The 115,343-nt window shown below is 32.5% G+C and carries 102 protein-coding genes, 8 tRNA genes, 3 pseudogenes, 2 riboswitches and 1 other annotated feature (1 of these 116 running past the window's edge); of the genes and pseudogenes, 34 read left to right on the top strand and 79 right to left on the bottom strand.

What is annotated here, in order from left to right; all coding sequences use genetic code 11:
- Positions 1-610, top strand: partial view of a copper homeostasis protein CutC gene (locus ACM6UH_RS06595; protein ID WP_047504049.1) — the 3' portion only. The gene continues 20 nt to the left of window position 1, outside the view; only the last 610 of its 630 coding nucleotides appear in the window; its start codon lies beyond the left edge, outside the window; its stop codon occupies positions 608-610.
- Positions 611-734: 124 nt separating this feature from the next.
- Here ACM6UH_RS06595 and ald read toward each other — a convergent pair whose 3' ends face one another.
- Positions 735-1,850: an alanine dehydrogenase gene (gene ald, locus ACM6UH_RS06590; RefSeq protein ID WP_011302900.1), complete on the bottom strand. Its 1,116-nt coding sequence runs from the start codon at positions 1,848-1,850 to the stop codon at positions 735-737.
- Positions 1,851-1,992: 142 nt separating this feature from the next.
- Between ald and ACM6UH_RS06585 the strand changes: the two genes are divergently transcribed.
- Both ACM6UH_RS06585 and ACM6UH_RS06580 read left to right on the top strand, forming a co-directional pair.
- The gene (locus ACM6UH_RS06585; protein ID WP_047504052.1) at positions 1,993-2,496 is read left to right on the top strand and encodes a universal stress protein; all 504 of its coding nucleotides are present in this window, start codon (positions 1,993-1,995) and stop codon (positions 2,494-2,496) included.
- A 243-nt stretch (positions 2,497-2,739) separates the two neighbouring features.
- Positions 2,740-3,912: pseudogene (locus ACM6UH_RS06580) on the top strand (esterase-like activity of phytase family protein).
- Between the two features lie 53 nt (positions 3,913-3,965).
- Here ACM6UH_RS06580 and ACM6UH_RS06575 read toward each other — a convergent pair.
- The 9 genes from ACM6UH_RS06575 to ezrA all read right to left on the bottom strand — a co-directional run bounded on the left by ACM6UH_RS06575 (position 3,966) and on the right by ezrA (position 14,191).
- Positions 3,966-5,165: an acetate kinase gene (locus tag ACM6UH_RS06575; protein WP_011302897.1), complete on the bottom strand. Its 1,200-nt coding sequence runs from the start codon at positions 5,163-5,165 to the stop codon at positions 3,966-3,968.
- An 85-nt stretch (positions 5,166-5,250) separates the two neighbouring features.
- On the bottom strand, positions 5,251-6,198 hold the full coding sequence (locus ACM6UH_RS06570; RefSeq protein ID WP_011302896.1) for a class I SAM-dependent methyltransferase: 948 nt from the start codon (positions 6,196-6,198) through the stop codon (positions 5,251-5,253).
- A 166-nt stretch (positions 6,199-6,364) separates the two neighbouring features.
- The gene (gene tpx, locus ACM6UH_RS06565; RefSeq protein ID WP_002483031.1) at positions 6,365-6,859 is read right to left on the bottom strand and encodes a thiol peroxidase; all 495 of its coding nucleotides are present in this window, start codon (positions 6,857-6,859) and stop codon (positions 6,365-6,367) included.
- 92 nt (positions 6,860-6,951) lie between these two features.
- Complete coding sequence (locus ACM6UH_RS06560) at positions 6,952-7,488, bottom strand: RDD family protein (protein ID WP_047504054.1); 537 nt, start codon at positions 7,486-7,488, stop codon at positions 6,952-6,954.
- Between the two features lie 8 nt (positions 7,489-7,496).
- Complete coding sequence (sppA, locus tag ACM6UH_RS06555; protein WP_069793601.1) at positions 7,497-8,489, bottom strand: signal peptide peptidase SppA; 993 nt, start codon at positions 8,487-8,489, stop codon at positions 7,497-7,499.
- Between the two features lie 284 nt (positions 8,490-8,773).
- A complete protein-coding gene (locus ACM6UH_RS06550) occupies positions 8,774-9,547 on the bottom strand; it encodes a sulfite exporter TauE/SafE family protein (protein WP_011302893.1) in 774 nt (257 codons plus the stop codon).
- A gap of 54 nt (positions 9,548-9,601) precedes the next feature.
- On the bottom strand, positions 9,602-10,825 hold the full coding sequence (gene thiI, locus ACM6UH_RS06545; protein ID WP_011302892.1) for a tRNA uracil 4-sulfurtransferase ThiI: 1,224 nt from the start codon (positions 10,823-10,825) through the stop codon (positions 9,602-9,604).
- The gene (locus ACM6UH_RS06540) at positions 10,822-11,958 is read right to left on the bottom strand and encodes a cysteine desulfurase family protein (protein WP_041080011.1); all 1,137 of its coding nucleotides are present in this window, start codon (positions 11,956-11,958) and stop codon (positions 10,822-10,824) included. Before ACM6UH_RS06540 ends, thiI begins: the two co-directional genes overlap by 4 nt.
- A 541-nt stretch (positions 11,959-12,499) precedes the next feature.
- Positions 12,500-14,191, bottom strand: a complete 1,692-nt coding sequence (gene ezrA / locus ACM6UH_RS06535) for a septation ring formation regulator EzrA (protein WP_011302890.1) — start codon at positions 14,189-14,191, stop codon at positions 12,500-12,502.
- Positions 14,192-14,416: 225 nt separating this feature from the next.
- On the opposite strand from ezrA, the gene ACM6UH_RS06530 reads away from it, so the two are divergent.
- The 3 genes from ACM6UH_RS06530 to ACM6UH_RS06520 all read left to right on the top strand — a co-directional run bounded on the left by ACM6UH_RS06530 (position 14,417) and on the right by ACM6UH_RS06520 (position 16,423).
- Positions 14,417-14,881 (top strand): GAF domain-containing protein, encoded by a 465-nt coding sequence (locus tag ACM6UH_RS06530; RefSeq protein ID WP_011302889.1) that lies wholly within the window; start codon positions 14,417-14,419, stop codon positions 14,879-14,881.
- 255 nt (positions 14,882-15,136) lie between these two features.
- Positions 15,137-15,739, top strand: a complete 603-nt coding sequence (rpsD, locus tag ACM6UH_RS06525; RefSeq protein ID WP_002483023.1) for a 30S ribosomal protein S4 — start codon at positions 15,137-15,139, stop codon at positions 15,737-15,739.
- Positions 15,740-15,895: 156 nt separating this feature from the next.
- Positions 15,896-16,423 (top strand): GNAT family N-acetyltransferase, encoded by a 528-nt coding sequence (locus ACM6UH_RS06520; protein WP_047504063.1) that lies wholly within the window; start codon positions 15,896-15,898, stop codon positions 16,421-16,423.
- A gap of 247 nt (positions 16,424-16,670) precedes the next feature.
- Here the strand turns inward: ACM6UH_RS06520 and ACM6UH_RS06515 are convergent, their stop codons facing one another.
- Entirely contained in the window at positions 16,671-17,417 is a 747-nt protein-coding gene (locus ACM6UH_RS06515; protein ID WP_047504066.1) for a glycerophosphodiester phosphodiesterase, read from the bottom strand.
- A 77-nt stretch (positions 17,418-17,494) separates the two neighbouring features.
- Here ACM6UH_RS06515 and ACM6UH_RS06510 point away from each other — a divergent pair, with 77 nt between their 5' ends.
- The 3 genes from ACM6UH_RS06510 (at position 17,495) to serA (ending at position 20,869) form a co-directional block, all read left to right on the top strand.
- The gene (locus tag ACM6UH_RS06510) at positions 17,495-17,935 is read left to right on the top strand and encodes an SACOL1771 family peroxiredoxin (protein ID WP_047504070.1); all 441 of its coding nucleotides are present in this window, start codon (positions 17,495-17,497) and stop codon (positions 17,933-17,935) included.
- A gap of 164 nt (positions 17,936-18,099) precedes the next feature.
- Positions 18,100-19,260 (top strand): pyridoxal-phosphate-dependent aminotransferase family protein, encoded by a 1,161-nt coding sequence (locus ACM6UH_RS06505; RefSeq protein WP_047504071.1) that lies wholly within the window; start codon positions 18,100-18,102, stop codon positions 19,258-19,260.
- Entirely contained in the window at positions 19,253-20,869 is a 1,617-nt protein-coding gene (gene serA / locus ACM6UH_RS06500) for a phosphoglycerate dehydrogenase (protein ID WP_047504075.1), read from the top strand. Before ACM6UH_RS06505 ends, serA begins: the two co-directional genes overlap by 8 nt.
- 84 nt (positions 20,870-20,953) lie before the next feature.
- On the opposite strand, the gene ACM6UH_RS06495 is transcribed toward serA, so the two are convergent.
- The 3 genes from ACM6UH_RS06495 to ACM6UH_RS06485 form a co-directional block, all read right to left on the bottom strand.
- On the bottom strand, positions 20,954-22,075 hold the full coding sequence (locus ACM6UH_RS06495; protein ID WP_011302883.1) for an HAD family hydrolase: 1,122 nt from the start codon (positions 22,073-22,075) through the stop codon (positions 20,954-20,956).
- Positions 22,076-22,289: 214 nt separating this feature from the next.
- Positions 22,290-23,774: an N-acetylglucosamine-specific PTS transporter subunit IIBC gene (gene nagE / locus ACM6UH_RS06490; RefSeq protein WP_047504080.1), complete on the bottom strand. Its 1,485-nt coding sequence runs from the start codon at positions 23,772-23,774 to the stop codon at positions 22,290-22,292.
- A 175-nt stretch (positions 23,775-23,949) separates the two neighbouring features.
- The gene (locus ACM6UH_RS06485; protein ID WP_011302881.1) at positions 23,950-24,573 is read right to left on the bottom strand and encodes a lysophospholipid acyltransferase family protein; all 624 of its coding nucleotides are present in this window, start codon (positions 24,571-24,573) and stop codon (positions 23,950-23,952) included.
- A 166-nt stretch (positions 24,574-24,739) separates the two neighbouring features.
- Here ACM6UH_RS06485 and ACM6UH_RS06480 point away from each other — a divergent pair, with 166 nt between their 5' ends.
- The gene (locus ACM6UH_RS06480) at positions 24,740-26,014 is read left to right on the top strand and encodes a S1C family serine protease (RefSeq protein ID WP_011302880.1); all 1,275 of its coding nucleotides are present in this window, start codon (positions 24,740-24,742) and stop codon (positions 26,012-26,014) included.
- Between the two features lie 291 nt (positions 26,015-26,305).
- On the opposite strand, the gene tyrS is transcribed toward ACM6UH_RS06480, so the two are convergent.
- Positions 26,306-27,568 (bottom strand): tyrosine--tRNA ligase, encoded by a 1,263-nt coding sequence (gene tyrS / locus ACM6UH_RS06475; RefSeq protein ID WP_048787022.1) that lies wholly within the window; start codon positions 27,566-27,568, stop codon positions 26,306-26,308.
- 405 nt (positions 27,569-27,973) lie between these two features.
- Between tyrS and ACM6UH_RS06470 the strand changes: the two genes are divergently transcribed.
- The gene (locus ACM6UH_RS06470) at positions 27,974-28,885 is read left to right on the top strand and encodes a biosynthetic peptidoglycan transglycosylase (protein WP_047504083.1); all 912 of its coding nucleotides are present in this window, start codon (positions 27,974-27,976) and stop codon (positions 28,883-28,885) included.
- 237 nt (positions 28,886-29,122) lie between these two features.
- Here ACM6UH_RS06470 and ACM6UH_RS06465 read toward each other — a convergent pair whose 3' ends face one another.
- Together ACM6UH_RS06465 and acsA are read right to left on the bottom strand one after the other, a co-directional pair.
- Positions 29,123-30,790, bottom strand: a complete 1,668-nt coding sequence (locus tag ACM6UH_RS06465) for a formate--tetrahydrofolate ligase (RefSeq protein ID WP_048787023.1) — start codon at positions 30,788-30,790, stop codon at positions 29,123-29,125.
- Positions 30,791-31,386: 596 nt separating this feature from the next.
- Positions 31,387-33,096 carry an acetate--CoA ligase gene (gene acsA / locus ACM6UH_RS06460; protein ID WP_047504087.1) on the bottom strand — a complete coding sequence of 570 codons (1,710 nt, stop codon included), beginning with the start codon at positions 33,094-33,096 and terminating at the stop codon, positions 31,387-31,389.
- 179 nt (positions 33,097-33,275) lie between these two features.
- On the opposite strand from acsA, the gene ACM6UH_RS06455 reads away from it, so the two are divergent.
- Positions 33,276-33,908, top strand: coding sequence for a hypothetical protein (locus ACM6UH_RS06455; protein ID WP_002483009.1), 633 nt, complete (start codon positions 33,276-33,278; stop codon positions 33,906-33,908).
- A 13-nt stretch (positions 33,909-33,921) separates the two neighbouring features.
- Positions 33,922-35,079 carry an acetoin utilization protein AcuC gene (locus ACM6UH_RS06450; protein ID WP_011302874.1) on the top strand — a complete coding sequence of 386 codons (1,158 nt, stop codon included), beginning with the start codon at positions 33,922-33,924 and terminating at the stop codon, positions 35,077-35,079.
- A 296-nt stretch (positions 35,080-35,375) separates the two neighbouring features.
- Here the strand turns inward: ACM6UH_RS06450 and ccpA are convergent, their stop codons facing one another.
- From ccpA to ACM6UH_RS06400, 10 genes are all read right to left on the bottom strand, one after another.
- On the bottom strand, positions 35,376-36,365 hold the full coding sequence (ccpA, locus tag ACM6UH_RS06445; protein WP_433911943.1) for a catabolite control protein A: 990 nt from the start codon (positions 36,363-36,365) through the stop codon (positions 35,376-35,378).
- A gap of 310 nt (positions 36,366-36,675) precedes the next feature.
- Positions 36,676-37,767: a bifunctional 3-deoxy-7-phosphoheptulonate synthase/chorismate mutase gene (locus tag ACM6UH_RS06440; protein WP_061046331.1), complete on the bottom strand. Its 1,092-nt coding sequence runs from the start codon at positions 37,765-37,767 to the stop codon at positions 36,676-36,678.
- Between the two features lie 388 nt (positions 37,768-38,155).
- Complete coding sequence (locus tag ACM6UH_RS06435; protein ID WP_048787025.1) at positions 38,156-39,496, bottom strand: YtxH domain-containing protein; 1,341 nt, start codon at positions 39,494-39,496, stop codon at positions 38,156-38,158.
- A gap of 79 nt (positions 39,497-39,575) precedes the next feature.
- Complete coding sequence (locus ACM6UH_RS06430; RefSeq protein ID WP_002483004.1) at positions 39,576-40,070, bottom strand: DUF948 domain-containing protein; 495 nt, start codon at positions 40,068-40,070, stop codon at positions 39,576-39,578.
- A 70-nt stretch (positions 40,071-40,140) separates the two neighbouring features.
- On the bottom strand, positions 40,141-41,454 hold the full coding sequence (murC, locus tag ACM6UH_RS06425; protein ID WP_011302870.1) for a UDP-N-acetylmuramate--L-alanine ligase: 1,314 nt from the start codon (positions 41,452-41,454) through the stop codon (positions 40,141-40,143).
- A gap of 23 nt (positions 41,455-41,477) precedes the next feature.
- Positions 41,478-45,230 carry a DNA translocase FtsK gene (locus ACM6UH_RS06420; protein WP_048787026.1) on the bottom strand — a complete coding sequence of 1,251 codons (3,753 nt, stop codon included), beginning with the start codon at positions 45,228-45,230 and terminating at the stop codon, positions 41,478-41,480.
- Between the two features lie 17 nt (positions 45,231-45,247).
- Positions 45,248-45,847: a YtpR family tRNA-binding protein gene (ytpR, locus tag ACM6UH_RS06415; protein WP_002483001.1), complete on the bottom strand. Its 600-nt coding sequence runs from the start codon at positions 45,845-45,847 to the stop codon at positions 45,248-45,250.
- A 14-nt stretch (positions 45,848-45,861) separates the two neighbouring features.
- Positions 45,862-46,725, bottom strand: a complete 864-nt coding sequence (locus tag ACM6UH_RS06410; RefSeq protein ID WP_002483000.1) for a DUF1444 domain-containing protein — start codon at positions 46,723-46,725, stop codon at positions 45,862-45,864.
- 119 nt (positions 46,726-46,844) lie between these two features.
- Positions 46,845-47,153: a thioredoxin family protein gene (locus tag ACM6UH_RS06405; protein WP_011302868.1), complete on the bottom strand. Its 309-nt coding sequence runs from the start codon at positions 47,151-47,153 to the stop codon at positions 46,845-46,847.
- Positions 47,154-47,170: 17 nt separating this feature from the next.
- Complete coding sequence (locus ACM6UH_RS06400; protein WP_011302867.1) at positions 47,171-48,247, bottom strand: M42 family metallopeptidase; 1,077 nt, start codon at positions 48,245-48,247, stop codon at positions 47,171-47,173.
- A gap of 82 nt (positions 48,248-48,329) precedes the next feature.
- Between ACM6UH_RS06400 and ACM6UH_RS06395 the strand changes: the two genes are divergently transcribed.
- The gene (locus ACM6UH_RS06395; RefSeq protein ID WP_011302866.1) at positions 48,330-48,647 is read left to right on the top strand and encodes a hypothetical protein; all 318 of its coding nucleotides are present in this window, start codon (positions 48,330-48,332) and stop codon (positions 48,645-48,647) included.
- 88 nt (positions 48,648-48,735) lie between these two features.
- On the opposite strand, the gene ACM6UH_RS06390 is transcribed toward ACM6UH_RS06395, so the two are convergent.
- The 8 genes from ACM6UH_RS06390 to ACM6UH_RS06355 all read right to left on the bottom strand — a co-directional run bounded on the left by ACM6UH_RS06390 (position 48,736) and on the right by ACM6UH_RS06355 (position 56,907).
- A complete protein-coding gene (locus ACM6UH_RS06390) occupies positions 48,736-49,563 on the bottom strand; it encodes a YtnP family quorum-quenching lactonase (RefSeq protein WP_002482996.1) in 828 nt (275 codons plus the stop codon).
- Between the two features lie 199 nt (positions 49,564-49,762).
- Positions 49,763-50,398: a tRNA (guanosine(46)-N7)-methyltransferase TrmB gene (gene trmB / locus ACM6UH_RS06385; protein ID WP_011302865.1), complete on the bottom strand. Its 636-nt coding sequence runs from the start codon at positions 50,396-50,398 to the stop codon at positions 49,763-49,765.
- A 12-nt stretch (positions 50,399-50,410) separates the two neighbouring features.
- The gene (locus tag ACM6UH_RS06380) at positions 50,411-51,202 is read right to left on the bottom strand and encodes a phosphotransferase family protein (protein ID WP_041784794.1); all 792 of its coding nucleotides are present in this window, start codon (positions 51,200-51,202) and stop codon (positions 50,411-50,413) included.
- Between the two features lie 463 nt (positions 51,203-51,665).
- Positions 51,666-52,511 carry a D-amino-acid transaminase gene (gene dat, locus ACM6UH_RS06375; RefSeq protein ID WP_011302863.1) on the bottom strand — a complete coding sequence of 282 codons (846 nt, stop codon included), beginning with the start codon at positions 52,509-52,511 and terminating at the stop codon, positions 51,666-51,668.
- Positions 52,512-52,513: 2 nt separating this feature from the next.
- Positions 52,514-53,923: a dipeptidase PepV gene (pepV, locus tag ACM6UH_RS06370; RefSeq protein WP_047504104.1), complete on the bottom strand. Its 1,410-nt coding sequence runs from the start codon at positions 53,921-53,923 to the stop codon at positions 52,514-52,516.
- Positions 53,924-54,142: 219 nt separating this feature from the next.
- Positions 54,143-54,556 (bottom strand): YtxH domain-containing protein, encoded by a 414-nt coding sequence (locus ACM6UH_RS06365; RefSeq protein WP_011302861.1) that lies wholly within the window; start codon positions 54,554-54,556, stop codon positions 54,143-54,145.
- An 18-nt stretch (positions 54,557-54,574) separates the two neighbouring features.
- Complete coding sequence (locus ACM6UH_RS06360; RefSeq protein WP_069793599.1) at positions 54,575-55,273, bottom strand: pseudouridine synthase; 699 nt, start codon at positions 55,271-55,273, stop codon at positions 54,575-54,577.
- Complete coding sequence (locus ACM6UH_RS06355) at positions 55,270-56,907, bottom strand: putative polysaccharide biosynthesis protein (RefSeq protein WP_047504107.1); 1,638 nt, start codon at positions 56,905-56,907, stop codon at positions 55,270-55,272. The genes ACM6UH_RS06360 and ACM6UH_RS06355 overlap by 4 nt, the downstream gene beginning before the upstream one ends.
- Positions 56,908-57,028: 121 nt before the next feature.
- Between ACM6UH_RS06355 and ACM6UH_RS06350 the strand changes: the two genes are divergently transcribed.
- Positions 57,029-58,297, top strand: coding sequence for an NAD(P)/FAD-dependent oxidoreductase (locus ACM6UH_RS06350; protein WP_011302858.1), 1,269 nt, complete (start codon positions 57,029-57,031; stop codon positions 58,295-58,297).
- A gap of 180 nt (positions 58,298-58,477) precedes the next feature.
- Here the strand turns inward: ACM6UH_RS06350 and ACM6UH_RS06345 are convergent, their stop codons facing one another.
- The 3 genes from ACM6UH_RS06345 to ACM6UH_RS06335 form a co-directional block, all read right to left on the bottom strand.
- On the bottom strand, positions 58,478-58,789 hold the full coding sequence (locus ACM6UH_RS06345) for a rhodanese-like domain-containing protein (protein WP_002482987.1): 312 nt from the start codon (positions 58,787-58,789) through the stop codon (positions 58,478-58,480).
- Positions 58,790-58,807: 18 nt separating this feature from the next.
- Positions 58,808-61,222: a leucine--tRNA ligase gene (gene leuS / locus ACM6UH_RS06340; RefSeq protein WP_011302857.1), complete on the bottom strand. Its 2,415-nt coding sequence runs from the start codon at positions 61,220-61,222 to the stop codon at positions 58,808-58,810.
- 50 nt (positions 61,223-61,272) lie between these two features.
- Positions 61,273-61,463: a binding site (T-box leader), on the bottom strand.
- A 287-nt stretch (positions 61,464-61,750) separates the two neighbouring features.
- Complete coding sequence (locus ACM6UH_RS06335) at positions 61,751-62,920, bottom strand: MDR family MFS transporter (RefSeq protein ID WP_011302856.1); 1,170 nt, start codon at positions 62,918-62,920, stop codon at positions 61,751-61,753.
- A gap of 109 nt (positions 62,921-63,029) precedes the next feature.
- Here ACM6UH_RS06335 and ACM6UH_RS06330 point away from each other — a divergent pair, with 109 nt between their 5' ends.
- Positions 63,030-63,983 carry a TIGR01212 family radical SAM protein gene (locus tag ACM6UH_RS06330; protein ID WP_011302855.1) on the top strand — a complete coding sequence of 318 codons (954 nt, stop codon included), beginning with the start codon at positions 63,030-63,032 and terminating at the stop codon, positions 63,981-63,983.
- Entirely contained in the window at positions 63,980-64,540 is a 561-nt protein-coding gene (locus tag ACM6UH_RS06325; protein WP_011302854.1) for a tRNA (mnm(5)s(2)U34)-methyltransferase, read from the top strand. Before ACM6UH_RS06330 ends, ACM6UH_RS06325 begins: the two co-directional genes overlap by 4 nt.
- A gap of 118 nt (positions 64,541-64,658) precedes the next feature.
- Here ACM6UH_RS06325 and ACM6UH_RS06320 read toward each other — a convergent pair whose 3' ends face one another.
- The 3 genes from ACM6UH_RS06320 to ACM6UH_RS06310 all read right to left on the bottom strand — a co-directional run bounded on the left by ACM6UH_RS06320 (position 64,659) and on the right by ACM6UH_RS06310 (position 67,228).
- A complete protein-coding gene (locus ACM6UH_RS06320) occupies positions 64,659-65,060 on the bottom strand; it encodes a transcriptional regulator, SarA/Rot family (RefSeq protein ID WP_002482982.1) in 402 nt (133 codons plus the stop codon).
- A gap of 151 nt (positions 65,061-65,211) precedes the next feature.
- The gene (locus ACM6UH_RS06315) at positions 65,212-66,168 is read right to left on the bottom strand and encodes an L-lactate dehydrogenase (protein ID WP_011302853.1); all 957 of its coding nucleotides are present in this window, start codon (positions 66,166-66,168) and stop codon (positions 65,212-65,214) included.
- 235 nt (positions 66,169-66,403) lie between these two features.
- Positions 66,404-67,228, bottom strand: a complete 825-nt coding sequence (locus ACM6UH_RS06310; RefSeq protein WP_011302852.1) for an alpha/beta fold hydrolase — start codon at positions 67,226-67,228, stop codon at positions 66,404-66,406.
- A gap of 266 nt (positions 67,229-67,494) precedes the next feature.
- Here ACM6UH_RS06310 and ACM6UH_RS06305 point away from each other — a divergent pair, with 266 nt between their 5' ends.
- A complete protein-coding gene (locus ACM6UH_RS06305; RefSeq protein WP_047504116.1) occupies positions 67,495-68,496 on the top strand; it encodes a proline dehydrogenase family protein in 1,002 nt (333 codons plus the stop codon).
- Between the two features lie 264 nt (positions 68,497-68,760).
- On the opposite strand, the gene ribH is transcribed toward ACM6UH_RS06305, so the two are convergent.
- From ribH to ACM6UH_RS06280, 5 genes are all read right to left on the bottom strand, one after another.
- Positions 68,761-69,219: a 6,7-dimethyl-8-ribityllumazine synthase gene (gene ribH / locus ACM6UH_RS06300; RefSeq protein WP_002482978.1), complete on the bottom strand. Its 459-nt coding sequence runs from the start codon at positions 69,217-69,219 to the stop codon at positions 68,761-68,763.
- Between the two features lie 13 nt (positions 69,220-69,232).
- Positions 69,233-70,414, bottom strand: coding sequence for a 3,4-dihydroxy-2-butanone-4-phosphate synthase (gene ribB / locus ACM6UH_RS06295; protein WP_011302850.1), 1,182 nt, complete (start codon positions 70,412-70,414; stop codon positions 69,233-69,235).
- An 11-nt stretch (positions 70,415-70,425) separates the two neighbouring features.
- Positions 70,426-71,058 (bottom strand): riboflavin synthase, encoded by a 633-nt coding sequence (gene ribE, locus ACM6UH_RS06290; protein ID WP_011302849.1) that lies wholly within the window; start codon positions 71,056-71,058, stop codon positions 70,426-70,428.
- A gap of 6 nt (positions 71,059-71,064) precedes the next feature.
- A complete protein-coding gene (gene ribD, locus ACM6UH_RS06285; protein WP_011302848.1) occupies positions 71,065-72,108 on the bottom strand; it encodes a bifunctional diaminohydroxyphosphoribosylaminopyrimidine deaminase/5-amino-6-(5-phosphoribosylamino)uracil reductase RibD in 1,044 nt (347 codons plus the stop codon).
- A 159-nt stretch (positions 72,109-72,267) separates the two neighbouring features.
- Positions 72,268-72,401, bottom strand: a riboswitch (FMN riboswitch).
- Between the two features lie 247 nt (positions 72,402-72,648).
- Positions 72,649-74,115: an FAD/NAD(P)-binding protein gene (locus tag ACM6UH_RS06280; RefSeq protein ID WP_048787170.1), complete on the bottom strand. Its 1,467-nt coding sequence runs from the start codon at positions 74,113-74,115 to the stop codon at positions 72,649-72,651.
- Between the two features lie 174 nt (positions 74,116-74,289).
- Between ACM6UH_RS06280 and ACM6UH_RS06275 the strand changes: the two genes are divergently transcribed.
- Together ACM6UH_RS06275 and ACM6UH_RS06270 are read left to right on the top strand one after the other, a co-directional pair.
- On the top strand, positions 74,290-75,216 hold the full coding sequence (locus ACM6UH_RS06275) for an osmoprotectant ABC transporter substrate-binding protein (protein WP_047504127.1): 927 nt from the start codon (positions 74,290-74,292) through the stop codon (positions 75,214-75,216).
- Between the two features lie 237 nt (positions 75,217-75,453).
- Positions 75,454-77,018 (top strand): annotated as a pseudogene (locus ACM6UH_RS06270) (IS3 family transposase).
- Between the two features lie 78 nt (positions 77,019-77,096).
- Here the strand turns inward: ACM6UH_RS06270 and ACM6UH_RS06265 are convergent.
- Positions 77,097-77,948: an N-acetylglucosaminidase gene (locus ACM6UH_RS06265; protein WP_002482919.1), complete on the bottom strand. Its 852-nt coding sequence runs from the start codon at positions 77,946-77,948 to the stop codon at positions 77,097-77,099.
- Between the two features lie 167 nt (positions 77,949-78,115).
- The gene (locus ACM6UH_RS06260) at positions 78,116-78,340 is read right to left on the bottom strand and encodes a hypothetical protein (protein ID WP_002482918.1); all 225 of its coding nucleotides are present in this window, start codon (positions 78,338-78,340) and stop codon (positions 78,116-78,118) included.
- A 220-nt stretch (positions 78,341-78,560) separates the two neighbouring features.
- Here ACM6UH_RS06260 and ACM6UH_RS06255 point away from each other — a divergent pair, with 220 nt between their 5' ends.
- A complete protein-coding gene (locus ACM6UH_RS06255; protein WP_048787400.1) occupies positions 78,561-79,031 on the top strand; it encodes a sigma-70 family RNA polymerase sigma factor in 471 nt (156 codons plus the stop codon).
- Positions 79,032-79,044: 13 nt separating this feature from the next.
- Positions 79,045-79,470, top strand: a complete 426-nt coding sequence (locus tag ACM6UH_RS06250; protein ID WP_011302839.1) for a competence protein ComK — start codon at positions 79,045-79,047, stop codon at positions 79,468-79,470.
- A gap of 7 nt (positions 79,471-79,477) precedes the next feature.
- On the opposite strand, the gene ACM6UH_RS06245 is transcribed toward ACM6UH_RS06250, so the two are convergent.
- The 3 genes from ACM6UH_RS06245 to ACM6UH_RS06235 all read right to left on the bottom strand — a co-directional run bounded on the left by ACM6UH_RS06245 (position 79,478) and on the right by ACM6UH_RS06235 (position 81,756).
- Positions 79,478-79,927: a hypothetical protein gene (locus ACM6UH_RS06245; RefSeq protein ID WP_011302838.1), complete on the bottom strand. Its 450-nt coding sequence runs from the start codon at positions 79,925-79,927 to the stop codon at positions 79,478-79,480.
- Positions 79,928-80,100: 173 nt separating this feature from the next.
- Entirely contained in the window at positions 80,101-80,664 is a 564-nt protein-coding gene (locus ACM6UH_RS06240) for a pentapeptide repeat-containing protein (RefSeq protein ID WP_225791753.1), read from the bottom strand.
- Between the two features lie 378 nt (positions 80,665-81,042).
- The gene (locus tag ACM6UH_RS06235) at positions 81,043-81,756 is read right to left on the bottom strand and encodes a transaldolase (RefSeq protein ID WP_011302836.1); all 714 of its coding nucleotides are present in this window, start codon (positions 81,754-81,756) and stop codon (positions 81,043-81,045) included.
- Positions 81,757-82,040: 284 nt separating this feature from the next.
- Here ACM6UH_RS06235 and ACM6UH_RS06230 point away from each other — a divergent pair, with 284 nt between their 5' ends.
- The 3 genes from ACM6UH_RS06230 (at position 82,041) to ACM6UH_RS06220 (ending at position 83,275) form a co-directional block, all read left to right on the top strand.
- Positions 82,041-82,346 carry a hypothetical protein gene (locus tag ACM6UH_RS06230; RefSeq protein ID WP_011302835.1) on the top strand — a complete coding sequence of 102 codons (306 nt, stop codon included), beginning with the start codon at positions 82,041-82,043 and terminating at the stop codon, positions 82,344-82,346.
- A gap of 210 nt (positions 82,347-82,556) precedes the next feature.
- Positions 82,557-82,922, top strand: coding sequence for a fluoride efflux transporter CrcB (crcB, locus tag ACM6UH_RS06225; RefSeq protein WP_011302834.1), 366 nt, complete (start codon positions 82,557-82,559; stop codon positions 82,920-82,922).
- Entirely contained in the window at positions 82,919-83,275 is a 357-nt protein-coding gene (locus ACM6UH_RS06220) for a fluoride efflux transporter FluC (protein ID WP_047504130.1), read from the top strand. The genes crcB and ACM6UH_RS06220 overlap by 4 nt, the downstream gene beginning before the upstream one ends.
- A gap of 270 nt (positions 83,276-83,545) precedes the next feature.
- On the opposite strand, the gene ACM6UH_RS06215 is transcribed toward ACM6UH_RS06220, so the two are convergent.
- The 3 genes from ACM6UH_RS06215 to metK all read right to left on the bottom strand — a co-directional run bounded on the left by ACM6UH_RS06215 (position 83,546) and on the right by metK (position 86,755).
- Positions 83,546-84,382: an aldo/keto reductase gene (locus ACM6UH_RS06215; RefSeq protein ID WP_011302832.1), complete on the bottom strand. Its 837-nt coding sequence runs from the start codon at positions 84,380-84,382 to the stop codon at positions 83,546-83,548.
- A 169-nt stretch (positions 84,383-84,551) separates the two neighbouring features.
- Positions 84,552-85,460, bottom strand: coding sequence for a nuclease-related domain-containing protein (locus tag ACM6UH_RS06210; protein ID WP_011302831.1), 909 nt, complete (start codon positions 85,458-85,460; stop codon positions 84,552-84,554).
- A 98-nt stretch (positions 85,461-85,558) separates the two neighbouring features.
- Positions 85,559-86,755, bottom strand: a complete 1,197-nt coding sequence (metK, locus tag ACM6UH_RS06205) for a methionine adenosyltransferase (RefSeq protein WP_011302830.1) — start codon at positions 86,753-86,755, stop codon at positions 85,559-85,561.
- Between the two features lie 110 nt (positions 86,756-86,865).
- A riboswitch (SAM riboswitch) is annotated at positions 86,866-86,977 on the bottom strand.
- A gap of 166 nt (positions 86,978-87,143) precedes the next feature.
- On the opposite strand from metK, the gene pckA reads away from it, so the two are divergent.
- A complete protein-coding gene (gene pckA / locus ACM6UH_RS06200; RefSeq protein WP_011302829.1) occupies positions 87,144-88,733 on the top strand; it encodes a phosphoenolpyruvate carboxykinase (ATP) in 1,590 nt (529 codons plus the stop codon).
- A 95-nt stretch (positions 88,734-88,828) separates the two neighbouring features.
- On the opposite strand, the gene ACM6UH_RS06195 is transcribed toward pckA, so the two are convergent.
- Together ACM6UH_RS06195 and ytkD are read right to left on the bottom strand one after the other, a co-directional pair.
- The gene (locus ACM6UH_RS06195) at positions 88,829-89,620 is read right to left on the bottom strand and encodes an alpha/beta hydrolase family protein (protein WP_172439364.1); all 792 of its coding nucleotides are present in this window, start codon (positions 89,618-89,620) and stop codon (positions 88,829-88,831) included.
- Positions 89,604-90,080 (bottom strand): RNA deprotection pyrophosphohydrolase, encoded by a 477-nt coding sequence (ytkD, locus tag ACM6UH_RS06190; protein WP_011302827.1) that lies wholly within the window; start codon positions 90,078-90,080, stop codon positions 89,604-89,606. The genes ACM6UH_RS06195 and ytkD overlap by 17 nt, the downstream gene beginning before the upstream one ends.
- 59 nt (positions 90,081-90,139) lie before the next feature.
- Between ytkD and yidD the strand changes: the two genes are divergently transcribed.
- Entirely contained in the window at positions 90,140-90,391 is a 252-nt protein-coding gene (yidD, locus tag ACM6UH_RS06185; protein WP_011302826.1) for a membrane protein insertion efficiency factor YidD, read from the top strand.
- On the opposite strand, the gene menC is transcribed toward yidD, so the two are convergent.
- The 15 genes and pseudogenes from menC to hemE form a co-directional block, all read right to left on the bottom strand.
- A complete protein-coding gene (menC, locus tag ACM6UH_RS06180) occupies positions 90,381-91,385 on the bottom strand; it encodes an o-succinylbenzoate synthase (protein WP_011302825.1) in 1,005 nt (334 codons plus the stop codon). The two genes, yidD and menC, sit on opposite strands and share 11 nt — an antisense overlap.
- Positions 91,386-91,404: 19 nt before the next feature.
- Positions 91,405-92,787, bottom strand: a complete 1,383-nt coding sequence (gene menE, locus ACM6UH_RS06175; RefSeq protein ID WP_041784790.1) for an o-succinylbenzoate--CoA ligase — start codon at positions 92,785-92,787, stop codon at positions 91,405-91,407.
- Between the two features lie 190 nt (positions 92,788-92,977).
- Positions 92,978-93,417 (bottom strand): annotated as a pseudogene (locus tag ACM6UH_RS06170) (carboxymuconolactone decarboxylase family protein).
- Between the two features lie 256 nt (positions 93,418-93,673).
- Positions 93,674-93,762 (bottom strand) — tRNA-Ser (locus ACM6UH_RS06165).
- 39 nt (positions 93,763-93,801) lie between these two features.
- A tRNA-Glu gene (locus ACM6UH_RS06160) sits at positions 93,802-93,873 on the bottom strand.
- A gap of 1 nt (position 93,874) precedes the next feature.
- A tRNA-Asn gene (locus ACM6UH_RS06155) sits at positions 93,875-93,949 on the bottom strand.
- 10 nt (positions 93,950-93,959) lie between these two features.
- A tRNA-Gly gene (locus tag ACM6UH_RS06150) sits at positions 93,960-94,033 on the bottom strand.
- Between the two features lie 13 nt (positions 94,034-94,046).
- Positions 94,047-94,122: transfer RNA gene (locus ACM6UH_RS06145), tRNA-His, on the bottom strand.
- A 22-nt stretch (positions 94,123-94,144) separates the two neighbouring features.
- Positions 94,145-94,217 (bottom strand) — tRNA-Phe (locus tag ACM6UH_RS06140).
- A gap of 10 nt (positions 94,218-94,227) precedes the next feature.
- Positions 94,228-94,303, bottom strand: a tRNA-Asp gene (locus ACM6UH_RS06135).
- Between the two features lie 11 nt (positions 94,304-94,314).
- Positions 94,315-94,388: transfer RNA gene (locus ACM6UH_RS06130), tRNA-Met, on the bottom strand.
- 361 nt (positions 94,389-94,749) lie between these two features.
- A complete protein-coding gene (locus ACM6UH_RS06125) occupies positions 94,750-95,307 on the bottom strand; it encodes an RBBP9/YdeN family alpha/beta hydrolase (protein WP_011302822.1) in 558 nt (185 codons plus the stop codon).
- Between the two features lie 172 nt (positions 95,308-95,479).
- On the bottom strand, positions 95,480-96,874 hold the full coding sequence (hemY, locus tag ACM6UH_RS06120; protein ID WP_011302821.1) for a protoporphyrinogen oxidase: 1,395 nt from the start codon (positions 96,872-96,874) through the stop codon (positions 95,480-95,482).
- Positions 96,875-96,891: 17 nt separating this feature from the next.
- Positions 96,892-97,815: a ferrochelatase gene (hemH, locus tag ACM6UH_RS06115; protein ID WP_002482901.1), complete on the bottom strand. Its 924-nt coding sequence runs from the start codon at positions 97,813-97,815 to the stop codon at positions 96,892-96,894.
- An 85-nt stretch (positions 97,816-97,900) separates the two neighbouring features.
- On the bottom strand, positions 97,901-98,935 hold the full coding sequence (gene hemE / locus ACM6UH_RS06110) for a uroporphyrinogen decarboxylase (RefSeq protein WP_011302820.1): 1,035 nt from the start codon (positions 98,933-98,935) through the stop codon (positions 97,901-97,903).
- A 261-nt stretch (positions 98,936-99,196) separates the two neighbouring features.
- Here hemE and ACM6UH_RS06105 point away from each other — a divergent pair, with 261 nt between their 5' ends.
- The gene (locus ACM6UH_RS06105; protein WP_002482899.1) at positions 99,197-99,700 is read left to right on the top strand and encodes an antibiotic biosynthesis monooxygenase; all 504 of its coding nucleotides are present in this window, start codon (positions 99,197-99,199) and stop codon (positions 99,698-99,700) included.
- A gap of 62 nt (positions 99,701-99,762) precedes the next feature.
- On the opposite strand, the gene ecsB is transcribed toward ACM6UH_RS06105, so the two are convergent.
- Both ecsB and ecsA read right to left on the bottom strand, forming a co-directional pair.
- Complete coding sequence (gene ecsB, locus ACM6UH_RS06100; RefSeq protein ID WP_011302819.1) at positions 99,763-100,986, bottom strand: ABC transporter permease EcsB; 1,224 nt, start codon at positions 100,984-100,986, stop codon at positions 99,763-99,765.
- Complete coding sequence (gene ecsA, locus ACM6UH_RS06095; RefSeq protein WP_002482897.1) at positions 100,983-101,720, bottom strand: ABC transporter ATP-binding protein EcsA; 738 nt, start codon at positions 101,718-101,720, stop codon at positions 100,983-100,985. Before ecsA ends, ecsB begins: the two co-directional genes overlap by 4 nt.
- Positions 101,721-101,848: 128 nt before the next feature.
- On the opposite strand from ecsA, the gene ACM6UH_RS06090 reads away from it, so the two are divergent.
- From ACM6UH_RS06090 to prsA, 4 genes are all read left to right on the top strand, one after another.
- Positions 101,849-102,274 (top strand): HIT family protein, encoded by a 426-nt coding sequence (locus tag ACM6UH_RS06090; protein WP_002482896.1) that lies wholly within the window; start codon positions 101,849-101,851, stop codon positions 102,272-102,274.
- 78 nt (positions 102,275-102,352) lie between these two features.
- The gene (locus ACM6UH_RS06085) at positions 102,353-102,727 is read left to right on the top strand and encodes a YtxH domain-containing protein (RefSeq protein ID WP_002482895.1); all 375 of its coding nucleotides are present in this window, start codon (positions 102,353-102,355) and stop codon (positions 102,725-102,727) included.
- 204 nt (positions 102,728-102,931) lie between these two features.
- On the top strand, positions 102,932-103,495 hold the full coding sequence (locus tag ACM6UH_RS06080; protein WP_002482894.1) for a DUF3267 domain-containing protein: 564 nt from the start codon (positions 102,932-102,934) through the stop codon (positions 103,493-103,495).
- Between the two features lie 220 nt (positions 103,496-103,715).
- A complete protein-coding gene (prsA, locus tag ACM6UH_RS06075) occupies positions 103,716-104,708 on the top strand; it encodes a peptidylprolyl isomerase PrsA (protein ID WP_011302817.1) in 993 nt (330 codons plus the stop codon).
- Between the two features lie 143 nt (positions 104,709-104,851).
- Here prsA and yhaM read toward each other — a convergent pair whose 3' ends face one another.
- From yhaM to xdrA, 6 genes are all read right to left on the bottom strand, one after another.
- On the bottom strand, positions 104,852-105,793 hold the full coding sequence (gene yhaM / locus ACM6UH_RS06070; protein ID WP_002482892.1) for a 3'-5' exoribonuclease YhaM: 942 nt from the start codon (positions 105,791-105,793) through the stop codon (positions 104,852-104,854).
- Positions 105,793-108,726, bottom strand: coding sequence for an ATP-binding protein (locus ACM6UH_RS06065; protein WP_048787537.1), 2,934 nt, complete (start codon positions 108,724-108,726; stop codon positions 105,793-105,795). Before ACM6UH_RS06065 ends, yhaM begins: the two co-directional genes overlap by 1 nt.
- Position 108,727: 1 nt before the next feature.
- Positions 108,728-109,912, bottom strand: a complete 1,185-nt coding sequence (locus ACM6UH_RS06060; RefSeq protein ID WP_041080114.1) for a metallophosphoesterase family protein — start codon at positions 109,910-109,912, stop codon at positions 108,728-108,730.
- 416 nt (positions 109,913-110,328) lie between these two features.
- Positions 110,329-110,673, bottom strand: coding sequence for a YlbF/YmcA family competence regulator (locus ACM6UH_RS06055; RefSeq protein ID WP_002482889.1), 345 nt, complete (start codon positions 110,671-110,673; stop codon positions 110,329-110,331).
- Positions 110,674-110,741: 68 nt separating this feature from the next.
- Positions 110,742-111,872 carry a DUF445 domain-containing protein gene (locus ACM6UH_RS06050; RefSeq protein WP_048787536.1) on the bottom strand — a complete coding sequence of 377 codons (1,131 nt, stop codon included), beginning with the start codon at positions 111,870-111,872 and terminating at the stop codon, positions 110,742-110,744.
- A 247-nt stretch (positions 111,873-112,119) separates the two neighbouring features.
- A complete protein-coding gene (gene xdrA, locus ACM6UH_RS06045) occupies positions 112,120-112,584 on the bottom strand; it encodes an XRE family transcriptional regulator XdrA (RefSeq protein WP_002482887.1) in 465 nt (154 codons plus the stop codon).
- A gap of 428 nt (positions 112,585-113,012) precedes the next feature.
- On the opposite strand from xdrA, the gene purU reads away from it, so the two are divergent.
- Complete coding sequence (gene purU, locus ACM6UH_RS06040) at positions 113,013-113,864, top strand: formyltetrahydrofolate deformylase (RefSeq protein WP_047502280.1); 852 nt, start codon at positions 113,013-113,015, stop codon at positions 113,862-113,864.
- Positions 113,865-114,337: 473 nt separating this feature from the next.
- Positions 114,338-115,138 (top strand): ABC transporter permease, encoded by an 801-nt coding sequence (locus tag ACM6UH_RS06035; protein WP_047502283.1) that lies wholly within the window; start codon positions 114,338-114,340, stop codon positions 115,136-115,138.
- The last annotated feature ends 205 nt before the right edge of the window (positions 115,139-115,343 follow it).

Here is a 115,343-nt window from a genome sequence, read left to right as displayed (position 1 = left end):
AGAAACAATTCAGCAAGTTGAGCAAGCTGTTGCCAATGGTGCTAATCGAATTGAACTTTGCGATAATTTAAGTGTGGGTGGTACTACACCTAGTTTCGGCATGGTAGAAATTGCAACAGAAATATGCAAAGCTAACCACGTTGAGATTGCTGTTATGATTCGTCCACGTGGTGGTCATTTTGTTTATAACTTGTATGATTTCGAAATCATGCAACGTGACATAAAATCATTGAAACAATTAAATGTAGATTATTTTGTCTTTGGTTGTTTAACTGAGGACTCAACTTTAAACGAATGGCAAATGAAGACCTTGAAAAATTTGTCCTCACCTACTCCAGTTGTATGTCATATGGCATTTGATGAAATTTACCTAGAAGGACAAATTAAGGCTTTACACCAATTAATTGATATAGGGTTTACACGTTTATTAACACATGGCGGACCGAGCGATACAAATCTGTTCGATAACTTAAATCAATTAGGTAAACTTGTAGTAAATTCAGGCGGTCACATCGAAATCGTGCCTGGCGGCGGTCTGAATAAAGACAATCTTCCTGAACTTCTTGAAGCCTTTCCGTTCCAAGAAGTCCACGGTACTAAAATCGTTTAAATACTTCCCATATTTTCTTAATGACATTATCATTTTGACATAGCAAAATAAAAAACTGGCAAGTCTTTTTGAGTTAAATACTCCAAGACTTGCCAGTTTTTTATTTAATAATTCATTACTTATATTATTTAAGTGCACTTTCGATATCTGTATAAGATAGGTTCAATGCTTCCGCTACGCCTTTGTTCGTCAACTCGCCATTAATTGTATTAAGTCCTAATGACAATGCATGGTTATCTTGTAAAGCCTTTAAATAGCCTTTACTTGCTAGTTGTTGGGCATATGGTAACGTTGCATTATTTAGAGCAATTGTAGATGTGCGTGGCACTGCACCAGGCATATTCGCAACAGCATAGTGTACGACGCCATGTTTTTTATATGTTGGGTCATCATGTGTGGAAATTCGATCCGTTGTTTCAAAAATACCACCTTGGTCAATTGCAATATCAACGATAACGGCTCCATCTCTCATTTCTTTGACCATATCTTCAGTTACAAGATTTGGTGCCTTAGCGCCTGGAATTAATACAGCACCAATAACTAAATCGCTATCTTTCACACATTGTTCTATATTTAAAGGGTTAGACATGATTGTGTGGACACGTCCATCAAACAAATCTTCTAATTCTTGTAAACGTTTAGGATTAACATCTAAAATTGTAACATCAGCACCTAAACCAAGTGCAATTTTAGCAGCATTTGTTCCAGCTTGACCACCGCCAATGATAGATACGCGACCTTTTGATACGCCAGGTACACCACCAAGTAAAATGCCCATGCCACCTTTATATTTTTGTAAAAATTCAGCACCAATTTGTGCAGACATACGACCTGCAACCTCACTCATTGGTGTTAATAATGGTAATGTACGATCAGGCAATTGGACCGTTTCGTAAGCAATACCAACTACTTTATTTTCTAGTAAAGCTCGAGTTAATTTTTCTTCATTCGCTAGATGTAAATAAGTAAATAGAATTAGACCTTCTTTGAAATATTGAAACTCTTCTTCTAATGGTTCTTTCACTTTCATAACCATATCTACGTTCCATACTTCAGCTTGTTCATTAACGATGCTTGCACCAGCTTCAGTATAGTCTACATCTTCAAAATACGAACCTAAGCCTGCAGATTTTTCAACAATGACAGTATGACCTTGTTCTACCAATGCATGTACACCACTTGGTGACAAACTCACTCTATTTTCATTGTTTTTAATCTCTTTCGGAATACCTATAATCATTTCATCCACCTCCAAATTTATAGTAACGCGTATTTTATGAAAGCGCAATCAAAGTTTAGAGTACTTTTACAACATTTAAATTATGTTAATATTCTGTAAACGGTGGTATAATATAAGTAAGAAAAATAAGGAGGTAATTACGATGCTAACTTATAAAAGTATTTTAATAGCCGTCGATGGATCACATGAAGCTGAATGGGCCTTTAACAAAGCAGTGGATGTGGCAAAACGTAATGATGCAAAATTAACAGTGGTGAATGTCATTGATTCAAGAACATATTCTTCATATGAAGTGTATGATGCTCAATTTACTGAGAAGTCAAAAAATTTCTCAGACGATTTATTAAAAGGTTATAAAGAAGTTGCTACAAATGCTGGTGTGAAAAACGTTGAAACACGTTTAGAATTTGGTTCACCAAAAGCTATTATACCTAAAAAGCTAGCAACAGATGTAGATGCTGACTTAATTATGTGCGGTACTTCAGGGTTAAATGCTGTCGAAAGATTTATCGTTGGTTCAGTATCTGAAGCAATTGTTCGCCATTCTCCATGTGATGTGTTAGTGGTTCGTACAGAAGAACTTCCTGAAGATTTCCAACCTCAAGTTGCCACTGATGAGTTTAGATCTCAATATCAAGCTCACTAAATAGTTTTTAATTTATAGGGCTGATTGAACAAGATAATTACGAAAAGAGCTTGAGACATTAATAGATGTCTCAGGCTTTTTTCAATTAAACAGTAGCTGTAAAGCCCCCCCTCTCCTCATTTTAAATTTCAAAAATCTTCATTTCACTCACTACTTTACAATATAGTCATTGAAATTTTAATTTCATTTCACACCTATCCTTTATACTTAATTTAATACTTTTAAATTAAGGAGCATGTAAATATGAAAATGATTTATAAATCATTCGCAATAAGTTTATTAGCATTAACTACTTTGAGTCACACATATAATAGTCAAGTTAGTGCAAAGGCTAAAGTATCCGAACACGCAACACAATCCGTAGACGACCTTAGATTTATAGGTAGTCAAACTGTGCCATATAACACTCAATTCGATGATACAAAAGTTGGCGCTATTTCTGGAATTACCTATCAACCAACAACTCATCGTTGGTTATTAATAAGTGCTGATCGTTCAGAACAAAATCCTTCTAGATTCTACGAAGCAAAACTAAACTATAACCAAAATCATTTTAATAAAATTAAGCTACAATCTATGCACTTTCTAAAACAGCCGAATGGTTCAAACTATACTAACAAGAACCATTACAAAGACAATCCACAAGATATCGTTGCTGATCCATAATCTATTCGCTTCGACCCTTTATACAAACAAATCATGTATACAAGTGAAGGTGATCGTAGTTTAGGCCTAAATCCTTTTATCCATTTAGCTTCGTTACAGGGCGACTTTATTACAGAAATACCTATAAGCCACACACAAAAAATGGATCAACATGCAAAACATGGTTTCCGTAATAATCTCGCATTAGAAGGAAGTACATTTTCAGCAGATGGGCATTCTATTTGGACAGCAACAGAAGCGCCTTTAATACAAGATGGTAAATCCCCTACACCTACAACAGAGGGATTATCTCGCATCACACAATATGATAGACAAGGACGCTTATTAAACGAATATGCATATCGTTTAGATGCTATACCGAAATCACCTGGTAAGGGTAAGGAAGCTGAAAATGGCGTTTCTGAATTATTAGCAATTAACAATCATGAATTTTTAACTTTGGAACGCGCAAGTGTGCAATCTTCTGATAATTCATATCACAATTATGTACGCATTTATAAAATAAATACCGACCAAGCTACAGATATTAAAAATCAAGAGTCATTAAAGCAAACTAAGATTCACCCTGTAAAAAAAGAACTCATCGCTGATTTAAATAAAGAAGATATTGGTCACATAGATAATATCGAAGGTATTACATTTGGTAAACAATTACCAAATGGACACGACAGCATTGTTATAGTTGCTGACAATAATTTTAATAAGGCTCAAAAGCAACAATTTATGGCGTTTGAAGTTATTCCAAAATAACAAAAAAGGCATTTTCCGATTTTGGAAAATGCCTTTACTTATTTAAATATAATTTATTTAAGATCACCAAAATTGATAACGTCACGCGCAATCATAACTTCTTCATTTGTTGGAATAACGATAACTTTAACTGGTGAGTGTGGGTAGTTAATAAATGCTTCTTCACCATGAATGCTTTCATTTTTCTTAGCATCCCAATATACTCCCATAAATTCTAATCCTTCTAACACTTTAGCTCTTACAACATCAGAATTTTCACCAACGCCTGCTGTAAATACGATAACATCTACACCATGCATACGTGTCGCATAAGAACCGATATATTTGTGAATACGTGAAGCGAAGACATCGAGTGCTAATTGAGCTCTATCTTTGCCCTCTTCAGCTTCTCCTTGAATATCTCTTAAATCACTAGATGTACCAGAGATACCAAGTAATCCTGATTCCTTATTCAACGTATTTAAGACTTCTTCAGCATTCTTACCTGTTTTTTCCATGATAAACGGAATTAATGCAGGGTCAATGTTACCTGAACGTGTTCCCATTGTCACACCAGCTAAAGGTGTGAATCCCATGGATGTATCTACAGATTCTCCACCATCGATAGCAGCTATAGAGGCACCATTACCAATATGACAAGAAATAAGACGTAATTCTTCAATTGGTTTACCTAAAATATCTGCTGCACGTTGAGAGACATATTTATGGCTCGTACCGTGGAAACCATATTTACGAATACCATAATCTTTATAATATTGATAAGGTAAACTATACAAGAACGATTTTTCAGGCATTGTTTGATGGAATGATGTATCAAACACTGCGACATGTGGAATTTCCGGTAATAATTTACGGAAAGCGCGGATACCCATTAAGTTAGCTGGGTTGTGTAAAGGTGCTAATTCACTTAAACTTTCAATTTGCTTTTCTACTTCATCAGTTATATAAACTGACTCTGGGAATAATTCGCCACCATGTACAACTCGGTGTCCAGTACCATTAATGTCATAAATACTATCAATGACACCATGTTTTTTGAAACTATCTAACATGATATTAACTGCTTCTTCGTGATCAGCAATATCATTTGTTTCTTTAATTTTATCCCCATTTACTTCAATAGTGAATACTGAATCTTTTAATCCAATACGTTCAATAAGTCCCTTAGTTACAATTTTTTCTTCCGGCATTTCAATAAGTTGAAATTTCAAAGATGAACTACCAGCATTTATAGCCAAAATCAATTTTGACATAAGCACAATGCCTCCATTTTCAAATAAGTTTTATATCCATTACTATTTAATCATTAATACAGTATGAATTCAAGAATATTACAGTTTAATTTTCAGGATGATTTTCTTGCATCCATGCATTTAAATCTTGTAAAAATGCTTGGAACTGTTGTGGGCTCTTGAAATCTGGTATATTTGCTAATAAAACTTCGACTGGTTTCGTCACATTCGTTTCTTTTTTCTGTAATACAAGGATAGATTTACGTGCTTTTTCATTTTTAAATAAGGTTGATGGTAAATTTAAGAATGCTTGCATTTCTGTCTCTGTAGCAATGAAATTTTGCAACTGTTTCACATTTTCACCTTCAAAAATATTGCTTGGAACAACTAAAAATGCATAACCAGATGCTTTCATAGCTGTAATAGCTTGCTCTATCAATAAGAAATGAGAATAACTGTGCCCTTCATCGAAACCAAGTGCCATTTCTTTACTTCTATCATCAACAGGATAGTATCCAATTGGTAAATCCCCTATTACAACGTCTGCGTCTTCGAAAGGTAAAGGCATAATTGCATCTTGAGGATAAACATCAAACGGTATTTCTAAAAAGTTAGCCAAATGGACACTTACTCTAGAAAGTACTGGATCTACTTCTACTAAGTGATGCATTAAAGTGTGATCTGAAAGCACCTCGTGTACCGAAGCACTTAAATGTCCAGCACCACTAGCAATATCTGCAATGTGCATTGACTCGTTATTTTTTAAGAATCGTTCAGCTAAAAAGCCTAAAATTAGGCCAATAGAATCTGGTGTAATTTGATGATTTGCTTGTATATCTTCTTTTTGCATTAGACTTAGATATGCAAACTGGAATGCTTTCCTTCTATCTTGCAATGTAGCTTGTTCTAATAACTCTCTCTTATTTGTATAAATATGCTCCATAGCAAGACCTAAATTTTCGATAAAACTTTGTCCGTTTCCATCATTTAAATCCTTTACTTTTTCATCTAATGTTTTGAATAACTGCTCCATTACTGTTTCTTCTTGTGTCATTTAATAGTCCTTTCTAAAAAAACTGCCCATAATTTAATTGAAATCAAGCCAGTTTATACTAACTTATTTTACCAAATAATTATGGACAGTAATTTTTATAATGTCAATGATACTGTTTGCTTGAGCAACAATATATTTAACTTATTATATATATTGCAAAACGTAATTAAATATTGCGATATGCTTCTAATGCTGATTCAAAGTCTGGGAAATCTGTACCTTCAGAAACAATCTCTGAATATACGACTTTATTATTTTTATCTAATACAAAAACGGAACGTGCAAGTAAACGTAATTCTTCCATTACGACACCATAGTTTTTACCAAAAGATAAGTCTTTATGGTCACTTAATGTAATCACGTTATCTAATCCGTTCGATGCACACCATCTTTTTTGTGCGAATGGTAAATCAACTGAAACAGTTAATACAACGCCATCTTCTTGTGAAGCTTCTTCGTTAAATTTACGCGTTTGTTGATCGCAAACACCTGTATCTATAGATGGTACAACACTAATTAATTTCTTTTGACCATCATAAGTTGATAAGTTTACTTCATTTAAATCATTATCTAGCAAAGTGAATTCTGGAGCTGTTTCACCTGTTTTCACTTGCGAACCTAATAAAGTAATTGGTTCTTGTTTGAATGTAATTTGCGCCATTAGAACGCCTCCTAAATTATAAATGTGTACTTCAATTATTATAACGCTTTAGAATTATGAATGATACTATTCTACCTGTAATAAGTGTTAACCTACTTTAAATAAAACAATTTTTCAAATTTATTTTTTATGACCACCGTATCTGCGAAATAATCATGTATACCTCTATGCTTTTTAGTAAAAATTGTCACTAAATAAGGCAAGTTTGCAAATACACCGCTAATAATACGTCCAATCCATTCTCTAAACAGTACATCTGTCCACGTTAGCTGTTGTCTGTCCATGCGCTCTACTCTGATATTGCAAATCATTTTACCAAGTGTTTGTTTAAAATATTTTGTCATTAATACAAAATACAAATAAAATACTAATGCATCCAACAGATGACCCACACTAAAATAATCAATCCATAGTTTTGCTGAATCTAAATTTGTGAAATGATAAATCGGTTTTAAGATCAAACTATGTACTCCGAAAATGATTAACAAATCTATTATGAAAGCACAAAACCTAATACCAAAACCAGCATATAAAGCTTTTAACATTTGTTCATGATACAGTGCATCTGTATCTATTTTTTGTGCACTATCTTTTGTATATTCTGAAACACTGTCTTGTATGTTTTCCATAATTTCACCTAACCCTCGTAAAGATACATAGGTTCAGTTTTAGTATCATTTGTAATGATTGATTTCACATCTTTGATTTCATTTGTAAACTGAGAAATGCTTGATTTCACATTATACATTGATGAGAACCAACCACCGTCTGTGCTATAATCAAACACTTCTGCGTCCTTAGCATTAATATCTTTTTTCAATGCTTTGACAGTTTGATCTTCGTAACCAATTTCGTCAATCAGACCATTACTTTTCGCTTGTTGCGCGCTATAAATTCGACCATCTGCCAGCTTTCTAACTTTACTTTCTGGCATATCTCGACCGTCTTTTACAATATTAACAAATCTATTGAAGCTATCATCTAAAACAGATTGTAAGATATCTCTTTCTTCGCTTGTCATTTCTCTTGAACTGCTTAAAATATCTTTATGTTCACCTGATTTGATTACGTTTTGTTTGATACCTAAATTCTTTTGTAATCCGGAGTAATCGATACTAGACATAATCACTCCGATTGAACCAGTCATTGTTTGTGGACCTGCATAAATCTTATCTGCAGGTGCTGAAATATAATATCCACCTGACGCAGCCATGCTATCCATATGTACATAAATCTTTTTATGTTTTTGTTTAATTTCTTTTATCTTTTCATAAATTTCATCACTTGGATATGTACCGCCACCGGGTGTATTGACCGTTAACAGCACACCTTTTATAGAATCATCTTTTTTCACATTATCCAACTGTTTTAAAAATGCTTCATGGTTATATCCTTCACCACCGAACAGGCCACCACCAGTACCTTCAGTAATTTCACCATTTAATGTTAGATGAGCGATACGTTTGCTGGAATTACCTTCTTTTTCTACTTTCTCTGTAAAAGGATTCGTATCAGATGTAGTTGATTCACTAAATAAAGATGAAACAACAGCTGAAATAGAACTCATTATTATACCACCTAGAACGATCACAACTGCAAGTATTAAGGCGATAATACGCTTTTTCGACATTCATCGTCACTCCCATATATTTTCTATTGATTCCTTCTTCATTTAAACACAATTAAATCCTAAATGTATACCTTAAATAAGATTAATAAAGAGAGCATAGTAAGAAATCAATCCATTTTGATTTCTTACTATGCTCTCAACAATTCATCATTTACTTTAGACCATACTGTTACTTATTGATAAACACTTTCTGTTAAAATCCAATCACGTGTTTGACTCAAAACTACTACAAAAATGAGACTTATGTATTTATAACAGATTTTATATACTGTACTAATTGATAGCTATATGATTTGTATTAAATAATCATAAGCATTTTTCAAGATTAATATTGCAGTCACGACTATAAATAATACTTTGACGTAGCCCACACCTTTTTTTATAGCAAACATAGCACCTACATAAGAACCACATATCATACTTACAGCCATAATCAAGCCATAAAAATAATCCACTTGGCCTAAGCATATAAATAAGAGGAGTGCACCTAAATTGGAGGCAAAGTTTAACACTTTCGCATTACCTGCCGCGCCTAAAAAATCAAAACCAAACATTAGTAAAATAAAGAGCATAAAAGAACCCGTTCCGCCACCTAAAAAGCCATCATAAAAGCCTATTAAACACATGAGTAAAGCAAATAGTATTGCTTTCCCAAAAGTTAATTTGGTAAAGGTACGGACGTTACCCCAATCTTTTTTCATAATCGTGTAAATCATCACAATGGTTAGTATAACAATAACAACTGGTTTTAAGAGCTCTGAAGGTAAGAATGTGGCGATACTGGCGCCACCAATAGCGAATACAAATACAAATGGAAATAATTTACCAACAATTTTCAAATCTACATTGCCAGAACGCAAAAAGCGAAATGCACTTGTCAAAGAACCGAATGCACTTGCTAATTTATTTGTTCCTAATGCTGTGGATGGTGGCATACCAACTGCAAGCAATGCAGGTATTGATATTAAACCACCACCGCCTACAACTGCATCAATAAATGCAGCCAAAAATCCAAGAAGAATAATGATGATTACAATTGAAACATCCCACTCTAACATTTAACCAACCCCTTTATTTATTAAAAAATATATATTCCATGATACTTTAATATATTAAAATAAATCGTCAGCTAGTGCTTGTGTTGCTGTATCTTTTTCACTTTGGTAATCACTAGTAATAAGCAATGTTTCAATACCATCTACAGCTTGTTGTACTAATGGTTCAAAATCATAACCAATTTCATATTTTTCTACTTTTTCAATATCTGGTTCAGTTATAGGATTTTTTGGCGTGAAGATTGTGCAACAATCTTCATAAGGTTGAATAGACACATCAAACGTTCCAATTTCTTTCGCTTTTTTTACAATATCTTCTTTATCTAACGTTAATAACGGGCGAAGTACTGGTGTAGAAGTGACATGGTTAATAGCATACATACTTTTTAGCGTTTGACTTGCCACTTGACCTAAATTTTCACCATTTACTATCGCATGGGCATCAATATCATGAACAACTTTATCCGCAACGCGCATCATCATGCGTCTTGTTGAAGTCATTGTATAGCGTTCATGTACAACTTTATTAACTTGTTTTTGTAAATCTGTAAAAGGAACAATATGCAATTTTATGGGTCCTACATGTCCAGATAAAATGCGTGTTAATTCAATAACCTTTTCTTTCGCTTTTTCACTTGTAAATGGCGGACTATGAAAATGAATCGCTTCTACTGTAACACCTCTGCGCATAACTTCTATACCTGCAACAGGTGAATCAATACCGCCGGATAGCATAAGCAATGTCTTACCACCCGTACCTACTGGTAATCCACCTGAACCTTCAATCACTTGATCGTACATATAGATTGCATCTAAACGTACTTCTACTTTAATGTTGTGATCTGGGTTATGCACATCGACTGATAAATGGTTCGTAGCATCTAAAACAGCGCCACCGACCGTGCGTTGCAATGCATACGTATCATATGGAAAGTTTTTATCTGAACGTTTTACATCAATTTTAAATGTATCACCATCTGCATATTCCTTAGCAAAGCGCACCGCTAATTCATTAACCGCTTCTACTGTCTTTTCAATTTTTAATACGGGACTGATAGAATAAATACCGAAGACTTTTTTTAGTCGATTACACATTTCTTCAATATCTGCGCCTTCGTCTAATTCAATATACATTCTGTCTCTATTTGCCTTTACTGTATAACCTTGTAACGGCATTAATGCAAGCTTTACATTAGAACGTAATTTGTTCACAAATATTTTACGGTTGGCGCCTTTTAAAGTAAGCTCACCGTACCTCACTAATATGTGATCATAAATCATACTAACAACTCCTTCACTTCTTCATATACTAATTTGAATTTTTCCTTGAATGTTTCAATATCTGCTTCAGTAGTATAGCTATCCATAGAAATACGGATACTACCTTCAATTTGCTTCGTTGGAATACCCATTGCTAACAAAACTTCATTAAGACTTGCTTTTTTCGAAGAACAAGCACTCGTCGTTGATAACATGATGTCATTTTTAGAGAATGCATTCACCAATACTTCACCTTTAACACCTGCCAACCCAACATTTAAAATATGAGCAGCAGCACCCTTAGGTGAATTAACCTCAACACCACGAAATGCAACCAAATATTGGCGTAATTCATTATTAAATTCGCTTAACCGACTATTTAAATCCTGTGTATGATTAACTGCTGATTTCATCGCTTTAACGATAGCAATATCCATCGGTAAGTTAACCGTCCCACTTCTCACACCAAATTCTTGTCCACCACCATGAACAATTGGTTCTAACTGATGTATATTTCGAACAAATAAAATGCCTTGGCCTTTCAAACCATTAAATTTATGTCCGCTTAGACTAAGTGTATCTACACCTTCAAATATGAGTGGTGTTTTCCCAATAGCTTGTACTGCATCAACATGTAAATGTGCTTTAGGATATTGATGAACAATCTCTGCTATATCGGCAATCGGTTGTATTTGACCCATTATATTGTTGACATGCATACATGTAACAAGTCCTACATTATCTGACATTAATGTTTGAAGGTGATTCAAATCTATTCGACCTTCATCTGTTACATCGACATACTTCACAATAAATCCTTCGTCCTCTAGTGAACGAACCACTTCTAAAACGGAGGGATGTTCTAATAATGAAGTGATAATTTCATTGGCGAAATTCTTTTTCTTATAAGCAATACCTTTAAGTGCTATATTATTTGATTCAGTAGCACCACTTGTATAAATAATATCAAATGTATTATCTAAATTAAATAAGTCTTTAATTTGTCGTTTTGATTGTTGTAATAATTGTTCTGCTTGTAAACCTGCTTGATGTGGACTATTAGGATTAAAATATAGTGATTGATTCACTTTAATAAAAGTATCTAACACATCTTGATTAGGCTTCGTTGTTGCAGCGTTATCAAGGTATATCAATGTTTTCACTCCAATTTTTTCTTGTAGTTTATTTGAACTCCGAAAAGCGTCGGCTTTTAAAATTTTATATCTTAATCGGAATATGCTACATATAAACATTTCATTTAACAGAATATATGCATGCGCTCCACCTATTCATTTTAATGATTTAACATTAATACATTTTATAACTAAATTAGATTGAATATACGCACTTAAATACATTTTCATATGTTTTAACTATCCGATTAAAACTTACACTGTTAGCATTATACTCGCTTTTACTAAAAAGAAAAGAGACTGAGACATAAATCATATAATTGTTAAATAATTTACGATACTAGCTTGTTCATCATGGGATTAAATAAAAATCAATTCACATTCAATGCACACTTCACGTATTCAAATCGATGAACATGCATTACAAATAAAACGCTATGTATCGACTGTCCGTTTTTTTAAATTAACAATCCTCATTCGAATCAACGATTGCAAAAAAGACTCGAGACAATCAGTGTCTCGAGTCTTTTCTAATCTATAGTTATGCGTAATGTGTTTAATATTAACCAATAACTTTTGATTCTATTTGTTTTGTAATACCAGGCTCAACGCGTTCCAATGCTTGTTCAGAAATTTCAATTGAACGTTTATACCTATTATTCTTAAATAAGCGTTCTGCTTCATTAAGACTTTTATCAATATTTGAACTATCTTTACGATAACGATTGCCATATTCAATTAGTTTTTCTGCATAAACTGCATTAACAAGTACATCTGTAGCTTCATCATCAAATTTATTCATTTGTAGGACGACTTTAGATACTTTATCTTTTAACTGTTTGACATGAATTGGACGTACACTAAATTTCTTGTTAACTTCTCTTACTTCATAATCAATTTCATTTTTCATAATGATAAAACGTTCCGGTACACTTGGTAAATTAGAAGCAAGTAATTTTCTATATACTTCTTCTTTTTTACTTTGTACTCGTAAAATATTTTCTTCAGCTTCTGCCTCATCTTCACGCAATTGAATTAAATGATTTTGTAATTTTTCTTGTTTTTCATTAATAACAGCTACATGTTCTTCGATATATTTCAAGTTGTCTTGCACTTCACTATAACGCACTGCAGATTTCGCCATTTCACGTAAAATTTCATCATATACTGAAATCATATTTTGAATTTCATTTTCAAACTGTCTTACATTTTGTACGTCACTTTCATTTATATAATAATTTTCGCGCACATATTCAATTTCAGTTTGTAATGTATAGTTCATTTCTTTTGCTCTAAATAAATTATCTGTAATAACTTCTTTTGTTTCTTCAACATCATTTTTAGCTTTAACTTCAAGCTCGATTAGTTCGTACATTTCATCTAATCGGTCATTAATGCTGTTTAATTTTTCATTTGCTTCATCAAGTTCTAATCTGCTTATCATTGGCTCTACAAAGCTTAACTCCGTTTTTAATGTTTGAAGCGTGCTATCAATTTTGACATGATCTAAGTCGTAGCCTTCTACTTTCAAGTCTCTACAACCATATTTAATGTCTTGGAATTGGCCGGGCAATTCTTTTTGTGCTTCTTTTATTAAATCTGGAATTTCATCCATATCTGTTTTTAAATAATTCATGTCATCATTTAAAGTTTTGATATGGTCATGTGCTTGATTGAAATTACCTTCTGATTTAAGCGTTTCATAAGTTTCCATTTCTGGAACAAAAGATTCGATTTCTTGTTCAAGCGGTGAAGCTGCTTCGCCGAATTGATGTCTGTTTGCTAACACATCACGCTTCATTTCGCGGTAATCCGTTTTACATTCATTATATAAATGGTCACTTTGTTTATGTAGTCCTATAATCTCTTCTACTTGTGTAGTGAGCTCATTATAGTTCGCTTCATATTGATCCATCATTTCATGCGCTTCATCCACTTCAGTTTGAGCTTGTGAAAACTTAAATTTATCAAGCAAGCCCTCTGCATCATGAATCTTTTCTTCTACCGGTAATAAATACTGATTTTTACTATCTAACGATGATTGTTTCAATCTATCATACGTTGATTTTGTCTCACCTGTTAAGTTAAATTCTGTTAATTGAGATAAACTTTCATCGTATGGTAATTGTTCAACTTTATGCTTTCGTTCTTCAGCCTTTTCTATCATTTGGCTTTTATTTGAACGCATATAGAACAATACACCAACAATAATGAGTATAATGAATATAATTGCTAAAACGATATACAACACCATATGTTTTCTCCTCCTATTTTATCACTGTTTATTATAACGTAAGTTACCTATGCATTAAAAGAGAAAATGGATTAATTCATGTGAATATTTTTTATTTTATTTAAAATGATCTCTAATAATAATATGTATTAGGTTATTTATTATCTAACCCTTTTCAAATCAATTGATTGATTACTATTAAAACAGTCTTTATACTAAATGAAAAGTAAAAAGTGAGGTTGTCTAATGACGGAAGTTAAAGAAACAAACTATAATTTATTGGAAAAACAAGTGAGTAGTTTAATAGAAGATGAGTCGAATTTAATTGCTATACTGAGTAATGTATCCGCGCTACTAAATGATTCGATTGATCAAATTAACTGGGTTGGATTTTATCTTATTGAAAACGAAGCATTAATTTTAGGACCATTCCAAGGTCATCCTGCATGTGTTCATATCGCAATCGGCAAAGGTGTATGCGGTACTGCTGTTTCTGAAGAACAAACACAACTTGTAGATGATGTGAATGCATTTCCAGGTCACATTGCTTGTGATGCGAATAGCAAATCTGAAATTGTTGTTCCACTTCGTAAAAATAACCAAATTATTGGTGTATTAGATATCGATGCGCCTATTACAAGTAGATTTACTGATGTAGACAAAAATGGCCTAGAACAAATTGTTGCTCGTATTGAAAAGCAAATATCATAATTCCATCGCAACTTGAATATGGACAAAGTCGAAAAGACTATTGACAGCAACCGATAACATGTTACAATGTACTTTGTGTGAATAAACGAAATTAGCAGTTGCGTATTAGTTGGCTCTATGTTGTTCCCAACGCGGACGTGCCGTGTAACCGTTGCTATGAGGCGAGGACACATAAAACAATATATCCAAGTAAGCATGCAACACTCTTTTTTGTTTTTTCATAACAAACAAAAGAGAAAAAGGAGGAGTCTTATTATGGCTCGATTTAGAGGTTCAAACTGGAAAAAATCACGTCGTTTAGGTATCTCATTAAGTGGTACTGGTAAGGAATTAGAAAAACGTCCTTATGCACCAGGTCAACACGGTCCTAACCAACGTAAAAAATTATCAGAATATGCATTACAATTACGTGAAAAACAAAAATTACGTTACTTATATGGAATGACTGAAAGACAATTCCGTAACACATTTGAAATCGCTGGTAACCAACATGGTGTCCACGGTGAAAACTTCATGCAATTATTAGCTGCTCGTTTAGATGCAGTTGTATATTCATTAGGTTTAGCACGTACACGTCGTCAAGCTCGTCAAATCGTTAACCACGGTCACATCGAAGTAGATGGCAAACGTGTTGATATTCCATCATACACTTTAAAACCTGGTCAAGAAATCTCAGTTCGTGAAAAATCTTTAAAATTAGATATCATTGCTGAATCAGTTGAAATTAACAATTTCGTACCAGACTACTTAGAGTTTGATGCAGATAACTTAAAAGGTAAATATATCCGCGTTCCAGAACGTAGTGAATTACCTGCTGAAATCAATGAACAACTTATCGTTGAGTACTACTCAAGATAAACATTGTCTTTTCAACCAAGAAGTCCTTTACGGATTTCTTGGTTTTTTTTATTTTGGTTTTTAATACAAACTGACATACACCCCTATTATATGTAACGTCTTAATTTACAAACCTTCTGACATTTCGTATGCTATAAGTATAGAGGAGTGTTAATCTTGATTATTAGAGCATTAGAAGAAACAGATTTAGATTTCGTTCATCACTTAAATAATGAATATTCTATTATGTCATATTGGTTTGAAGAACCCTATCAATCATTAAGTGAGCTTCAATCTTTATATAAAAAACATATCTTAGATGAATCAGAACGCCGATTCATTATCGAACACGACCATATACGAATTGGTGTTGTAGAATTAGTAGAAATTAATTTTATACATAGTAACTGTGAGATTCAAATCATTGTTGATCCAAAATTCAGTGGTAAAGGCTTTGCTAAGAATGCCTTTAAAATGGCCATTGATTATGCATTTCTTGTACTAAATTTACATAAAATATATTTGTTTGTAGATGTAAACAATGAAAAAGCTGTCCATATTTATAAAAGTCAAAACTTCACTATCGAAGGTACCTTACAAGAACACTTTTATACTAGAGGCGAATACAGTGATTGTTTTGTAATGGGATTACTAAAAAAGAACTGGATAAATCACCATGATAATGATTTATCACACATTCGTTAGTTAGCTACGAGTTAAAATATACATTAAAAGTAATGATTTTTAATATAACAACTGTATAGTTGTTATATCCCACGTATCCACAAAATTAAAAGAAAGTGAGCTTTTCTTTTGCTCATTCATATATCTTACTATTCCTTTTCAAAGGCATAAAAGCGCCGAGACATACATTGCTGTCTCGGCCACTTTTATGTCTAATTTAATACTAATATAAATAACTTTATACAAACTGTTTCATTTCAGTTTTAAATTAATTTATAAGTGTTTCTGGATTATCTGATATTAACCCATGAACTCCTAACGTTATGAGTCTGTTGGCCGTTTCAGAGTCATTTACTGTATACGGCATCACCATTAATCCGTTCTTATTTGCTCTTTTTAAAAATGTTTCATTCACTAATGAAAACTGTGGATTGATATACTGTGCGTATTTACTGATTTGTTTAAATTTAGGTAACCTGTACCAATATTTTTTCTTACTAATTAAAACACCTAACTTATACCCCTTCTTTAAGTTATGTATTTTTTGAATCACTTGTTGATCAAATGATTGAATAATCACCTTTTCTTTAGGCATTTCATATGCCTCCAATTTATTGAGAAGTTCTATTTCTATATTTGGATATAATTTAGGGTATTTGAGTTCTATCAATAATTTTTGAGGGGCTTCTTTAACCATTGCTAAGACATCATCTAACTTCATGATTATTTGCCCTTTAAATGCCTCGTCTTTATATATGCCAAAGTCAAATTGTCGCAAAGCTTCTAATGTATACGCCTTTACTTTTCCTTTGCCATTAGATGTACGGTCTATCGTCTTATCATGAATGACTACAAGATGATTATCTATTGTTCTATGTATATCTATTTCCAACATATCTATATTGCTAGTTAAGGCAACTTCCAACGCGATGCGTGTATTTTCTGGATACTTAGTAGCCAATCCGCGATGTGCAACTAATACAAATTGTTGGCGATTAAATTTGTTATCTTGCAAACCTTCCCCCCTACTTTCTTTATCTCTCAATTTCAACTAAACTTAAGTTATCACATTTAATCAGGAGGTCAATCGATATGGTCCAACATGAATTTAAAGTACAAACAAATTGGAATGGTGGTCGTGACACAGTCGGCAACTTACAAGGCGATATTTTAGAAGAGCAAATTTCTATTCCATCGGGTTTAGGGGGTAATGGTACAGGAACTAATCCAGATGAATTGCTTGTTTCTGCTGCTTCTTCTTGCTATATCATTTCATTAGCAGCTGCTTTGGAACGTTCTGGTTTCACAGATATTAAAATCGCTCAATCATCGATTGGTACAGCTATTTTTGAAAATGCAAAGTTTCGCATGGATAATATCGTACACTATCCAGAAATTTATGTATCTCAAGAACAAAAAGATAATTTAACTAAGAAACTCCCTAAATTGTTAAAGGTTGCAGACAACAATTGCATGATTTCTAATTCCTTGAGAGGAAACGTTGAAGTAAAAATAGTACCAAAAATAAAATAATTTCAAAAAAATTTATATGTGACGGAATATGATTAAATTAACAATGAATACCCTTACATTATTTTTAGATTGATTCTATTTCGCCCTTTTTTCTAACTAAAAGCTTTTTTATTTTCTGAAAATTTGATAAACTTGTATAATCTTAAGCATTGGGGGAATTAGTCATGAAATATTATCATCCATTGTTACTTACACCAGGACCTACACCAGTACCAGAACAAATATTAAACGCAACACAATTACCTATGGTTGGACACCGATCAAGTGATTTTGAATCAATAGCGGAGGAAGCATTTCGCGCACTAAAACCTATCTTTGGTGCTAAAAACGATGTCATCATCTTAACTTCAAGCGGTACAAGTTCTCTTGAAGCAAGTATGCTAAACCTAGCTAACCCAGAAGATGATATTGTGATTATTGTTTCCGGTGCATTCGGTAATCGCTTTAAACAAATTGCTGAATCCTATTATGAAAATGTACATATTTTTGAAGTCGAATGGGGTAAAGCTGTCAATGTACCCGATTTTATAGATTTCTTAAAATCTTTGAATAGACAAGTCACAGCTGTCTACAGTCAATATTGTGAAACATCAACCGCCGTCTTACATCCTGTGAATGAATTAGGTCATGCTTTAAAAAATTATGATCCATCCATTTTTTACGTAGTCGACGGTGTAAGCTGTATTGGTGCTGTTGATGTGGATTTAGAACGAGATCAAATTGATGTACTTATTTCAGGAAGTCAAAAAGCAATTATGTTACCACCAGGATTGGCATTTGTCGCATATAATGATCGTGCGAAAGCTAGATTTGCCGAGGTCACTACACCACGTTTCTATTTAGATTTAAATAAATATCTAAAATCACAAGCTGAACATTCAACACCCTTTACGCCGAATGTTTCACTGTTTAGAGGGGTCAATGCTTATGCACAATTAGTAAATGAAGAAGGATTTGAACAAGTTATACGTCGTCATTACGCTATTCGCGATGCGTTAAGACAAGCGTTAACCGCTTTGGATTTAAATCTTCTTGTAGACGAAGCTTATGCTTCTCCTACCGTTACTGCCTTTATACCGAATTCAAAAGAAGAATTAAATTATATTAAAACAGAACTAAAAAAACGCTTCGCCATCACCATTGCAGGCGGTCAAGGCCATTTAAAAGGAGAAATTTTACGCATTGGTCATATGGGGCAAATCTCACCTTTCGATATATTACAAGTCGTATCAGCTTTAGAAATTCTCTTAACAGAATATAGAAATCAATCTTATATTGGCACAGCCATTACTCAGTATACGGAGGTTATCAAAGCATATGTATAAAATTTTAGTATCAGATCCAATCTCACCAGAAGGTTTAAAAAGCTTAATCGATCACAATGATTTTGAAGTTGTCATCGATACAGAGTTAGATGAAGCAGAACTTATTAATCAAATTGCAGATTATCAAGCACTTATCGTTCGTAGTCAAACGCAAGTAACTGAGGCAATCATTGAAGCTGCCCCAAATTTAAAAGTGATTGCGAGAGCCGGTGTTGGTGTAGATAACATCGATGTCGATGCAGCGACAAAACATGGTGTGATTGTTATTAACGCACCTGATGGTAATACAATTTCTGCAACAGAACATTCAATGGCAATGATTTTATCCATGGCTCGTAATATTCCTCAGGCACATCAATCGTTGAAAGACGGCAAGTGGGATCGTAAGACATATCGCGGAACTGAACTTTACAATAAAACGCTTGGCGTCATTGGTGCCGGTAGAATTGGTTTGGGTGTCGCTAAACGTGCACAAAGCTTTGGGATGCACATTTTAGCATTTGATCCTTATCTTTCTGAAGATAAAGCGAAAGAATTGAATGTCACTCGAGCTACTGTCGAAGAAATTGCAGAGCAATCAGATTTCGTTACAGTTCACACGCCACTTACACCAAAAACAAAAGGCATTGTAGGTAAAGCATTTTTCGAGAAAGCTAAACCAAATTTGCAAATTATAAATGTAGCACGTGGTGGTATTATTGATGAAGCCGCTTTGGTTGATGCGCTTAATCAAAATCAAATACAAAGTGCGGCAATAGACGTATTTGAAAGTGAGCCAGCAACGGAATCCCCTCTTGTAAATCATGAAAAAATTATTGTAACGCCACACCTTGGAGCTTCAACTGTGGAGGCACAAGAAAAAGTTGCAGTATCAGTAGCAAACGAAATTGTTGATATATTTGAAAATGGTAATGTATTCAATGCGATTAATGCACCGAAAATGACTTATAGTGAAATTAATGATGAATTAAAACCATATATTGAATTAAGTCAACTTACTGGTGAAGTTGGTATACAATTGCTTGAAAAAGCACCCCGTGAATTGCATATTAAATATGAAGGCGACATTGCTCTAGATGACACAAGTTTACTTACGCGTACGCTCGTATCAGGTGTATTAAAACAAGATCTAGCAGAGCGTGTAAACTTAATTAATGCACTCGTACTTCTTAATGAACAAGGTGTGTCTTATAATATTGAAAAAAATGCAAAACATCGTGGGTTTAGTAACTATATTGAATTAACCCTTATAAACAAAGATACACAAATTAAAATAGGTGCTACAGTATTAAATGGATACGGCCCTAGAATAGTAAGAATCAATGACTATCCCGTTGACTTTAAACCAGAGCGCCATCAGCTTGTCATCAATCATAATGATAGACCAGGTATTGTAGGTCGTACTGGTCAAATTCTAGGGGAATATGGCATTAATATTGCTTCTATGCACCTTGGTCGTATTAATCAAGGTGGTAACGCATTAATGATTTTATCTATTGATCATCCAGTTACTGATGATGTTATAGATGGCTTATATGAAATTGAAGGTTTCAATTTAATTAGAAGCGTTGAACTTGAAATAGAACCAGATGCAAATTATATTATTTAAATAAATAATAAAAGCAGCTTAATCCTTATAAAGCGAAGGGTTAAGCTGCTTTTTTATCTAATATACGATTGTAACAGGTTATTTTTACAATAAAATATTTCTAATCTCACCTACATGATCGACAATATAATCAGCACCATAATCTACTAATTCATCACGTGCATGTATACCTTTCAAACCTGTTAACGGTCCGATAAATGTTGCTCCTATCTTTTTCGCACTCAATAAATCTGCTAAAGAATCGCCAACAACAAAGACTTCATCTTTGTCTACACGATTTTCTTGATTAGTAGCATAGTGTCTATATTTATCTTGATGGTTCCCTTCCAATGTCGCTAAATAGCTAAATGGATTAGGCTTACCTAAAGGCTTTAATTCTGGATATAAATCTTCTGCAATTAAAACTTCACTGGCAGTTACAATATGTACTTCATCAAAGTAAGACTTAATACCTATTGTTTCAAAAGGCACAATTGTTTCAGTTCTCGGTCTGCCAGTTGCTATGGCAATATGATAATTTGCCGACTTTAAATCTGCTAATAATTGCTTAATCTCTGATACAGGTCGTAACACGACTTCATTATATATATAGCCATGTTTAAAGTCAGACCGGTTTTCTTTCTTTTCTATCTCGTTGAAAAGTTGATGTCCTAAATACCATTCTTGATAAACTTCTTGTGCAAGCATCCAGAACGGACTTTTCAGTTCAAATACGGCTGTTTTTGTCGTATTTAATTGTTCACTCGCATAATGTATTAAATCTTGATAAATATTTTCCTTACCTGCTGTTACACCATCTAGGAATGATAGTGGCAATGTAAAATCTAAAGAAACACTTTCAATTTTTTCACCTATCCACTGAAACGTCTCTTGTCCAAATTGATTAGAATCGAGCACGCGATTGACATCTTCAGAAGGCAATGTCTTACAAATTTCAATAAAATGGATTGCCAAAACGACAAACAACATATCCCAATTGGAATTTAAGCCTAACGATTTTAATTTAGTTAATATTTCATCATGATAAAAAACAATAGCTCTTATTTCAGAGATTTTTGCATCACTTAAATTTTCAAACTGTACAGTTGTATCTAAACCTATGTATGACTCACTCATCAGGATTTCATAAACAGTTAGTGCAGATACATCAAAACACCTTTCTTCACTTAAAAAAACACCATCAACATCAAATAATACCGACTTCATTATACCAACTCTCCTTTAATCAGAAAATTCTGATACTAGTATATCTTACTATCTTACTATGAAAAGAGCAATGTATTTTCAAGATAAATCATGTGAAAATAAAAGCGGTCAAAGATAAAATTTTTAAATTATTTAAATTTTTCCTTTTCCAATAATGAAGCGATTAAAAAGTCTGAGACAATGATGGATGTCTCAGACTTATCAAGCATTATATTTAATTTTCCATTTGTACTTCTATTTCATCAGCGATTTGCTGTACCTGCGTACCAATAATGACCTGTGTATTATGTTTACCACTTTGTGTAACACCTACAGCACCTGCGCCTTTAATTTTAGCTTCATCAATTACGCTATTATCATGCAATTCCATTCGTAAACGTGTTGCACAGTTTGTTAATGACATAATATTTTCCTTGCCGCCAAGACCTTCTAAAATTTGTTTAGCTGGTTGCGAATATTTATTTGTCGATTTAGTTTGTGTTTCATTTTCATCAACATCACCTGTTGTAGCTTCATCTGATGTTGGATCAGGAAGTAAATTATCGCCACGTCCTGGTGTGTTTAATTTCAGTACTTTTATAGCAAGTCTAAATACAACATAATAAATAACAAAGAATACTAAGCCTTGTACAAGTAGCATATAAGGTTGATTAGATACTGGATTGATTAATGACAAGACATAGTCAATTAATCCTGCACTAAATGAAAATCCAGCTGTCCAGTGAAATAGTGCTGCTATAAACATAGATAAACCCGTTAATAATGCATGGATAACAAAAAGTATTGGTGCAACAAACATAAATGAAAATTCAATAGGTTCGGTAACACCTACAAAAAATGCTGAAATTGCGCCACCAAACATTAAACCATATACACGTTTTTTCTGTTTTGATTCTGCAGTATGATACATAGCTAAAGCTGCTGCTGGAATACCAAACATCATAACTGGGAAAAACCCAGCCATGTATCGTCCTGTAACACCATGAACTGCACCATCGCCAGTTTGGAATTTTGCAATATCATTTATACCTGCTAAATCAAACCAAAATACTGAGTTTAAAGCGTGATGTAAACCTGTCGGAATTAACAAACGGTTGAAGAAACCATACAAGAATGCACCTACAGGGCCTAAGTCTAAAATCCATGTCCCAAATATAACGATTGCTGAAAAAATGAACGGCCAAACAAATAACATGATTACAGCCAAAATAATACTAAAAAAAGCTGTTAAAATCGGTACTAATCGCTTACCACTAAAGAAGGATAAAGCTATTGGTAATTCTGTTTTACTGAATTTATTGTAGGTATATGCTGCAATTAAACCAATAATTAAGCCGATAAAAACATTTGAATTATTCATTTGTTCAAATGCTGCATCCACACCCGTCTCTTTAACCCCCAGTAACGGCGCCAATTTTTCTGGACTCAATACTACTGTCGTTAAAAAGAAACCTACAGCTGCCGCAAGTGCTACAGCCCCATCATTTTTCTTAGCCATACCTAATGCTACCCCAATAGCAAAGAGGATACCAAGTTGCTCAAGTATCGTAGAACCTGCAGAAGAAAAGAATGCAGCTACTGTCGGTAATATCCCCAATGCCAATAATGCGTTACCGATACCTATTATGATTGCTGCTGCTGGTAAAACTGCAACCGGTAGCATAAGAGATCTACCTAGTCTTTGAAAGAAACTAAACATAACAATTCCCCATTTCAAATAGTTAATTACATATAAAAACACCACATGCACAGTATAGTCCACGTGGTGTATGTAAACGATTTACTCGCTGTCATTGTACAATTACATAATAACACATAATTTAAAAATTACGTATAAAAATATAATAGTCTTACTATTTCAAAAAAATTGAATATTAATTATTATTTTTTACATAATCATTTAATTCCGATTGTAATTGTATTGTTTTTCTTTCTAATTCTTTTGTTAAATATTCTAGTTTTTCATTACGTTTCATTGTTTTTGGTAAATTTTTAGTTTCAATCGGTTCACCAAATTTAATAATGGCTTTCCCAGTAACTAAACCTTTGATTTTTTTAGGACCCACATATGCTGCTGGTAATATTGGGGCTTGCGCCATTAAAGCAATCGTTACTGCACCCCTTTTCATTGGTGCACCTTCATCATATTTCATACGATGCCCTGTTGGAAAAATACCAACTGTTTTATTTTCTTTTAATAACTTAATGGGTTTTTTTAGTGTACTCGGTCCCGGATTTTCTCTATCGACTGGAAACGCATTAAGAGAAGATAAAAACTTGCCAAACCATTTGTTATTAAACAATTCTTTCTTCGCCATATAATGAATTTGATTTGGATAAATTGCAGTTCCTAACATAATCACTTCATTATAGCTTTCATGAGTACATGTCACAACATATCTATGAAGTTGCGGAATATTTTCTTTTCCTTGAACTTCTAATGATTTACTTATTTTCAGTATGATCAATTCCAATAGACCACTTATAAATTTATACATCTTCGCACCTACTTCGTTTTGCTAATATTTACTTATTGATTTTATCACTTAGTCTTATTATGAACAAGGAGATTTATATTTCAGTCTAAAGTCGTATAGTGATATACTAGAAAAAGTTGTATAAAACTTTCATAATAGGATATAGAGTAATTATCGGAGGTAGCATATGTCAGAATTTAACAATGAAAATAATACAAATCAGCAACCAACACAAACGACTCAGCCATCAAAAAAGAGATTCAAACCTAAATTCCCGTGGTTTAAAACCATAATTGTTGCCTTAGTTGCAGGCATTATCGGTGCCTTAATTGTTCTAGGAGTGGGAAGACTTATGGAAAGCACGGTACTTGATAATGGTGGTTCCGATGTGAACGAAGCTTCTAATCATAATAGCGGTGGAAATACCTTAGATGGTAAAAGCGATAAATATGATTCAGTTAATCAAATGATTAATGACGTTTCCCCTGCTATTGTTGGTGTAATCAATATGCAGAAAGCACAAAATTTAAATGACCTTTTAAAAGGTAAATCAAATAAATCACAAGAAGCTGGCGTTGGCTCAGGTGTCATTTATCAAAAAAATAATGGTTCTGCTTATATTGTAACCAATAACCATGTCATTGATGGTGCGAGTGAGATTAAAGTACAATTGCATAATTCTAAACAAGTCGATGCTAAATTAATCGGTAAAGATGCGTTAACAGATATGGCCGTACTCAAAATAAATGATAGCAAAGGTACCAAAGCCATTGACTTTGCTAATTCTTCAAAAGTAAAAACCGGAGATAGTGTTTTTGCGATGGGTAACCCTTTAGGCTTAGAGTTTGCTAATTCTGTAACATCAGGCATTATCTCTGCGAGTGAACGTACGATTGACACACAAACATCCGCTGGATCTAATAAAGTAAATGTACTTCAAACTGATGCGGCAATTAACCCTGGTAATTCAGGTGGTGCATTGGTAGATATCAACGGTAACCTTGTTGGTATTAATTCGATGAAGATTGCAAGTGAACAAGTTGAAGGTATCGGCTTTGCAATACCTAGTAACGAAGTAAAAGTAACTATTAAAGAACTTGTAGAAAATGGTAAAATAGAACGTCCTTCTATCGGCATTGGTTTACTTAACGTAAGTGAAATTCCAGAACAGTATAAAGACCAACTGAAAACGTCACGTAAAGATGGCGTATATATCGCTAAAGTTGAAGGAAACAATGGTCTTAAAGAAGGAGACATCATTACACAAATTGATGACAAAAAAGTGAAAGAAGATACAGATGTTCGCTCCTATCTTTATGCAAATAAAAAACCCGGTGATACAGTGAATTTAACTGTAGAACGTAATGGTAAAGAACAAAATATAAAAGTAACATTAAAAGAACAAAAATCATCGAATAACAATGATAGTTCTGAAAGTGAAAGTTCGTCACCTTTTAATTAAATATAAGGTAAGCTATTTAAGTTAATATTTCATATTGGTTTTAAGTCTGGGACATCCATGAATGTCTCAGACTTTTCTTTATATATATTGGATACTAAATCTTAAAAATCTATCGTACTATCAAACTATTTTTAGCACTGCTTTTTAAAACTACTTTCACATTCATATGAATTAGTAGTTCTTTAAAACAGTGAGACTTTACTTTTTCCATTCATTCATCTACTACTCAATAGAAAAGATCGCCATCCCTTGAAACATTCATTCAAAGGATGGCGATCATGTTTAAATATGTTATTTGTAATTAACCATAAAGTATTTTTTCTTACCACGGCGAATAATCGTGAATTCATTTTCGATTTTATCTTCACTTGTAAGTTCATAATTTACATCTTGCTGTCTGATACCATTAATATAGATAGCACCATTGTTTACATCTTCTCGTGCTTGGCGTTTAGAAGATGAAATACCAGTCTCAACAATGACTTCAACAATATTTCTAGTTTCACTACTTAATTCTACTTGAGGTACATCTTTAAAGCCTTCTTTTAATTCTGAGGCAGATAGTGATTGTAAATCACCAGCAAATAGCGCTTGTGAAATACGAATAGCGTCATCTAATGCATCTTGACCATGTATAAAACGCGTAACATTTTCTGCTAAAGCCTTTTGCGCTTCACGTAAATGTGGTGCTTCATTTAATGATTTTTCTAAAGCTTCAATTTCTTCTTGTTCTAAGAAAGTGAAGTATTTCAAGAATTTAATAACATCATCATCTGTCGTGTTAATCCAGAATTGGTAAAATTCATAAGGACTGGTTTTTGCTACATCTAACCAAACAGCGCCCCCTTCAGTTTTACCAAACTTTTTGCCGTCTGATTTTACTACTAAAGGAATAGTAAGCCCATAAGCCTCTGTTTGACCGTACATGCGACGCATTAACTCTATACCACTTGTAATGTTACCCCATTGGTCTGAGCCACCTACTTGTACCTTACAATTGTACGTTCTATTAAGATGACCAAAATCAATCGCTTGTAAAATTGTATATGTGAATTCAGTATAAGAAATACCGTGCTCTAATCGTGTTTGAATAGAATCTTTACCTAACATGTAATTCACACCTACATGTTTACCATAATCACGTAAAAAGTCGATTAAAGAAATTTGTCCTAACCAATCTTTATTATTAACAAGTTTTGCACCTTTTTCAGTATCAAATTCAAATATTTTATGCATTTGTTTATTGATACCTTGTACGTTTGTTTCGACCTGTGCTTCAGTTTGTAAAGTACGTTCTTCAGATTTACCAGAAGGATCGCCAATCATACCTGTCCCACCACCAATTAATACAAGTGGGCGATGTCCATGCTCTTGAAAGCGGCGTAGTGTTAAAAATGGTAATAAATGACCGATATGCAAACTATCTGCTGTTGGATCTGCACCACAATATAATGTCACTTGCTCTTTGTTCAAGATGTTTTCTATTCCAGACTCATCTGTTTGTTGATAGATTAAACCTCTCCATTTTAAATCTTCTAATAGTGCGTTTGTCATTGTATCAACCTCCTGTATTAATTAAGATATCGCTTTGAATAAAAGTTCGAGTTAAGTAGTATGTGTTAAATTGCAACATATATAGATTTCTAAAAAAATAGAAAAACGCCCTTACAAATTAATGTAAGGGCGCATGCGCACGGTACCACCATACTTTAAGTCAAATAACTTTATTAATGATACGTTCATTAACTAAAACGTTTGGATTCATTAAAAACTTAAGGTGTATTCACAAATTATGTAACATTAGTTCACAGCAACCACTAACTCTCTTTAGTTTACACAAAACGCTACTTCTCCTCTATCCAAAAACGATATCGAATTGATACTTATTATAATTAACTATAATTTAAAAGTCAATAACATAAATTGTGTTATAATGTTGCTTAAATAAGGAGGCAACATATGACGCACCAAAAAGTTGAAAATAATTTACAACATCAACCGCAAATATCAAAGTATGAAAAATTTGAAATCATTTACAAAAAACTCAAACATATTTTTATTGGTTTTTTTACGATTCTTACATGTACCTTAATCATACTATTAGTCATTACTGTATTTTATTTTCAAAGCATCACTAAAGAATCAGAACACATATCTGATAATACACTAAGATTGAAATTGCTTAATATTCCCGGTACTCAGGATATTAACTATAGTAATCAACATATCCTTTCCGAATATAACCAATCATTAAACCCATTAATAGTGGGTCCTAAAAATGTTAATAAAAATATAATTAAAGCATTAACAGCTTCCGAAGATAGCTTATTTTATAGACATAATGGTATTTTACCTAAAGCATTACTGCGAGCAGTTGGACAGGATTTATTTAATACCGATGCAGCAACGGGCGGCAGTACAATTACTCAACAATTAGTAAAGAATCAAGTCTTAACCAACGAAAAAACTTATGATCGAAAAGCAAATGAGCTTGTGTTGTCTATGCGCGCTGAAACCTTACTAACAAAAGATGAAATTATATATACATATTTAAACATTGTACCTTTTGGTCGTGATTATAATGGAGCTAATATATCTGGTATTTCATCAGCTTCCTATAGTTTGTTTGGAAAGCCACCTTCAGAAGTTAATATTGCTGAATCTGCATACCTCATTGGTTTATTACAAAGTCCTTATTATTACACACCTTATCAAGAAGATGGTGTCCTCAAACCAGATGATCAAATTCAAATAGGCATCAATAGACAACATTATGTATTAAAACGTATGTTAGTTGAAAAGAAAATAACACAGCATGAATTTAATCAATCAGAAAAATTTGATATCAAAAAGCATTTAATGACAAAATAAATACATAAAAATCGCTATAAAATAATCTGTATCAGTTAATTATTTCATAGCGATTTTTTATAGTTTTAGATTAGAGTCATATCTATGCCTACGAAATTTTAAAGTAGTATGTGACTTTTAACATCGTAAGCGTATAGACAATAAATTAAGAAAGCAACCTAATGCGCGAGCACATTAGATTGCCATTATAGTTAATAAAAATGTCTGTTAACAACATTTCATTGTGCCGTTAAACTATTAGAATAAACCTACTGCATGTCCATCATCTGTAACATCCATATTTAATGCTGCTGGTTTTTTAGGTAAACCTGGCATTGTCATAATTGCACCTGTTAAAGCAACAATAAATCCTGCACCTGTTTTTGCTTCTAATTCACGAATAGTAATTTCAAAACCCTCTGGTGCACCTAACTCTGTAGCATCATCCGTAAATGAATATTGTGTCTTAGCCATACAAATAGGATAGTTATCCCAACCATTTTCTTTAAATTGTTTTAATTGTTTCTGAGCTTTACTACTAAATGCAACTTTGGCACCACCATAAATTTCTTTTACAATGGTTTCAATTTTATCTTCTAACGGTTGTTCTAATTCATATAAATGTTTGAAATCTTGTGGTTGATCGATGACTTCTAAGACTTCGTTAGCTAAATCGATACCACCTTTACCGCCTTTTTCCCAAACTTCTGTTAGAGCTAAACGCACGCCATTTTCTTTGGCCCACTGTTCAACAAATTCAGTTTCTGCTTCTGTATCATGTACAAACGCATTTAATGCAACTACCGGTTCTAAGCCATATTTTTTAACGTTTTTCACATGGCGTTCTAAGTTTACGATACCTTGTTTTAATGCGTCTACGTTCTCTTCTTTTAAGTTATCTTTAGCTATACCACCATGCATTTTAATAGCACGAATTGTTGCAACGACAACTACGGCAGATGGTTCAAAACCTGCTTCACGCGCTTTGATATCAATGAATTTTTCTGCACCTAAGTCAGATCCAAAGCCAGCCTCTGTAACTACAATATCTGCTAAATCTCTAGCTGTCTCTGTAGCTAAGATTGAATTACAACCATGTGCAATGTTGGCAAATGGGCCTCCATGTACTAATGCAGGTGTTCCCTCAATTGTTTGTACCAAGTTCGGTTTAATCGCATCTTTTAAAATCATCGCTAACGCACCTTCAACTTTTAGGTCAGCAACGGTTACTGGCTTACGACTACGTGTATAACCGATTGTAATATTACTTATTTTAGATTTTAAGTCGTTTATATCGTTAGCTAGGCATAAAATGGCCATTATTTCTGAAGCGACCGTGATATTGAAACCATCTTCACGTGGTACACCTTGTGTAGGACCACCTAGTCCAACAATCACATTACGTAACGCACGGTCATTCATATCTAATACACGTTTCCACTCGATACGTCTTTGATCAATCTCCAATTCATTTCCCTGATGAATATGATTATCGATAAATGCAGATAATGCGTTATTCGCTGTAGTAATCGCATGGAAGTCACCATTAAAGTGTAAATTAATGTCTTCCATAGGTAATACTTGTGCATAACCACCACCAGTGGCACCACCTTTGATACCGAATGTTGGCCCTAATGCTGGTTCACGAAGTGTGACCATTACTTTTTTCTTAAGTTGATTGAATGCATCTGCTAAACCAACCGTAACAGTTGATTTACCTTCACCAGCAGGCGTAGGACTCATAGCAGTAACTAACACTACTTTACCTTTGCCATTATTCTGTTGTACCTGATTAATATCAATCTTCGCTTTATAATGTCCATAAGGTTCTAGTGCATCTGAAGGAATTCCCGCCTTCTCAGCAATTTCTCCTATCGGTTTTAATGTTGATTGATTTGCAATATCTAAATCAGATAAATGTGCCAAATTCATTCGCCCCTTCTTAAAATAAATTTTTAAATCAATAATCTTTATATGCTAGTGATATATACTACTGATAAAAAATAATTCCTTACATAGTTAATTTTAACCAACTTAAATAGCATTGTCGACAAATAGAGATAGCGCTTTCAAATTTATATGTGTAAAATTGTAAATTTAAACTAAAAACATATACTTATATTGCACTATTACACCATATGTCGCTATGAGTTTTAATTCATTAATCATGGTAACTTACTTTACTTAGATATCGTAGTTTATCATAATGCTTAATACATCTGCTTTCTATAAATTTTTTTCAGTACTTCCATTTATGTAAATGAAGAAACTAAAATTTTAAATTGCAGTGCTAATTACTTTAAATCACTATCTTGAATCAATTAACGACTTATTGTTAATAGGCTAAATATTGCTAAGTTGGTATTATTTTAAATTAATAAAAGCTATACCCTTTAAATGTTTAAGGATATAGCTTTTGTTTCATTTTAATCATTTATACAATTGTATTTGATAGCTACGATAATAAATTAAATATGATTTCACTTTAGCATGTAAATTCAACTCGTCTTTTATCGTTTATACTAGTCTTCCATAGTACTTAAATCGCCTTCTGGCAGATCTAATTCCCATGCTTTTAATACGCGACGCATGATTTTACCTGAACGTGTTTTTGGTAATTTTTCTTTAAATTCGATTTCTCTTGGTGCAGCATGTGCCGCTAAGCCTTCTTTTACAAACTTACGAATTTCTTCTTTAAGTTCATCTGATTCTTGATAATCAGGTCGTAACGCCACAAATGCTTTGATAATTTCACCACGAACTGGATCTGGCTTACCAATTACACCCGCTTCAGCTACTGCTTCATGTTCAACCAATTTAGACTCAACTTCAAATGGGCCAACACGTTCACCAGCTGTCATAATCACATCATCAACACGGCCTTGGAACCAATAATAGCCATCTTCATCTTTATATGCAGAGTCGCCTGATACATACCAATCTCCAATGAAATAAGAATCATATTTCTCTGGATTTTTCCAAATGGACACCATCATAGATGGCCAACCTTTTTTAATCGCTAGATTACCCATACGATTCGCTGGTAATTCATTACCTTGATCATCAATGATTGCTGCTTCTACCCCTGGTAAAGGTTTACCCATTGAGCCTAATTTTACATCCATAGAAGGATAATTGACGATCATATGACCACCAGTTTCTGTCATCCACCACGTATCGAGTACACGTTTGCCAAAGACATCTTTTGCCCATTTAATGACCTCTGGATTTAAAGGTTCGCCAACAGATAAAATACTCTTGATTGAAGAAAGATCATATTTTTCAACTACATCATCCCCTGCACTCATTAACATTCTAAGTGCTGTAGGTGCTGTATACCAAATGGTAACTTTAAATTCTTCAATCATACTGTACCAAGCCTCTGGTGAAAATCTTCCACCAGCAATACAGTTTGTTACACCACTTAACCAAGGACTAAAGATACCATATGATGTTCCTGTGACCCAACCAGGATCTGCAGTACACCAATAAACATCATCCTCTTTAAAATCTAATACATACTTACCTGATATATAATGTAAGAGCATTGCTCTTTGTGCATGTAAAACACCTTTAGGTTGTCCGGTAGAACCAGAAGTATAGTGAAGTATCAAACCGTCATCCATTGTTAACCATTCTGTATCAAATGACTCACTTGCTTGTTGGAATTCACTATTAAAATCGACATAGTTTTCATCAACGGCTTCGTCTACGACAACAATTGTTTCTAAATGAGGTAGATTTTCTTTAGGAATTCTAGGAAGTAACGCATTCGTTGTAATAATTACTTTTGCTTCACTATTTTGTAAACGATCGCCAACCGCTTTTTCCATAAATGCTTCAAATAGAGGTCCAACAATTGCACCTATTTTCAAAGTTCCAAACAACGCAAAATAGAGTTCTGGTGTTCTCGGCATAAATACAAAAACACGATCTCCTTTTTCAACATTTGCTTTTTCTTTTAAAACATTCGCAGCTTTATTTGAATTGATTTTCATTTCTTCAAAAGTATAACTTTCTTTACGTTTATCATCTTTATAATGTAAGGCAATTTTATCCCCTTTGCCTTCGTCCACATGACGATCTATACATTCATGTGCCATATTAACATTGCCAGATTCGTACCATGAAAATGATTTTTCTACATCTTTCCAGTTAAAATGATTGTATTCTTTTTCATAGTCTTGAAGGTTAAAATCTCCACTTTCACCTTTATAAACTTCTACTTTCATTTTAAATCCCCCTCTGAATGAAATCGCTTGCTTAAAAATTATTATAACGAATGTTATCGGAATTTTCAAAATAATAAGTGTAAGCGTATTTATTTATATGTTATTTTTCCTCTTTTTAACTTATAATGTAGATAACAAACTTGTTGACTATATTATATGCGGTAGTTTGGAGTGAAAAAATGAAACATATCAAAACATATCAATCTCAAACCTATCACTTAAATGAAGGTGATTTTATAATAGAAGGTCCTGTACCACTTTCTTCACTCGATACGATGACGTTTGATGATGGTTTATATGCATTTCGACCACCTAAAGATCAATTTGAGGCAATAAAAGAAATCAGTGAACTAGAAGAAGGTCGTATCTATGTCTTACATGAAGCACAACATATCATCGGTTATGTGACTTATCACTATCCAGATCCACTCGAACGTTGGTCTAGTGGCAATCTAGATTATTTAATCGAACTTGGTGCTATTGAAATCAGTTTGCCTTATCGACATTTACATTTAGGAAGTGAACTTATCAAATTAAGCTTAAAAGCAGATGAATATGAAGATTATATCGTATTAACTACAGAATATTACTGGCACTGGGATTTAAAAAATTCTGGTCTCGACGTATATGAATATAAAAAACTAATGCAAAAACTAATGGGTTATGGGGGCCTTGAAATTTTTGCTACTGATGACCCTGAAATTACAAGTCATCCTGCAAATTGTTTAATGGCAAGAATTGGTTCACGTATTTCAATCAATCAATTACAAGAATTTGATAATATCAGATTTATGAATCGCTTTTTCTTTTAAAGGGGAGAAATTTATGAGTAATATGCAACAAACTACGGGCTATGTATACGCAAATGAATTACTTCAATATCGTTTTAGCAATGATCATCCTTTTAATCAAATGAGATTAAAACTAACTACAGAATTATTGTTAGATCTAGGCAGTTTAAAGCCTGAACACATCATAACACCGAGAATCGCAACAGATGAGGAATTATCACTAATACATTCTTATGACTACATACAAGCCATTAGACGTGCGTCCCATGGTATTTTAAATTTACAAGAAGCTAAAAAATATGGCTTAGATGGTGATGATACATTGCAATTTAGACGGATGCACCAACATAGCGCTAGAATTGTTGGTGGTGCGTTAAATTTAGCTGATGCTATCATGGATAAAAGCGTTAAAAATGGTTGTCATCTCGGAGGTGGCTTACATCATAGTCTACCAGGTCGTGCAAATGGATTTTGTATATATAACGATGTGGCTATCACTATTGCTTACTTGATTAAACACTATAATCAACGTGTATTATGTATAGACACAGATGCACATCATGGTGATGGTACACAGTGGAGTTTTTACACTGAAGACCAAGCTTTAATTTATTCGATCCATGAAACAGGCAAATTTCTATTTCCTGGATCTGGACATTACACAGAACGTGGTAATGAGCAAGGTTTCGGCTATACAGTTAATATTCCTTTAGAACCATACACAGAAGATAGCTCTTATTTAGAGGTATTTAAGCAAACGATTGAACCTATTATTGCTTCTTTCAAACCAGATATCATTGTTAGTGTTCATGGTGTGGATGTGCATTATTTGGACCCACTAACACATATGAGTTGTACATTAAACACACTTTACCAAATTCCTTATATCATTAAATCTTTGGCTGATACATATACAAATGGCAAAGTCATGATGTTTGGTGGTGGCGGTTATAACATTTGGAAAGTAGTGCCAAGAGCTTGGTCACACGTATTCCTAGCGCTTATAGAAGCACCACCACCACAAGGTCAATTACCCTCACAATGGCTTGAAAAATGGCAACCTTATGCTACCTGTACTTTACCAAAGCACTGGCAGGATGATAAAGAAAATTACATCGATATACCTAGAGAGGAAGAAATTACAGCTACCAATTTAAAACATGCACAACAGGTAATTAGTTGGTTTAAATAGTAAGATTTATAGTTAAAATAATAATTTGAACAACTTGGTCATTTTGAAGAAATCCGCCTAAAACATTGTATGTTAAAAATTTTAGAAGCATTTACTGTTAAGCTTAGATTCATCACCCTACTATGGGTGAAAAATACATGTTCACACCGTATCCCAGATATACATGACCTTTCAAAATATAATAAATACAAAAAAGCTCATCTTCAATATGTACTAGCTCAGAGTATAAATTAAAGCCTACACAATAATTTGTGTAGGCTTTAATTTATATATTTGCTTTAAAACGCATTGACGATTTATTTCGTCGTCCCTCTATATTCAATTCTATGTGGAAGAATAACATTCGGTTCATCAATTTCTTCTTGATTCATATATTTAGTTAATAATCTCATACCTACTGCCCCAATGTCATATAAAGGTTGAATAACACTTGAAAGTTGTGGTCTTACCATCTCAACTAATCTTGTGTTGTTAAAACTAATGATTTGTACATCCTCTGGAACGTTCACACCTTCATCTTGTGCTGCATGTACAAGACCAATAGCTTGTTCATCACTGATTGACAAAATCGCATCTGGTTTTCCAGATTTTAATGATTCAAATGCGCGTAGCCCATCTTTGTAAGTTTCATTGCCATTAAAAATAAGTTCATTTTTTAATTCAAGATGATTTGAATCTAAAACCTCTTTTAGCCCAGTCAATACATCTTCTTGTGCTTTTTTGGAATAATCGCCACCGACAAACGCAAATGTTTTAGCACCTTTTTCAATCAATTCAGTAGTAATTTCTTTTGCTGCTGTTTTGAAATCAATATTAACTGATGAAATACCTTCATCTTTACCATTTGTTCCTGAAACTACAACTGGAACAGATGATTTATTAATAAGTTCTTTAATTTCTTCTGAAATAGTACCACCTAAGAAGATAATACCATCTACTTGTTTACTAAGTAGATTATTGAAAATTTCTTTTTCTTTATTTGGATCGTTATCTGAATTAGAAATAATAGAATGATATTTATACATTGTTGCAATATCTTCTAATCCACGAGCCAATTGTGAATAATAAACATTTGAAATATCTGGTATGATTACGCCAACTGTTGTTGTACGTTTACTTGCTAATCCTCTTGCCACTGCATTCGGACGATAATTTAATTTTTTGATAACATCGTTAACCTTATCACGTGTTTCCGGCTTAACATTCTGATTTCCATTGACAACACGTGAAACAGTTGCCATAGAAACGCGAGCTTCACGAGCTACATCATATATTGTTACAGTCATATTTTCCTCCTTGAAAACGATTTCTTTATCATTGTAACTTGTTTTCATAATATTTTCAAAGTTTACCATATTTTTGCTCATTGTAAAATCATTTTGTTTTTAAAATTCATAAATAATTCAATTCATATGATATGAACGTCTATTTATCTTTAATCGATTTTTATAACTTAATGAATGATACGTCATTTCATACGCTTTTTATTAAAAATAAACCAATTATTAATAAATGTTTTTAAAATAAAAAACCTTATAATCCATACTAACTAAATAGTTAGGATTATAAGGCATTCATTTTAATTAACGTAATACTTTATTTAAGTTGTTTATTATTATACATATCAGCTAATGGTTTAAGTTCTTTATAGAACGCATCAAATTCATTTAAATCCATTTGTTGTCCACTATCACTTAATGCTACAGATGGATCAGGGTGAACCTCAGCCATAATACCATCTGCACCAACAGCTAATCCTGCTTTTGCAGTAGGTAGCATAATATCTTTACGACCAGTGCTATGTGTAACATCTACCATAACTGGTAAGTGTGTGCCTTGTTTTAAAATTGGCACTGCAGAAATATCTAACGTGTTTCTAGTTGCTTTTTCATAAGTACGGATACCACGTTCACATAAAATGATATTTTCATTACCTTGTGATGCGATATATTCAGCTGCAAAAATAAATTCTTCAATCGTTGCTGATAAACCACGTTTTAATAATACAGGTTTATTTGAACGACCAGCTTCTTTTAATAATTCAAAGTTTTGCATATTACGTGCACCAATTTGGAATACATCTAAATATTGATCAGCAACTTCAAAGTCTGCTGGGTTTACAATTTCACTTACAACGTTTAAACCATATTTATCTTTCGTATTTTTAAGTATTTTAAGCCCTTCGACACCTAAGCCTTGGAAATCATACGGTGATGTACGAGGTTTAAATGCGCCACCTCTAATGAATTTCTCACCTCTCGCTTGTAAATTAGCTGCGACTGCATCGACTTGTTCCTGTGATTCAACTGAACATGGACCAAATACAAATGATTTGTTGCCATCTCCAATGATGCCTCCGTTGTCAAATTGAACGATTGTATCTTCTGGTTTTAATTTTCTCGATACATATAAATGTTTTTCATTTTCAGATTTTTGTAAATCAGTAGAGGCTTTAAAAATTTCTTTGAATAGTTGTTTAATCACATTGTCATTAAATGGACCTTCATTTTGATCTAATAACTGATTAATCATTTCTTTTTCGCGTTGTGGGTCGTAAACAAGTGTACCTTGTTTGCGTTTTTCTTCACCAATCTTTTGTGCTATCTTACCTCTTTTAGATAAAAGACCTAAGATTTTTTCATTAATTTCAACTATCTCATCTCTGTATTCTTGTAATTTGTCTGTCATTTTATTCACCTCTATGAAAAATTTTAAAACCAATATTTTATTCTGCTTTAAAGCGATAAAATATATGTTAAAGGTTATTCTAACAATAACTCCTTATAAGTTCAAGTAAGGATTATTAAAAATTCACTTAAAAAGTGAATAACATTAATGATAACTAAATTTTCAGTCATTTTCTAGTTATATTTTACACTATTACTTCTTTTTTATAAATTTTATAGATAAATTTACAAATTCCTTGTTCATGATATGCTTCAAATTCATAAGACATGTCATATTTAATCAACGATACGCTTTACATGATGTTCTATTAAGCAAATAGATATGTATCAAATAATACTACATAAAAAAAGAATCGAACAAAGCGTCCGATTCTTTTTATTAAATATTTTTAATCATTAAATGTTCTTTTATCAATCTTACTTTTTGCTTTTTCTGTTTTTTTCGTTTGTGGTCTGTTTTTTGAATATGTTGCTTCAGATTCAGTAGTACTTTCATTTGTCAAAGTACTTGCGTCTTTTGTAGATGATAGGTTATCTGCAGATTCTGAATCATCATGATTAATGATACCATCATTTTTTGAATCTGAATTTGTAGCAGTTGTTGCTGATTGCGTTTGACCAGAAGCATTTTCATGAACGATGATACCATCTTTAAATGCAACTTGTTTGTGTGTTTGTTTTACTCTTTGGTCTGCGGCTTCTGGTTTAACTTTTGTATCATTTTTTTTATTATCGCCTTGTTCTACTTTATCTGTAGTAGATTCAACAGCACTTTCAACCTTTGGCGTAACCAAATTAGGTACAACTTTATGTTTTGTCTGTGCTGGAGCTTCTGGCTTAAGTAAATTAGCTGTGTTTTCTGCAACAGAAGTATTGTCATCTAATGCTTTATTTTTATTTTTAGCCGCTAATGCTAAACTTGACGCAGTTACCACACCTGCGATTGCCCCTTGCTTACTATCATCTGTTTCATCGCTTTGAGTAACCAAATTCGGCGTTTTATTATTCGTGTTAGTGTTAGCAGGCGCTTCTTCTTTTAAAAGATTAGCTGTGTTTTCTGCAACTTGATTATCTTCATTTAACGCTTCATTTTTATCATGTGCTGCTTTAGCTAATCCACTCGCTGCAACTGCACCACCAGCTGCTGTACTTGCAGTAACTGCATTGCTATTTGAGTTTTCACCATCTATATTCGCATCACTTGTTTCTGTTTCTTCTTTAATTGCATTTTGTTGTGCATTAATTTCACTTTCACTTGGTTCTGCATTTGGATCTATATGTGCTAAACTGTCATCTGATTGATTTGCATCTTCACTAGTTGTCACTTCCTGTTGTTCTTGGGCATCCGGTGACATATTAGCTAAATTATTATCAGAAGTTTCTTGTTGAATCGCTACGCGTTGCGCAGATAATTCTGCATCGGTTACTTCTGTATTTTTATTTTGCGCGTCATCAATAGTTGATTTAATTTCATTTACTTTATCGTCAGCTTCTTGACGTTCTAATTCGGACTGCTCAATAATGCTAGATTTAAATTGATTGTCTTGTTCTGGAATAGATTTATTCGTTGCTCTCGACTTACTAATGGATACTAAACCAACAGCGGAACCTATAACAGCACCTACAATAAATCCATATACAAATTCATTTCTGGCACCTTTTGTAAAATATTCTGGCACTTCGTAACTTTCTAAATTTCTTTCATAATTATCACGGTTATAATACTTCATTGTCCAATGCCCCCTATAACAAATGCACTTAAATAAGTTTCAAACCTCATTTAAGTGCATTTGTTTTTTAATATATGAATTATTTGTTATCTACACGTGTAGTATAGCTATGATTCGTGTCATTTGCTACACTGCTCGTTTTGTAATTTGCACTATCTCTACGATTTCTTCTATTTTGCCATTTATCAGCAACTTCCATTGCTACATTTGACCATTGTACTACTTGAGAAATTTTATCTTCATTTTGAGAAATATTGTGCGTAATTGAGTTTGTCACTCTATCAACAGAACCATTTAAAGTTTGTACAGAATCACCGATACCTTTAACAGCATCAACTACTGAATTTAAACGATCTGATTTGTCTTGAATATCTTCAGTTAAGCGGTTCGCTTTATGAAGTAAATCTGTAGATTCACGCGTAATACCTTGAACCTGTCCTTCGACACCATCAAGTGTTTTTGCTACGTGATCTAAATTTTTCTTAACTGAAAGTAATACCACAACGATACCAATTACTAATATTAGAAATGCAACCGCTGCAATAATTCCAGCTATAGGTAAAATCCATTCCATTTAAAACGCCTCCTATTAATCATATGTTGTTATTTAATATAAATACCCCCATCATTTTAACATAAACATATTAAAATGGAGAAGTAACACCTATTTTTTCCATGTATGCACGTTGAATTTTTTGAATATCTCCTGCACCCATAAATAAAATAACAGCATCACTATATTGTTCAAGCGCATTTACACTTTCCTCATCAATCAATGTTGCACCATCAATTCTTTGAACTAAATCTTGAATCGTTAAGTTACCGCTATTTTCTCTTATCGAACCAAAAATTTCACATAAAAATGTTTTATCGGCTAAACTTAAACATTCTGCAAATTCGCCCAAGAATGCTTGTGTTCTACTAAATGTATGAGGTTGAAACACTGCGATAACATCTTTGTTAGGATATTTTTTTCTCGCTGTCTCAATTGTAGCACTAATTTCTCTAGGATGGTGTGCATAATCATCAACTAATACTTGATTTCCTACTTTTGTTTCATTGAATCTACGTTTCACGCCACCAAAAGTCTCTAATGCTTCTTTAATATTATCGATATTTAAACTTTCTAAGTAACTAATCGTAATAACCGATAAGGCATTTAATATATTATGATCGCCAAATTGTGGTGAAAGGAAAGTATCAAAATATTCACCTTTAAAATATACATCAAATTTTGTACCTTTTTCACTTATCTCTAAATTATCTGCATAAACGTCATCTTTATTTGAAAATCCATAATAATAAACAGGTACGTCTGCTTCAATTTTACGCAAGTGTGTATCATCACCCCAAGCAATAATCGCTTTTTTAACGTTATGCGCCATTTCTTGGAAAGCATTAAATACATCATCAACGTCTTTGAAATAATCTGGATGATCAAAATCTATATTGGTCATAATGGCATAGTCTGGATGATAGCTTAAAAAGTGTCTACGATATTCACATGCTTCAAACGCAAAGTAATCACTTGCTGGTATGCCAAGTCCAGTTCCATCGCCAATTAAGAAAGATGTTTTCTTATCACCATTCATTACGTGTGATAATAAACCAGTTGTCGAAGTTTTACCATGTGCACCAGTTACGGCGACTGACGTATATTGGTTAATAATATGACCTAAGAAGTCATGGTAGCGAATAACTTCAAGTTTTAATTCATGTGCTTTCACAACTTCTTCATGCGTATCCGGGAATGCGTTTCCTTGTACGACTACCATATCTGATTGAATATTATTCGCATCAAATGGCAGTATTTTAATACCATTGTTTTTTAATGCCACTTCTGTAAAAACATAATTTTTAATATCTGAACCTTGTACTTCGTTTCCAAGATCATGCATTATTTGTGCTAATGAACTCATACCGGCACCTTTTATACCGACAAAATGATAATGTGTCATTGTAACACTCCTTTATCTCTATATTAATTCTCATTCAAATCTGATTCTGTAATGTATACATCTCTTGGTTTAGATCCATTTGCGCCCGACACATAGCCAAGTTGTTCTAGTTGATCAATAATTCTTGCAGCACGATTATATCCGATTTGGAAATGACGCTGTACTAATGAAGTTGAAATATGTCCTTCATTTAGCATAAATCGACACACATCATCGAATAAATCATCTTGTGGTTGACTTTCTGTTTTTTTCAATAATTCTTTTTCTTCAAATAAGTATTCCGGATCTCGTTGTTGTTTTATGAAATCTACAACATCATCAATTTCTTCATCAGAGACAAATGTACCTTGAACACGGATAGGTTTATTCATACCGCTTCCTAGGTAAAGCATGTCACCATAACCTAATAAACGTTCTGCACCACCACTATCTAAGATAGTGCGAGAGTCTACGCTAGATGATACCATAAATGCAATTCTAGTAGGTATATTTGCTTTGATTAATCCAGTGATGACATTAACAGAAGGTCTTTGCGTTGCAACTAGCATATGAATACCACATGCACGTGCTTTTTGTGCAATGCGCGCAATAGATTGTTCCACCTCTTGTGGTGCCATCATCATTAAATCTGCTAATTCATCTATTACTATAACAATTTTTGGCATTCTATCCTCATAAGTTGCTTTCTTATTAAATGCCGTAATATTTCTAACATGATATTTAGCAAAAACTTTATAACGTCTTTCCATTTCTTCAACAGCCCATTTTAAACTTTGCGTTGCTGCTTTTACATCTGTTATCACAGGTGCAACTAAATGTGGTAAGTCATTATAAGGTGCTAATTCAACCATTTTCGGATCAATAAGTAACAATCTTAATTCCTCAGGATGATTTTTATATAATAACGACATTAATATACTATTAATACATACGGATTTACCTGAGCCTGTTGCACCAGCTATTAAAGCATGCGGTGTTTTAGAAATATCCATTAATAAAGGTTCATTATTAATTCTAAGTCCCATAGCTACAGTTAATTTGGATTCTGCATTTTTAAACGCTGGTTTTTCTAAAATTGAACGTAAATTTACAGTTGTTGCATTTTGATTTGGTACCTCTATACCAACTAGACTCGTACCTGGAATGGGTGCTTCAATACGAATATCCTTAGCTGCAAGCGCCATTTTTATATCGTCTTGTAAAGCTGTTATTCTAGATACTTTCACACCTTTTTCGACTGATAATTCAAATCGTGTCACACTAGGGCCTTCTGTAACATTTTGAACTTCTGCAGGCACATTGAAATAATAAAAAGCTTCATTCAATTCCTGTTTTTTATCTTCAATCCAAGCATTGTCAATTTCATGTTGTTTTGGCGCTTCTAATAACTCAATACTTGGAAGTTTAATATTGGGTCCTCTTCTAATAGTAGCCTTATTATCATCCTCAGTTGATGTATTTACTCCACCTAATTGGTTACCAGAAGTTTCAGGTTTGAGAACTGGTTCTTGTACATTTTGCTTATGATTTTCATTTTGTTCAGAAGGCACATTTGTCATATCTGACTCAGCACTTTCAACTGACTCTTGTTGTACATTAGACTGAGTTGAGTCATTTCGATTATAATCATCACTATAAAAAGAAGCATCCGTTTCTGGTTTAAAGTCACTCTGTTCATCAATCAAGTCATGTGATAAATTCGTTTCGCTTTGGTTGTCATCAGTTACAGTCAATGACTCTGAAGTAGGTTCATTTGCTAATTGATCATTATTCGACTGTGATTGTTTGTCGCTAATATCGGATGACGTATTATGTTTAAAATTATCTACATTATTTAATTGTATGTTTGACTTATTTTTTTCTTTTTGTGCATCTAACATACGCTTTTTATCTGATGGTGTCATCACGACATTGAAAGGTTTACTACCTTTCTTGATAGATGTAGCCTTTTTATACGTTTTAGTTTCGTCGGGTTGCTTAATATGATTTCCATTATTATTATCAGTACTATCAGATTGCTCCAATTCAGACCTTTCATCTAATATTTCATTTTGGACGTTAAGCGATTCATTTTCATTCATACTTTCATCAGATTCTAGCTGTGATGCCTCTGATGGTGCTGCATCATTTGAAGTTACATGATTATCGATAATATCGGACTCTGAATTTTCAAAACCATGGTCTGGTTGTGATAATGACTCTGACAATTGCTCATTTTCACTTTGTGAATCTAATGAATCAAAAGCTAATGATTCTTTGGATTTAGGGTCTGTTTCAGATAATTCTCTATACTGCGCATCATCCACGTCATTCTCATCTAAATAACGCTCAAACGATTTCTCTAATATGTATGTGCGCTCATTTTCTGACATATCACTTTGACTAGACTCTATTGCAGTGTTGTTCTCATCGTTTTGATTTTCGAAATCACTGTTAGGTGTGACCTGTTCAACTTGATTTTGATCTGCTTCAATTGCGGAACTGTCATTTTTAGTATTTACATTAACCTGTTCATTATTAATCGTATGAACATCGCGTACATGATCTAAATCAACTTCTTCATAATTAAATGGTGTATTTGAATCTTCTTCAATATCTTCACTATTCGTCGATTCTGTTTGTTGCTGATTTTCTGCACTTTGACATGATGTTGACGTTTTCGATTTGGACATATTCATTGCGTTACCATCTTCATCTAACGAGCTTTCACCTATGTAATTCCGCGCTTGTTTTGCATACATTTCGTCAATTGCTTTTTGTATACTATCTTCTTGTTTGTCTTGATTATCATGACGTTTTTGTTGAAGTGCCTTTTTAAATTGACGCTTCTGTAATACTTTACGTTCTCTCTCTCGTCTAATTTCTTCAACAATCTGAGAAGCATAGATGTTTTCTATTTTAATCGTATTATCTTTTTTATTTTGACTTGTTACTGGTTGATTCAGCTCAACTTCTTCACCATTTTCCTCAACATGTTGTGCGTCACGGCGCTCTTTGTTATCAGATAAATCATATGCAGTATCATTTGAATTTTCATGATACATATGTGCTTCATTTTGAATATCTGTTGAATTACTATCTGAATCTTTTACTGTTTGGTGTTTCTGTTGAGATGATTCATCATTATAATTACGATGATTCGTCTCATTTTCCGCTTGCGTACCTTCTTCTGAATCATCTTGACGTTTAATGACACCATTTTCTAAAGGACGGGGTTTTTTAGTACCAAAAATCGCTGAAGGCACTTCACTCGCTTTAAAATCGCTATGATGAAAATTTGACGTCGTTGGTTTGTGTTTTGATGAAGCATTTGCTCGTAAAACATCCGTTTGAATCCTCATTCTTTTGCCTTTATGTGTTCTAGTCTCATTTTCAGTTTGGTAATGATCTTGTTGTTGCGATTGTTGCCCAACTGAATCACTCGAGTTTATATTTTGAGTTAGTGTTTTATCATACATATGTCTACGTCTTCTTTGTTGATGATGTGCATTCCCATGACTCACATCATTATGTGCATCATGGGAAGTTTTATGAGATGTAGACGCAATATCAGAATTCAACTCATCATCTGTCTTCAAACTGTCATTTGCCTCTTCTAAAACACGCATAGGAAACCTGAATTTCCCTTTGGGTCTTTCATAAACATCATTATTTTGAGGAAGTAATGAATCATGTTCTTCTTTTTGTGTAGCTTTTTGACGTCGTTGGCTTCTTTTATTAAGATAATTATCTGTTGATTCATTATCTTCTCCAAATAACTTGTCGAACCAGCTCATACTACATTACCTCCTTTTTATACTTCAAAAAATGATTGCCCTACCGTGTAATCATCACTTAGAACCATAATACCTTTTTCTTGTGGTGCATTTGGTAATCCTAACTCTTTCATCGAACAAATCATACCACTTGATGCAACGCCTCTAAGTTCTGCATCTTTAATAACCATACCACTTGGCATAACTGCACCAACTTTTGCTACCACCACTTTTTGTCCAGCTTCAACATTCGGTGCCCCGCAAACAATTTGTAGTTTTTCAGTTGCAACATCAACACTTAGAACACTTAATTTATCTGCATCTGGATGCTTGTCTTTTGTTTCAACATAGCCCACTACAAATTTAGGAGTAAAGTCTGCGTCTAATTTATAAGTAAATCCAGCAGCTTCAATTGCTTTTTGAAACGCTTGAACTAATGTTTCAGTCAACTTAATATGTCCATTACCTGTTAGTGTTGCTTTGTTTGATGCATTAAAGATATTGTAACCTACGACTTCTCCGTCATTCTGTATTTCAACTACATCCCCTTGAGTGACGTAGTTATATTCACCTTCTGTAGGATTAATTTGTAAAAATGCAACATCGCCAACAGCTTCTTTATTATAAAATAAATTCATAACTTCATTACTCCTTATTTCTTATCTTTATTTTCATATTGTTTTCGTGTAGCTTCCAATCTTTGAATCACATTAGGATCTCTTTTTTGTTTATTATTTTTACCTAAAATAAAGATTGGTTCAAAATGCCCTTTATCATAACCTAAAGATAATGATGTAATTGGCACTAATCCTTTAGTGAAAAACTCCATAGTTAAATGCGCCATCACATCGTAACCCGTCTTATTGCGGATATCTGCAATGATAAGCACATCTTGATGAGGTACCGCTACTAACATTTCACCTTCACATTGTGCTTGTATTTCATTTAAAAATGACGTATTTAAAATTCTACTTGCATCATAACCATCATTTGAATTCACAAAGTAAAAAATATTACCTTTAACTTCGTCAGTTGTATACTTATTTTCTAATTTGCGCACATTAAATAGCGCCATTTCTTTTAATTGTTGCTTTGTTAGCTTTAATTCTTCTAACATCGCTTCATCAATTAGACGATATGACTTACCTAAATCAACTGCATAATAAATGTTTGTTTCTGCTGTATGTGCATCGATTACAAATGAATTACCATTTTTGTCTTTTTTATCAAAGCTAGGAGATCTTAAAACCGGCATAATTTGGATATTATCCGTATTTTCCAATGCCTCCCCTTTCATTTGCTCGACTGCTTCTTCAACATAATACACAATTTCATCGACTATTTTTTCTTTTTGAGATTTATATTTAGCTACTATTGGATTAATTTTAACGGTAACGCCTTTACCATTATCTATTCTTGAGATACGTAGTGTTTCATCTTCTCGATTAAAACTAAATTTCACATCAAGATGATTCAATCTATCTTTTAATTTATCTCTCATTTGAAAGACATTCATTATTAACACTCCTATTTACGTGCCTTACTATAGTTTACAATAAATACACCCTTAGGAACAGAAAAAATGTGCGCTCTAAGGGTATATATTTTTATAATTTAATCCTAAATTAATGCCACCTACAAAGACGCTAAAAATTGGTCTATTTGTTCTATGGATTTTCGTTCTTTTCCAATATAACTGCCAATTTGATTCCCGTCACAGAATACTAGAAAACTAGGTATACCCATAATGTCATAATTAATGCATATATCAATAAATTTGTCTCTATCAACTGAAATAAATTTATAATTAGTATATTTTGCTTCTAATTGAGGTAAATCTGGTTCTATAACTTTACAATCTGGGCACCAATCTGCTGTAAATAAAAACACTGTTTGTTCATTTTTCAGATTTTCAAATTGCTGCTCACTTTCTAATTGTTGCATAATACCACTCCTAATTATTATTTATATTGTAATATTTCTATTTGGTCTTCATTTAAATGTCTAACTGATTGTTCTAACAGGCTTCTGGCAGCTTCATAATCTCTAATATCAAACACTGCGTTTGTACTATGAATATATCGTGCACACACACCTATCACAGCGGTTGGGATACCTAATTTTGCCTTGTGTATTTCTCCACCATCCGTACCGCCTGGAGAAATATAGTATTGATGTTTAATATCATATTGCTTCGCTAAATCAAGCAAATAATCTCTAAAGGTTGGTCGAAGTAACATTGTACCATCTTTAATTCTGATTAATGTACCTCCAGCTAATTCCCCTGATAAATTTTGCTTACCTTTCATATCATTCGCAGGCGAACAATCTACAACAAATGCTGCATCAGGATCGATTAACTCTGCCGCTGCACTTGCTCCTCTTAATCCTACTTCTTCTTGCACATTTGCACCGACATATAAATCAAAGTCCAATTCAGTATTTTTTAATAATTCCAGTAGCTCAATACCAATTAAACAACCATAACGGTTATCCCAGGCTTTACTGGCAAATCGATGCTCTGATAACTGTGTAAAAGGCGTATCAGGTGCAATCGTATCACCAATAGCAATACCACGTGCCGATACATCTTCAGCATTTTCTGCACCAATATCCAATAATAAATCTTCTATTTTAGGTGCTCCTTCATTTCCAGTTCTAAAATGTTTCGGAATATTAGCTACAATACCTGTAATCTCATCATTATTTCGCGTTCTAACTTTTAGCCTTTGGCCTTGCCATATATCGTTTGCAACGCCACCTAAATTAGTAAATTGTAGCATACCATTTGACGTGATATTTGTGACCATGAAACCAATTTCATCCATATGTGCAGCAACCATGATTCGTTTTGGATTACTTGATTTCGAACGTTTAACACCGTAAAATCCGCCCATACGATTATAAACAAATTCATCCACAAATGGTTCCATTTCTGCTTTCAAATATGATTTTACATTTTCTTCAAAACCTGCTACACCATGTAATTCTGTTAATGTTTTCATTCTATTCAATGTTTTACTTTTATCTATGTTCAACGTCTCTCACTCCTTAATATTTATTATATCATCTTCATTATGGTAAACTATAAATATGACTTTATTGGGGGTAGATTATGTCATGTTAAATAAAAAAAATTGGTTCATCCTCTTATTATTTTTCCTAACTACAATTGCAGGATCAATTTATTTTTATAAACGTCGAAAACATATCCAATATCGAGATCCTGAAAAAATCACTAAAGAAGTAAAAACTTATTTTATGAATGTTATAGGATCATATATATTAAAAGTGCCGATGACGTATACAAAATCCGATTCAAAAATCATTGCTTTTCAAGGTGGCATTACGACACGAAACCATAACACACTTACATATTATGACTTTTATGCTGATGCCAAAACAGGTGAAATATTAGATATCATTGAATGCAAATGATAGAAGGTTAAAGCCATAGCGACACGATGACAAACATATTCTAACTCAGAATATCTTCTTATTCATGTGCCGCTTAGCTTTAACCTTTTTAATTCCTAGAAATAAATGTATCAAATTCAGTTATATTTTGCTTATCAAATTTCACCGCAAAATAATTCACATCATGATAATATAAAAACCAATAATTTTGATGAATATAATACGGTACTAAACGTTCTTTTTCTCTAATTGATTGCATAGGGTAATCATCATAAGCTGTAACCCATAATGGATTTCTATGTGCAGTTGTTGGAAAAATATCACCCATATGCACCGCTTTTTCATTCTGACTTTCAATTGTAATGATTGCATGACCAAAACTATGACCGCCCGTATGAATCATTTTAATACCTGGCACTATTTCGATTTCATTTTCAAACAATAGTAATCGTTTTTTAAAATCTCCATTATTCTTTGGCCAATATGTTGATTTACTGCGTATATTAGGGCTTTGAAATTCATGCCATTCATCTTGTTGAATCACATGGATTGCTTTATTAAAAATTGAATTACCCTCATTATCTGTTAATCCAGCAGCATGATCGAAATGTAAATGTGTCATTAATACATAATCAATATCTGCAGTCGTTAAATCTAAAGCCTTTAAGTCTTCACTAATTTGGCTTTCATAATGAGCTCCAAAATTTCTACGTTCTTTATCTGTTAATTTTCCTGAACCTATACCTGTATCAATGATAATATTATAATCGTTTGATTGTATTAATATTGGATGCGTTGGTAATGGAATTTGATTCTTATCATTCACTTCATATTTTTTAGTCCATAACGCCTTAGGCACCACGCCAAACATTGCGCCACCATCAATGTGAGTGATACCACCATTTAAATAATGTATACGAAAATCCCCTAATTTCATCTACTTATCCTCCTCGTAAAATATAAACACAATAACTACTTAATATTAATAGTAATACAAACAATGTTCTAGGTAAAATATTGGACATAAGTACATTTAAATTAGCACAATTCTATTTACATTAAATTATAAAAATCTTAATTTGGACATAAAAAAATTGATAGAACCTATGTCCTATCAATTGAGTGCGTAATTATATTTAATGAAACTTAGCTTCCATACGATAAATTCTTGAACCTTTATCAGAAAATTTTCTTTCGTATTCAGTCTCAATATTCTCTTCATCATCTTCTTCATGCAAATTCAGGTTGATTTTTGTAAAATACATACCAAATTGAGACATACTTTCTAAACTATATGCAAACAGACCACGATTGTCTGTTTTAAAATGGATTTCACCATCATCTTTTAAAACTTGTTTATACAATGCTAGGTATGTTTGATATGTCAAACGACGTTTAGTATGTCTTTTTTTAGGCCATGGATCTGAGAAATTAAGGTATAATCTTGATACTTCTCCATCTTTGAAATAATCGTTAAGTTCAATTGCATCATTACAAATTAACTTGATATTTGTTAAGCCTTGTTCAATAACTTTATCTAAGACTTTTATCATAACACTTTTCTCTCTTTCCATAGAGATAAAGTTTATTTCGGGATGTTTTGCTGCAAGCGTAGTTATGAATTGACCCCTACCTGATCCTACTTCAATATAAATCGGTTGATCATTATCAAACCATTCACTGATTCGCCCTGCATGACTACCATCGATATCAACTATATTCGGTTCTTTTTTTAAGTAGTCCTCTGCCCAAGGCTTATAGCGCATTCTCATTTTGATAACTCCTTATATAAAAGCATTATTATTCATCACTTGATTTAAAAAAGTTAGCCACATATTCATATCTTTGTAACGTTTTTGTTCTTCATACCATTGAACCATACCGATAGATTGTACAACGGTATACCACTTCATACGTTTTTGTAAATCCATTGAATCTTTTGTACCATACACGTTTAACCACTCTGGCCATTTATTTTCTGGAACGTAATTGTACAGCAGCATACCTAAATCAATTGCGGGATCAGCAATCATTGCACCTTCCCAATCAACGAGATATAGCTCATCATGATCTGATAACAACCAATTATTATGGTTAACATCACCATGAACAACTGTAAAGAAACGAGGATCTAAGTTAGGTATGTGATCTTCCAAATACGTTAAAGCTTTTCTAACCACGTGATGTGTCAGTACATCTCTTGATAACGAAGCATTTATTTTATTTAATAAAATATCTGGCGTGATAGGTTCCATTTCCATACGTTTTAGCATGTTTAATAATGTCTTTGAACTATGAATTTTTTTCAATAAATTCGCTACACGTTGTTCATGCATTTCATTGAAAGTAAGTTCTCTACCATTTTTCCAATGTTGTGCTGTTACAACTTCGCCAGTTTCAATGCGTTTCGTCCATACAAGTTTAGGCACAATACCTTCAGCTGATAATGCAGCTATAAATGGATTTGAATTTCTTTTTAAGAATAATTTTTGTCCATCCTGTTCGGCCATGTATGCCTCACCCGATGCACCGCCTGCTGAGTCAAGCGTCCATCCCAATTGATAAAACTGCTCCAACACGTTCACCTCACTTTCAATTAGAAAATGGCTCCTGAAAAACATTTTTCGAGAGCCATATATAATCATTTTCTATAGCAAATTTTTTAAACTTCAACCATAATTTATGCTGTCTCAAGTGTTATGACTAGCATAATGTCCCATGTGGCTCAAGTTAATTTTTAAAATTATAAATAACTGATTTTCAAATTATAGTAACTTTTATAGCATACCATAAAAGAAACCCAAACAGAGCATATTTTTTAATATTTCTCTATCTTTTTTCAAGAAATTTTTCTCGTTCAATTTCAAGACTCATAAAAGATTTTATAATGTTTGGGTATGAATTTCAACCAATAATGAGAAACAAAAAGTCACTTTTTACTTTCTTATTTCTATTAGTTTCTTTCAAACGGCTCAGTTAGCATTATAACATAATTTAATATGAATTTTTGTTATATTTTCTATCTATTTATTGAAAATATTAACTATGTGTATCAATGTATCTGTTAAATCCTTCTTGCAATGATTTTGTTATCGAACCAACTTGACCATCACCGACATTTTCACCGTTTAATTTAACAACTGGCATAACCTCAATTGAAGTACTTGATACAATGATTTCATCCGCACTTTTCAAAAAGTCTAATGTAAACGTTTCTTCATTAAAAGGTATCCCTTTATCTTCAGCAACAGATTTAATTACCATACGCGTAATACCATTTAAAATATAATTATTTACAGGATGTGTATAGATTTCACCATCTTTGATTGCATACACATTACTAGAAGAACCTTCTGTGACAATATCACCACGATGTTGTATTGCTTCTTGAGCATTATATTTAACTGCATATTCTTTAGCTAATACATTACCCAACAAGTTTAAACTCTTAATATCGCATCTTAACCAACGAATATCTTCAGTAGTGATCGCATTAATACCTTCTTCTAATGATTTGTAAGGACGATCATATGATTTAGTGAAAGCCATAATATTGGTTTCAACAGAAGGTGTTGGAAAGGCATGATCACGCGGTGCGGCACCACGTGTAACTTGAATGTAGACACCACCATTAATCACACCATTTGTTGATAATAACTCCTGTATTAATTCCGTAAGTTCCTCAACGTTATATTTTAATTCAAGACCAATTTCTTTTGCACTACGTAAAAGTCTTTCAAAATGTTCCTTAGCAGTAAATACACTATTATCATATACTCTAATATATTCATAAATACCGTCGCCAAATACATAACCTCTATCATTATAAGGCACATTTGCATCTTGTTCATCAACGAGTTTTTCATTTATTAATACTTTTGTCATATTTATTCCTCCACACACAATTTATATAATGATTCTAAATAGATACTTGTCGCATTGAATAATTGTTTTTTAGTTATATATTCATTTTTTTGATGCATTAAATCTTCAGAATCACTAAACATCGCACCAAATGCAACACCTTTATCTAAATTTCGTGCATAAGTACCGCCACCAATCGTATACGGTTCTGTATCATCACCAGTTTGGTTACGGTAGGCTTGTACTAAGCTTTGTACGAATGGGTCGTCTTTTTCTACATAATGTGGTGTTTGATTTTTACCTAACTCAATTGAAAATCCTAGTGATTGAATTTCTCCCTTGAATCTTGTTAACGATTCTTCAAATTCAAAACCTTCTGGATATCTTAAATTAATGCCGAATTTGCCACCATCTTGATTATCATAAGTGATAATTCCAACATTAGTAGTCACGTCGCCCATAACATCTGTGTGGAATTTCATTCCCATTTTTTCTCCAAAATGTGACTCAAACAAGTATCGTTCGCTAAACGCTACGAAATTTGCAGCAGTTTTATCTAAATTTAATGTTGCAAGGAAGTTAAGTAAATATAATCCTGCATTGACGCCTATAGATGGATCCATCCCATGAACCGCTTTACCTTGTACTTTAAGCACCAAGACACCGCTATCTACAACACTTTCACCTTCAACGTCATGCTCGTTTAAGTATTGTTCAAAATTTTGGATAACATCTGTCATATTTTCTTTAACAGCTACATTGGCAATCGCTTCATCAGGCACCATGTTATATCTTTGTCCTGATACAAATGAACGCAATTCATATTCAGGCTCATCTTGATCATCTGCTTTTTCATTTTGAATTACATCAAACGTGCTTATTCCTTTTTCACCATGAATAGCAGGAAATTCAGCATCTGGAGCGAACCCTAATTCAGGCATTTCTTCTGTTTGGAAATAACGCTCAGTACATTTCCAATCAGACTCTTCATCTGTACCAATAATAATATGTATACGTTTCTTCCAGTTTACATTCATTTCATTTAAAATTTTAACTGCATAATAAGCAGCAATGGTCGGCCCTTTATCATCTAACGTACCACGAGCAATAATTTTATCATCAGTTACTACTGGATTGAACGGATCTGAATCCCATCCATCGCCTGCAGGTACAACATCCACATGGCATAAAATACCAAATACATCATCGCCTTTACCCGCTTCAATACGTCCCGCGATATGATCAACATCATGTGTGCCAAAGCCGTCACGTTCTGCGATTTTATACATGTAATCTAAAGCTTGTCTAGGTCCAGGTCCTACTGGATTTTCAGCAGAAGCTTTATCGTCTTCTCTTACACTTTCAATTGAAAGTAAACCTTTCAAATCTTCTAGTATGAAATCCTCATATTCTTTTACTTTGTCTCTCCACATATACAATCAACTTCCTTCTTATAACTTATATACTTAATATTTTACATGAAGTCGTAGAGAAACTACAGTGAGATGTAATCATAAAACAAAAAAATTAACTGTTATGCTTTATAATAAAACAGTTAAACCGCTTACTTTTACTATATATATAAACTGTATTAATATAAAAAACCTAGTTCCAATTGCGAACTAGGTTTGATATAAAATCATGACAACGTATTACTTACCGTCATGTTTATTGCTATTATTTTTTAACTCTTCTTCAGTTACAACTCGTAAATTGTTTGAAGGATCGGCTGCACCTTCATCTGTAAATCTTGCTTCTTCAACGTGCTCTTCTTCTTGTTCAGACACATTAGAGAAACGATCTTTTTGTTCATTAATGAAACCTTTAGGATCTTGTTTTACTTTTGAAGCATAACCTTTAGGATCCTGTTTTACTTCATTATATGTTTCGCCAGCTTTTGAACTGATTTGACTAGCGATATCTTTTGCATTTTGTTTGTATGATTCTGGATTAGATTTGTATTTACTGTACTCATCTTTTAATTTATCTCTATTTTCTTTTTGGGAAAGCACTACTGCTGCAGCTGCTCCCCCTATGCCTACGATTGCTTTAAATAATTTTGACATAATATTTACACCTCTTCTTTATTTTAATCCTAATAGTTTAAAATCTTGCTGAGTTAAATGACGATATTCTCCTGATGCTAATGTTGAATCAAGTTGTAAGTCGCCAATACGAATACGTTTCAAAGCTAAGACTTCATTATCTATAGCATGAAACATTCGCTTCACTTGATGGTAACGTCCTTCATATATTGTGACAAACGATTTGTTTAATTCATCACCTTGGACTAATTTTGCAGGTTTCGCCAATCCCTCATTTAATTCAATACCCACTTTAAATGCATTTATATCATTTTTTGTAATGTTTTTTTGAGAAATCACTTCATAAGTTTTAGCGACATGTTTACCAGGACTCATTAATTCGTGATTAAATTGTCCATCATTGGTAATCAATAAAAGTCCTTCTGTATCTTTATCTAATCGGCCGACTGGAAACAAATCTAAGTATCTATAGTCCTCTATTAAATCGAGCACTGTCTTGTGCTGTTCATCTGTTGTAGCTGATATATAGTCCTTAGGTTTATTAAGCATGAGATAGACTTTGTTAACAAAGTCTATCTTTTGGTCATTGACTTTCACTATTTCTAGTTCTGGATTAATTTGCTTCTTAGATGACGTTTCTACCTTATCATCAATTGTGACTTGCTTCTTTTTTAAGCGTTGTTTTACTTCTGTTCGAGTGCCAACACCCATATTTGATAAAAATTTATCTAATCTCATTTAATAATACCTAATTTGCGTCTGATTTTATTTGGAATTTCACCTAAGAATTGATCAGCAAGTCTTGTTTTCATTGTCATGCTACCATAAATCAGCATACCTAACACAACACTTATAACAAGAATAATTAGAGAACCTATTTTATGTTCTGGAGAAATAAACATTTGTAATATGAAGAATGTCAATTCAACCCCAATCATCATGATAAATCCATACATAAATATTTTTCCAAAGTGTAACCAAGTCTCAGAAAAGTTAAATTTCGCATACTTTTTAAGAATATAAAAATTACATAACACTGCAAATAATAACGCGATTGCCGTACTTAAAATTGCGCCTGCCGTATGGAAAGTAACTATAAGCGGCGTGTTTAAAATAATTTTTATTACTACTGCTGCTAAAATGACAAATACTGTTAATTTTTGTTTATCTATACCTTGTAACATTGACGCTGTCACACTTAATAACGCGATTAATATTGCAACGGGTGCATAATAAAATAATAAATGGCTACCGTCAATATTATAACTATAGAAAACTGTATACAGAGGTAAGGCCAATGCCATAATACCTAAACTGGCTGGCACTGTTATGTACATTAATACACCTAAAGATGTGCGTATTTGTCTGTGCATTTCATGTAACTGGCCTGATGCATAAGTCTTTGTAATGAATGGAATCAAACTCACAGCAAAACCCGCTGATAAAGATGTCGGAATCATCACAATTTTGTTAGTTGTCATATTCAGAATTGAGAAAAAGTAATCATGCAAATTGCTTGGTACACCTGCTAAATTCAACGCACTGTTATGTGTAAACTGATCGACTAAATTAAACAGCGGGAAGTTCAAACTTACAATAACGAAAGGAATACTATATGAAATAATCTCTTTATACATCTTGCCATATGAGACATCCATACCTGTATGATCCGTTGCAACCATGCGTTCTATGTTGCTCTTTCTTTTTCTCCAGTAATACCATAAGACGATGATTGCTGCGATTGCACCGATTGCCGCTGCAAACGTCGCAACACCATTCGCTACAAGTACACTACCATTAAACACATTAAGCACTAAATAGCTTCCTATTAAAATGAATAAAATACGTGCAATTTGTTCTATAACTTCTGATACCGCAGTTGGCCCCATAGATTTATAACCTTGGAATACACCACGCCACGTCGCTAATAATGGAATAAAAATGACCACGATACTAATAATTCTTATAATCCAAGTAATATCATCAACAGTCCAGCCACCATCTACATGACCTTTATTGGCTAATGTAATACCAGCTATGCTTGGAGCTAATAAATATAATACTAAAAATCCAATAAATCCTGTTATGGTCATAACAATAAAACTAGATTTATATAGTTTTTCACTAATTTTATATGCGCCTAACGCATTGTATTTCGAAACATATTTTGATGCTGCCAATGGCACACCTGCTGTTGCGATGGCAATGGCAATATTATATGGGGTATACGCGTAGTTGAAAGGCGCCAGATTTTCTTCTCCACCAATTATGGCGTAGAATGGAATAATGTAAATTACACCTAATACTTTAGTAATTAAAATACTTAGCGTAATTAAAAAGGTCCCTCTCACTAACTCTTTACTTTCACTCATTCAGATCGTCCTATCTCAAATTAAATTTTACACTCGTAATCTTAATAATAACGTGATAACTACTTTTTTTCAAAACTATATTACTATAAAATAACACTATACGCTTATGGGAGGCAATAAAATGTATCAAACAATTATAATCGGTGGCGGTCCTAGCGGGCTAATGGCAGCTGCTGCGGCAAGTCTCAATAATCATAATATTTTATTAATTGAAAAGAAAAAAGGACTCGGTCGTAAATTGAAAATTTCTGGAGGCGGACGTTGCAACGTAACAAATCGCTTACCTTATGATGAAATCATCAAAAATATACCCGGTAATGGGAAATTTTTATATAGCCCTTTTTCTGTTTTTGATAATGAATCTATCATCCATTTTTTCGAATCTAGAGGCGTTCTTTTAAAGGAAGAAGACCACGGTCGTATGTTCCCCGTCTCTAATAAAGCACAAGATGTTGTTGACGCACTCATCAATACTTTGCAACAGAATAACGTAGAAATAAAAGAAGAATCCACTGTATCATCAATTGAATACACGGACCAACATACTTTCACCGTAACATTAAATGATCAGCAACAATTTTCAAGCAATAGTTTAATTATTGCCACGGGTGGCACAAGCGTCCCTCAAACTGGTTCAACAGGTGATGGTTATAAATTTGCCGAACACTTGGGACATTCCATTACTGAATTATTTCCAACTGAAGTACCCATCACTTCTTCTGAAACATTTATCAAAAACAAACGTCTCAAAGGTTTGAGTTTAAAAAATGTTGCGCTATCCGTTTTAAAAAAGAATGGTAAAACACGAATCACACATCAAATGGATATGTTATTCACTCACTTTGGAATTAGTGGACCCGCTGCACTAAGGTGTAGTCAATTTGTATATAAAGAACAAAAGAATCAAAAAAAACAAGATATTCAAATGCAACTGGATGCCTTTCCTGAACTTACCAAAAATGAACTCGAACAAAAGATTAGACGTTTGTTAGAAGAAACACCTGATAAATTTGTTAAAAATAGTTTGCATGGCTTAATTGAAGAGCGCTATTTGTTATTTTTAATTGAGCAAGCCCATATCTCAGATGATTTAACAGCGCACCATATTGCCAACGCACAAATTAATCAACTTGTAGAATTATTAAAAGGATTTACCTTTACGGTTAACGGCACACTTTCTATTGAAAAAGCCTTCGTTACAGGAGGTGGTGTTTCATTAAAAGAAATACAACCCAAAACAATGATGTCTAAGTTTGTACCTGGTTTGTTTTTATGTGGTGAAGTACTGGATATCCACGGTTATACAGGTGGATATAATATCACAAGCGCCCTTGTCACAGGTCATGTAGCTGGCACTAATGCAAGCCTTTTCCAAATTGATGATATATAGTAAAAGATAACATTGAAATCCAATAGTTTCATTAACATTTGATAAAGTAACAGTGCATCATTCACTGTAAAGCCATTACTATATGGACAAATAAACCATTATAAATAAACTGTTGATTACCTTAAGAAAGCCGAGACATATGCTTATGTCTCGGCTTTTAATTAACTACTTATTTTATAATTAAATACTTTTAATATCTAAACCTTCATCACCAAATTCATCCATACCACCTTCAACATTCACTGCATTCACGCCATTTTGTTCAAGGTATTGAACGACTTGCGCACTTCTGCCACCGGCTTTACAGATAATATAATACGTTTCATTATCATTAAAATAGTTTAGATTATCTGGAATACTATTCATTGGAATGGTTTCAGCACCTGGAATGATACCCATCGCTGTTTCTTGATCAGTTCTAACGTCCACAATGTTAACTGGGTTAGCATCCAAAATTTTCTCTTTTAGTTCAGTTACTGTGATAGATTCCATAATTAATTCCTCCTGTGTTTATTTAGCGACGATATTAACAAGTTTTTTAGGAACTGCAATAACTTTTTTAATATCTTTACCTTCTATTTCAGATTTAACATGTTCATTATCTAGTGCGATTTGCTCCATTTCTTCTTTCGCAATATCTTTCGATACATTAATTTTAGCACGCACTTTACCATTTACTTGTACGACAATCTCAATTTCGTCATCAACAAGTAACGCTTCATCGTAGGATGGCCATGGTTGATAAGTGATTGTTTCATCATGGCCTAAACGTGACCACAATTCTTCAGATATATGAGGTGCAATCGGCGCCAGCATTTTAATAAAGCCTTCGATATATGGTTTATAAATTTCTTCCGCTTTATAACAATCATTAATAAATACCATAAGTTGACTAATCGCTGTGTTAAAGTTAAGCGAATTGTAATCTTCTGTAACTTTTTTCACTGTTTGGTGATAACTCTTATCTAAAGCCTTACTATGATTGTTTACCACTTTATTAGAAATTGAACCATCTTCTGTAATTAATAAACGCCAAATCCTATCTAAGAAACGTCTCGAACCATCTAAACCATTTTCGCTCCAAGCGATAGCGGCATCAAGCGGTCCCATAAACATCTCATATAAACGTAACGTATCCGCACCATGAGATTTTACAATATCATCTGGATTAATTACATTACCTTTAGATTTACTCATTTTTTCGTTACCTTCACCCAAAATCATACCTTGGTTGAATAACTTTTGGAATGGTTCTTTTGTTGGTACCACACCTAAATCAAATAATACTTTGTGCCAAAATCGTGCATACAATAAATGTAATACAGCATGTTCTACGCCACCAATATACAAATCTACAGGCAACCAATGTTTTAATTTTTCAGGATCTGCTAACATTTGCTCATTGTCTGGATCAATATATCTTAGATAATACCAACAGCTACCTGCCCATTGTGGCATCGTATTTGTTTCACGGCGGCCTTTCATACCTGTGGCTTCATCGACAACGTTTACAAATTCATCAATATTCGCTAACGGTGATTCACCTGTCCCTGACGGTTTTATTTCATCAGTTTCTGGTAAAAGTAATGGTAGTTCATCTTCAGGTACTGTCGTCATTGAGCCATCTTCCCAGTGAATAACTGGAATAGGTTCGCCCCAATATCTTTGTCTACTGAACAACCAATCTCTAAGTTTGTAGTTTACTTTACGCGTACCGGCATTTTTATTTTCTAACAATTCAATCGCTTTTTCTATAGCTGCTTCATTGTATAATCCGTTTAGTTCACCAGAATTAATATGCGGTCCGTCGCCAGTGTAGGCTTCCTTGCTCATATCTCCGCCTTCGATGACTTCTATAATTGGTAAGTCAAATGTTTTAGCGAATTCATAATCACGCTGATCACCACTAGGTACAGCCATGACCGCACCAGTACCGTAAGTGGATAGTACGTAATCTGCAATCCATATTGGTACTTGTTGCCCTGATAATGGATTAACAGCATATGCACCAGTGAATACACCAGACTTTTCTTTTGATAAGCCAGTACGTTCTAAATCAGATTTCTTAGCCGCTTCTTTTTGATAAGCTTCTACATCATCTTTATTATCTTCCGTAGTAATCAAATCTACAAGCTCGTGTTCTGGGCTAAGCACTAAAAATGACGCACCGTATATTGTATCAGGTCTAGTAGTAAATACTTCAATTTGCTCATTATAATCTTTCACATCAAATGCCACTGATGCACCTTCAGAACGGCCAATCCAGTTACGTTGCATATCTTTCAATGACTCTGGCCAGTCTAATTCATCTAAATCTTCTAACAATCTGTCTGCATATTCGGTAATTTTAAGAACCCATTGCTTCATTGGACGTCTATATACAGGATGGCCGCCACGTTCTGATACGCCATCAATAACTTCTTCATTCGATAATACCGTACCTAATGCTGGACACCAATTCACAGCCACTTCATCTACATAAGCTAAACCTTTATTATATAATTGTATGAAAATCCATTGTGTCCATTTGTAGTATTCAGGATCTGTCGTATTCACTTCTCTATCCCAGTCATAACTGAAACCAAGTTCTTTTATCTGACGCTTAAAGGTCTGAATATTTTCTTTAGTGAACTCTCGTGGATCATTACCTGTATCTAATGCATATTGTTCAGCTGGTAAGCCAAATGCATCCCAACCCATTGGGTGTAATACGTTATAACCTAACATACGTTTATAACGAGAGATGATATCTGTAGCAGTATACCCTTCTGGGTGACCAACATGCAGGCCTGCTCCTGATGGATAAGGGAACATATCTAAAGCATAAAATTTCTTTTGCCCTAAATTGTCGCTCGTTTTAAAAGTTTTATTTGCTTCCCAATAGTCCTGCCATTTCTTTTCAATTTCATTATGACTGTAATTCACTACTTTTCCTCCTATTCAATAAAAAAACACCCCAAACTATTATTTAATTACAAAGGGACGACTTTCGCCGCGGTACCACCCAAATTCACATTAAATGTGCACTCATTTTAACTAATAGTAAGAGATGTCATAAATTATCTTTAAGTCCTGGTAAGTTCACTTTAACTTAACACTAGGTTCCACCAACCCTAGTTCTCTGTAGATAAGTTTTAAAGTTACTACTCCTATACATTACTAATAATATTTGAAATAACTATTTATTTCAAGAGTAAAACCTGATTTAACAGGAAACATACTTATTTACTACATATGATAAGCATGTATAACTAAAAAATAAATTATTATATAAAGTAGTGAGACAGAGACCAACGTTTTTCACAGTGATTTCATAGACCCACGCCCGCAAGGATAATTAATGTTCATGCTTATACAAAAGGCACACTTCTGTACAAAGCGCTGACGATACATTGACTGCCAATTGAAAACGAGCCTAAGATATTTATTTATATCCCAGACTCATCATATATCTTACGTATCTTTTGGTAATTTTTTATCGTATATTAACAGGAATACCAGTGCAATAAGTAATAATACAATCATACTTAAAAACATAGCTTGCATATTAAACGAATCTACAACAACACCGCCAATTAATGGTCCAAAAGCTTTTCCCACAGTTGCAGCAGAATTAACATAACCTTGGAATGAACCTTCTTTCCCTTTAGGCGCTAATTGATTCGCTATTGTTGGTACGGCTGGCCAAACAAACATTTCTCCTAAAGTAAGTATAATCATACCTACCATGAAAATTGAAAATTGTTCAGCAAAACTTGTCACAAAGAAAGAGAGAATAAAGATGACAATACCAACAAGCATTTGATATTTTAGGTTTCCTTTTAACAATCTAATGACAGGTAAGATTAAAGGTTGCGCAACTAAAATCATAATGCCGTTAACTGTCCATAACAGACTGTACTGACTCATTGAAATATTGATTTCTTGAGTAAACGAAGCTATCGTACTTTCCCATTGAATATAAGCAATCCAACAAATACTGAACATAACGCATAATAGCGTTAGCGCTATAAACTGTGGTCTATATGCTTTAGATAAAAGACTCATTGCATCCGTTGATTTCACTTTAACATCTAAATTAATTTTGAATTGTGTCACGGCTACAATTGCAAATGCGACATACATTAATAAGTTCGCTATAAAAATATAATTAAAACTTAATTCTGCTACAAATCCACCTGATGCAGCACCAATGGCTACACCTAAATTTTGAGCCAAATAAATTGCATTAAAAGTTTGACGACCACCTTGTGGCCACACGGCGCCAGCCAATGCATAAATTGCTGGAACAATCATACCGCCACCAAATCCTAGTGCTACTAGCCATACAGCATACCATGGCCAACCATGGAAAAAATTAAGCAGTGTTGTACTCATCAAACAAATTACTGTTCCTATAATAATAGTACGATAACCACCTAATTTATCAAAAAGCATGCCCCCTAATAAGTTACCTATGACCATGCCAAATGAATTGATCATTAGTACTAATCCGGCGATAGTTAGACTTTTATCTAATTCTTCATTCATATAAATTGTATTTAATGGCCATAAGAAACTTGAGCCTGTGATATTTAATGCCATACCAATTACTAGCCACCACACTGATTTAGGCATATTCATAACATTAAGCTCCTTTCTACATCAAAATTTCTTATTTTACTTTAAACACTATATCATTAAAATATGTTAAAATCTTTAACTAGAATGAATTTAGAAAGGAAAATGTTATATGGGACAATTCTTCCCTTACGCATTCGAGAATAAAAGATATCATACATGGAATTATCATTTAAAAAATAAATTTGGACAAAAAATATTTAAAGTTGCAATTGATGGAGGATTTGATTGTCCAAATAGAGATGGTACCGTTGCACATGGTGGCTGTACATTTTGTTCAGCAGCTGGTAGCGGTGACTTTGCAGGTAATCGTGTAGATCCAATCGATGTACAATTTAAAGAAATAAAAGATAGAATGCATGAAAAATGGCACGATGGCCAATACATCGCCTACTTCCAAGCTTTTACAAATACACATGCACCCGTAGAGGTATTGCGTGAAAAATATGAAACTGCATTGAAAGAGCCTGGTGTAGTTGGTTTATCCATAGGTACACGTCCAGACTGTTTACCTGATGATGTAGTCGAGTATTTAGCAGAATTGAATGAACGTACTTACTTATGGGTTGAACTAGGTCTTCAAACAATACACCAAGAAACATCTGATTTAATCAATCGCGCACATGATATGAAAACTTATTATGAAGGTATTGCCAAACTACGCAAACATAATATAAACATTTGTACTCATATTATAAATGGTTTACCTGGTGAAGATTATAATATGATGATGGAAACTGCACGAGAAGTCGCTCAAATGGATGTACAAGGTATAAAAATACATTTACTTCACCTATTAAAAGGAACGCCAATGGTTAAGCAATATGATAAAGGCATGCTAGAATTTATGTCACAAGATGAATACACTAAATTAGTGTGTGATCAGTTAGAAATCATACCAAAAGAAATGATCGTTCATAGAATTACCGGTGATGGTCCAATCGATTTAATGGTAGGTCCTATGTGGAGTGTTAACAAATGGGAAGTTCTCAATGAAATTGATAATGAACTTGCTCACCGAGATTCATACCAAGGGAAATATTTTGAAAGCACAGTTAAGTCATGAAACTTGAACGCATTCTCCCTTTTGCTAGAACATTAATTCAACAACACGTATCAGATGACAGTATCGTGATCGATGCTACATGCGGTAACGGTAATGATACACATTTTCTTGCCCAACAAGTTCCAAACGGTAATGTCTATGCTTTTGATATACAAGATGAAGCTATTAAGCAGACACAACTTAAGATTCATGATTTTAACAATGTCACTATCGTTCAAGATAGCCATGCAAATATCCAATCATATATTCCAAATTATCAACAAGGTAAAATTGACGCAGCGATTTTTAACTTAGGTTATTTACCAAAAGGAGATAAATCCATTGTTACACAAGCCGAAAGTACAATTGCTGCCATAAATGCAATATTTAATATTTTATCCATAGAAGGCATCATTATTCTTGTTATTTATCATGGCCATGATGAAGGCAAATTGGAGCGAGATGCTATTCTAGATTATTTGGAACAATTCGATCAAAATAAAGCACATATTCTAAAATATCAATTTATCAATCAACAAAATAATCCACCATTTATTTGTGCGATAGAAAAAAGATAAATTCTATCATTTAGTTTTCCTAAAGCACACGCTTTAAAAATAAAAAAGCTGCCAATAAAAGCATTTAAACTTTGTTGGCAGCTTTTTTGTGTAAATTACACTGTAAAATTCATAATTCCTATAGATTTAAGATAGATTTAAGACTGTTTTGAATAGTAGATGAGTTAGAATCAATTTCTTCTTTAAAAAAGTTTAAAAGACTTTCCCTTTGATCTTTTAAATCTTCATTAAAATGGATAATAACTGTACGTTCGTCGTTTTGTGGTCTTTCTTTAATAATCCACGCTTTTTCAACTAAATCATTGTACGTACGTGTACGTTTGTATGATTTAATATGAACAAAATCATCCATTTCTTTTAAAGTCATTGACCCTTCTTTCCAAAGTGTCAAAAGGATTAAAATTTCTTCTTTTGACATTTTATATTGCTTTTGAACTTTGTCAAAAATATCCTCGATATCTTTCAACACAGATTCTAATTGCAAAACGCCATCCACTTTTTCAGTAAATGTCTTCCCCATAGTGTAATCCCCCAATCATAGTATAAAGTTTAAACATGTAAAATTAATTTCAAAAAAATCATCAATCACTGTAAAATAAATTCTATACTGAATAAATATTAGAATTTTTAATAAAATTAATCTTATATACAGTTTAAATTTAAACTATGAATTATGCAATTAAATGAGATATTTTATTTTGCATTTCTTTCAAAATACCAACAGAACGGGTAAATAAAGTTTTTTCTTCATCGTTTAACGGTATTTCAAAAACTTCTACCGCACCTTGTCTGTTAATTTTTGTAGGGACACCTATATAGACATCTTCTTGACCATATTCACCTTCTAAACGACTGGATACGGTAAGCACTACATTTTGATTATTTAAAATCGCTTTAGTTATATGCACTAATCCCATAGCAATGCCATAATATGTTGCACCTTTAGCTTGAATAATGTCATAGGCTGCATCTCGTGTATTAACAAATATTTCTTCTATTCTATGTTGTTTTTCAGGATCATCTATTAACAATTGGTATAATGGCTGTCCTGCAATATTTGCTTGTGACCAAACAGCTAGTTCAGAGTCTCCATGTTCCCCAATGATTTGTCCATGAACACTTCTATCAGAAACGCCAAATTCTTCAGCTAATTCATATTTGAATCGTGCCGTATCTAAAATCGTACCTGATCCAATTACTTTTTCTTTAGGTAATCCAGAAACTTGTTGCGTTACATAGGTAAGTACATCAACAGGGTTAGTGGCTACTAAGAAAATCCCATTAAATCCAGATGCCATAACTTCAGAAACAATCGATTTAAATATTTTTGTATTCTTTTCAATTAAATCTAATCTCGTTTCTCCTGGTTTTTGAGCTGCTCCAGCAGTAATCACCACTAAATCAGCATTGTGACATGCTTTATATGAACCAGCTTTAATTTTAACAGGTGAACCTCCATACGGTGCCGCATGGTTTAAGTCCATTACATCACCTTTCACTTTGTCTTCATCTAAATCTATAATAACGAGTTCATCTGCCACACCTTGAGCTACTAATGCAAATGCATAACTTGATCCAACTGCACCATCACCAATTAAAACAACTTTATTACTTTTTATATATTCCATCACAGAACGCTCCTCACATGAAAATTAATAATTTATATTGTGATTTATTTCACAATATAAATATATCATTTCCTCCGAGCGTTTGCAATAGTTATTTGTGATTTATTTCACAAAAATATTAATTATAAGTTACAATAAAAATCAAATATAAAAAACGGTGAAATCATATCTTTTTAAAATTAGGATACAAATCCACCGCTTTTGCCACATACTGTATTATCATTGTATTCAGGTACTATGAAACTTCATTTTCATCATGTACTATAAATCCATTGTTACTTGCACTATTATTTAAAAACGCTAAAATATATCGCATGACTTCATCACGTTCAGGCTCGTTATGAATTTCATGATATAATCCTTCCCACGCTTTAAAATAAAGTTCTTCTGTCATTATTTTATCTTTTATTAAATCCATTGCGCTTATATCTGCAACTCTATCTTCTGTACCGTACATTAATAATAACGGCAATGATTTTACATCTTTTAAATGGTTGACTGTCTCTTTCATAATTTCAATAATCTGTTTATACCAGTAGTAAGTTACTTTATTTAACATCAATTGATCTTTATTCGTCTCTTCTATAACTTCTTCGTTTCTTGTTAAATCTTCAACTGTAATACCAACTTTAAATCGAGTATCTTTCGCAATTTTACCTATATTAGAAATAATTTTATCTTTTCTAGATTTATTACTTTTCTTAAATTCTAAAAGTGGTGAAAGCAACATCAGGCCTTCAATCGGCACTTCTGTTTTTTCTAATAAATTTAAGACAATCAAACCACCAAGACCTATACCTAGGACATAAGTTGGAATTTTATATTCATTTGCGATTCTAATCCATTCAAGTATATGCTCATGATATGCATCAAAATTATCAATTTGACCTTTATTTGAACGTGATGTTTGCCCTTGTCCTGGCAAATCGCCCATAATAACATGATATCCATTTCGGCGAAGCATCGTAATCACATATGCATATCTTCCAGTATGTTCAAGCATGTTATGTGCAATTACTACGACACCTTTTGCTTCATTTTCGGTTTCCCATTTCCACATAATCCATACTTCCCCTTCTACATTTAAATTCATTACGCTTATTGTATCAAAATACGCTATGCTTTTTCCATTTTAAACATATTAAATAAACATAAAACTAAATTTATTTCCCACAATAAATTTCTTATTTCTGTTCAATACATATCTCATGAGTGTATATTGAAATTTAAAGTGTAACATATTTTATTGTAAACGATTTCATTACTATTAGATTCATGCTACACTATTATTGAAACATAGCTATAAGCGGAATGGGAGGAATTAATATGCCAATTGTGAAAGATTTCTTTATCGGATTATCAAATAATTCGTTTTTAAATAAGACTGCCAAGGAAGTAGGACCCATGTTTGGGGCGAATAAAGTCGTTGCGGGTAATACGATTAAATCCTTGATAGACACAATTGAACGTTTAAACAACAAGGGAATTACAGTGACTGTTGATTGTCTTGGAGAGTTTGTCGTAACTGAAGGTGAAGCTATCCAAGCTAAAGATCAAATTTTGGAAGTCATGTATGCCATTTATAATCATAGTTTAGCTGGACATATGTCTGTGAAATTAAGCCAACTAGGTTCAGAGTTTGATATAGATCTTGCTTACCGTAATTTACGAGAAATATTATTGAAAGCAAATGAATTTGATAATATGCATATTAATATCGATACTGAAAAGTATGATAGCTTGTTTGATATCACTCAAGTATTAGATCGATTAAAAGGTGAATTTAAAAATGTTGGTACAGTCATTCAAGCATATTTATATAAAGCCGATGCGCTCATAGATAAATATCCTGAACTAAGATTACGCATGGTTAAAGGTGCATATAAAGAAAATGAAGTTATCGCTTTTCAAACAAAAGAAGAAATCGACGAAAACTACATACGTTTAATTAAAAAAAGATTGTTAAGTGCTAAAAACGTTACTTCTATCGCTACACACGATGATAAAATCATTACACAAATCAAACAATTTATTAAAGATAATAAAATTGATAAAGATCGTTATGAATTTCAAATGTTATACGGCTTTCGCTCTGATTTAGCAGAACAAATTGCCGGCGAAGGCAACAATTTCTGCATTTATGTGCCATATGGAGATGATTGGTTCAGTTACTTTATGAGAAGATTAGCTGAAAGACCACAAAATTTGAATTTAATGTTTAAAGAATTGTTAAAACCAGATATATTGAAAAAAGTAGGCACTATTGCTGGCATATTTGCTGGCGTTGTAGCTACAGGTTCAATACTATATAGAGTACTTAAAAAATAATCAATTCAATGTTCAATATATAAATAATTATTTTAAAACAATTCACTTTTTAAACACTACATCTAAGTAATCATACGAGCACAAATTTTAAGTTCAATGATGTTTAAAAAGATTTACATATCCGAATTCTAATTTAGATAGTCATTGAATTTATTATAAAAACAAAGAACGCCAAAGCTGTCATGTCTTTGGCGTTCTACTAATTTAATATAATTGAAAAACGATACGATATTAAAAATTGATAAGCATTAGACAAGTTTAACTTTATATTTCTCTTAATAAATTAGCCATTTCTATCGCACTTACTGCTGCTTCTGCACCTTTATTACCTGCTTTCGTACCTGCACGTTCTACTGCTTGTTCAATATTTTCTGTAGTTAAAATACCAAATATGACTGGCGTATCAGTAACATCATTCGCTTTTGAAACACCCTTGGCTACTTCGTTACAAACGTAATCGTAATGAGACGTTGATCCTCTAATAACACAACCTAGAGTGATAACTGCATCATAATCATTTTTCTTAGCTAATTTTTTAGCTACTAAAGGAATTTCAAATGCTCCTGGTACGTATGCTACATCGATATTAGCTTCCGGTACTTCATGTCTAATTAATGTATCTTTTGCACCATCTAATAATCGATTAGTAATAAAATCATTAAATCTACTTACAACAATCGCTACTTTTAAATCTGAACCTACTAATTTACCTTCAAAATTCATTGTTCATTACCTCCTATATTAAGTGACCCATTTTTTCTTTTTTTGTATCCATATAATCCTGATTGTATGCATTGGTTGGTACGATGAGTTCAATTCTCTTCGCAATATGAATGCCATATGATTCTAAACTTTCAAATTTTTTCGGATTATTACTTAATAAATTTACACTGTCCACACCAAAATATTTTAATATTTGGGCAGCATTTTGATAATCTCTTAAATCTTCTTCAAATCCTAATGCAATATTTGCAGAAACTGTATCATAACCCTGTTCGATTAATTCGTAAGCTTTCAACTTATTAATTAAGCCTATGCCTCTACCCTCTTGAGGAAGATACAGTATCATGCCACCATGCTCTGCTATATATTTCATCGATGCTGCTAATTGTTCACCACAATCACATCGTTGACTATGAAAAATGTCGCCAGTTAAACATGCTGAATGGATTCGAACATTTTCAGTTTTATTAATGTCGCCATTAGCGATAACAACAATATCTTCTTCGCTATTATCTGTAGTAAAGCCATACATATCAAAGTTACCGTATTCTGTTGGCATCTTAACTTTTGCTTTTGCATCTAGTTTAGAAATTGAAGATTTTCGATACTTTTCTAAGTCTTCAATAGAAATCATAACTAAACCATGCGTTTCTTTAAATGCTTCTAATGACGCTCCTTTTGCCATTGTCCCATCTTCATCCATAATTTCACAAATTAATGCTGCTGGTTTAGCGCCAGTTAATTTAGCTAAATCCACAGACGCTTCAGTATGACCACGTCTTGATAGCACACCATTATCTTGTGCAATTAAAGGGAATAAATGACCCGGTTTATTAAAATCAGATCCAGTAGCTTGCTCATCGATCAATGCTCTCGCTGTCATTGTTCTTTCGTCTGCACTAATGCCAGTTGTTGTTTGTATGTGATCAACACTTACCGTAAACTGTGTGCCATAAACATCAGAATTATGTGTGACCATAGGATTTAGATCCAACTTTTCAGCAATTGCATTACTGATTGGTGCACAAATTAATCCTTTACCATAGGTCGCCATAAAATTAACAGTGTTGTCATTCATCCATTCCGTAACAGCTACTAAGTCACCTTCATTTTCTCTATTTTCATCATCTACGACTATGATACTTTCACCTTTTTTTAGTGCTTGCAACGCTGTATCGATACTATCTAATTGCATATGAGCCCTCCTTAAAATCCAAATGCTTTAAGTTTATCTGAAGTTAATTTAGCATTATCATTTTCAATAATTTTTTCAACGTATTTAAATAACATATCCGTTTCTAAATGAACTGGATCACCAACACGCTTTTGATTTAATATCGTTGATTTTCTTGTCTCAGGAATGAGATGTATATCGAAATCTGATTGCTTTAATTGAAATATCGTTAAACTCACACCATCAACTGTAATTGAACCTTGACTAACCATTTGTTTTATCAATGACGTTGACGGTTGTATTGTTACAATTTTAGAATTATCCGATGACTGAATGCGTTTAATTTTCGCTACTTCATCTACATGACCAAGTACAAAATGTCCACCAAATCGACCTTGACCACTCATTGCTCTTTCTAAATTCACTTCAGAAGATTGACTTAATTGATTTAAATACGTTTTATTTTCTGTACCTTTTATAACTTGTACTGAAAAAGTGTGATTATCAAATTCTATTACTGTTAAACATGCTCCGTTAACACTGATTGAATCACCAATATGCATGTCAGTTAAAATCGTTTGACATTCAATTTTCAAGTTAACTACAGACTGTTGTGTTGATATTTTTTTAATTGTACCTATTTCTTCAACAATTCCAGTAAACATGTTTAATCACTTCTTTCGTAATTCTAATTTAAGATTTTGCTCAAGCATTTGTGAATCAACAATTTCAAACTGTGGGACTTCTGACAAATCGATGATTTTATCCGTATGGAAAAATTGATATTTGCCTGAACCACCAATTATTTTCGGGGCATAATATATAATTAGTTTATTTGTATAATTGGATTGAAGAAATTCAGAAGTAACTGTGGGACCTGCTTCTACTAACAATCTGCCTATACCTTTTTCATATAAATTTTTCATAATATTTTCTACTGAACAATTTGTAAGTTGAATAATTTCAACATGTTCAATGTCCGTTACTAAAGCTTCATTTTGTGTATAAATCCAAATCGGCGTATTCGTATTTTTAAAAATGTCTAAATTAAAATCTATGTTACCGTTTTGGGCTAGTATCACTTTAATTGGGTTTTTACCCTCTTCAATTCGAGTCGTATATTGTGGATTATCTGCATTTAACGTGCCACTACCAGTTAGTACCGCATCGTGATGATGTCTTAATTTAAAAACATCTTTTTTCACAAGTTTATTGGTAATCCATTTACTTTCACCAGTATCTGTCGCTTGTTTGCCATCTAAACTACAAGAAACCTTTACTGTTACCATTGGTACAGATTGTCGTTTTGTAATAAAGAAATCTTTATATAAGTTTTCAGCATCAGGTTGATGTCGAAATTCAACATCTATCCCTGCTTCTTGTAAAATACTGTCACCATTGGAAGGTAATGTAGTATCTTTAACTGCATAAACAACACGATTAATGCCTGCCTCAATAATTTTATTGACGCAAGGTGGTGTAGAACCAAAGTGTGTACAGGGTTCTAATGAAATATAAATGGTTCCACCTTTCGCATTGTCTTTTGCCATATCTAGCGCCTGCACTTCTGCATGTTTGTCACCTTTTTTTAAGTGTGCACCTATACCTACGATACGTCCTCGATTCACTACTACTGCACCAACTGGAGGGTTTAAACCTGTTTGTCCCTCAACCATTTGTGCAAGTTGTATAGCATAGTTTAAATATTGACTCATCTCATCACCTCTAAATAATAAAAAAAAACCTGAAATGAACATTTCAGGTGTGGGATCTATTGATATAACATTATTAGCAAAAATTAGACACACTTATACATAAATTTTAAATTTATGGTATGCCAAATAAACACTTAAAAAGTGTTGTTTTGTTATACTTCATTCTTTCTCCCATCCAGACTTTACTGTCGGCTCTAGAATCTCACTAGATCAGCCACATTTATACACATAAATGCAGGTCGCAGGCTTAATTTACTGCCGGTTGGGAATTTCACCCTGCCCCGAAAGAATATCTATGAAATTGTTAATTGATGATTGAGTCATGTAACTGAAACTTAGTTACAAAATCATCGTACTACATTTTTTGAGAAATGACAATTCTTATTGCCTAAGTCGGCTTTATTTTTCTGATAATTAATACAATTACATGGAGAAATGAGTCAAAAAACGAACTATTTAAAGCGTCTAATCCCATTTATTAAATAATACGTTAAACGCTCACAGATGTTTAAAGCAACAAACCATTAGTGATACTTTAAATCATTTATTTGATTCAAATAAATGATTTATTACACTTACCGCTTGCCTTACAATCATCATGACGCCATTTCTCGATTGATTAATACCATTTGTTAACTGACCTAATGCATACATATTTTTAAGCGTGCCATACCTTGGACTTATAATTTGATTTGTTTCAGCTACAATTTGTATACCACCAAGTGGATGCGCTTGTACTACTTGTCTATTTTCTAAATTCAACACAAGTTGATCATCACTATCAAGATCTGAAAGTTGTGTTTTCGAACCTGTCGCATTAATGACTACATCACTATTTTCTACCGAACCGTCTTGAAATTCTAATTGAAATCTATGTTGACTATGTTTAACAGATTCTAAGCCCTTCTCAATTTTAATTAAGCCATTATTAATGTGTTCAATGAGTAATTGTGCAGTCTGTGGAGGCATTGGATTAGAATTTTCTTTTAAAATACCATGATAATTTGATAAAAAATGTTTTTGGTCAGTACGACTCAAACTATTCCATATCCAATTTAAATTTTCTTTGGCAAGCTCAAGTATACTTTGGAATTTACCTAACTCCTCTGCATGTTCTAAATCGTAAGTTAAATCTATAATCGAATCATTTGTTCTTCGATGCACAAGTGTTTCTACCGGAATTTCATAATGTGCACAGTCTTTCATAAATAACCGCATTGCCTCATCTAATGGCACATTTCCAAAATGTTTCTCTTTAATTTCATTAAAATTTTCAGGAGTTAAATATTTAAATTCAATATCAGGCATCTCACCTCTAACACTCGGTAAGTGACCCTTACGACTTGTAACCATAATTGGTAAATTAGGATGATGCGCTGTTACATAGCGAATCACATCAAGACTTGCTAGTCCAGTACCAATAATAGAAATTCTATCTGTATCTTTAACATTATCTAACGTATTATATGTAGGATACGGTGTTTGTATATATCCTTTCGTGCCTTTCAATTTGTATGGATCATGATAAGACAACGTGCCTATAGCTAAGAATACTACATCATACTGCTTTCGATTTTCTATATTATTTGCAGTACAAACATTATATTGTATATCTGTTTGACCTATATCTGAGTCAATAAAGACTTCAGAAACTTCTTCACAAATTTGGTGAATATTATCATACTGATTGATAAATTGTTGCAAATAATCTTTCATATAATGTCCAAAAATAAACCTCGGCAAATACTTCGGATTTGAAAACTTAAATGTTGATTGATTTTCATACCATTCATAAAATTCCCGTTCATTTTCTAAATTCAATGACATCTCTTCGGCAGGTAAATTAATTAATAATTGGTCACTATCGTTTTGAAACGGCACACCTTGCCCCATGTTTTTAGGGTTATCATATACATCGATAGCTAATTCAGAAAAACGTTCCTGTTTGACTAATTCCTTTAGCAAACTCACACCTGCCGTACCCATTCCTATGATTGCAATCCTCATAGTTCACATCCTAACTAAACTTATTTAAGCTTTATTATACCAATGATTTATCTTACTTTACACATTAATGGTTTACAGTTGTTTCATCCGTTAAGTTATAATGTTTTATTAAATATGTTATTCTAAATATATTGAGAAATTTATTTTTTTGTATTTTAAATAAGGAGTATAATAATGAAATTTTTAAAACGATTTGTCATTTTGGTTTTATTTAGCACAATTTTTTTAGCAAGTTGTGAATTACCTGGCCTTGGTGGTGGACAATCAAAAAGCACTGTAAGAATATCTGCATTAGCCACAAGTGAATCCCAGATTATGGCCTATATGTTAAAAGAGTTAATTGAGCACGATACTGATGGGAAAGTAAAAGGTTCAATCATTAATAATTTAGGTTCCGCAACCATTCAACATAATGCATTAATGAATGGTGATGCTGATGTATCAAGCACACGATATACTGGTACTGATTTAGTAGGTGCACTTGAACAGAAACCAATCACCGATTCTACCAAAGCTATGCATGTTACAAAAAAATTATTTAATCAAAAATTTGATCAAACGTTTTTTAATTCATATGGTTTTGAAAACACGTTTGCCTTTATGGTCACAAAAGAAACAGCCAAAAAATACAACTTACATACTGTTTCAGATTTAGAAAAAGTAAAAGACAAAGTAAATGTTGGCACAGATACCACGTGGATTAAACGCGGTGGCGACGGTTATGCCCCATTCCAAGAACATTACGGTTTTGCTTTCAATTCTATAAAACCTATGCAAATCGGACTTGTTTATGATGCATTAAAAAACCAAAAACTAGATGTTGCACTTGGCTATACTACAGATGGTAGAATTGCAGCATACGATTTAGTGGTTCTCAAAGACGATAAAAACTTCTTTCCGCCTTATGATGCCAGTGCAGTAGCGCCAAATAAACTTTTAGCTCAACAACCAGAACTAAAAAAAGCAATAAAAAAATTAGAAGGTCAAATCAGTACAGAACAAATGCAAAAATTAAATTATGAAGCTGATGGTCAAGGTAAAGAACCTGCCATTGTTGCGAAAGAATTTTTAAAACAACATCATTATTTTGATAAAAAATAGTATTGATTTCTACCTCTATATGCTTTGTTATTTTCAATTCACCTATTATCTTAGGTACATTCAAATATGAATTAGGAAGTGAAATAATGAAATTTATATTCAAAGTTTTCATATCTGCTTTGTTATTGTTTTTGCTTATTGGACAAAAAAATAAAGCACAGTAAAACACAAACGCATCTAAAAAGAGCCTAAGACATCTATTTATGATATGCTCCCTTCAAAGTAGACATTTAAAAAATGAAAACTTTGAAGGGAGTTTTTCTATGTCTAAAAAAATCGTTGATCTAGATTTATTAGAATTGATTTTTGCTAAATATGAAAATGGTATGAGTTTCGAAAATATTGTAGATGTAGTTGATATTGATATCTCTCCAGGCCATCTCCGATACACGTACAACAAATATTTAACCAACGGTATACAATCTTTTATACGCAATTCACAAAATAATAAGTATACACTTCAATTTAAAAAGAATGTGGTTCAAGAGTATTTGAATGGTGGCATATCATATAAAAATTTAGCCATTAAATATAATATTTCTGCTCATGAAACTGTACGTAGATGGGTAAATCGTTATACTGGAAGAAAAGAGAATATCAATTCTTCTCCTAAAAATGAGGTGTATACGATGAAGGGTAAAAAAACAACATTCCAAGAACGTCTTAAAATTGTAGAATACTATTTAGATAATGAAATTAATTATAAAGACTGTGCTGAAAAATACGGTATCAGTTATGGTCAATTGTACCAATGGGTACAAAATATAAAGTACATGGCCGCGATGGCCTTCAAGATGGTCGAGGCAAAGGCAAACCTAAATCTATATTAACACCAGAAGAACAGAAAGAAGCTGAAATTCAAGCTCTAAAAAGTCGGAATAAAATACTAGAAATGGAAAATAAAGTACTAAAAAAATATCAAGAAATAGAAAGAGAGATGATAAACCAAAAAACAAGCAAATCGTCGCATACGAAACGATTGAAACGCTAAAAAATGAATTTCCTATTAAGCATTTATGCCAAATTTTAAAGATTTCCCGTGCAAGTTTTTATAAATGGTTACATCGTAATCCCACACAAAAAGAAATTGAAAACCAAGTATTGTTAGAAGAAATAAAACATATTTATAAAAAATATAAAGGTATTTATGGATATAGGAGGATTTATATTTATATTCGCCTATATTTACAGAAAGAAGTAAACCATAAACGTGTTTATCGGTTGATGAATCAACTGAATTTAAAAGCAGTTATTCGCCGAAAACGTAAGCGCTATAAACCTAGCAACCCACAAACCATAGCCGAAAACGAATTAAATCGTAAATTTCAAGAAAGTAAGGCTAATAAAAAATGGCTAACAGATGTAACTGAATTACAACTTAAAAATGGAAATAAAATATATCTTAGTGCGATATATGATTTGGGATCAGGTAAAATTGTAAGTCATGTATTAGGAAGCTCAAATAACAATCAACTCGTATTTGAAACATTTGATAAGGCAGTTAATACTGTAACTGATACCGAAGGTATTATATTTCATAGCGATCGTGGTTTTCAGTATACATCCAGATTATTTAAAAATAAGTTAAATCAACATAATATGATACAAAGTATGTCTCGAGTTGGAAGATGCATTGATAATGGACCTATGGAAGGTGTTTGGGAATTATTAAATCTGAAATTTATAGGGGTTATAAAAACTTTAAATTTGAAACTATAGAACCAGCGTTTCAAGTTATCAATGAGTATATAACATTCTTTAATAATGAAAGAATTACATTAAAAATGGCTAATCTCGTATAAACCGAGATTAACCGATAATTTAATTATTTATTTGTCTACTTGACGGGATGCAATTCATTATGTCTTAGGCTCTTTTAATTATTGTTTATGTTTATTATCATCTTTATAAACAAAATATTTATAATACTTACCTTCTGTTTTCATATCTTCATAAAAGTGTGCCATTAATGAAGCGTTACTTTCTGCCCATTTTATGTCAGTAGCATATTGATGTTCACCTGGATTTTTCGGATTCCATCTCATACTATATAGTGTATTTTGATCTTTATTTGATAAAAAATGTCCATGAATAAAGTTAGCACCGCCACTAATTGCTTTTTGTGGTGTATCCCATCCATGTTTTTTGGCATATTCAGACCCTGTTTTAATAGGATCTTCATCTAAAGCACCTACACCGAAGAAATTATAGTATTTTTTACCATCAATCTCTACGCCACTTGAAAGTTCACTTTTAGCAGAACCTGTTTCAAGCAATGCGTGTGAAATTAAGTAGACCTCATTTACATGTTTGTCTTTAGCAGCCTTTATAAATTCATCAGAATGCTTAAGTAATGTTGGGTTATCAATTAACATACGTTTGATTCTGTTATGGTCAATACCTTGATATTTATCTAATTCTAAAAATTGGTATTTTTGCGTATCACTCTCAATAAACTTACTACTATCCATCGCAGCTTTTATTTCAGTTGATGATGCGTCTCTCCATGTTTTGTTATCTTTACTTGAAACTTGTTGGCTTGTGTAGTTATCTATTTGCTTTTTAGATGCTTTATCTAAAGTTACTTTTAAATTATCAACTTTTTCTTGTTCATCTACTTCTTTAAAAAAGATTTGATCTGAAATCATTGAAAATACAATAATTGCAGCTACACCTAAGATTACCAATAAACCTATAATTGATAAAATTGAGCCTTTTTTATGCTTCGTCATGTTCCACACCTCTTAGGTAATAATTAGAAATGAGAAGTCTCTATCATTTATGTATCAATGCGCTTGAGACTATCTGATAATAAATTCTAACACTAAATAGTTAAACGCACAATTTTATCTAAGTGTTGTTACATATTCATAAAAAAAGTAATGAAATTTTAATTTCATTACTCTTGACTTTTACGATATTCCATTATGATAAAGCTCGATGCTTGTGATCTATTTTTATAATAATAACGATTCAAATCAATCGTACCTTCAATTTCTCCATCACGATACATCATTTCATTTGTTAAGTTATTTATCATTACAAAATCTGATTTATCTTTAATCATATCTAAATCATTATGTTTAGCAAAAAAATGCTCTAAATTTAAATGTGCGTAATCCATATAAACCTCCTGATAATTGTCCGAAGATAATAATACATCTTTTAGTGTTATATCTCTAAGTTGAATACGCGTTCATGTTATAAAAACTAAAATTTATTACTCTTATATTATCTATTTAACACCTATTATGTATATTTAGCAAATGAAATTTATTATTTGTCTTTATAAAATGAATTTATCCGGAATTACAAGTTGTATATACAGCAATAGGAGGCACCAAATGCACTTTAGTAAAATTTATAATAAATCAAAACACATCATATATGTTCTTCTAAAAAAATACAATATTAAGTACAATAATGATGAATTTGTACAATTACTCACGATTAAATTATGGGAACTATCCAGAAAGTATAATGCCCAAAAATCTTCTTCATTTCAATCTTATTTATATACACGGTTAAATTTCTATTTAATTGATTTATTTCGTAAGCAACACAACACTTATGAAATATGCGAACCATTTGATGAAGTAAGTTGTCATCAAATTCCTAGCATCTACCTTGATAGTAAAATAGAGGCTCATCATTTCTTAACAACGCTTACAACACAAGAACAACAGTGGTTACAATTAAAATTATATGGTTATAAACAAAAAGAGATTGCACAACACCTAAAGTGTTCAATATCAACTATAAAAAATATACAGCAACGTGTTCAAGTAAAATATTCTAAATACTATAAATTTTAATGAGGTGAATTTAATGAATAACCTTGCTAAACTATTATATTTCAAAACCGTTATCGGTCCCGAATTACTTACCATTTGTCAATATACAACACATCAATTTACGTATCCTTCTTCCATTAATCAAACATTAAAATATATCCTTGAAACCAACAATCTTTCTTTACCCATACAAATTAAGCAAGCTAAGGACATACTTAAAATACGAAAACTCATCCCCATCTATATTAATAACCATACGATCGTCTTCCCAATTAAAGCAAAGCGCTCCCCAATACAATATTTTATCAATGCATTAGCAATTAATGGCTTAAAATCACAAGGTGCACAAACAGTTATTTATTTTGATAATGCAACTTTTATCATAGTTGATGTAGCATATATCGTTGTACATAAAAAATGGCAAGAAAGTTTAACACTTTCTCACCTAATAGATAGTTAGTATTTTATTACAATGCTTTGTTATGCTTATATTCTAATAATTTTTTCGTAAAGTAACCAGTGACCAACCTAATTAAATACAAACTAACAATAACAAGTAATAATGCTCCAATAAATGTTAATATGACTGTCAGTGTCGATAACTGTACTTCTGGTTTTATAAAATATTGTACAGCAGTTAAACTTGTAATAAAACCAAACAAGAAAATACCTAATAACATAATATATGTAAATAAAATACCTAATAATAAAGCAAATAACTGCGTAGACGATACTACTTTTTCTTTAAAAACATATTCTTTTAAAAATTGATTAGAAAATGCAATAGGTCGATTTAAATGTTCATTATCATGCTTTTCAACTACGCTTTCCAAAACAGAATCCAATTTACTTTTTTCTTTTTTATTTAAAAACCATAACTGCTTTTTAACTTTTTGCTTAAAAATATTTGCTTTCATTTAATATGTACTCCTTTAGCAATTTCGCCATACATCTCTTTCAAATAGTAATGGAATTATCTCAATGAATCAATTATAATTGAACACATTTTTTACAAATTATGCATCAACGACATCTAGTCCCACTAATGTAGCGAATTGAATTGCTTGTTCTTTAGATACCTTACACCCAACTAAATCTTTTTATTGACGACAATTGTTTCAAATTGTGATGTGCTTAAATCACAACCTTTTAATGGCGTTTGATGTATTGTTACGTGGTTCATGTTTGTTTCATCGAATGTAATTTGTTTTAATGTTGATTCATAAAAAGCACCATGTTCAAGTTGACACGTATCAAATAGTAACTTATCCATTTTAGAGTCTATAAAACTAACAAAATTAGCTTTAACTTCACAAAATGAAGTATGACCCAATCTCATTTGTTTTAAATAAGTCCCTGTCATACGACAATTTTTAAATATCACTCTATGTAAACTACCATGTTCCATTTTAACATTAGAAAAATCACAATTTTCAAAAATCACGTCTGTAAAATCTACACGTCCTAAATCAGAATTAGTAAAGTTGCAATTTGTGATGCGTGAACCATATATCAATAACCTATCTAAAGTTTGATCAACCAAATTTGAATGATTAATAGCTGCTTGCTCTAAAATATCGTCTTCATCATCAAAAACATCAGTAAGTATTTTATAATCTAAACTAACATTTATTTTGGGCTGTTGGAGTTTCATTATTGTATCTCCTGTTCAATCAATCTATTTCACTATATATTAGCAAATACGTAGGTGCTCTGTACATGACTTAATATATAATTTAACATTTATGTATAAGTATAATGGGCTTGTTAATGACTTAACTATTTTTTAACAAAAAAATTGAGTCTGAAACATCTATTGATGTCTCAGACTCTTTTTCAATTGAATAGTAGACGTAAGGTACCATTTTCAATATAAAACTACATTCATATTTTACATGAACTTGTCGTCACTATGAATAAGTTTTAGCTCAGGTAAACCTCTATCATCCCATCCATAATAAAGTGGGCGTACGTAATCTTTATTGTAAAATTCGTTTGTTATCCCACTCATAATTAAATTTATTCTAAAGTTTTATAGAATAGATAAACCAGAACTTTGGATGTCTTTAGCAAATCCTTGTACAGTGTCTACTGATAATTCACCAATATCACGACCAAGATTATTATTTACTTTTTTAACAACATCTGCTGGACATGTGATAATATCTGCACCGACTTCGTCTGCTTGAATGACATTAATCACTTCACGACAGCTTGCCCATAGTAATTTAACGCCTTCTTTACTATGCGTTACTTCTGCTGCTTCTTTCATCAATGGAATAGGATCTACACCTGTGTCAGCAATACGACCAGCGAAAACTGATACATAAGTTGGTACGCCTTCTGTTACAGCATCAGTAATTTCTTTAACTTGGTCTAAAGTATAAACAGCAGTTACATTTAAACGAACGTTTTCTGCTGATAATTTTTTAATTAGAGAAATTGTTGATTCACCTTTAGTGTTTACAACTGGAATTTTAACGAATACATTGTCACCATATTGTTTTAAAATTTCAGCCTCTTTTGCCATAGTTTCTAAATCATCTGCGAATACTTCAAATGAAATAGAAGCATCAGGAATTTCACGTACAGCTTCTTCAGCAAAAGCTTTATAGTCTGTTACACCCGCTTTTGCCATTAAACTAGGGTTAGTTGTGAAACCATCAACCTGTTTGTTTTTATAAGCTGCTTTCATTTCTTCAATATCTGCACCATCTGCAAACACTTCAACATTTAAATTTGCCATTACTAATTCCTCCTGACTTAAATAAATAATTCAATTAAGAATTATTTTCTAACGGTTATTAACCATACAGTTTATTTATACCATCAATATTAGAAAAATTCTAATTTTTTGCTTAAAATCTTATCATTCAATACATCTTCATAATCAATTCACATCAGTCAACGATTTAATTTGACGCACTTTTTAAAACTCAAATATCAGAAAATAATATAAAATAGTAAATTTCATTAAATATTCTTATATTTATGGTATCATTGTAAAATGAATTGCACTAGGAGGTAAATATGGCACGTTCAAAACTTTATTTTTATTTATCTAGTTTATTAGTAATTATAAGTCTTTATTTTAATACTAGAAATCCTCTACTAAGCACACATTTTAGTTCAATGATTAAATTAATATTTGTGTGTAGTATCATTAACGCTATTATTTTAATTATTTCAATTATATTTGCAGATAAAGCTATCAAACATTTACATAATGATTCAGATTGGATTAGAATAGCCAGCAAAATCTTGCCATACATTATTTTGGTGGTATTAATCATTCATATCATTGCTTCCCTATCAACGTTTGGTATTATTTTCTAGTTTATAGTAAGGATGAGATGTAGAATGTATTTTAAATTTTACTCAAAAATTTCATCTACCAACTTTAGTAATAGTGAAATATAAAACCATATTATATGTTTTAACACGTAAACATTAATTTTTATCAACTTCTACCAATATGATTGACGAAACTGGGGCATTTTTTAATTATGTTCCAGTTTTTAAATTTAAGGAAGGACATACATTAATATGCAATATTTATTTATTTTTCTAGGTGGTGCTGTCGGTGCATTACTAAGATATTTACTTTCATTTATAAATACATCTTTTGAAATGCCTATTGGCACATTTATTGCAAATTTATGCGGTGCATTTTTGATGGGGTTTCTTGGCACTCTAGCTATCCAATACTTTAATAATAGCCCAATGCTCAAAAAAGGTATCACAACAGGCTTTATAGGATCACTGACTACCTTCTCGACGTTTCAATTTGAACTTGTACAATTTTTTGAAAGCGGCTCTTTTATTTTACTCATTGTATATGCATTAACGAGTTACATCTTTGGTATCTTACTATGCTTCTTGGGTGTTAGATTGGGGGCTAAAATTTCATGATTCAATGTATATTAGTTATGCTAGGCGGCGGCATTGGTGCGGTAATTAGAGGATTCGTCACAGATGTATTTAATCAGAAATTTAATACTTCCCTTCCTATACCTACACTTTTAGTAAATGTAGTAGGCAGTTTTTGTATCGGACTACTTATGGGTATGTGTTTAAATATAAATTGGATTAATCCTTTTATTATCGTAGGCATACTGGGTGGATTAACTACATTTTCAACTTTGTCTTCCGAACTCGTTAAATTATTGACAACACCGAAACAAATCAATTTATTTATACTTTATTCTATTTTACAATATGGCGTTTCATTCGTAGCCTGCTTGTTGGGTTACTATCTTTTTTAAATCTTCTTAGCAACATACTAGATAATCTTCCATCCATAAATAAAACAGTCTGAGACCTTTAATGATGTCTCAGACTGTTTTTGATTATGATGTAAGTATAAAGCAACACACTTTATACTTAAACATCGATTCATGTATTCCAATTAAAGTAGCAGGACTTATACCTAAACTTCAGTCAAAGTAGCCCTCTATACTACAATCCATGTTTAGTGGAGCTAAGTCATCTTTATTAAAAAATCGGTTTCCACCTTATTTTTTTATTTCATCGACTTAGTGACCATTGTACCCTATTGGATCTGGTCCAATCCTTTTATCTTCATTCAGGCTATCTAATTTTTCAATTTGAGTTGGTGTTAAATTAAAATCAAAGACATTCAAATTTTCTTCAATTCTAGACGGTGTAACAGATTTTGGTATCACTACTACACCGTGTTCAATATTCCATCTTATAATGACTTGTGCTGGTGATTTTCCAACTTCTTCTGCTACTGATTTAACGGTTGCATCCTCTAAGATTTGTGCATTCATTAATGGTGACCACGATTCCATATGAATATTTTGTACTTCTAAATATCTTCTTAGTGATTCTTGTAACAAGTATGGGTGAAATTCAACTTGATTAATGACTGGTTTTATAGAAACCTGTGCCAATAATGCTTCTAAATGTTCAACATTAAAGTTACTCACACCAATATTTTTCACTTTATTATCTTTATATAAATCTTCCATCCCTTGCCAAGTGTCAATCATTAAAGCTTCATCAGTACCTGGCCAATGCATTAAATACAAATCAAGATAATCTAAGTTAAGTTTTTTTAGACTCGTTTCATATGCAGTTTCAACATTTTTGCGACCATAATCATCTAACCACAATTTTGATGTAATAAACAAATCACTTCTTTTCAGTCCTGTAGAAGCAAGACCTTCCGCAATACCTTCGCCAACTTTGTGTTCATTTTCATAAATCATGGCTGTATCGATATGTGTATAACCACTCTCAATCGCATGTTTAACCGACGCTTTACACTCATCGTTATTTTCAACACGGAACGTTCCTAAACCTACTATAGGCATTTCATTGCCATTATAAAAACTAATATTTTCCAAGTTAAAGTCCCCTTTTAGTTAAGTTAATGTTTATATTAATGAATATTACCAAAAATATAAATAATAATGCTTATAAATTTAAAAAGTCGAAATATTATTATATATGACAAAAAGCTACAGACAAAAGTGAACTGACTTTGTCTGTAGCTTTTTTATATCTCATAATATTCTAATTAAATGATTCGATTTCATCCATTACACGTTGTAAGTCTTCAACATTGTATTGAATGCGACCATGAAAGACAAATTTATTAAAGAATTCGTCTAATTGTTCTGGTCCTACTAAAACTTTTGAATTTGAACTTTGTGCATAATTTGTAATCGTAACATCGCCATCATTTTTAGGGTTGAAGTATAAGATAGTTGTTGGTGTAAATTTTAAATTTAATTCTGTTTGGATATCACCAGCAAGTCTTTCAATTTCATCTAAATGCGTCGTGTAATTAACAAATGATAAAGCATCTTTATCTTCATTTTGATCTAAGACAAGTGTTTGTGGAACTTGACCATCAAGATCTAATGTATTAAATACTTGTTCCATCATCGGCTGTTCTTTAAATTGTGCAGCACTTACGCCATTATACACATGACCTTTAAGCAATTGTGAATCAATGATATATAAACCTGTACGTGTTAGGACTAAGTGACTGATACGTTGCACATCACCAAACTCATTCCTTGGTAAAAAAATATTTGCCATAATATGCATATCTTCTGGACGAATTCTTTTCTCATTTACAAGTCGTTCGCGAATACCTATTAATCTCATATCAGTTACATATTCACTTTGATTTTTAGAGAATAATTTTAATGCATCAATTTCTCTATCTTTAGAATTAACCACAGCCGTATATTCTTCTTTTTGTTTTGTTACCGTTTTTTTATTTTCAATTCTTTCTTTTTCTAGCTCTTCTTCATGCTCATCGCTCAGTTGTTGCTCTCTTGATTTATATTGCGCTTCAACTTTTTCTTGCGCTTTTTTCTTACTTTTTAAAGCAACAATAAATAAAATCAAACAAATGACTGCTACGACAATTGCCACGATTAAACCAATCTCTATTGGTCCAAATGAATTCATAACAAAAACGCTCCTTTATGTGTTCAGTAACTTAATTATAATAGATATGCGCATCGTATTCGATAGTAAAGTTTAAAATTTAAACATTTTGTCTCAGTTTAAGCTTTGACACTATCTTTTAATAAGTTAACTTTATCTAATTTTTCCCATGGTAATAGCACATCAGTACGTCCAAAATGACCATATGCAGCTGTTTGTTTATAAATTGGATGTTTTAAATCAAGCATTTTAATAATTCCGGCAGGTCTTAAATCAAAATGTTTTCTTACAGCTTCTACTAATTCATATTCACTGACTTTACCAGTACCAAATGTATCTATTGAAATTGAAACCGGTTCAGCAACACCAATCGCATACGCTAATTGTACTTCACATTTTTCAGCCAATTGAGCTGCAACAATATTTTTAGCTACATAACGTGCAGCATATGCAGCTGAGCGGTCAACTTTAGTTGGATCCTTACCACTGAAGCATCCACCACCATGACGTGCATATCCACCATATGTGTCCACGATGATTTTACGACCTGTTAGTCCTGCATCTCCTTGAGGACCGCCGATTACAAATCTACCAGTTGGGTTAATATAAAATTTCGTCTGTTCATCTAATAATGACTCTGGCACTGTTGGATAAATAACGTGTGTTTTAATATCATCTTTAATTTGATCCAATTCAATATCTTCAGCATGTTGTGTAGATAAAACAATAGTATCTATTCGAACTGGTTTATCTTGTTCATCATATTCAACTGTCACTTGAACTTTTCCATCAGGACGCAAGTATTTTAAAATTTCATCTTTACGTACGTCAGATAAACGTTTAGCTAACTGATGTGATAAGAAAATGGGTAACGGCATATACGTATCTGTTTCATTAGTTGCATAACCAAACATCAAGCCTTGATCTCCTGCACCCGTAGCTTCAATTTCCGCTTCAGAAGCTTCGTCGCGATATTCTAAAGCTGTATCTACACCTTGTGCGATGTCAGGAGATTGTTCGTCAATTGCTGTTAATACAGCCATCGTTTGGCTGTCGTAACCGAATTTCGCACGTGTGTAACCTATTTCTTTAATTGTTTCTCTAACTACTTTTGGTATATCAACATAAGTTGTTGTTGAAATTTCTCCTGAAATTAAAGCCATACCTGTGGTTACAGTCGTTTCACAAGCCACACGTGCATTTGGGTCATCTTTTAAAATTTCATCTAAAATCGCATCCGATACTTGATCAGCAATCTTGTCCGGATGCCCTTCTGTTACAGATTCTGAAGTAAACAATCTTTTATTATATGTCATAATTTGCTCCTTTAGTTTTAAATTACGAAAATTCTCTCTCTGTTGAGCTCATTAAAAAAGGCCTTCTACACTATAGTAAATAGAGAGAAGGCCCTTTATACGTCCATTCGCTCTTATCGTTCAGACGCTATTTGTCTGCAAACGGTTTGGCACCTTTCTTCAATTAAGAAGAGGTTGCTGGGCTTCATTGGGTCCATGTCCCTCCGCCACTCAGGATAAGAGAATCCGTTAATTTATATAGTACCTAATCTAACATATAATGTCAATTTTACATTTATTAATATTTATTTAAAATTCCTTTGAAATTGGTGTGGACTATTAATCTATATATGTTATACTCTGTAATTGTAAAGGCTTACATCAACTAAATAGCGTGGAGGGATCAAGTATGGCGGTAGATACATACACTTATACAAGCAAAATTGAAAGCATTTTAGACAAGCAATCTTCATTATTTCAATTATCTACAACTCAGTTGTATAATAAAATTTTAGAAAATAATGAAGGCGAACTAACGGAATTAGGCGCCATCAATGCAAAAACTGGTAAATATACTGGTCGTTCACCAAAAGATAAGTTTATTGTCACTGAGCCATCTTATAGAGATGACATCGATTGGGGCAACATAAACCAACCTATCGAAGAAGAAAAATTTCTAAATTTATATGATAAAGTATTAAACTATCTTGATAAGAAAGATGAGCTTTATGTTTTTAACGGTTATGCAGGTAGCGATGAAGATTCACAGTTAAAACTCACTGTTGTTAATGAATTGGCTTGGCATAATTTGTTCGCTCAAAACATGTTCATCCGTCCAAGTACAAATGAAGAAGCTCAAGAAATCAAACCAAACTTCACTATTATTTCTGCACCTCACTTCAAAGCAGACCCATCCATAGATGGTACAAATTCAGAAACCTTCATTATCACATCATTTAAACATAAAGTAATCCTAATAGGTGGAACTGAATATGCTGGTGAAATGAAAAAAGGAATCTTCTCCGTAATAAACTACTTACTACCTAAAGACGACATTATGAGTATGCATTGTTCAGCAAATGTTGGCGAAAAAGGCGACGTAGCTCTATTCTTTGGTTTATCAGGTACTGGAAAGACAACACTTTCTGCTGACCCTACACGTAAACTCATCGGTGATGATGAGCATGGATGGAATAATAACGGTATCTTCAACATCGAAGGTGGCTGTTACGCAAAAGCAATTAATCTATCACAGAAAAAAGAACCACAAATTTATGATGCTATTAAATACGGAACAATTCTAGAAAACGTTGTTGTTGATGAAGAAGGCGATGTTGATTTTGACGACAATCAATACACGGAAAATACTAGAGCTGCATACCCTATTCACCACATTGATAATATTGTGACACCATCTAAAGCAGCGCATCCTAATACAATTATTTTCTTAACTGCAGATGCATTTGGTGTATTACCACCTATTTCAAAATTAACCAAAGACCAAGCGATGTATCATTTTTTAAGTGGTTTCACTGCTAAATTAGCTGGAACAGAACGAGGCGTTACTGAGCCTGAACCATCATTCTCTACTTGTTTTGGTTCCCCATTCTTACCATTAAACGCTAAAGTTTATGCTGATTTATTAGGTAACTTAATAGATAAACATGGCGTTGATGTTTACTTAGTTAACACGGGTTGGACTGGCGGAAAGTATGGCGTTGGACGTCGTATTAGCCTAAATTATACAAGACAAATGGTTAATCAAGCCATTACAGGTAAATTGAGAGATGCAGAATATGTGAAAGATGATATGTTCGGATTAGATATTCCTGTTGAAGTAGAAGATGTCCCTCAAACATTGCTCAATCCTATCAATGCTTGGAGTAAGCCAGAAGCATACAGAACACAAGCTCAAGATTTAATTAATCGTTTTAAATCTAATTTTGAAAAATTTGGAGAAGATGTTGACGAATTAGCCGTCAATGGCGGATTTGAATAATTTAAAATATTAGAAAAGTAGCCATGTAGTCGTCTATTACAATAGAAAACTACATGGCTACTTTTTATTTGTAAATACTTTATATCTATAACATCTTATCTATCATATTGGTCTTTAAGCTTGTTCTGTTCAACATCATCCATCCACTGTTTAATTTCCAGTAGCGTATCTTTGAGCGCAAATGGTCTTGGTACGTGTCCCTCCGACATTTGGTAATAAGTACGAAATGTCGCACCAATCTTTTCAAGTTGTTCCACTAAATAGTAAGCATTATGAATACTTACTTGTTTATCCTTACCCCCATGAACTATAAATATGGGCGGGCTTGTGTTTTTAATTTGAGCGATAGCATCACGTCGTTTATAAGCTTCTATATTCTTTTTAGGATGTCCAATCATACGTTTAAGCATTCCCCTTAAATCAATGCGTTCTTCATACATCAGATTTATGTCTGAGACACCGCCCCAAATAATATAACTCGTCACCGGTAAATCTTGAAATGTTAATAAACCTTGAAGTCCACCTCTAGAAAAACCAATCATGTGAATGGGAATACCAGGATACTTTTGATGTAACAAACGTATCGCAACTGTAACGTCATGCAGATCCGAACCATAAAACTCATCTTTGCCTTCGCTACCATTATTACCTCTATAATAAGGTCCAAAGACCAATGTATGTTCATCCGCAAATTGCATCAATCTTCCCGTTCTCACCTTACCTACTTGCCCTTTACCACCTCGTAAATATAGAACAATTCTCTGCACTTTTGCATGAGGTGTCATCAGCAGCCCCTTAACATTTAAATGATCTACTCTATAGATTACTTCATCAAATATATGGCTATTTGATTCAACCGGCATTCTCTTTTTATGAATAAAATCCAAGTTCAATCACTCTCTCTAAACATTGTAATATTGCTGGATCTTTCAATAAGTAACTTTTTTTATCTTCTGGAATCTCAGATAATGATTTATACAATAGTGGTCCATCCGTTTCAAAATAATCTGGTTGCTCAGTGATAGCTTCTATCTCCACCATAAAGACATCTTTAGTAAAGGACATTCCAATTTGACGATCAACCTTATATTGCGCTATGTATTCACAGTATTTAATCGTTGCGCCAGTTTCTTCAAAGACTTCTCGTGCTGCAGCAGTTTCACTCGCCTCACCTTTTTCTCTTTTACCACCCGGAAATTCAATACCACGTATTTTATGTTTTGTGAATAACAAGCTACCCTTATATTTAGGGATTATAAGTACATGATTACCGTTGGCATAATCTACTTTCTTTTTAAATGTTAGGTACACATCGTCATTTTCTTTGTCTTTAAACTTCACATACATCACTCTTCCCCTTATTATGTTAAACTAGCTATGCTAAGATTTTTGTTGGAGGCAAAATTATGAAAACTATATTTCTAGGACTTATCCATATATATCAACGCTTTATATCACCATTAACCCCTGCAACTTGTCGTTTTTATCCAACCTGTTCTGAATATACTAGAGAAGCCATAGTAGTGTATGGTCCCTTCAAAGGCACATGGTTAGGTATTAAAAGAATTTCAAAATGTCACCCGCTTCATAAAGGTGGCTTTGATCCCGTACCGCTAAAGAAAACAAAGCATAAAAAAGATAAAAACATTAACAAATAAAATTCAATATCTTATGATTTACCACTGGAGGCTCAAAATAAATTGAGCCTCCTTTTAATATACCTGCCTGATTAATCATATCTACCTTGTAGTAATAACCTTCTGGTGTAATATCACTAGGATAATCAGCATATTGTGCTAACATCGCTGTAAAATACCTACTTAGGCCATATTCATACATACCACCTATCACGATTTTCACATCTAGAGTATTGAGCATTTTTATCAAATCCATCACTTTATCTATGCCACCCAATCTAAATGGTTTTAACACAACGACCTCAATGCCAAAATCATTAATAGCTTGTGAAATAAGTGATTTAGATGTCGCTTTCTCGTCAATCGCAACGGGTGGTAGTTCATTTTTTTCAAAATGTGTTAAATGTTGTAGTGACTTAAAAGGTTCCTCAATATATAATATTTGCGCTTCACTTAGTGTTTTTAATTTATCATAATCTACTTTGCTTAATGATTCATTCGCATCGATGGCTATATCAGGTCGAAAAGCTAATTGTGACACCTTTTCCACATCATCTAAGATATCAGCATTCCATTTAAGCTTTACGCGTTGCGGTTGCGTTTGAACAAGTTGTTGAAAATTTCTTGAAGTCATGCCATTAACTGTCGCGCCATAAGGCACATTCAATGATTCTAAAACATGAAACATTTGATAACAAGCCATCACCAACATGCTACGTGTTGCAGGATAATTAGATAATTGCGTTAATGCATCTTGAATTTCTAAAAAAGAATGAAACGTTTTACCCTGAACCTGTTGAAACCATAGTTTTGAAAAATGTTTTACATCCTCTATTGTTTCATTTGCATACCAATTCGTTTCAAACGCATTGCTTTCACCAAAATATGATTTACCTTTATCTGTTATTAATTCAACGAAAAGCGCTTTGCGCGTATTCATTTTAACTTTAGGGGTAATGACAGGTGTTTTAAATTTTGCATTATAATCATACAAATGCATGTTAACTATTTTCATATGTACTCCTTAGTTAAGATTATAAACGCGTTCTTTGAAGTTTACCAGTTGACGTGTAAGGTAAACGAGATACTCGTTGAAATTGTTTAGGTACTTTATATTTTGCAAGTTTTTCTTTAAAAAACACAGTTAATTGTTCTTCTGCGATATCTTTATTTGCAACATAATATAGATAAGGTACTGAACCCCAAGTATCGTCCTCAACACCGATACACATAGCATCTTCGATATTAGGGAATTGTTTGGCTACAGATTCTATTTCAAATGGGTATATGTTTTCACCACCGCTAATAATTAAATCTTTTCTACGATCGTATATCATGACGTAGCCTTCCTCATCTATTTCCGCTATATCACCAGTTTTAAAATAACCGTCTTCGAATGTATCCATTTTTACTTTAGGAAAAAGATAACCATCCATTACATTTTTACCTTTAATCAATAGTTCTCCATGTCCATCTATATTAGGTGATTTAATTTTAACTTCAACATCATTACTCGGTTTGCCAACAGTATCAAATCGATGTTCAAGCATTTCAGGTGTCGCCGTTAAAAATTGCGAGCATGTCTCTGTCATGCCAAACGAATTATATATTGGTAAATCATAGCTTAAAGCTTGTTCAATTAAGTTACGAGAAAGCTTAGCCCCACCTAACAGTATTTTCTCAATATAGAATGGACGGTGTAATCCAGCATCCATTAACCATTTTAATGTTTGTGGCACCAGCGATACATGCGTTGGCGCTTCATTTTTTATGATATTTAACATTTGCTCCGTATTAAATTTTGATTCTAACCGTAATGTGAAGCCTTCAATTAATGAACGTAATACGACACTTAATCCTGAAATATGATATATCGGTAACACAGATAACCATTTTGTTTTCTCATTAAAACCCAAGCTTTCTCGACATCCAAGAGCACTCGCCAAATGATTATTGAATGTTTGCGGCACTGCTTTTTGTGGCCCTGTAGTACCGGATGTAAACATAATAGATGCTATACGCGTTAATGAAAATATCTCTTCAAAATACTTATCATTATTAACTGAAATAAGCTCATTAAAAGGCACAACTTGAATATGTTCTAATTCAAGATCATGCATGGAAATTACTGTATCAACATTTATTGAATCCATCTGTGCTATCATCTCATTTCGAGTTAACCGAGTATTTATCATAGCTGCTTCAATCCCTGCCAGCCAAGCAGCATTAATAAGCAAAACAGATTCAATAGTATTATCAATATAAAAGCCTATTCTCTTTTTATTTAACTGATGTAAAGTACAAGCAAGTTTTGAAGCTCTGTCGTACATTGTCGCAAACGTGACTTGCGTTTCACCATCATCAATAAATATATGTTCACCCTTTTGTTGCGCCTGTTGTTTTAACCAAAAATCCACTTCATCATTCCTCCATCTCATACTCATTATAACGTGTTTAGTCTTATTTAACAGTGTCTGCACATCAACAACAAATAATCTATTAAACTCAAATGTTATAATTAAAGGTAAACACGTTAACATTACCACGATGACCACAAAATAAAAAAGCATCCATAAATTGCCTGGATGCCTTTAATCCTAAGACTTACTATATAAGGTGTTGATCACCCATAGAAATGGATAGTCTATTCCACATATTAATTTGATTAATAATTAATACTAAATCTGTATATTCTTCTTCAGAGAATGATGTACGTACCTCATCATACAGTTTATCTGGCACACCATTTTTAGAGATATGTGTAATTGCTTCTGCTAATTTAAATGCTAACTTTGCTTTTTCAGAAAAAACATTCGTATCATCCCAAGCATTTAATAAATATATTTCTTCTTCTGAAACCTTCATTTTTCTAGCATCTGCAGTATGCATGCCAATACAAAATGCACAACCATTGATTTGTGAGACGCGTATTTTAATCAATTCACGTAGTTTTCTATCTATCGATGTTTTTTCAATTGTTTCTCTAAATCCATAATTAACCCAAGTTCTTCTTTTGCGATTTCATAATAGTCTATTCGATTATCCATGAATGAACCTCCATATCTTTTTAAACGAAGTGATTTATCTTTAAATTAATTAAAAATAAAAAATAATACTTGCAATCGTTGATATTTTACCACTATTAAAGCGTTGACAAACTTATTTTGGATATCTGCTATAAATATACAAGATTTGTAAATCAGACCCTAATTTTATTTTCGTTCAACTCATTATTTAAACTAATAAAAAACCTCGTTATTCAACACTTTAATAAGTTTAGAATAACGAGGCATCTATTATTAGCGGAGAGTGAGGGATTCGAACCCTCGAGACGCTTGTGGCGCCTACACACTTTCCAGGCGTGCTCCTTCGGCCAACTCGGACAACTCTCCATATAAAAAAACAGAAGCGATAATTCACTTCTGTTTATATGACCCCGACGGGACTCGAACCCGTGTTACCGCCGTGAAAGGGCGGTGTCTTAACCGCTTGACCACGGGGCCATGGCTCCACAGGTAGGACTCGAACCTACGACCGATCGGTTAACAGCCGATAGCTCTACCACTGAGCTACTGTGGAATAATTAAAATGGAGCGGGTGATGGGAATCGAACCCACAACATCAGCTTGGAAGGCTGAGGTTTTGCCATTAAACTACACCCGCACTTTAACGATTATGGGGCGGATGATGGGAATCGAACCCACGAGTGTCGGAACCACAATCCGATGCGTTAACCACTTCGCCACAACCGCCAAAGTATAAACTTTAAAAGAATGGTTCAGGACAGAGTCGAACTGCCGACACATGGAGCTTCAATCCATTGCTCTACCAACTGAGCTACTGAACCATAATAAAAATGGCGGTCCCGATGGGATTCGAACCCACGATCTCCTGCGTGACAGGCAGGCGTGTTAACCGCTACACTACGGGACCTATTTAAAAAGTTGCGGGAGGCGGATTTGAACCACCGACCTTCGGGTTATGAGCCCGACGAGCTACCGAACTGCTCCATCCCGCGATAATAATATTTATGACTCCTACCCAATTAGTATATCATAAACATTTACTTAATGTCAACGTTTTTTAAAATTAATTAACATTAACTTAATTCGAAATTAAAATTCAAATGCGATAATTGATGTTTGCACATCTCGTATCAATTAGGACTTACTCAGTATATAAATTTTTCACATGATAGTCAATGGATTCTAGAAATTATTTTGTGTAAAAATGGAATATAACTATAATATTTTATATTTTGTTTCTTATTTATACAAAAACCTATCACCCTTTATGATTGATACATCAAACAAAGCTTTTTACTAATTAATTTATCCTCCCATTTCTCCACTATAAATCTATAACAATAATAATTTCGATTACTCACTCATAATGCCTTGCATTTTACTTTGTAGCTGTGTAAATGTCGTGAAACCATCATCTTCCATAAAATGACCGCCAAATTCAGTTACTTTACATGTCCCTCCAAGCGTATCCATTAATCTTTTTGTTTCTTTGTAAGACACATAGGAATCATTTTTGGCACATAGACCATAAAATGCCTCTACTTTTTGTTTAACGTTTTCGTAATCTATATGAAAGTCTTCAATTTGATTGGTTTCAACAAATGGTATGACATCCTCCATGAATCCAGAAATACTAAATAATCCTTGTATAGTATTAATTTGTGATTTCTCTATAAACTTTAAAGCTGCGAGTGTTCCAAAACCATGCGTTACAAAAAACGTTTCATACTTAGTAACACAAATTTGATTTTTCATGTTACTCATCCAAGTATCAATATGATCATTTTCATCAACCGGCAAGTTAAATAAAGTTACATTATAACCTTCTAGCATGAGGTTACTGGCTAACCATTCATACCAATGATTTGATGCATCACCTTGTTTTGAATGTACTATAATTATATCCGTCATATAAATCCCCCATTAAAAATAACTTTCTAATATATATATATATCATTTTATCATTTATATAGCATGTCATCGTTTTTAATGCTACATAAATAATATCAATTAAAAAACGAGGCAGAAACCAAAATTGTATTTGATTTCAAATCCTCGCTCCGTATCTTTACTCGCATATACTCTATAATTCATTTAATAATTCTGATACTGCATTTTTACCTTGTAAAATACAGTCTGGCAGGCCAACCGCTTCAAATGAAGCACCGGCTATTCTTAACCTAGGATAATTATGTTTAATATGCGCTTGAATCGCAGATATGTTATCCATATGATCCACACGATATTGCGGCATACTATTAGGTAAACGATTCACAATACTGAAATCTGGTGCGCCTTTAAAAGTCATCATTTGTGTTAAATCTCGTTTAACAATATCTACAAGTTCTTCATCTGAATGATCTTTCACAACCGTATCACCTGGTTTACCAACATAAGCACGTATCAGCACCTTACCTTCTGGTGTAGTAAAAGGCCATTTTTTACTTGTCCATGTACATGCTGTGATATCGGTTTGGCTCGTTCTTGCAATCACGAAACCCGTACCGTCATAGGTATTTTCAATATGCTGTTCATCAAATGCTAGTACAACAGTTGCAACGGTTGTAGATGGCATTGTTTTGAAATAATCAAGGGCTGGATCATTACCAAACCATTTCATAAAGGTTTGATGTGGTGTGGTAACAAGGACACTGTCGTAGATATTTTTTTCATCATCTACAACAAGCTCATAATTCGTTTGTGAGATGACGATATCATCTATAGGTGTATTAAATCTGATTTTTACACCTTGGTTTACGACATAATCAGTTAATTTTTCAATAAAAGAAGTCAGCCCATGCCTAAATTGTTTAAATTGGCCTTTTGGTGCTCCTGGATATAATTGTCGTTGTTTTTGACGTTGCATTTTTTCGTATCGCATACCTTTAATTAAACTACCAAACTGTTCTTCTCTTTCTTTAAACTCCGGAAAAGTAGACATTAAACTTAATTCATCAATGTTTGTACCATAAATACCACCCATTAAAGGTTCAATTAAATTTTCTAAGACTTCATCTCCTAGACGTTCACGAAAGAATGACCCAACAGAAATATCGCGTTCTATTTGAATAGGCTTTTTAAATAAATCTAAACCAGCACGTAATTTACCTTTAGGCGAAATCAATTTTGTTTTAATAAAAGGTTTAAGGTTAGTTGGCACACCTAAGATAGATCCCCCTGGAATAGGAAACAGTTTATTTTTAGCATAAATATAAGATTGTCCTGTTTGATTAGTGATAAGTTCATCTGCTAATCCAATATCTTTAGCAATGTCTGTCATAATCTGTTTGCGTCCTAGATAAGATTCTGGACCTAATTCAATCGTATAACCATCTTTTCGATAGGTTTGAATCTTACCGCCAGTTCGATTAGTCGCTTCATATATCGTCACATCTATATCTGGTCGTTGTTTTTTTATAAAATATGCACTAGATAAACCTGTGATACCAGCTCCGATAATAGCAATACTTTTAGTCAAAATAAGTCACGCTTCCTTTAATAAACATTTTTTATCTCTTCAACAATTGCGCCAATAAATAGCGGATCAGTATCTGGCATTTTTGGACGATGATAATGTACACCTAATTCATCACAAATCACTTTACATTCATAATCGTTATCATAGAGTACTTCTAAATGTTCACAAACAAAACCCACTGGGGTATAGATAAAGTGTTCATATTTATGTTCATTGTATAACGCTCGAGTTAAATCTTGAACATCAGGTCCTAACCAAGGTGTACCCGTATTCCCTTCAGATTGCCATCCTTCAGCTACATGTATAATATTTGAATGTTGTTCTAATAACTGAGCAGTTTCATGTAACTCATTAGGATAAGGATCGTTATTTTTCTCAATTAAGCCTTTTGGCAAACTATGAGCTGAAACAACAAGAACTGTTTTGTCATGTTCATCTTGTGGAATATCTGCTAATGTTTCATTGATTTTCTCTGTCCAATATTGAATGAATTTAGGTTGTTGATAGTAATGTTCAACATGTTTAAACGTGATGCCGTATTTATCTGCTTCTTTTTGTGCACGTGTATTGTAAGAGCCAACTGAAAAGCTAGAATAATGTGGTGCTAATACAACTGTAACAGCTTCATCTATACCGTCTTCATGCATTGATTGTACAGCGTCTTCAATAAATGGGTGAATGTGTTTTAAACCGATATATAGTTTAAATTCAACGTCGTCATAGGCTTGATTGAGCGCATCACGAAGTGACTCTGCTTGTCTATTTGTCGTTCCTGCTAACGGAGATAAACCACCAATAAATTGATATCTATCTTTTAAATCTTGTAGTTCCGCTTCAGTAGGTTTTTTCCCATGTCTAATATCTGTATAATAAGCTTCTATATCGCTTTCTTTATATGGTGTTCCATAAGCCATAACCAATAAGCCTATTGTTTTTGTCATTTTAAGATCATCCTTTTGTATCATAATTTTTAGATGCATATGCCATAATTATTTGTAATTCGTGATAGTCAAAATTTATGTCGTACTATCTCTGTGTGTAGTCATGTACAAATGTAGTCACACGTTTTAATGTTTCGGGCTTCACCTCTGGAAATACGCCATGACCTAAATTGAAAATATGTTTGCCATGCGCTATCCCTTGGTCTAATATTGCTTTCAGCCTTTCTTCTATTACATCCCATGGTGCCAATAATAGAGATGGATCTAAATTCCCTTGCAATGTCTTATCAATGTTCATTGAACTAGCTTCTTTAATTGATAGCCTCCAATCCAATCCCAATACATCTATAGGTAATGTGTTCCATTCATCTGCTAAATGGCTAGCACCAACTCCAAATAGAATAACAGGTACATTATACTTCTCCTTAATACCGCTTATCAATTTATTCATCGCAGGTTTAATATAATAGCGATAATCTTGAACGTTCAATGCACCCACCCAAGAATCGAATACTTGGATAATTTGTGCACCTGCCTCTATTTGTGCAGAAGTATAAGTTATAGACATTTCAACTAAGTGATCCATTAATGCAAACCATGTCGCTTCATCACTATACATCATTGCTTTTGTAAAGTTATAGTTCTTAGAAGGACCACCTTCAATCATATAACTTGCAAGTGTAAATGGCGCACCAGTAAATCCAATCAATGGCACATTCAACTTTTCTTCAGTTAATAATTTAATCGTATCTAACACATAAGGTACATCTCTCTTTGGATCAATGTGTCCTAATTTTTCAACATCCTGTATCGTTTTAATTGGATTATGAATCACTGGACCTATACCAGATTTAATTTCTACATCCACACCTATTGGCTGTAGAGGTGTCATGATATCTTTATAAAGTACCGCTGCATCTGTATTATAGTTATCTACAGGCAGATGTGTTACATACGCACACAGTTCTGCTTGGTGTGTAATTTCAAATAATGAATACTTTTCTTTTAATCTTCTATATTCTGGCTGAGACCTGCCAGCTTGACGCATAAACCAAACTGGTGTGTGCGAAACCGACTCGCCTTTTATCATATTTAGGATCGTATTGTTTTTATTATGCACCTTTTAATCCTCCTAGATTATAATCATTCTTGTCTATAATACCATATTGCTTAATTACGCGTGTTTTATTGTTCTAAAATGTCATAAAAAAGACAAACAGTCTCATTTTAACAGCTTAATTATTTGACTATTGTTTTATAATAAAAATCAATTATAATGTTATCAAAGCCTATTTTATATTTATTTGAAAAAGTAGATATTTTTATAGTAAAGTGAAATAGTTAATTATACTTTCATATACCAAGCAAGGGGGACAATCTTATGAAAATTTATGCATCTTATGGAACGTTTGGTTACTTAAACCAGATTAGGCTAAATAATCCTGACCATAACTTATTACAATTTTCAGCGTCTGATTCTTCAGTCATTCTTGAAGAAACTGACCAAACTTCTGTATTAAAACAACCTTTAGTCTATGATGTACTTAAAGCTGAGGGAGATTTAAATGAAAATTATTTTTATTCGGTCATATTTGTACCTACATCAGAAGATCATGCTTATCAACTAGAAAAAAGATTAGAAAATATTACTGCTGACTTTAAACAATTTGCGGGTTATCGAAGCTATCGTTTCTTAAAACCTGATCAAGGTTTAACTTATAAGATTTACTTTGGCTTTGAAAGTAGAACGGCTTATGAAGACTTTAAAGCATCATCTATTTTCAAAGATAATTTTGATAAATTAGCATTAAGTCAATTCTTTGGTTCTAGTGGCCAACATTCTAGTTATTTCGAAAGATATTTATTCCCTATCGATGATAATTGATTTAATGTAATGAACTTAAAAACACTGTTTATGTCAAAGCAAATGACATAAACAGTGTTTTTTTAATCTCGCAATAACGTTTCTTGATATTTTAATTTTTTAATTACATTTCTAATTGTTAACCAACCCACTATTAAGAATAATAAGCCAAAATAACTGTATAATGGGAAAGATATCGCATATACGATAATAAATAAAATGCCTATCATAAACATTAATCTATATAAAAATTGTTCATAACCTTTAATCACTTTTGATTCTGGTGTTGGCCAAACTTGTGGCCATAAACCATATGCCTGTTGTGTATAAAATTGTGCCATTTGAAGCAAGATAATATACATAAACAAACTTCCTATGATCAAAGTGATTACGGGTTGATGCAACCAAAACATAAGAATGAGCGCAATAATAACTAACCTTAATATTATATTAAAAACATCTTTCCCTCTTGCGAAGCTCCTAACGAATAAATATAAATACATATAATTCTCATTGAATTTCTTAAACTTAGGAGTTCGTAAAATAGGATCCAAATAACTTCGTCGAACCGCTGTTTCTTTAAGGTGTTTGACATCTGTAAACATATTTACAAATTTATAGTAATTCATATGATGTTGTTGCTCTGACTTAATCATTCTTTCCCAAGGAAACAATTGATGCTTATTTTGATATTGAAGTAGTAGTGTTAAGCCTATAATAATTAATATCGAAGTGATACTTGCAAATGATTTGGCATCTAATGTCACATAATAGCCTGATGCAAATACAATAAAAAGTAATGTATGCAATGACCAACTTTCCAATTTATACGTGTACCATTGCCATTTTAATAATAAGCCTACAAATGGCATGATTAACATTAATAATGCAAATAATATATAAAAGCCAAATGTCTGGTCATTAATCACATAAAACAATGGAAATAATACAATCATAATAACAACTTGTAAGCCAATACGTGAAACATAGCTATAAATCAAACTTTGCTTAATATAGTGATTCATATTGCTTTCGAATGGCAATAAAAATAATTTATCTGCATCTTTAAGCAACGTACGTAATGGAAACATTGACGTTATTGAAACGAATATACTAACAATAAGTGAATAATTAATATGTTTCGGTATTGATTTAAGCCAATCACCGTAGCCTAATATAAATGCACCTAACATAATAACTAAAAACAAAGAAAAATGACCATTAAAAATAAATTTATTATAATATTGTTTTTCTTTACTTATTTCACGTTTTCTAGTTTTAAATAATTGTTCTGCATCTCGTGTCATGAATTTTGGCCACCTTGCGTGACATGGATATAGATTTCATCTAATGTCTTACCTTTTAGCCCTGTTTGAGCACGCAACTCTTCCAAGTTTCCAAAAGCAACTATTTCTCCTTCATCCATGATTAAAAATCTATCACAATAACGCTCTGCAGTTGCTAGTATATGTGTACTCATCAGCACTGTACGACCTTCTTGCTTTTTTTCCACCATCAAATCTAACATAGATTGAATACCTAACGGATCTAAACCAAGAAATGGTTCATCGATAATATATAGTTCAGGATTAACTATAAATGCGCATATAATCATCACTTTTTGTTTCATACCTTTAGAAAAGTGACTTGGAAAAATATTTAATTCATCTTCTAAACGAAACGTTTTTAATAATGGACGCGCACGTTCCATAGCAACTTCTCTGCTAATATTATATGCCATTGCTGTCATATAAATATGTTCTTGTAAAGTTAGTTCTTCATAAATAACTGGTGATTCTGGTATATACGATAACTTTCTTCTATATGTTTCAACATCTTGCTTTATATTTATATCAGAAATAGACAAGTTACCTTCCATAGGTGTTAACAATCCAAGCATATGCTTAATCGTTGTACTCTTACCTGCCCCATTTAATCCTATAAGTCCCACAATTTCACCTTGTGTTAATTCAAAATTTATATTTTTAATTACAGGTCGTTTTCCATAACCACCTGTTAAATGTTCTACTTTTACTGTCATATAGCACCTCCACAAAATATATTGTATCAAAAATCTTTAATTAGTCATAAATTTACTGCAAAAACTGACGTAAATAATACAGTAATGCTATAATAGGCAATAACAATCTTACAAGGAGTGAAGATTTTATGTCAGAAACAATCTTTAGTAAAATTATAGATGGTGAAATACCAAGTCATAAAGTATATGAAGATGAATATGTCTATGCATTTTTAGATATATCACAAGTTACCAAGGGTCATACACTTTTAATCCCTAAAAAAGCATCTGCTAATATTTTTGAAACTGACAGTGAAACAATGAAACATATTGGTGTCGCACTGCCAAAAGTTGCTAACGCTATTAAAACAGCTTTTAACCCAGATGGACTCAATATTATACAGAATAATGGTGAATTTGCCGATCAATCTGTCTTTCATCTTCATTTCCATTTACTACCAAGATATGAAAATGATGTCGATGGTTTTGGCTATAAATGGGAAACACACGAAGAAAGTATCGACGATGAACAAAAGGCTGAAATTGCACAAGAAATAGCCGCTCAATTCGATTAATCATGCTTACCTTATTACATATGGGGTATATAAAAAATATTAACGGATGAGATACTACTAGAAATGAGGAGAATTTTTATGAAAACAGCTCAAATATTATTAGGCCTAGGCGCTGGCGTTGCAACTGGCCTCGGTGTAGCTTTAATGAATCGTGATAAAAAAGATTCTAGCCTAAATACTGCACGTGCTAAAAAACCAACTGGTGCTGAATCAGAAGTAGATAGAGAAATAAACACAATTAAGCAAAGTGTGAATGACATAGCCAACTATATTTCACAAATCAAAACTGAAAGTACTGAATTCGGTAGTTCTATCGGTGACGAAGTAAAAACGATGATTGGTGATTTCAAATCTGATATCAATCCAAATATTGAGAATTTGCAATCACATATTGAAAACCTTCAAAACCGTGGTGAAGAAATTTCAAAAGCATTTGATAAAGATGAAAAATAACCACTAATTAAAGTATCAATTATTGAACTGTTATCTAACATTTAAACTAATGCTAGATAACAGTTTTTTAATTGAAAATACTTTTATGCATGCTATAAACTTAACTACTCAAATGATGGAATATATCTTGACGTTTCACATATTAAGATAGATAATACATAAGCATATATCATATGACTTTAGTTTAAGAGGAGTGAATAAACAATGTATCTCTGTACAAGACAAATCGATATCAATGCTCGATTTGGATTACCAAGGATTGCATTTCTAAGTTTAGTTACAACCATTATTACATTTCTCCTTGCTTATGAAATACTCTATTTTTTTTCTAACACAAAACTAACTGATCAATATTTTTTAATCTTTTTACTACTCGTGGTTATTTTGTACCCTATCCACAAAGCCATTCACCTCATATTTTTTATTCCATATTATAAATCGTTTAAAAAATATAAATTGTTACGGCATAAAAAAATACCATTTTATAATACGTATGTGAACACACCAGTAAATAAGTATTATTTTTGTTTTGATTTAATAACACCAGTTATAATCATCACTGTAATTTGTGCTTATTTCAGTACATTGTTTCCACAATACGGTCATTATCTGATGTTTTTAATTGCTTTAAATATGGGTTATTCAGTTATGGATTTTCTATATTTAAAAATCATTTTATTTTCAAATGAAGGTGATTATATAGAAGAACATCAAACAGGTATTAATATATTAAATAAAGTTAATACGCATTATGAGAAAAAAGTATAGTCTTGTTTCATAACGATTTACTTGTATGCATAGATAAATATTACAGAGGTGAACATAAGTAATCTAACAATAGGTTACGATGTCACCTCTTTTTTGATTAAGTTATATCAAAAGTCACAAAACACTAATACTATAGTTGTAGAAATTATGTTTCTAATTGGTGAATAATCAATAATATGTTATATTTACGTTGTTATTCTTACAAAAGGAGTTTCCAACTATGAAAACATTTAAAAAAGTTTTACTTCCTGTTACAGCTAGTGCATTGTTATTAGGCGCATGTGGTAACAGTGCAACAGATTCAAAAGAAGATACAATTATTTCTTCAAAAGCTGGCGACGTTAAAGTCGAAGATGTTATGAACAAGATGGGTGATGAGCAAATTGCTAATACATCATTCTCAATCATGTTAAACAAATTGCTTGCTGATAAATATAAAGACGATGTAAATACAAAAGATATTGATAAAGAAGTTGAAAAAGAACAAAAACAATATGGTGGCAAAGATCAATTTGAAAGTATGTTAAAACAACAAAAAATGTCTATAGGCGATTATAAAGAACAGAAAAAATTACAAGCTTATCAAAAAGAACTACTTAATGATAAAGTGAGTATGTCTGACAAAGAAATTAAAGAAAATACCAAAAAAGGCTCTCACATTCTAATTAAAGTTAAAGAAAATAAAGATGATAAAGAAGGCTTATCTGATAAAGAAGCTAAAGCAAAAGCTGAAAAAATCCAAAAAGAAGTTGAAAAACACCCAGATAAATTTGGAGAAATTGCTAAAAAAGAATCAATGGATAAAGCCTCTGCTAAAAAAGATGGTAGCTTAGGTTATGTCGTCAAAGGTCAAATGGAAGACAAATTTGAAAAAGCATTATTCAAACTTAAAGAAGGTAAAGTATCTGACGTAGTTAAAACAGATTACGGTTACCATATTATCAAAGCAGATAAAGAAAATGACTTTGATAAAGAAAAAGGCAAATTAAAAGCACAATTAATTCAAACTAAAATTCAAAAAGATCCTAAGCTTTTAACTGACGCTTATAAAGAATTATTAGATGAATATAAAGTTGATTATAAAGATAGAGATATTAAAAAAGCGATTGAAGACTCAATATTAGATCCAGAAAAAATCAAACAACAGCAGCAACAACAACAGCAACAACAATCTATGCAACAAAGTGGTGCTGGCATGTCAACTGGACAATAATTTCATAAATGAATCAAGTGGTATAGAAACCTATTCAATTAGATTTCTATACCACTTTTTTCGAAAATGAAAAAGGTTCGAGAACATCCACAAATTTCTCGAACCTTTTAATATTATATATCCAACCTAAAAGACCTTCATTATTAATCTAGCGATTTAGGATTGTAAAATTGTCTACCATCTAATCCAAAAATACGTTCTGTAAATTGACCTTTATCAGTTTTCTTATAAGCTTTTTCAAACATATTCATTTTCGCATCTATATTATCAATGAAGAATAATATTTCTGCCTCTTTCATATGAGGTAATTTCGGCGAACCAAATTCCATTTTACCATGATGCGCTAAAATCATGTGGCGTAGCAATAACACTTCTTCACCTTCAAGATTCAGCTCTCTTGCCGCTTCTGCGACTTCATCACTAGCAATTGAAATATGCCCTAATAAATTACCTTCGACAGTATAGGAAGTAGCTACTGGACCACTTAATTCTCTAACTTTGCCTAAATCATGCAAAATAATTGCGCTATATAACAAACTGCGATTTAACAATGGATAAATATCACAAATTGATTTTGCAACACGTAGCATTGTTAACACATGATAGCTTAAACCACTCGCAAAATTATGATGATGTGTACTAGCTGCTGGAAAAGTAAAAAACGCTTCTTGATGCTTACGTATCAAATGTCTCGTAATACGTTGTAACGTTGCATTTTCAATGTCCAACATATAATGCGATATTTCCTCTTGAATTTCATCTGGAGTAAGCGGCGCCCCATCAACAAAATCTTGCGTTTTCATATTATCATCTGGTGTAGCTAATTTTATCTTGTTTATCTTCATTTGCTTACGACCACGATAATTAATTACATCACCAGTAACATGTACGATTTTCTCAGGTTCTAATATTTTCATATCTTCTTTACTCACAGTCCACAATTTGGCTTCTATATCGCCACTTTTATCTTGTAAGTATAGTGTCATATAGTCCTTACCTTGAGCAGTAACACCTTGTGTCGCTTTATGGATTAAGAAAAAATGATCTACTGAATCACCTGGATTTAATTTTTCTACATTTCTCATTATTTACCGCCTTCCTGAATTTTATCTAAAGTAATAATTTGTTTTGAATGCACACTATTATCTTTCACACATGTAAAGTATAGGATTTGATAACTGTTAGGCATTTGTCTCAAATAATTCATCATGATTTCTTTTCTTTGCTTATCAAAATGAACAAACGCATCGTCTATGATAATTGGGAACGGATAATATGGCTTTAATGTTTTAATTAAACTTAAACGCAATGCAATGTATAAGATTTCTTTTGTTGATTGGCTTAATTCTACGGGTTCATACATTTGACCATTAACTTGTTTAACCATTAAATTATCATTTGCATACGTAACTTGAACATAATGACCATTTGTTAAATGCGCAAAGATATCTGTTGCTTCATTTATCACTTGTGGTAAACGTTTATCTTTAATTTGTTTAATATGTCCTTCTACCAATGCTTGTAAATAACTTAAACTTGCCCAATCTTTCGCTTCAGCATTCACTTTATTTTTCAATATGTGGAATCTATGTCTTAAATCAGCTAAAGTCTTATCTGTTTCCATATCTGTGATTTTGGCATTTAAGTCACTTACTTCAGATTGCATTTCTAAATACTGATCATTATACTCATCAACTTGACGTGCTAATACTTCATCTTCGTTAGTAAGTTGTGCAGATGTTTTCGCACTTAAACTTGAACTTGTATCATAATTATAATTTTGATTTTCCAGATATTTTGATAAGTCATTAAATCTCGACATATTTTGATGATAATTTTGATATTGAACATGATGTTGATAATATGATTCTTCATCGTTAACATTAACAAAATTGAATAATTGGTCAATCACACGGCTATTTTCATTTAATCTACTATTCAGTTGTGAAACTTCACTTTCAATTAATTTGATTTGTTCATCATTACGTGTCCATTTTTCCAAATTACTTGTTTCTTCTTTAAGCCATTGTCTTATATCGTGGAATAGCGATAATTCATTAAAATACGTAAATTGGTTTTTAGTTACTTCTTGCGCATGTTCGTAAAAATCATTTAATTGTTGTTTTAAGGCTTGTACCTGCGTTTGCAAATCATCGATATGCTTTTCATGTGTTTTAATTTTATTCATTGTTCCAATACTATCTACGATTAATTCATCTGACATTTTATCAGATAAATATAAATCAGCTTTCACTTTATCAATGTTTTGTTGCGCATTTTGATATTGTTCCTTTGCCTGAGTTAAAGTATTGGTTAAGTATTCAGCCTTCTTATCTATTGCTTCTTTTGTTTTGATTGTTGTTTGTAGCTGTTCTCGTACTCTGTACTGATCATCCAAGTCGAAGTCAAGATCATAGTTATCTTCAAGTTGTGTTACTTGCTGTTGCAAATCTTCAATTTCTTTAGAGAAAGATTCACTATGTCCGACCTCTTTCGTTTTAACAAAGAATATACCGACAATAAATACGACTGATAGAATAGCAAATATAATCCCGAAAATGATATTCGCAGATACAAATGAGAAGACTGTCAGTCCAATGCCAATAATAGCCAATATAATTAAACTTATTCGCATTAAATTTTGTTTCTTCTCATTCTCTCTTTGCTCTTTATCAAATGTTTCTTTCATTTTTTGATAAAGATTGTTTTTCTCTTGAAGCTCAAACACTTGTCTATTATATTGTTTTTTCTTTTCAAAGTTCTCTTCTGGAACAATATCTGCTTCAAGCGCATTCATTTCTGCGTGATTTGTATCATTATCAATTTTATTTTCTTCAATATTACGTTCGAGTTGTTGGATATAAGCCATTTGTTCTTGTTTATATTTTATTTGATTACTGACATGACTCTTCATAGCTTCTGAACCATCGACTTCATGATGAACAGTTTGCCATCCAATGTTTGACTTCAAGCCTTCTTTTTCACGTTCTTTATCTTGTATTTCTTTATCTAACGCCTTAACTTCATATTCTTTTTGTTTTATTTCATTTTCTTGTTGATGTAAATGATTAAATGCATCAATGTCACTTTGCCTTGGTACTGTTATTTTTTCATTTTCGGCTTTAAGATGTGCTAATCGTTCTGTTCTTAAACTGATATCACGCTTTAAATTTTGAGTTTGTAACTTTGCCGATTCATAACGATCTATACCTTGTTCTGGAAAAACAACAGGCTCTATATTCAATTGGGTTTCCAATTGTTTCCACTCTTGAGTCTGTTCAAGTAAAGCGAGTTCTTTTTGTTTACGTTCATGCATTTTAGATAGCTGTGCTAAATTTTGTTTTAAATTATTAAGTCGTCTTTCTGCTTTATCTTTATCATCTACTAATCGCTTATAAGAAGTTAATTTTGCTTCTTCTTCACGAATTTGGCCTTCTAATTCTTTCAGTTGTTCTATTTGTTGATTGATAATTGGATTGCGACCATTTTTTTTATAAAGTTCTTCCTTTTTAGTATTTAATACCTCACGCATAGTCGTAAATTCAGTAGAGCCTAAAGCACCAGCTTGTAAAAGATAATTTTGTAATTGTGTTTCATCCATATTTTTATGAATATCTTGCAAACCTAAAACATCGAATGAAAAAATCCCTTGATACGTACGTTTCGAGATAAAATTCAGTTCTTTTTTTAACCAACTTTCATCTTTAATGCTACCATTAGGCAAATAAACTTTCACATCACCAGTCGCACTGCCTTTAATACGTTCTACTTCGACAAGCGAGCCGTCATCTTGAATTAATGTTAATTTACCACCGTATTGATTACCTAATCTTGGTTCTAAACGTGGTTCGTTCTCTTTTTTTGTAGGAAATCCAAAGAGAATTGAATGAATAAATGCTTGTATTGTAGATTTACCCGTTTCATTTTCACCATAAATCTGAGTAAATGATTCGTCAAATTCAATTTTTCTTTCAATAAATCTACCGTATCCATAAATCTCTAATGATTTGATTTTCATATTATTCACCCCTCATATCTGACTTCAATAATTCTTCAGCATGTTCAATTAATGCTCTTCTATCGAAATCACTATAATTTTCTAGATATTTAGACGCTTTGGGATTTAAATACAAATCATTCATAGCACCGTCATAAACAGTTGTATCATCTATTAATTCAGGCGAGAATTCTTTAACTAATGTATTTTGATCTTCATATTTGTTTTTAATTGAGAGTTGTTCTACAAATACAAAATCATGCTCATTTTCTTCAAAATCACTTATCATTTCATGTACTTGCAAAATATCTTGTTCAGATATCAATTGATCTGAATTTACAACAACATTCAATTGATAGATGGCTTTTCCATTTTTTCTCACTTGTGATTTAAAAGATTGAATGTCATCAAAAAGACCTTGCTTCGATGTTTTATCCGATTCTATAGTTGCTTTTTCAAATCTTATAAATTGAGTAGGAACAAATTGCGCGTTGAGTTTTAAATCGTCCCCTTCAACTAACAAGCATCCTTTTTCACCCAGCTCTTTAAAATGTCTGCCTTGAATGTTACCAGGATAATGAATTTGTGGCATATCACTCAGTTGTTGACGCTCATGAATGTGGCCTAAAGCCCAATAGTGATATAACTTATTATTTAAGTCTTCTAGTCTGAATTCAGTATATCGATCATTGGTATTTGATTTGCTATATGTACCATGCAAGATACCAATATGTATGCCTTTTTGACCTTGACTTGAAGGATATGCATCTAATTTATTTTCATAACTTGCATCATTTTGATAACTAAAACCATGCAAATAAATCTCTTCGCCATTTTTAGTGATTGTTTGATAAGTTTCAACATTTTCAGAGAAAACGGAAACATTATCTGGCCATACTGTGCCAATACTTGCTGATAATGGATCATGATTCCCGTGACATAAATAAACAAATATTTGTTCTCTCTTTAATCGTTCAAACTGTTCCTTTAAGAACACCTCTGCACGTAGCGTGCGGTTATGTTGATCAAATAAATCACCAGAAATAATCATAAAATCTATTTCTTCATTTAATGCTAAATCTACTATTTTTTTAAAACTTTCGTAAGCACTTTTTTGCATATCATCAAAAATAGACTGACTAAGATAACTTCTAGATTTAAAAGGACTATCTAAGTGTAAGTCAGCGCAATGAATAAATTTCACCATACAGTATAGTTCTCCTTTATTGAAAGGTTTATTTGTACTTATGCATATACCACAATTAATTAACATCTAAGTTATTTCTGTCACTTGTTAAATTGTATGCATAACAATCCCTTTTATCTCTATATTTTACCATATTGTTTATTCACCAGTCGATAAAACTAAGCGAGCAATCACTTTGTTTCTCTAATATCTACCTTATTAGTAAAAATCCCTTTCAATCAGTAGCCAAAATATAATCAATCTATATATTCACAAAAAAATAGACCAAGACAAATATATGTCTCGATCTATTTAACCATATAGGTCGCATCGGTATTGAACTACTACAAAATCAAATTTATAAAAGATAGGATTACTGTTTTATTCTTTAACCGACTATATTATTTAAATAATATTCATTTACATTCAACTAAAAATTAGTCAGCGTAAATTTCATCTAAAGGTTTAACAATGATTTGGTTGATTTCTTGGAATACTTGGCTCATATTTTGTTCAGCAGCCATTAATTCAGAAATGTTTGAATCATTTTCGATTTTTTGAGCTTGTTCTTGTGCTTTTTGTAGCTCTTCTTCACCGATTTCTTCACCTTGCATTTGTTTTTGTTGGAAACTTAATTGTGTTTCACGGAATTCATCAAATAAATCTTTTGATTCTTGATTTTCTTTAACTTTTGCATAAGCATTTTGAATAGCTTGATATTCATCACTTTCTCTTAATGCTTGTTCTAATTGATTTGCATGATCGTATAAATTTACTGCCACTATGCTTCACTCCTTTTTTGTATATGTGTGAAAACCACATCGATATTACAATAACATAATTTAATATGTTATACAAAAATTGCAATTACACCTTGGAATAAACCGATTATGCCACCGAGTAAAAATCCCAAAAACATGATTAATTTCAATTCTTTATTAGCGATATCAATGATTAATTTTTCAATATAAGCTAAATCAAATGTATTAATTTGTTCTTCTACCATTTGTCTCAAGTTTATTTTTTTCATAATTGGAGATAGATGTTTTGACGCATTATCAATAATTACATCGGCTAACGTCTTAGATACTTTTGTTTCTAAGAATGAAATAAAGCTTGGCATAATGGTATGCAATGGTTTATGTGAAGTTTGTTCTAAGTCCACATATCTTAATGCTAATTCTGTCACTGATGTTTTAAAAGCTTGATATTGCGTTTCATTTATCAATTCATTCAACTGTTTCGATTTCATTGTTGCATATTCATTTTCAATAATCTGCGTAGCAATTGCTTTTGCTTTAGGATGACTCGTTAATCTAATGAGTTCATGCTGTATTCGCTCTGCAATGCTTTCTTTTGTCATGAACATTTGTAACATACCAACAATTTTTCCTTTTTCGTTGAAGAATGTATCTAACATAGAAGCAATATCTGCCCCACCTTTTTCTGATTTCAAGTATACGCGTGCTCTATCAAATAACAACTCAGGAAGTAGCGCAACTTTATCATCTATACTACTTTCAATGTCATTAGGAATAAGTTGCTGGATTGGCGTATTTTGATAATCTAAATAAAAGTTATCCATTTTATCTGAAATTAATTCATCTAATTTTTGATTTGCTGTTTTAGAAAAATCAATATCTACAATGTCTGCTAATGATTGTATTGTCGTATGATTCTCTTTCAATTTAGCGATTTGCTTAAATATAATCTCTTCAATTGCATCTCTAGAAGTTGGTGCATTTAACTTAGCTTGAATAACTTCTTCTGTAAGTAAGTGTTCTTCAACGACTTGACCAATTTTATCCGCAATTTCTTTTCTTCTTTTAGGTATTAATCCAGGAGTGAAAGGCACTCTCTTTTTGAAAATATAATATGTTTTAAACGGGTGAAACAACATTTTAACAGCAATGACATTGGTTACCCCACCAATCAGTGCGCCTATAACCATCATAAAGATGATAACTAAAAATGTCTGCATGTGTATGACTCCTTTGTTTGCTTAAATAAATTTCAAATTTTCTTATAATCATTTTTACATTGTATAACATATAACGATTCATTGTGTAGAAAAACATTCCAACATTTTACTTATAAAATAAAAAAAGACCTAAATCTATGTTTAGGTCAAGTAGAGGTAGAGTGACTAAATCATTCATATATAATATCACTTCCCATGACTGATAATTATATAAATAATGATTCTTCTATCACTAATTGAATTAATATTATACGTGCATTAATTCTTCTTTAGAAATTCTACCAAAATAAGTTTCAGCTTCTCTTAATTTTGAAGTACCAAATATCGGCTGTGTCTCTTGATTTAGCACACGATAGATATCACTCACTTTGTTACTTTGTAAGATGAAGCCATTACGACTATCAACAGTGTTCCAATAGATATCACTTGTTGTAGAATGGTTAGGATATGCACAATGATTACGAGAAATCGTTTGTACCATTTCTAGAGGATCACATCCAAATGTACTATTTAACACATCTGAATCTCTAAATAATGCACAAATTGACACACATGTTGTCCAGTTAGGTAATACTCTCTCTTTTTCTATTTGTACCAATGTCTTTTTAGAAAGACCTATTGTTTGGGCCATCGTATCTTGCGTATAACCTGCTTCAATACGTACCATTTTAAATTTTGTTTGAATTAAATCTGTGAAACTCTGTCTATCCATTACTTTAATCTACCTTTCATAAAAGAATATTTTATCCGGACACAAGAAATTGCAATAATACACGCTTCTTGAAACACAAATTACATCATAATACAATTTTTAGGAAAATAAAAGAGTGAAATGAAATTTTCATTGTTAATTATCATTGGCGCAATTATCAAAATAATCAATCTTATATCTTATAATATTTTAAAAACAAAAATCACTTTGTTTGTAAGCGTATTATTATTGTGAAATGTGTTATCAACTCAAATTACTTATTACTCTTTTAAGATAAAAACACTATTTATTATTATAGACCATTTTTCTTGTTTACGCATAGATAAACTACAAATTTCTCTAAATTAATTTAAATGATAGCTTTTGTTTACATTATTCAAAATTTTCATTATAATCTGAGTTACTTTTAAAATTTTGAGGTGCTTAATATGAAAAATACATATATATTACTAGCTAGATGTACAGACAGCGTAGGTTTAACGTCATTAATTACAACGATTATTGCGGATCATGGATCTAATATTTTACATTTAGATCATTTTACAGAGTATGAAAGCAACCAATCTGAAAAGGGTAAATTATTTTTACGCTTAGAATTTGAACAAGTTACAGAACTTAAAGAAGCATTAGAATCGACTTTAAATCAATACGATATAAAATTTGAACTTTTCGATAATAATGATAAAACGAAAATCGCATTATTTGTTTCTAAAGAAGATCACGCATTTAACGAAGTTCTATTAAGAGTACAACGAGGTGAATTGCCTGCAGAAATTGTATGTGTCGTAAGTAACCATGAAACAAACAGACATTTTGCTGAATCTTTGTCTATTCCATTTTATTATGTGCCAAATAATAAAGAGAAACAAGAAGTAGAGCAAGAGATACTTAATATTTGTAGCCATCACGAAATCGATCTCATTGTACTAGCAAAATATATGCAAATTTTAACTGATCATTTTGTAAGTCATTATCCAAACCAAATTATAAATATTCATCATTCATTCTTGCCATCATTTATCGGTGCAAATCCTTATAAACAAGCTTGGGAACGCGGTGTTAAACTTGTAGGCGCTACAAGTCATTATGTTACGTCGGATTTAGATGAAGGCCCAATTATCGAACAGGATGTCACACGCATAAATCATCGCTACAGTGTTCAAGATTTAAGAAAAATAGGACGTCACGTTGAATCAACCGTGCTAGCACAAGCAGTCGAATATCACGTACAACATAAAATTATTGTAAATGATGGAAATAAGACGATTGTCTTTAATTAACAAATATTTTTTGTGTACTATTCACTGTTTCAGAGATAAAAAACAAAATTTTTAAGAATTATATATTTTCTAAAACATACTATTATAAATAGATACATTTAAAGTTATCTGAAACTCATTGTATTGACTTCAGATAACTTTATTATTTATATATAGTTCCACTTACTCCTGTAATATACTTCTTTAATTTACTTATATATCGTTCAATTCTGTTATACAACAGAATCTGACGATTATAAAATGATTATGCGATTTCATTAATTTTTTTAAATTTAATAGACTCGAAATACCAGTATATTGGAAAGCAATGATCTAATCGCACTATTCAATAATCTATTTTTATTCTCCCTATCATATGACTCAAAATATTCTATGTATCACATGATAATTCATTTACTTACATTCCAAATATAATGTATAATTATTTTCACTAATATTAATAAAAACTAAATATGAAAGCGTGATATGTTCAAATGAATTCAGTATGGTTTATATTAAAGGAACAGTTGACGAACCTGTATTTAATTAAAAGACTAGCAGATTTCCAATTACGAATTTCTAACCATAACAACTATTTAGGTGTAGCTTGGGAAATCATTAATCCAGCATTACAAATTGCAGTATATTGGTTTGTATTTGGTCTAGGTTTACGGAATAATGCTACTCATGATGGGATACCTTTTATTTATTGGCTTATTGTAGGTATAAGTATGTGGTTTTTTGTAAATCAAGGTGTTTTAGAGGGTACAAAAGCGATTGTATCAAAATACAATCAAGTTGCAAAAATGAAATTTCCATTATCTGTCACACCTAGTTACATTGTATTTAGTAGATTTTATGGACATCTCGGCTTATTGTTGATTGTGTTAATCATTTGCTTTTCGGGTGGATATCACCCTTCTATTTATTCATTACAATTATTAATTTATGTACCTTATGCCTTAATATTAACGACTATTATCTCAATATTAACATCAACTTTGGCCGTATTGATTCGTGATACGCAAATGGTTATTCAATCGTTAATGAGAATCATATTTTTTGTATCTTCCATATTATACGCACCTAAAAATGAAATTGTGGTAACAGTCATGAAATTAAACCCGATTTATTTTTTAGCTGAAGGATACCGAGCCGCCCTATTGCACAAAGAATGGTATTTTATTAATCATTGGCATTTAACTGTTTATAATTTTGTACTTGTCTTGTTTCTTTTTATCGTAGGAGCTGTCGTGCACATGCGTTATAGAGATCATTTTGCTGATTTTATGTAATTTATCATAATAAAGCCCCCTTACATTGATAGAACTACTTTTTCATTTTATGAAAATAAGGCATTCCTATACATAAGCTCTAGCTTTTGTATTCTATATAAAGTGTATCCGCGGCTTTATACATGTGCATTAGCTTAAATGTACATTATTTTCCACTTCTCAATTTAACCGCCCTTAGCTAAACGATGTAATCATTATTGAAACT

Source organism: Staphylococcus sp. LKG4-2 (genome assembly GCF_050955665.1).
Lineage (GTDB): Bacteria > Bacillota > Bacilli > Staphylococcales > Staphylococcaceae > Staphylococcus > Staphylococcus saprophyticus.
Note: the sequence above shows the minus strand (reverse complement) of the source record. Positions and strands in the feature narration are given on the sequence as shown.

Excerpts from the sequence above, each read along its gene's own strand:
- ald (WP_011302900.1), bottom strand. The coding sequence starts at position 1,850 with ATGATTATAGGTATTCCGAAAGAGATTAAAAACAATGAAAATAGAGTG.
- ACM6UH_RS06585 (WP_047504052.1), top strand. The coding sequence starts at position 1,993 with ATGCTAACTTATAAAAGTATTTTAATAGCCGTCGATGGATCACATGAA.
- ACM6UH_RS06575 (WP_011302897.1), bottom strand. The coding sequence starts at position 5,165 with ATGTCAAAATTGATTTTGGCTATAAATGCTGGTAGTTCATCTTTGAAA.
- ACM6UH_RS06570 (WP_011302896.1), bottom strand. The coding sequence starts at position 6,198 with ATGACACAAGAAGAAACAGTAATGGAGCAGTTATTCAAAACATTAGAT.
- tpx (WP_002483031.1), bottom strand. The coding sequence starts at position 6,859 with ATGGCGCAAATTACATTCAAACAAGAACCAATTACTTTATTAGGTTCG.
- ACM6UH_RS06560 (WP_047504054.1), bottom strand. The coding sequence starts at position 7,488 with ATGGAAAACATACAAGACAGTGTTTCAGAATATACAAAAGATAGTGCA.
- sppA (WP_069793601.1), bottom strand. The coding sequence starts at position 8,489 with ATGTCGAAAAAGCGTATTATCGCCTTAATACTTGCAGTTGTGATCGTT.
- ACM6UH_RS06550 (WP_011302893.1), bottom strand. The coding sequence starts at position 9,547 with ATGTTAGAGTGGGATGTTTCAATTGTAATCATCATTATTCTTCTTGGA.
- thiI (WP_011302892.1), bottom strand. The coding sequence starts at position 10,825 with ATGATTTATGATCACATATTAGTGAGGTACGGTGAGCTTACTTTAAAA.
- ezrA (WP_011302890.1), bottom strand. The coding sequence starts at position 14,191 with ATGGTGTTGTATATCGTTTTAGCAATTATATTCATTATACTCATTATT.
- ACM6UH_RS06530 (WP_011302889.1), top strand. The coding sequence starts at position 14,417 with ATGACGGAAGTTAAAGAAACAAACTATAATTTATTGGAAAAACAAGTG.
- rpsD (WP_002483023.1), top strand. The coding sequence starts at position 15,137 with ATGGCTCGATTTAGAGGTTCAAACTGGAAAAAATCACGTCGTTTAGGT.
- ACM6UH_RS06510 (WP_047504070.1), top strand. The coding sequence starts at position 17,495 with ATGGTCCAACATGAATTTAAAGTACAAACAAATTGGAATGGTGGTCGT.
- ACM6UH_RS06505 (WP_047504071.1), top strand. The coding sequence starts at position 18,100 with ATGAAATATTATCATCCATTGTTACTTACACCAGGACCTACACCAGTA.
- serA (WP_047504075.1), top strand. The coding sequence starts at position 19,253 with ATGTATAAAATTTTAGTATCAGATCCAATCTCACCAGAAGGTTTAAAA.
- ACM6UH_RS06495 (WP_011302883.1), bottom strand. The coding sequence starts at position 22,075 with ATGAAGTCGGTATTATTTGATGTTGATGGTGTTTTTTTAAGTGAAGAA.
- nagE (WP_047504080.1), bottom strand. The coding sequence starts at position 23,774 with ATGTTTAGTTTCTTTCAAAGACTAGGTAGATCTCTTATGCTACCGGTT.
- ACM6UH_RS06485 (WP_011302881.1), bottom strand. The coding sequence starts at position 24,573 with ATGTATAAATTTATAAGTGGTCTATTGGAATTGATCATACTGAAAATA.
- ACM6UH_RS06480 (WP_011302880.1), top strand. The coding sequence starts at position 24,740 with ATGTCAGAATTTAACAATGAAAATAATACAAATCAGCAACCAACACAA.
- tyrS (WP_048787022.1), bottom strand. The coding sequence starts at position 27,568 with ATGACAAACGCACTATTAGAAGATTTAAAATGGAGAGGTTTAATCTAT.
- ACM6UH_RS06470 (WP_047504083.1), top strand. The coding sequence starts at position 27,974 with ATGACGCACCAAAAAGTTGAAAATAATTTACAACATCAACCGCAAATA.
- acsA (WP_047504087.1), bottom strand. The coding sequence starts at position 33,096 with ATGAAAGTAGAAGTTTATAAAGGTGAAAGTGGAGATTTTAACCTTCAA.
- ACM6UH_RS06455 (WP_002483009.1), top strand. The coding sequence starts at position 33,276 with ATGAAACATATCAAAACATATCAATCTCAAACCTATCACTTAAATGAA.
- ACM6UH_RS06450 (WP_011302874.1), top strand. The coding sequence starts at position 33,922 with ATGAGTAATATGCAACAAACTACGGGCTATGTATACGCAAATGAATTA.
- ccpA (WP_433911943.1), bottom strand. The coding sequence starts at position 36,365 with ATGACTGTAACAATATATGATGTAGCTCGTGAAGCTCGCGTTTCTATG.
- ACM6UH_RS06440 (WP_061046331.1), bottom strand. The coding sequence starts at position 37,767 with ATGACAGACAAATTACAAGAATACAGAGATGAGATAGTTGAAATTAAT.
- ACM6UH_RS06435 (WP_048787025.1), bottom strand. The coding sequence starts at position 39,496 with ATGAAGTATTATAACCGTGATAATTATGAAAGAAATTTAGAAAGTTAC.
- ACM6UH_RS06430 (WP_002483004.1), bottom strand. The coding sequence starts at position 40,070 with ATGGAATGGATTTTACCTATAGCTGGAATTATTGCAGCGGTTGCATTT.
- murC (WP_011302870.1), bottom strand. The coding sequence starts at position 41,454 with ATGACACATTATCATTTTGTCGGTATAAAAGGTGCCGGTATGAGTTCA.
- ACM6UH_RS06420 (WP_048787026.1), bottom strand. The coding sequence starts at position 45,230 with ATGAGCTGGTTCGACAAGTTATTTGGAGAAGATAATGAATCAACAGAT.
- ytpR (WP_002483001.1), bottom strand. The coding sequence starts at position 45,847 with ATGAATTTATTTTATAATAAAGAAGCTGTTGGCGATGTTGCATTTTTA.
- ACM6UH_RS06410 (WP_002483000.1), bottom strand. The coding sequence starts at position 46,725 with ATGAATGTCTTTCAAATGAGAGATAAATTAAAAGATAGATTGAATCAT.
- ACM6UH_RS06405 (WP_011302868.1), bottom strand. The coding sequence starts at position 47,153 with ATGCAACAATTAGAAAGTGAGCAGCAATTTGAAAATCTGAAAAATGAA.
- ACM6UH_RS06395 (WP_011302866.1), top strand. The coding sequence starts at position 48,330 with ATGTTAAATAAAAAAAATTGGTTCATCCTCTTATTATTTTTCCTAACT.
- ACM6UH_RS06390 (WP_002482996.1), bottom strand. The coding sequence starts at position 49,563 with ATGAAATTAGGGGATTTTCGTATACATTATTTAAATGGTGGTATCACT.
- trmB (WP_011302865.1), bottom strand. The coding sequence starts at position 50,398 with ATGAGAATGCGCTATAAGCCTTGGGCAGAGGACTACTTAAAAAAAGAA.
- dat (WP_011302863.1), bottom strand. The coding sequence starts at position 52,511 with ATGACAAAAGTATTAATAAATGAAAAACTCGTTGATGAACAAGATGCA.
- pepV (WP_047504104.1), bottom strand. The coding sequence starts at position 53,923 with ATGTGGAGAGACAAAGTAAAAGAATATGAGGATTTCATACTAGAAGAT.
- ACM6UH_RS06365 (WP_011302861.1), bottom strand. The coding sequence starts at position 54,556 with ATGTCAAAATTATTTAAAGCAATCGTAGGCATAGGGGGAGCAGCTGCA.
- ACM6UH_RS06360 (WP_069793599.1), bottom strand. The coding sequence starts at position 55,273 with ATGAGATTAGATAAATTTTTATCAAATATGGGTGTTGGCACTCGAACA.
- ACM6UH_RS06355 (WP_047504107.1), bottom strand. The coding sequence starts at position 56,907 with ATGAGTGAAAGTAAAGAGTTAGTGAGAGGGACCTTTTTAATTACGCTA.
- ACM6UH_RS06350 (WP_011302858.1), top strand. The coding sequence starts at position 57,029 with ATGTATCAAACAATTATAATCGGTGGCGGTCCTAGCGGGCTAATGGCA.
- ACM6UH_RS06345 (WP_002482987.1), bottom strand. The coding sequence starts at position 58,789 with ATGGAATCTATCACAGTAACTGAACTAAAAGAGAAAATTTTGGATGCT.
- ACM6UH_RS06335 (WP_011302856.1), bottom strand. The coding sequence starts at position 62,920 with ATGAATATGCCTAAATCAGTGTGGTGGCTAGTAATTGGTATGGCATTA.
- ACM6UH_RS06330 (WP_011302855.1), top strand. The coding sequence starts at position 63,030 with ATGGGACAATTCTTCCCTTACGCATTCGAGAATAAAAGATATCATACA.
- ACM6UH_RS06325 (WP_011302854.1), top strand. The coding sequence starts at position 63,980 with ATGAAACTTGAACGCATTCTCCCTTTTGCTAGAACATTAATTCAACAA.
- ACM6UH_RS06320 (WP_002482982.1), bottom strand. The coding sequence starts at position 65,060 with ATGGGGAAGACATTTACTGAAAAAGTGGATGGCGTTTTGCAATTAGAA.
- ACM6UH_RS06315 (WP_011302853.1), bottom strand. The coding sequence starts at position 66,168 with ATGGAATATATAAAAAGTAATAAAGTTGTTTTAATTGGTGATGGTGCA.
- ACM6UH_RS06310 (WP_011302852.1), bottom strand. The coding sequence starts at position 67,228 with ATGTGGAAATGGGAAACCGAAAATGAAGCAAAAGGTGTCGTAGTAATT.
- ACM6UH_RS06305 (WP_047504116.1), top strand. The coding sequence starts at position 67,495 with ATGCCAATTGTGAAAGATTTCTTTATCGGATTATCAAATAATTCGTTT.
- ribH (WP_002482978.1), bottom strand. The coding sequence starts at position 69,219 with ATGAATTTTGAAGGTAAATTAGTAGGTTCAGATTTAAAAGTAGCGATT.
- ribB (WP_011302850.1), bottom strand. The coding sequence starts at position 70,414 with ATGCAATTAGATAGTATCGATACAGCGTTGCAAGCACTAAAAAAAGGT.
- ribE (WP_011302849.1), bottom strand. The coding sequence starts at position 71,058 with ATGTTTACTGGAATTGTTGAAGAAATAGGTACAATTAAAAAAATATCA.
- ribD (WP_011302848.1), bottom strand. The coding sequence starts at position 72,108 with ATGAGTCAATATTTAAACTATGCTATACAACTTGCACAAATGGTTGAG.
- ACM6UH_RS06280 (WP_048787170.1), bottom strand. The coding sequence starts at position 74,115 with ATGAGGATTGCAATCATAGGAATGGGTACGGCAGGTGTGAGTTTGCTA.
- ACM6UH_RS06275 (WP_047504127.1), top strand. The coding sequence starts at position 74,290 with ATGAAATTTTTAAAACGATTTGTCATTTTGGTTTTATTTAGCACAATT.
- ACM6UH_RS06265 (WP_002482919.1), bottom strand. The coding sequence starts at position 77,948 with ATGACGAAGCATAAAAAAGGCTCAATTTTATCAATTATAGGTTTATTG.
- ACM6UH_RS06260 (WP_002482918.1), bottom strand. The coding sequence starts at position 78,340 with ATGGATTACGCACATTTAAATTTAGAGCATTTTTTTGCTAAACATAAT.
- ACM6UH_RS06255 (WP_048787400.1), top strand. The coding sequence starts at position 78,561 with ATGCACTTTAGTAAAATTTATAATAAATCAAAACACATCATATATGTT.
- ACM6UH_RS06250 (WP_011302839.1), top strand. The coding sequence starts at position 79,045 with ATGAATAACCTTGCTAAACTATTATATTTCAAAACCGTTATCGGTCCC.
- ACM6UH_RS06245 (WP_011302838.1), bottom strand. The coding sequence starts at position 79,927 with ATGAAAGCAAATATTTTTAAGCAAAAAGTTAAAAAGCAGTTATGGTTT.
- ACM6UH_RS06240 (WP_225791753.1), bottom strand. The coding sequence starts at position 80,664 with ATGAAACTCCAACAGCCCAAAATAAATGTTAGTTTAGATTATAAAATA.
- ACM6UH_RS06235 (WP_011302836.1), bottom strand. The coding sequence starts at position 81,756 with ATGGCAAATTTAAATGTTGAAGTGTTTGCAGATGGTGCAGATATTGAA.
- ACM6UH_RS06230 (WP_011302835.1), top strand. The coding sequence starts at position 82,041 with ATGGCACGTTCAAAACTTTATTTTTATTTATCTAGTTTATTAGTAATT.
- crcB (WP_011302834.1), top strand. The coding sequence starts at position 82,557 with ATGCAATATTTATTTATTTTTCTAGGTGGTGCTGTCGGTGCATTACTA.
- ACM6UH_RS06220 (WP_047504130.1), top strand. The coding sequence starts at position 82,919 with ATGATTCAATGTATATTAGTTATGCTAGGCGGCGGCATTGGTGCGGTA.
- ACM6UH_RS06210 (WP_011302831.1), bottom strand. The coding sequence starts at position 85,460 with ATGAATTCATTTGGACCAATAGAGATTGGTTTAATCGTGGCAATTGTC.
- metK (WP_011302830.1), bottom strand. The coding sequence starts at position 86,755 with ATGACATATAATAAAAGATTGTTTACTTCAGAATCTGTAACAGAAGGG.
- pckA (WP_011302829.1), top strand. The coding sequence starts at position 87,144 with ATGGCGGTAGATACATACACTTATACAAGCAAAATTGAAAGCATTTTA.
- ytkD (WP_011302827.1), bottom strand. The coding sequence starts at position 90,080 with ATGTATGTGAAGTTTAAAGACAAAGAAAATGACGATGTGTACCTAACA.
- yidD (WP_011302826.1), top strand. The coding sequence starts at position 90,140 with ATGAAAACTATATTTCTAGGACTTATCCATATATATCAACGCTTTATA.
- menC (WP_011302825.1), bottom strand. The coding sequence starts at position 91,385 with ATGAAAATAGTTAACATGCATTTGTATGATTATAATGCAAAATTTAAA.
- ACM6UH_RS06125 (WP_011302822.1), bottom strand. The coding sequence starts at position 95,307 with ATGACGGATATAATTATAGTACATTCAAAACAAGGTGATGCATCAAAT.
- hemH (WP_002482901.1), bottom strand. The coding sequence starts at position 97,815 with ATGACAAAAACAATAGGCTTATTGGTTATGGCTTATGGAACACCATAT.
- ACM6UH_RS06105 (WP_002482899.1), top strand. The coding sequence starts at position 99,197 with ATGAAAATTTATGCATCTTATGGAACGTTTGGTTACTTAAACCAGATT.
- ecsB (WP_011302819.1), bottom strand. The coding sequence starts at position 100,986 with ATGACACGAGATGCAGAACAATTATTTAAAACTAGAAAACGTGAAATA.
- ecsA (WP_002482897.1), bottom strand. The coding sequence starts at position 101,720 with ATGACAGTAAAAGTAGAACATTTAACAGGTGGTTATGGAAAACGACCT.
- ACM6UH_RS06090 (WP_002482896.1), top strand. The coding sequence starts at position 101,849 with ATGTCAGAAACAATCTTTAGTAAAATTATAGATGGTGAAATACCAAGT.
- ACM6UH_RS06085 (WP_002482895.1), top strand. The coding sequence starts at position 102,353 with ATGAAAACAGCTCAAATATTATTAGGCCTAGGCGCTGGCGTTGCAACT.
- ACM6UH_RS06080 (WP_002482894.1), top strand. The coding sequence starts at position 102,932 with ATGTATCTCTGTACAAGACAAATCGATATCAATGCTCGATTTGGATTA.
- prsA (WP_011302817.1), top strand. The coding sequence starts at position 103,716 with ATGAAAACATTTAAAAAAGTTTTACTTCCTGTTACAGCTAGTGCATTG.
- yhaM (WP_002482892.1), bottom strand. The coding sequence starts at position 105,793 with ATGAGAAATGTAGAAAAATTAAATCCAGGTGATTCAGTAGATCATTTT.
- ACM6UH_RS06065 (WP_048787537.1), bottom strand. The coding sequence starts at position 108,726 with ATGAAAATCAAATCATTAGAGATTTATGGATACGGTAGATTTATTGAA.
- ACM6UH_RS06060 (WP_041080114.1), bottom strand. The coding sequence starts at position 109,912 with ATGGTGAAATTTATTCATTGCGCTGACTTACACTTAGATAGTCCTTTT.
- ACM6UH_RS06050 (WP_048787536.1), bottom strand. The coding sequence starts at position 111,872 with ATGCAGACATTTTTAGTTATCATCTTTATGATGGTTATAGGCGCACTG.
- xdrA (WP_002482887.1), bottom strand. The coding sequence starts at position 112,584 with ATGGATAGACAGAGTTTCACAGATTTAATTCAAACAAAATTTAAAATG.
- purU (WP_047502280.1), top strand. The coding sequence starts at position 113,013 with ATGAAAAATACATATATATTACTAGCTAGATGTACAGACAGCGTAGGT.
- ACM6UH_RS06035 (WP_047502283.1), top strand. The coding sequence starts at position 114,338 with ATGAATTCAGTATGGTTTATATTAAAGGAACAGTTGACGAACCTGTAT.